120 protein-coding genes, 1 tRNA gene and 1 riboswitch (2 of these 122 cut by a window edge) are annotated in these 112053 nt (G+C 56.7%); of the genes, 60 read left to right on the top strand and 61 right to left on the bottom strand.

The annotated features are described in order from the left end of the window. The 7 genes from addA to regB all read right to left on the bottom strand — a co-directional run. A protein-coding gene (gene addA / locus BUB72_RS12105; protein ID WP_073144088.1) for a double-strand break repair helicase AddA crosses the window boundary here: on the bottom strand, positions 1-13 show its 5' portion. It extends 3326 nt beyond the left edge of the window; the window shows 13 of its 3339 coding nt (coding positions 1-13); the start codon lies at positions 11-13; its stop codon lies off the left edge, out of view. After that, positions 10-2925 (bottom strand): double-strand break repair protein AddB, encoded by a 2916-nt coding sequence (gene addB / locus BUB72_RS12100; protein WP_073144086.1) that lies wholly within the window; start codon positions 2923-2925, stop codon positions 10-12. Before addB ends, addA begins: the two co-directional genes overlap by 4 nt. Then, positions 2918-3613: a nucleotidyltransferase family protein gene (locus tag BUB72_RS12095; protein WP_073144084.1), complete on the bottom strand. Its 696-nt coding sequence runs from the start codon at positions 3611-3613 to the stop codon at positions 2918-2920. The genes addB and BUB72_RS12095 overlap by 8 nt, the downstream gene beginning before the upstream one ends. Beyond that, positions 3606-4622: an aminoglycoside phosphotransferase family protein gene (locus tag BUB72_RS12090; protein ID WP_073144081.1), complete on the bottom strand. Its 1017-nt coding sequence runs from the start codon at positions 4620-4622 to the stop codon at positions 3606-3608. The genes BUB72_RS12095 and BUB72_RS12090 overlap by 8 nt, the downstream gene beginning before the upstream one ends. After that, on the bottom strand, positions 4619-5149 hold the full coding sequence (tsaE, locus tag BUB72_RS12085; protein ID WP_083588646.1) for a tRNA (adenosine(37)-N6)-threonylcarbamoyltransferase complex ATPase subunit type 1 TsaE: 531 nt from the start codon (positions 5147-5149) through the stop codon (positions 4619-4621). The genes BUB72_RS12090 and tsaE overlap by 4 nt, the downstream gene beginning before the upstream one ends. Before the next feature lie 43 nt (positions 5150-5192). Beyond that, positions 5193-6761: a PAS domain-containing protein gene (locus BUB72_RS12080; protein ID WP_175549156.1), complete on the bottom strand. Its 1569-nt coding sequence runs from the start codon at positions 6759-6761 to the stop codon at positions 5193-5195. Between the two features lie 65 nt (positions 6762-6826). Next, on the bottom strand, positions 6827-8215 hold the full coding sequence (gene regB / locus BUB72_RS12075) for a sensor histidine kinase RegB (RefSeq protein ID WP_073144077.1): 1389 nt from the start codon (positions 8213-8215) through the stop codon (positions 6827-6829). 96 nt (positions 8216-8311) lie between these two features. Here regB and BUB72_RS12070 point away from each other — a divergent pair, with 96 nt between their 5' ends. From BUB72_RS12070 to BUB72_RS12060, 3 genes are all read left to right on the top strand, one after another. Next, the gene (locus BUB72_RS12070; protein WP_073144395.1) at positions 8312-8932 is read left to right on the top strand and encodes an SCO family protein; all 621 of its coding nucleotides are present in this window, start codon (positions 8312-8314) and stop codon (positions 8930-8932) included. A gap of 87 nt (positions 8933-9019) precedes the next feature. Next, positions 9020-9574 carry an ActR/PrrA/RegA family redox response regulator transcription factor gene (locus BUB72_RS12065; protein WP_073144075.1) on the top strand — a complete coding sequence of 185 codons (555 nt, stop codon included), beginning with the start codon at positions 9020-9022 and terminating at the stop codon, positions 9572-9574. After that, on the top strand, positions 9571-9897 hold the full coding sequence (locus BUB72_RS12060; RefSeq protein ID WP_073144072.1) for a hypothetical protein: 327 nt from the start codon (positions 9571-9573) through the stop codon (positions 9895-9897). Before BUB72_RS12065 ends, BUB72_RS12060 begins: the two co-directional genes overlap by 4 nt. Here BUB72_RS12060 and BUB72_RS12055 read toward each other — a convergent pair. Then, positions 9887-10135 carry a DUF6552 family protein gene (locus tag BUB72_RS12055; protein ID WP_073144070.1) on the bottom strand — a complete coding sequence of 83 codons (249 nt, stop codon included), beginning with the start codon at positions 10133-10135 and terminating at the stop codon, positions 9887-9889. The two genes, BUB72_RS12060 and BUB72_RS12055, sit on opposite strands and share 11 nt — an antisense overlap. After that, positions 10129-10293, bottom strand: coding sequence for a hypothetical protein (locus BUB72_RS18845; RefSeq protein WP_162848086.1), 165 nt, complete (start codon positions 10291-10293; stop codon positions 10129-10131). The genes BUB72_RS12055 and BUB72_RS18845 overlap by 7 nt, the downstream gene beginning before the upstream one ends. Before the next feature lie 104 nt (positions 10294-10397). Here BUB72_RS18845 and BUB72_RS12050 point away from each other — a divergent pair, with 104 nt between their 5' ends. After that, positions 10398-11270, top strand: a complete 873-nt coding sequence (locus tag BUB72_RS12050) for a LysR family transcriptional regulator (protein ID WP_073144068.1) — start codon at positions 10398-10400, stop codon at positions 11268-11270. Positions 11271-11423: 153 nt separating this feature from the next. Here BUB72_RS12050 and BUB72_RS12045 read toward each other — a convergent pair whose 3' ends face one another. Together BUB72_RS12045 and BUB72_RS12040 are read right to left on the bottom strand one after the other, a co-directional pair. Beyond that, entirely contained in the window at positions 11424-11858 is a 435-nt protein-coding gene (locus BUB72_RS12045) for a GNAT family N-acetyltransferase (protein ID WP_245814815.1), read from the bottom strand. Positions 11859-11893: 35 nt separating this feature from the next. Then, positions 11894-12484 (bottom strand): HD domain-containing protein, encoded by a 591-nt coding sequence (locus tag BUB72_RS12040; protein ID WP_073144064.1) that lies wholly within the window; start codon positions 12482-12484, stop codon positions 11894-11896. A 74-nt stretch (positions 12485-12558) separates the two neighbouring features. Between BUB72_RS12040 and BUB72_RS12035 the strand changes: the two genes are divergently transcribed. The 4 genes from BUB72_RS12035 (at position 12559) to BUB72_RS12020 (ending at position 15521) form a co-directional block, all read left to right on the top strand. Next, positions 12559-12861, top strand: coding sequence for a hypothetical protein (locus BUB72_RS12035; protein ID WP_073144062.1), 303 nt, complete (start codon positions 12559-12561; stop codon positions 12859-12861). 68 nt (positions 12862-12929) lie between these two features. Beyond that, entirely contained in the window at positions 12930-14315 is a 1386-nt protein-coding gene (ahcY, locus tag BUB72_RS12030) for an adenosylhomocysteinase (protein ID WP_073144059.1), read from the top strand. A gap of 30 nt (positions 14316-14345) precedes the next feature. Then, on the top strand, positions 14346-15041 hold the full coding sequence (locus tag BUB72_RS12025) for an extensin-like domain-containing protein (RefSeq protein WP_073144057.1): 696 nt from the start codon (positions 14346-14348) through the stop codon (positions 15039-15041). Positions 15042-15179: 138 nt separating this feature from the next. After that, the gene (locus BUB72_RS12020; RefSeq protein ID WP_073144055.1) at positions 15180-15521 is read left to right on the top strand and encodes a DUF2853 family protein; all 342 of its coding nucleotides are present in this window, start codon (positions 15180-15182) and stop codon (positions 15519-15521) included. Positions 15522-15818: 297 nt separating this feature from the next. Here BUB72_RS12020 and BUB72_RS12015 read toward each other — a convergent pair whose 3' ends face one another. From BUB72_RS12015 to tsaD, 8 genes are all read right to left on the bottom strand, one after another. Next, positions 15819-16499, bottom strand: a complete 681-nt coding sequence (locus BUB72_RS12015) for a GntR family transcriptional regulator (protein ID WP_073144053.1) — start codon at positions 16497-16499, stop codon at positions 15819-15821. 87 nt (positions 16500-16586) lie between these two features. Continuing rightward, positions 16587-17867, bottom strand: a complete 1281-nt coding sequence (locus BUB72_RS12010) for a TRAP transporter large permease (RefSeq protein ID WP_073144051.1) — start codon at positions 17865-17867, stop codon at positions 16587-16589. Between the two features lie 2 nt (positions 17868-17869). Then, on the bottom strand, positions 17870-18400 hold the full coding sequence (locus BUB72_RS12005; RefSeq protein ID WP_139250671.1) for a TRAP transporter small permease: 531 nt from the start codon (positions 18398-18400) through the stop codon (positions 17870-17872). 92 nt (positions 18401-18492) lie between these two features. Continuing rightward, complete coding sequence (locus BUB72_RS12000; protein WP_073144049.1) at positions 18493-19488, bottom strand: TRAP transporter substrate-binding protein; 996 nt, start codon at positions 19486-19488, stop codon at positions 18493-18495. A 209-nt stretch (positions 19489-19697) separates the two neighbouring features. Continuing rightward, entirely contained in the window at positions 19698-20111 is a 414-nt protein-coding gene (locus BUB72_RS11995) for an EVE domain-containing protein (RefSeq protein WP_073144048.1), read from the bottom strand. Then, positions 20111-20383: a YciI family protein gene (locus tag BUB72_RS11990; RefSeq protein WP_073144047.1), complete on the bottom strand. Its 273-nt coding sequence runs from the start codon at positions 20381-20383 to the stop codon at positions 20111-20113. The genes BUB72_RS11995 and BUB72_RS11990 overlap by 1 nt, the downstream gene beginning before the upstream one ends. After that, a complete protein-coding gene (locus tag BUB72_RS11985; RefSeq protein WP_073144045.1) occupies positions 20355-21326 on the bottom strand; it encodes an NAD(P)H-dependent glycerol-3-phosphate dehydrogenase in 972 nt (323 codons plus the stop codon). The genes BUB72_RS11990 and BUB72_RS11985 overlap by 29 nt, the downstream gene beginning before the upstream one ends. Then, entirely contained in the window at positions 21323-22420 is a 1098-nt protein-coding gene (tsaD, locus tag BUB72_RS11980) for a tRNA (adenosine(37)-N6)-threonylcarbamoyltransferase complex transferase subunit TsaD (protein WP_073144043.1), read from the bottom strand. The genes BUB72_RS11985 and tsaD overlap by 4 nt, the downstream gene beginning before the upstream one ends. Before the next feature lie 48 nt (positions 22421-22468). Between tsaD and BUB72_RS11975 the strand changes: the two genes are divergently transcribed. The 4 genes from BUB72_RS11975 to BUB72_RS11960 all read left to right on the top strand — a co-directional run bounded on the left by BUB72_RS11975 (position 22469) and on the right by BUB72_RS11960 (position 26140). After that, entirely contained in the window at positions 22469-23140 is a 672-nt protein-coding gene (locus tag BUB72_RS11975) for a uroporphyrinogen-III synthase (RefSeq protein ID WP_073144390.1), read from the top strand. 101 nt (positions 23141-23241) lie between these two features. After that, a complete protein-coding gene (locus BUB72_RS11970; protein ID WP_073144041.1) occupies positions 23242-24516 on the top strand; it encodes a COG4223 family protein in 1275 nt (424 codons plus the stop codon). 9 nt (positions 24517-24525) lie between these two features. Then, the gene (locus BUB72_RS11965; protein WP_073144039.1) at positions 24526-26022 is read left to right on the top strand and encodes a heme biosynthesis protein HemY; all 1497 of its coding nucleotides are present in this window, start codon (positions 24526-24528) and stop codon (positions 26020-26022) included. Positions 26023-26064: 42 nt separating this feature from the next. Continuing rightward, a tRNA-Thr gene (locus BUB72_RS11960) sits at positions 26065-26140 on the top strand. 33 nt (positions 26141-26173) lie between these two features. Here BUB72_RS11960 and BUB72_RS11955 read toward each other — a convergent pair. The 9 genes from BUB72_RS11955 to msrB form a co-directional block, all read right to left on the bottom strand. Continuing rightward, positions 26174-27139, bottom strand: a complete 966-nt coding sequence (locus BUB72_RS11955; protein WP_073144037.1) for an ABC transporter ATP-binding protein — start codon at positions 27137-27139, stop codon at positions 26174-26176. Next, the gene (locus BUB72_RS11950; protein WP_073144034.1) at positions 27136-28113 is read right to left on the bottom strand and encodes an ABC transporter ATP-binding protein; all 978 of its coding nucleotides are present in this window, start codon (positions 28111-28113) and stop codon (positions 27136-27138) included. Before BUB72_RS11950 ends, BUB72_RS11955 begins: the two co-directional genes overlap by 4 nt. 4 nt (positions 28114-28117) lie before the next feature. Beyond that, complete coding sequence (locus BUB72_RS11945) at positions 28118-29023, bottom strand: ABC transporter permease subunit (protein WP_073144032.1); 906 nt, start codon at positions 29021-29023, stop codon at positions 28118-28120. Between the two features lies 1 nt (position 29024). Next, positions 29025-30032: an ABC transporter permease subunit gene (locus BUB72_RS11940; RefSeq protein ID WP_073144030.1), complete on the bottom strand. Its 1008-nt coding sequence runs from the start codon at positions 30030-30032 to the stop codon at positions 29025-29027. Next, complete coding sequence (locus tag BUB72_RS11935) at positions 30026-31135, bottom strand: M24 family metallopeptidase (RefSeq protein WP_073144028.1); 1110 nt, start codon at positions 31133-31135, stop codon at positions 30026-30028. Before BUB72_RS11935 ends, BUB72_RS11940 begins: the two co-directional genes overlap by 7 nt. A 77-nt stretch (positions 31136-31212) precedes the next feature. Continuing rightward, positions 31213-32802 carry an ABC transporter substrate-binding protein gene (locus tag BUB72_RS11930; RefSeq protein WP_073144026.1) on the bottom strand — a complete coding sequence of 530 codons (1590 nt, stop codon included), beginning with the start codon at positions 32800-32802 and terminating at the stop codon, positions 31213-31215. A gap of 70 nt (positions 32803-32872) precedes the next feature. Beyond that, positions 32873-33463, bottom strand: a complete 591-nt coding sequence (locus BUB72_RS11925) for a helix-turn-helix domain-containing protein (RefSeq protein WP_073144388.1) — start codon at positions 33461-33463, stop codon at positions 32873-32875. A gap of 212 nt (positions 33464-33675) precedes the next feature. After that, the gene (gene msrA / locus BUB72_RS11920) at positions 33676-34182 is read right to left on the bottom strand and encodes a peptide-methionine (S)-S-oxide reductase MsrA (RefSeq protein ID WP_073144024.1); all 507 of its coding nucleotides are present in this window, start codon (positions 34180-34182) and stop codon (positions 33676-33678) included. Continuing rightward, complete coding sequence (msrB, locus tag BUB72_RS11915) at positions 34179-34625, bottom strand: peptide-methionine (R)-S-oxide reductase MsrB (protein WP_073144022.1); 447 nt, start codon at positions 34623-34625, stop codon at positions 34179-34181. The genes msrA and msrB overlap by 4 nt, the downstream gene beginning before the upstream one ends. Before the next feature lie 330 nt (positions 34626-34955). Between msrB and BUB72_RS11910 the strand changes: the two genes are divergently transcribed. From BUB72_RS11910 to BUB72_RS11870, 9 genes are all read left to right on the top strand, one after another. Next, positions 34956-36263, top strand: coding sequence for an ABC transporter substrate-binding protein (locus tag BUB72_RS11910; RefSeq protein ID WP_083588645.1), 1308 nt, complete (start codon positions 34956-34958; stop codon positions 36261-36263). A gap of 133 nt (positions 36264-36396) precedes the next feature. Next, positions 36397-37257: a carbohydrate ABC transporter permease gene (locus BUB72_RS11905; RefSeq protein ID WP_073144020.1), complete on the top strand. Its 861-nt coding sequence runs from the start codon at positions 36397-36399 to the stop codon at positions 37255-37257. A 2-nt stretch (positions 37258-37259) separates the two neighbouring features. Then, complete coding sequence (locus BUB72_RS11900) at positions 37260-38090, top strand: carbohydrate ABC transporter permease (protein ID WP_073144019.1); 831 nt, start codon at positions 37260-37262, stop codon at positions 38088-38090. After that, positions 38090-38983, top strand: coding sequence for a helix-turn-helix domain-containing protein (locus tag BUB72_RS11895; protein ID WP_073144018.1), 894 nt, complete (start codon positions 38090-38092; stop codon positions 38981-38983). The genes BUB72_RS11900 and BUB72_RS11895 overlap by 1 nt, the downstream gene beginning before the upstream one ends. After that, positions 38980-40404, top strand: a complete 1425-nt coding sequence (locus BUB72_RS11890) for a mannitol dehydrogenase family protein (protein WP_073144017.1) — start codon at positions 38980-38982, stop codon at positions 40402-40404. Before BUB72_RS11895 ends, BUB72_RS11890 begins: the two co-directional genes overlap by 4 nt. Further along, positions 40392-41420: an ABC transporter ATP-binding protein gene (locus BUB72_RS11885; protein WP_073144016.1), complete on the top strand. Its 1029-nt coding sequence runs from the start codon at positions 40392-40394 to the stop codon at positions 41418-41420. Before BUB72_RS11890 ends, BUB72_RS11885 begins: the two co-directional genes overlap by 13 nt. A gap of 67 nt (positions 41421-41487) precedes the next feature. Continuing rightward, the gene (locus BUB72_RS11880; RefSeq protein ID WP_073144015.1) at positions 41488-43929 is read left to right on the top strand and encodes a heavy metal translocating P-type ATPase; all 2442 of its coding nucleotides are present in this window, start codon (positions 41488-41490) and stop codon (positions 43927-43929) included. Further along, complete coding sequence (gene cueR / locus BUB72_RS11875; protein WP_073144014.1) at positions 43930-44322, top strand: Cu(I)-responsive transcriptional regulator; 393 nt, start codon at positions 43930-43932, stop codon at positions 44320-44322. A 68-nt stretch (positions 44323-44390) separates the two neighbouring features. Beyond that, positions 44391-45590 (top strand): NAD(P)/FAD-dependent oxidoreductase, encoded by a 1200-nt coding sequence (locus BUB72_RS11870; RefSeq protein ID WP_073144011.1) that lies wholly within the window; start codon positions 44391-44393, stop codon positions 45588-45590. Here the strand turns inward: BUB72_RS11870 and kce are convergent. Beyond that, positions 45587-46510, bottom strand: coding sequence for a 3,5-dioxohexanoate:acetyl-CoA acetone transferase (gene kce / locus BUB72_RS11865; RefSeq protein ID WP_073144009.1), 924 nt, complete (start codon positions 46508-46510; stop codon positions 45587-45589). The genes BUB72_RS11870 and kce overlap by 4 nt on opposite strands. A gap of 58 nt (positions 46511-46568) precedes the next feature. Here kce and BUB72_RS11860 point away from each other — a divergent pair, with 58 nt between their 5' ends. Further along, the gene (locus tag BUB72_RS11860; RefSeq protein ID WP_073144006.1) at positions 46569-47333 is read left to right on the top strand and encodes an SDR family oxidoreductase; all 765 of its coding nucleotides are present in this window, start codon (positions 46569-46571) and stop codon (positions 47331-47333) included. A 135-nt stretch (positions 47334-47468) separates the two neighbouring features. Here BUB72_RS11860 and BUB72_RS11855 read toward each other — a convergent pair whose 3' ends face one another. From BUB72_RS11855 to rocF, 3 genes are all read right to left on the bottom strand, one after another. Further along, a complete protein-coding gene (locus tag BUB72_RS11855) occupies positions 47469-47903 on the bottom strand; it encodes a 6,7-dimethyl-8-ribityllumazine synthase (protein ID WP_073144384.1) in 435 nt (144 codons plus the stop codon). A 71-nt stretch (positions 47904-47974) separates the two neighbouring features. Further along, positions 47975-48121: riboswitch (FMN riboswitch) on the bottom strand. A gap of 44 nt (positions 48122-48165) precedes the next feature. Further along, on the bottom strand, positions 48166-49212 hold the full coding sequence (locus BUB72_RS11850; RefSeq protein WP_073144004.1) for an ornithine cyclodeaminase: 1047 nt from the start codon (positions 49210-49212) through the stop codon (positions 48166-48168). A gap of 11 nt (positions 49213-49223) precedes the next feature. Continuing rightward, entirely contained in the window at positions 49224-50153 is a 930-nt protein-coding gene (gene rocF / locus BUB72_RS11845; protein WP_073144002.1) for an arginase, read from the bottom strand. Between the two features lie 134 nt (positions 50154-50287). Here rocF and BUB72_RS11840 point away from each other — a divergent pair, with 134 nt between their 5' ends. The 6 genes from BUB72_RS11840 to BUB72_RS11815 all read left to right on the top strand — a co-directional run bounded on the left by BUB72_RS11840 (position 50288) and on the right by BUB72_RS11815 (position 56591). After that, on the top strand, positions 50288-50710 hold the full coding sequence (locus BUB72_RS11840; protein ID WP_073144000.1) for an Lrp/AsnC family transcriptional regulator: 423 nt from the start codon (positions 50288-50290) through the stop codon (positions 50708-50710). An 87-nt stretch (positions 50711-50797) separates the two neighbouring features. Then, positions 50798-51607: a flagellar motor protein MotB gene (locus BUB72_RS11835; RefSeq protein ID WP_073143998.1), complete on the top strand. Its 810-nt coding sequence runs from the start codon at positions 50798-50800 to the stop codon at positions 51605-51607. Between the two features lie 97 nt (positions 51608-51704). Further along, a complete protein-coding gene (locus BUB72_RS11830; protein WP_073143995.1) occupies positions 51705-53012 on the top strand; it encodes a flagellar hook protein FlgE in 1308 nt (435 codons plus the stop codon). 21 nt (positions 53013-53033) lie between these two features. Beyond that, positions 53034-54482, top strand: coding sequence for a flagellar hook-associated protein FlgK (gene flgK / locus BUB72_RS11825; RefSeq protein WP_073143992.1), 1449 nt, complete (start codon positions 53034-53036; stop codon positions 54480-54482). A gap of 1 nt (position 54483) precedes the next feature. Beyond that, a complete protein-coding gene (locus BUB72_RS11820) occupies positions 54484-55494 on the top strand; it encodes a hypothetical protein (protein WP_073143990.1) in 1011 nt (336 codons plus the stop codon). Continuing rightward, positions 55491-56591 carry a flagellar basal body P-ring protein FlgI gene (locus BUB72_RS11815; protein ID WP_073143988.1) on the top strand — a complete coding sequence of 367 codons (1101 nt, stop codon included), beginning with the start codon at positions 55491-55493 and terminating at the stop codon, positions 56589-56591. Before BUB72_RS11820 ends, BUB72_RS11815 begins: the two co-directional genes overlap by 4 nt. A 48-nt stretch (positions 56592-56639) precedes the next feature. Here BUB72_RS11815 and gyrB read toward each other — a convergent pair whose 3' ends face one another. The 9 genes from gyrB to mutM form a co-directional block, all read right to left on the bottom strand. Then, complete coding sequence (gyrB, locus tag BUB72_RS11810; RefSeq protein WP_073143985.1) at positions 56640-59054, bottom strand: DNA topoisomerase (ATP-hydrolyzing) subunit B; 2415 nt, start codon at positions 59052-59054, stop codon at positions 56640-56642. 140 nt (positions 59055-59194) lie between these two features. Next, positions 59195-59815 carry a LysE family translocator gene (locus tag BUB72_RS11805; RefSeq protein ID WP_073143983.1) on the bottom strand — a complete coding sequence of 207 codons (621 nt, stop codon included), beginning with the start codon at positions 59813-59815 and terminating at the stop codon, positions 59195-59197. Between the two features lie 49 nt (positions 59816-59864). Beyond that, a complete protein-coding gene (recF, locus tag BUB72_RS11800; protein WP_073143981.1) occupies positions 59865-60971 on the bottom strand; it encodes a DNA replication/repair protein RecF in 1107 nt (368 codons plus the stop codon). Positions 60972-60980: 9 nt separating this feature from the next. Then, positions 60981-62099 carry a DNA polymerase III subunit beta gene (gene dnaN, locus BUB72_RS11795; protein WP_073143979.1) on the bottom strand — a complete coding sequence of 373 codons (1119 nt, stop codon included), beginning with the start codon at positions 62097-62099 and terminating at the stop codon, positions 60981-60983. A gap of 108 nt (positions 62100-62207) precedes the next feature. Further along, positions 62208-63578: a chromosomal replication initiator protein DnaA gene (dnaA, locus tag BUB72_RS11790; protein WP_073144382.1), complete on the bottom strand. Its 1371-nt coding sequence runs from the start codon at positions 63576-63578 to the stop codon at positions 62208-62210. 19 nt (positions 63579-63597) lie between these two features. Then, on the bottom strand, positions 63598-64047 hold the full coding sequence (locus BUB72_RS11785) for a rhodanese-like domain-containing protein (RefSeq protein ID WP_073143977.1): 450 nt from the start codon (positions 64045-64047) through the stop codon (positions 63598-63600). Between the two features lie 207 nt (positions 64048-64254). Next, positions 64255-64518: a 30S ribosomal protein S20 gene (gene rpsT, locus BUB72_RS11780; protein ID WP_073143975.1), complete on the bottom strand. Its 264-nt coding sequence runs from the start codon at positions 64516-64518 to the stop codon at positions 64255-64257. An 86-nt stretch (positions 64519-64604) separates the two neighbouring features. Further along, positions 64605-65381 (bottom strand): enoyl-CoA hydratase, encoded by a 777-nt coding sequence (locus tag BUB72_RS11775; protein ID WP_073143973.1) that lies wholly within the window; start codon positions 65379-65381, stop codon positions 64605-64607. A gap of 58 nt (positions 65382-65439) precedes the next feature. Next, entirely contained in the window at positions 65440-66288 is an 849-nt protein-coding gene (gene mutM, locus BUB72_RS11770; RefSeq protein ID WP_073143971.1) for a bifunctional DNA-formamidopyrimidine glycosylase/DNA-(apurinic or apyrimidinic site) lyase, read from the bottom strand. Positions 66289-66376: 88 nt separating this feature from the next. Here mutM and ubiE point away from each other — a divergent pair, with 88 nt between their 5' ends. Next, complete coding sequence (gene ubiE / locus BUB72_RS11765) at positions 66377-67129, top strand: bifunctional demethylmenaquinone methyltransferase/2-methoxy-6-polyprenyl-1,4-benzoquinol methylase UbiE (protein ID WP_073143969.1); 753 nt, start codon at positions 66377-66379, stop codon at positions 67127-67129. Then, positions 67130-68662, top strand: a complete 1533-nt coding sequence (gene ubiB, locus BUB72_RS11760) for a 2-polyprenylphenol 6-hydroxylase (protein ID WP_073143967.1) — start codon at positions 67130-67132, stop codon at positions 68660-68662. Here ubiB and BUB72_RS11755 read toward each other — a convergent pair. Both BUB72_RS11755 and BUB72_RS11750 read right to left on the bottom strand, forming a co-directional pair. Beyond that, a complete protein-coding gene (locus BUB72_RS11755; protein WP_073143965.1) occupies positions 68654-69304 on the bottom strand; it encodes a flagellar hook capping FlgD N-terminal domain-containing protein in 651 nt (216 codons plus the stop codon). The genes ubiB and BUB72_RS11755 overlap by 9 nt on opposite strands. Positions 69305-69314: 10 nt before the next feature. Continuing rightward, positions 69315-70988 carry a flagellar hook-length control protein FliK gene (locus tag BUB72_RS11750; RefSeq protein WP_245814825.1) on the bottom strand — a complete coding sequence of 558 codons (1674 nt, stop codon included), beginning with the start codon at positions 70986-70988 and terminating at the stop codon, positions 69315-69317. A 110-nt stretch (positions 70989-71098) separates the two neighbouring features. On the opposite strand from BUB72_RS11750, the gene BUB72_RS11745 reads away from it, so the two are divergent. From BUB72_RS11745 to BUB72_RS11720, 6 genes are all read left to right on the top strand, one after another. Then, on the top strand, positions 71099-71371 hold the full coding sequence (locus tag BUB72_RS11745) for a rod-binding protein (protein ID WP_073143962.1): 273 nt from the start codon (positions 71099-71101) through the stop codon (positions 71369-71371). A 1-nt stretch (position 71372) separates the two neighbouring features. Beyond that, complete coding sequence (locus BUB72_RS11740; protein WP_073143960.1) at positions 71373-71726, top strand: hypothetical protein; 354 nt, start codon at positions 71373-71375, stop codon at positions 71724-71726. Positions 71727-71924: 198 nt separating this feature from the next. After that, complete coding sequence (locus tag BUB72_RS11735) at positions 71925-73406, top strand: flagellin (RefSeq protein WP_073143958.1); 1482 nt, start codon at positions 71925-71927, stop codon at positions 73404-73406. A 63-nt stretch (positions 73407-73469) separates the two neighbouring features. Next, entirely contained in the window at positions 73470-73838 is a 369-nt protein-coding gene (gene flaF / locus BUB72_RS11730) for a flagellar biosynthesis regulator FlaF (RefSeq protein WP_073143956.1), read from the top strand. A gap of 5 nt (positions 73839-73843) precedes the next feature. Beyond that, positions 73844-74248 carry a flagellar biosynthesis repressor FlbT gene (gene flbT, locus BUB72_RS11725; protein WP_073144380.1) on the top strand — a complete coding sequence of 135 codons (405 nt, stop codon included), beginning with the start codon at positions 73844-73846 and terminating at the stop codon, positions 74246-74248. Next, complete coding sequence (locus BUB72_RS11720; protein WP_073143954.1) at positions 74245-75051, top strand: DUF1217 domain-containing protein; 807 nt, start codon at positions 74245-74247, stop codon at positions 75049-75051. The genes flbT and BUB72_RS11720 overlap by 4 nt, the downstream gene beginning before the upstream one ends. A 309-nt stretch (positions 75052-75360) precedes the next feature. On the opposite strand, the gene BUB72_RS11715 is transcribed toward BUB72_RS11720, so the two are convergent. Further along, a complete protein-coding gene (locus BUB72_RS11715; RefSeq protein ID WP_073143951.1) occupies positions 75361-76686 on the bottom strand; it encodes a FliI/YscN family ATPase in 1326 nt (441 codons plus the stop codon). Between the two features lie 80 nt (positions 76687-76766). Here BUB72_RS11715 and BUB72_RS11710 point away from each other — a divergent pair, with 80 nt between their 5' ends. The 9 genes from BUB72_RS11710 to BUB72_RS11670 are packed head-to-tail and all read left to right on the top strand — an operon-like array spanning position 76767 to position 81336. Beyond that, a complete protein-coding gene (locus BUB72_RS11710; protein ID WP_073144377.1) occupies positions 76767-77159 on the top strand; it encodes a FlgB family protein in 393 nt (130 codons plus the stop codon). Between the two features lie 8 nt (positions 77160-77167). Further along, complete coding sequence (gene flgC / locus BUB72_RS11705) at positions 77168-77560, top strand: flagellar basal body rod protein FlgC (protein WP_073143949.1); 393 nt, start codon at positions 77168-77170, stop codon at positions 77558-77560. 30 nt (positions 77561-77590) lie between these two features. Then, positions 77591-77866, top strand: coding sequence for a flagellar hook-basal body complex protein FliE (fliE, locus tag BUB72_RS11700; RefSeq protein WP_073143946.1), 276 nt, complete (start codon positions 77591-77593; stop codon positions 77864-77866). Further along, positions 77866-78135: a flagellar biosynthetic protein FliQ gene (locus tag BUB72_RS11695; protein ID WP_073143944.1), complete on the top strand. Its 270-nt coding sequence runs from the start codon at positions 77866-77868 to the stop codon at positions 78133-78135. Before fliE ends, BUB72_RS11695 begins: the two co-directional genes overlap by 1 nt. A gap of 1 nt (position 78136) precedes the next feature. Then, positions 78137-78856, top strand: a complete 720-nt coding sequence (locus BUB72_RS11690; RefSeq protein WP_073143941.1) for a flagellar hook-basal body complex protein — start codon at positions 78137-78139, stop codon at positions 78854-78856. Positions 78857-78872: 16 nt separating this feature from the next. Further along, positions 78873-79658, top strand: a complete 786-nt coding sequence (gene flgG / locus BUB72_RS11685) for a flagellar basal-body rod protein FlgG (protein ID WP_073143939.1) — start codon at positions 78873-78875, stop codon at positions 79656-79658. Further along, a complete protein-coding gene (gene flgA / locus BUB72_RS11680) occupies positions 79655-80092 on the top strand; it encodes a flagellar basal body P-ring formation chaperone FlgA (RefSeq protein WP_083588643.1) in 438 nt (145 codons plus the stop codon). Before flgG ends, flgA begins: the two co-directional genes overlap by 4 nt. Before the next feature lie 8 nt (positions 80093-80100). Beyond that, positions 80101-80841, top strand: a complete 741-nt coding sequence (gene flgH / locus BUB72_RS11675; protein ID WP_139250668.1) for a flagellar basal body L-ring protein FlgH — start codon at positions 80101-80103, stop codon at positions 80839-80841. 9 nt (positions 80842-80850) lie between these two features. Continuing rightward, entirely contained in the window at positions 80851-81336 is a 486-nt protein-coding gene (locus tag BUB72_RS11670) for a flagellar basal body-associated FliL family protein (RefSeq protein WP_073143937.1), read from the top strand. On the opposite strand, the gene BUB72_RS11665 is transcribed toward BUB72_RS11670, so the two are convergent. The 9 genes from BUB72_RS11665 to BUB72_RS11625 form a co-directional block, all read right to left on the bottom strand. Then, positions 81333-81662: a hypothetical protein gene (locus BUB72_RS11665; protein ID WP_073143935.1), complete on the bottom strand. Its 330-nt coding sequence runs from the start codon at positions 81660-81662 to the stop codon at positions 81333-81335. The genes BUB72_RS11670 and BUB72_RS11665 overlap by 4 nt on opposite strands. Then, positions 81659-82744 (bottom strand): EscU/YscU/HrcU family type III secretion system export apparatus switch protein, encoded by a 1086-nt coding sequence (locus BUB72_RS11660; protein WP_073143932.1) that lies wholly within the window; start codon positions 82742-82744, stop codon positions 81659-81661. The genes BUB72_RS11665 and BUB72_RS11660 overlap by 4 nt, the downstream gene beginning before the upstream one ends. Further along, positions 82744-83517 (bottom strand): flagellar biosynthetic protein FliR, encoded by a 774-nt coding sequence (locus BUB72_RS11655; RefSeq protein ID WP_073143930.1) that lies wholly within the window; start codon positions 83515-83517, stop codon positions 82744-82746. The genes BUB72_RS11660 and BUB72_RS11655 overlap by 1 nt, the downstream gene beginning before the upstream one ends. Further along, positions 83517-85580, bottom strand: a complete 2064-nt coding sequence (gene flhA, locus BUB72_RS11650) for a flagellar biosynthesis protein FlhA (protein ID WP_139250667.1) — start codon at positions 85578-85580, stop codon at positions 83517-83519. Before flhA ends, BUB72_RS11655 begins: the two co-directional genes overlap by 1 nt. 89 nt (positions 85581-85669) lie before the next feature. Next, positions 85670-87526, bottom strand: coding sequence for a hypothetical protein (locus tag BUB72_RS11645; protein WP_073143926.1), 1857 nt, complete (start codon positions 87524-87526; stop codon positions 85670-85672). Beyond that, the gene (gene motA / locus BUB72_RS11640) at positions 87523-88392 is read right to left on the bottom strand and encodes a flagellar motor stator protein MotA (protein ID WP_073143923.1); all 870 of its coding nucleotides are present in this window, start codon (positions 88390-88392) and stop codon (positions 87523-87525) included. The genes BUB72_RS11645 and motA overlap by 4 nt, the downstream gene beginning before the upstream one ends. Before the next feature lie 36 nt (positions 88393-88428). After that, positions 88429-89010 carry a MotE family protein gene (locus BUB72_RS11635; RefSeq protein WP_073143920.1) on the bottom strand — a complete coding sequence of 194 codons (582 nt, stop codon included), beginning with the start codon at positions 89008-89010 and terminating at the stop codon, positions 88429-88431. Then, positions 89007-89243, bottom strand: coding sequence for a hypothetical protein (locus tag BUB72_RS18635; RefSeq protein WP_139250666.1), 237 nt, complete (start codon positions 89241-89243; stop codon positions 89007-89009). The genes BUB72_RS11635 and BUB72_RS18635 overlap by 4 nt, the downstream gene beginning before the upstream one ends. A 159-nt stretch (positions 89244-89402) precedes the next feature. After that, a complete protein-coding gene (locus BUB72_RS11625) occupies positions 89403-89879 on the bottom strand; it encodes a flagellar basal body-associated FliL family protein (protein WP_073143915.1) in 477 nt (158 codons plus the stop codon). Between the two features lie 104 nt (positions 89880-89983). Here BUB72_RS11625 and fliF point away from each other — a divergent pair, with 104 nt between their 5' ends. The 6 genes from fliF to BUB72_RS11595 are packed head-to-tail and all read left to right on the top strand — an operon-like array spanning position 89984 to position 94925. After that, a complete protein-coding gene (gene fliF, locus BUB72_RS11620) occupies positions 89984-91624 on the top strand; it encodes a flagellar basal-body MS-ring/collar protein FliF (RefSeq protein ID WP_245814808.1) in 1641 nt (546 codons plus the stop codon). Continuing rightward, positions 91621-92217, top strand: coding sequence for a FliH/SctL family protein (locus BUB72_RS11615; protein ID WP_073143910.1), 597 nt, complete (start codon positions 91621-91623; stop codon positions 92215-92217). The genes fliF and BUB72_RS11615 overlap by 4 nt, the downstream gene beginning before the upstream one ends. Further along, positions 92210-92488 (top strand): FliM/FliN family flagellar motor switch protein, encoded by a 279-nt coding sequence (locus tag BUB72_RS11610; RefSeq protein ID WP_073143908.1) that lies wholly within the window; start codon positions 92210-92212, stop codon positions 92486-92488. Before BUB72_RS11615 ends, BUB72_RS11610 begins: the two co-directional genes overlap by 8 nt. Then, on the top strand, positions 92485-93231 hold the full coding sequence (gene fliP, locus BUB72_RS11605) for a flagellar type III secretion system pore protein FliP (protein WP_073143906.1): 747 nt from the start codon (positions 92485-92487) through the stop codon (positions 93229-93231). Before BUB72_RS11610 ends, fliP begins: the two co-directional genes overlap by 4 nt. Beyond that, a complete protein-coding gene (locus BUB72_RS11600) occupies positions 93232-93702 on the top strand; it encodes a hypothetical protein (protein ID WP_073143904.1) in 471 nt (156 codons plus the stop codon). 23 nt (positions 93703-93725) lie between these two features. Next, on the top strand, positions 93726-94925 hold the full coding sequence (locus tag BUB72_RS11595) for an NAD(P)/FAD-dependent oxidoreductase (protein WP_083588642.1): 1200 nt from the start codon (positions 93726-93728) through the stop codon (positions 94923-94925). Here the strand turns inward: BUB72_RS11595 and trhO are convergent. Further along, a complete protein-coding gene (gene trhO, locus BUB72_RS11590; RefSeq protein WP_073143900.1) occupies positions 94922-95821 on the bottom strand; it encodes an oxygen-dependent tRNA uridine(34) hydroxylase TrhO in 900 nt (299 codons plus the stop codon). The genes BUB72_RS11595 and trhO overlap by 4 nt on opposite strands. Positions 95822-95924: 103 nt before the next feature. Between trhO and pncA the strand changes: the two genes are divergently transcribed. Both pncA and pncB read left to right on the top strand, forming a co-directional pair. Next, positions 95925-96533, top strand: coding sequence for a bifunctional nicotinamidase/pyrazinamidase (pncA, locus tag BUB72_RS11585; protein WP_073143898.1), 609 nt, complete (start codon positions 95925-95927; stop codon positions 96531-96533). Then, complete coding sequence (gene pncB / locus BUB72_RS11580; protein ID WP_073143896.1) at positions 96526-97818, top strand: nicotinate phosphoribosyltransferase; 1293 nt, start codon at positions 96526-96528, stop codon at positions 97816-97818. The genes pncA and pncB overlap by 8 nt, the downstream gene beginning before the upstream one ends. A gap of 32 nt (positions 97819-97850) precedes the next feature. Here the strand turns inward: pncB and arfB are convergent, their stop codons facing one another. Both arfB and BUB72_RS11570 read right to left on the bottom strand, forming a co-directional pair. Then, positions 97851-98273 carry an alternative ribosome rescue aminoacyl-tRNA hydrolase ArfB gene (gene arfB, locus BUB72_RS11575; RefSeq protein WP_073143894.1) on the bottom strand — a complete coding sequence of 141 codons (423 nt, stop codon included), beginning with the start codon at positions 98271-98273 and terminating at the stop codon, positions 97851-97853. A 42-nt stretch (positions 98274-98315) separates the two neighbouring features. Beyond that, entirely contained in the window at positions 98316-100502 is a 2187-nt protein-coding gene (locus BUB72_RS11570) for a DEAD/DEAH box helicase (protein ID WP_073143891.1), read from the bottom strand. Between the two features lie 188 nt (positions 100503-100690). On the opposite strand from BUB72_RS11570, the gene BUB72_RS11565 reads away from it, so the two are divergent. After that, a complete protein-coding gene (locus BUB72_RS11565) occupies positions 100691-101032 on the top strand; it encodes a RidA family protein (protein WP_073143889.1) in 342 nt (113 codons plus the stop codon). 236 nt (positions 101033-101268) lie between these two features. Here BUB72_RS11565 and BUB72_RS11560 read toward each other — a convergent pair whose 3' ends face one another. Both BUB72_RS11560 and BUB72_RS11555 read right to left on the bottom strand, forming a co-directional pair. Next, complete coding sequence (locus BUB72_RS11560) at positions 101269-101895, bottom strand: queuosine precursor transporter (RefSeq protein WP_073143887.1); 627 nt, start codon at positions 101893-101895, stop codon at positions 101269-101271. Between the two features lie 276 nt (positions 101896-102171). Next, a complete protein-coding gene (locus tag BUB72_RS11555) occupies positions 102172-102639 on the bottom strand; it encodes a lytic transglycosylase domain-containing protein (RefSeq protein WP_073143885.1) in 468 nt (155 codons plus the stop codon). A gap of 360 nt (positions 102640-102999) precedes the next feature. Here BUB72_RS11555 and BUB72_RS11550 point away from each other — a divergent pair, with 360 nt between their 5' ends. Further along, positions 103000-103527, top strand: a complete 528-nt coding sequence (locus tag BUB72_RS11550; protein ID WP_073143883.1) for a lysozyme inhibitor LprI family protein — start codon at positions 103000-103002, stop codon at positions 103525-103527. Between the two features lie 176 nt (positions 103528-103703). On the opposite strand, the gene BUB72_RS11545 is transcribed toward BUB72_RS11550, so the two are convergent. Then, entirely contained in the window at positions 103704-104888 is a 1185-nt protein-coding gene (locus BUB72_RS11545; RefSeq protein WP_073143881.1) for an amino acid aminotransferase, read from the bottom strand. Beyond that, on the bottom strand, positions 104888-105736 hold the full coding sequence (sseA, locus tag BUB72_RS11540; protein WP_073143879.1) for a 3-mercaptopyruvate sulfurtransferase: 849 nt from the start codon (positions 105734-105736) through the stop codon (positions 104888-104890). Before sseA ends, BUB72_RS11545 begins: the two co-directional genes overlap by 1 nt. Positions 105737-106209: 473 nt before the next feature. On the opposite strand from sseA, the gene BUB72_RS11530 reads away from it, so the two are divergent. From BUB72_RS11530 to BUB72_RS18630, 4 genes are all read left to right on the top strand, one after another. Continuing rightward, positions 106210-108096 (top strand): serine hydrolase, encoded by a 1887-nt coding sequence (locus BUB72_RS11530; protein ID WP_073143874.1) that lies wholly within the window; start codon positions 106210-106212, stop codon positions 108094-108096. A 135-nt stretch (positions 108097-108231) separates the two neighbouring features. Further along, positions 108232-109314, top strand: coding sequence for a serine hydrolase domain-containing protein (locus tag BUB72_RS11525; protein WP_073143872.1), 1083 nt, complete (start codon positions 108232-108234; stop codon positions 109312-109314). Positions 109315-109348: 34 nt separating this feature from the next. After that, complete coding sequence (locus tag BUB72_RS11520) at positions 109349-110554, top strand: helix-turn-helix domain-containing protein (protein ID WP_073143871.1); 1206 nt, start codon at positions 109349-109351, stop codon at positions 110552-110554. A gap of 156 nt (positions 110555-110710) precedes the next feature. Then, positions 110711-110893 (top strand): hypothetical protein, encoded by a 183-nt coding sequence (locus tag BUB72_RS18630; protein WP_139250665.1) that lies wholly within the window; start codon positions 110711-110713, stop codon positions 110891-110893. Positions 110894-111163: 270 nt separating this feature from the next. Here the strand turns inward: BUB72_RS18630 and BUB72_RS18970 are convergent, their stop codons facing one another. Continuing rightward, entirely contained in the window at positions 111164-111361 is a 198-nt protein-coding gene (locus BUB72_RS18970; RefSeq protein ID WP_217653855.1) for a hypothetical protein, read from the bottom strand. A 214-nt stretch (positions 111362-111575) separates the two neighbouring features. Between BUB72_RS18970 and BUB72_RS11510 the strand changes: the two genes are divergently transcribed. Next, positions 111576-112053, top strand: the 5' portion of a protein-coding gene (locus BUB72_RS11510; protein ID WP_073143869.1) for an HAD-IA family hydrolase. It continues 209 nt past the right edge of the window; only the first 478 of its 687 coding nucleotides appear in the window; its start codon is at positions 111576-111578; its stop codon lies off the right edge, out of view.

Below are 112053 nucleotides of genomic sequence, written 5' to 3'. Positions count from 1 at the left end.
CGTCCCGCTTCATTGGCCCACCTCCTGCGCGAAGGCCTCATCGGTTTCGTCCCATTCGCCAAAGCGGGCGAGGTGGTCGTAATTCTGTTCCCAACGGGTCTCGAACACCGCGCGGCGGGAGGAAAATCCCTTGTCCGGTTCTAAATAGGCACCGATCAATGCGGTCAGTTCATCCCAGACTTTGTCCAGATCGCCGAACTCGAAGCGATCACCCTCCTGCTTTGCAACCGAGCCTAGGCCGATATAGTCGGCACCAACCACTTTACGCCTTGTTAGACCCTCAAAACCGTCCTTGTCAGCAATCGCTGCCAGCAGCGGAAGCTGCTTGTTGAAGTGGTCACGTTGCGCCTTCGTGGGCAGGGATCCGGTCTTGTAGTCATACAGGAACAGCGCGCCGTCTGTGGCCTCGTCAATCCGGTCGGCACGGCCTTCCAGCGTAAAGTCGAGCCCGTCGAGTTTCACCGCACCGCGCTCCTCTTGCAGCAGCGGGCGGGCATATTGGCGGCGCAGATGTTCCGTTTCGATGAACCACGGCGCGACCCGCTCCAGCTTTGCTTGCCACATGGCGCGGGTCGCGGGCCAAGGCACCATCTCCGCGAAGACCTCTTCGGCCATATCGGTCAGCTTCTGAACCGCGTCATCCGGCAAATGCGCGGCAGTCTCGTCAATGAACCGGTCCAATACATCATGCAGCGCCAGCCCGCGCAACGGCGCGTCGGCAGAAGCGTGGAGCGCATCCAGCGGGCGCAGCTTCAATACATAGCGGGCATAAACCGCGTAAGGATCGCGGATCAGGGTCTCGATCTGCGTCACCGGTAGCTTTTTCGGTCGTGCGGTTAGCGGCGGTATCGGGGAGGGGCGCTTGGCGGGCGGCACGTCACCGCGCGGCGTATCCAGTGCCGAGGCGAGCGCGACCCATTCGGCTCCACGCCCCCGCATCGCATCCAAGGCGGGCTTCCCTTCGTCTTGCAGCCCACCCAACAGGTTGGTCAGCCGGTTGACCCAGCGGGATGGCACTGTTTCGGCCTCCGCGTTGCGTTTGGCACGGGTAAGCCACACGTCCGGCGCCGCAATTGCTTGCTGGAAATCATGCGCTGACAGCCCGATGCGCCGGTCCGGCAGCAAAAGCCCTGCATCCCGTCGCATCTGTCGGTTGAGCCACGGGTCGGGGCCGGGAAGTTCCGGCCAAATGCCGTCGTTCAACCCCGCAAGGATCACCATGTCAGAGCCTTGAACCCGCGCTTCCAACGTCCCCCAGATCATGATGCCGGGATGCGGTGCGTTCGGGTCGCGCACCTCGTGGCGGTTCAGGACAAAATGCACAAGGTCGCCATAATCAGCGCAGGACATCTCGCCGCCGGCGCTGGCGGCTTCACGCAGTTCGCTCACTGCTTTCGCCGCCTCCTCGCCAGTGGGTTTGTCCCACATCGCCGCGCCGCACAGTTGCTCGGTCAATGCGATGTGGCTTTCCAGCAGTTCTGGCAGGGGGCCGGTCGTGCAGTGCGCCAGGGCGTCCAGAACATCCCAAACTCCGGCGACCCATGTTTGGATGCCTTCATCCGACTTGCGCTTATCTGCCCATGCCAAAACCTCCTCACGGGTGGGGAAGGGCGGGCCGCCCCGCAGCAGCTCAAGCTCCAGATCGCGGGTGCGCTTCAGATGATCGCCGCGCTCGCCAGATGCCACCAAGGGATGTTTCAGCAAGGCCAGCAGCTTGTCCGAGGGCAGTTTGCGCCCCATCAGTTCCGCCGTCTGACGCAAAATGCGCCCGCTTGGCGTTTGAGGCAGCGGAATACCCGCACTGTCGTCAGGCTCAATCCCCCAGCGTTGCAGCGCGGCGGTGACCTGACGGGTCAGCATCCGGTCGGGAGAGATCAGCGCCGCGCTTTGGCCGTCCTCCGCCGCCTTTCGCAACCGCAACGCAATGGCGAGCGCTTCGTGGCGGGCGGTGGGGGCTTCGATCAAGGTCACATTGCTGGTCGCCTCGGCCAAATCACGCAGTTTAGGGCCTTCCAGCAGCCATTCGTCCGTCACGGGCGCAGGGCGCAAAGCCAGCGACACCAACGCATTCCGTCCCGCGCTCGCGGGTGGGGTGTCATCCCAAAGCGGCACTTCGGCATTGGTCAGCTCCAGCGCACGTAACAAGGCATGAAACCGGTATTGTGGATGGTCCTCGCTGGCCAGATCATCGTCCAGCTGGTTCCACACGGTTTCAGGCATATCAGTGTCGAATCCGGGTAAGATCAACGCGCCTTGCGGCAGTTTCGCTACCGCCTCCATCAGCAATCGCGTGGTGCCGCGTGATCCGGTCGAGCCCGCGATGATCACTGGATGCGATGGGGGGGTGTCCGCCCAACGTGCGATCAACCGATTCACCACGACACGTTGCCGCGCTTCGGCATTCAGCGGTGCGTCCGAGGCGAAAAACTTGGTCACCAGTTTCAGGAACTTCTGGCTCCGTTCCCAATGGGCGGAGTGGCGGTCCACATCCAGCTCCCCCAGCGTGTCGGGATGCACGCCTTCGCCCTGCATTTCCTCCATCAACGCAGCGAGACTGTCCGCCAGATCAAACGTATGCGCGCGGGCGGCGAAGTCGCGTTCGGCTTCGATCAGCTTGCGTACTAGTTGTGCCAGTTCCAGCCGCCGCACTAGCGGGTTCACCGCGTCGGGAAGGTCAGCGCCAATGCCATCGCGCCCCAGATCGGTGACCAGCCGCAGTTTGGGCAGAAAACTGGCGTCTTGTTGGGCAAATAATGCTCGGATGCGGCGCTGCATGCGGGCGGTGTTCACGAACAACTCCACCCGCGCCATGTCATGCGGCGCGGTGTCTTTCATGCGGTCACGTAACCCGCGCACCAAGGCCGCCGGAAAATCAACTCCGGGTGGCAGGGCAAAGACGCGCGGGTGGTCGGAAGGGTCAAACATTGGCATGTTGCTCCAGCATTTTCTCGGCCAGCCCGATGCCGTCAGGGGTGCCTACATCCGCCCAATAGCCCGGATATTCCACGCCAAACAGGCGTTGTTCGGGCAGCATCTGGTCCCACAACACATTCAGCGAGAAACTTGCCTCGGTGATCTTTGCAAGCCCGCCCGTATGAAGCACCTGCGCGCCGGTATAGACCATGCCGCTGGAACTGCGTGTTAGATGATCTTGCGCGTCGGTGGCGAAATTTCCGGCGCGGGTGTAGCCAACCGTGCGCTCCAACGGGACCAGCAGCAGCAACGCGCCCATCTGCTCAGGGCGCCACGCCTCGCGCAGGCAGTCGAGCGGGCTTGGCCCCGCCCAGATGGCGTCGGAATTCAGCGTGAAAACGGGTGCGTTGCCCAGATGCGGTAGCGCCGCTTTCAACCCGCCGCCTGTGTCGAGTATCTCCGGTTGCTCGACCAGCAATTCTGTGTCGGGGCGGCCCTTCACATGCGCGGCGACCATGTCTGCTTTGTAATGGGCATTCACCACCGCTTTGACCCCCGCCGCATCGGTCAGGTCCAAAGCATGGTCCAGCAATGCCCGCCCCGCGACCTCAATCAACGGCTTTGGGCGGTTCTGGGTCAAATCCCCCATACGCGTGCCAAACCCTGCGGCAAACACCATTGCGGCTGTTGGATCAGCCATGGGCGGCAGCCTTGATGCGGGCGATAATCTCGGCTTTGGGCGCAGGGGCATGCGTCTCGATAAAGTCGCGCAGTTCTGCAATCTCTGGGTGCTTCAGGTCGCCCATCAAATTTTCCCAAACGCGCGGCATCATGTCGGGATAGTTCGGCTTGCCGTCGCGAACACAAAGGCGGGCAAAGCCGCCGATGATCCGCAAGTTGCGCTGTGCCGAGCACGCGGCATAGGCGGCGGTGAACGCCTCAGCATCAGCTCCTGTCTGCGCGATGTAATAGGCCAGCATTTCTTGCTGCACATCCGTCGCCACATCACGCCGCGCATCTTTGAGCAGGGAGGCCAGATCATAGGCCGGATGGCCCAGCATCGCATCCTGAAAATCCAGCAAGCCGACACGCGCCGCCCCGTCACGGTCTGGCAGCCAAAGCAGGTTTTCGGCGTGGTAATCGCGTTGAACCATCACTGACTTTCCCGTCATAAGGCGGTCCAGCATGTCGCGTACAAGCGCGTTATATTCTGACGCCAGCGCATCGGGAACCGACTGTCCGGTCGCGTGGGGAAGGTACCAGTCCGGCAGCCGCATCGCGGTGACCGCCATCGCGTCGGCGTCGTAGGGGGCAAGGGGCGGTGGCGGCGCATTTTGCGCCACGATCAGCGCGTCGATGGCCGCTTGGTACAGCTGGGCTTCCAGCTCCGGACGGCGCTTCACAACACGCGCCAAAAGGTCATCGCCAAGGTCTTCGATCAGCAAAAACCCGTGCGTTGCGTCCTGCGCATAGATCCTCGGCGCGCTCAGCCCGATGTCGGACAAATGCCGCGCGATGGCAGTGAATGGCCGTACGTCTTCGCCTCGTTCAGGGGCCGCGTCCATCAGCACTGCGGGCGGCAGGCCGTCCTTGCGCACACGGTCGTATCTCCGGTTTGACGCATCGCCCGCCAAGGGCGTGCGTGCCGCACCGCTCCAATCGGTCGAGGCGATAAAACGCTCCGCCTGCTCTTGCCGCGTCTTGGTCATTCGGGGGGTATCTCCATGGCGCTGGACAAGCGGGTGATCAGATCGGTCGGGCCGTCAATCCTGACATGCCGCCTGTCTTGGTGATTGGGGTCGGGCGTCATGGTCAATTCCACCGCGCCATCCGGGCGCAGGCTGCCCAAGCGGTCCGGCCATTCAATCAGGCACAAGGCGCTGTCAAACGCCTGCTCCAACCCCAGTTCGATCAACTCACCCGCATCTGTCAGGCGGTAGAGGTCGGCATGCCACACGTCCAGCGGCCCCAGTTCATAGGTCTGCACCAGCGTAAAAGTCGGGGACGGGACATCTTCCAATGCGCCTTTCTGGGCCATCAGGGTCTGGATAACATTGCGTGCGAAGAAGCTTTTGCCCGCGCCCACAGGACCGTTGATCAACACGCACAGGCCCGGCGTTGCGATGGCCGCGAAGGCATGCGCCAAACTGGCGGTCGCGTCCGGCGAAGCCAGATCGGCGGTCCAAACGGATCGCGGCGCGCCTGCTTTGTGTCGGGAGGGGGCGGGAGACGTCATGAGATGCAGTCTTACGCCAACCTGCCCTGCCTTCAAGCGGTGATCAGGAAGAAATCGCCGTCAATTGCGCGGAATGTGGGGGCAGCAACGCGCTTTGATGCGCGGGCATGAACCCGACAAGCGTCGCCCCGCCTGCAAGTGGCTGGAACCGGCAAGTCACCACAAGGCCGTTCGCGAGCGTCGCGGTATCTGTCCATTCGGAGCGGTCGCCCCGCTGGCTGACAAAATCGCGCGCGTCGCCCCAGATCGGGTTCGGCGCGCTGCTGGCTTGCCAAAGGCGCGTGGCGTCGGTGATCGTGAGCTGGCCCAGCGCATCCTCGGGGTCGGTGCCCCACAAAGCGTCATAGGCGGCGTTGGTCATGGTGATGACACCGTCATCGGCAAAGACGGCCAGCGCTTCGGGCAGGTGGTCCAGCAGCGCCTGATTCATTGACATCTCGCGGCGGAATTTGCGGGTCAGGCTCATCTCGGCGGTTATATCTTCCATCAGGAAGGCCACCGCGCCTTCGGGATGGGGTCTGCCCGTGACGCGGTAGGTTTGGCCCGTCGGCAAGGTCCATGTTTCGCAATAGGTGCCGTCCTCGGCGGATTTTTCCAGCTCCGTTATTTTCTTGCGCCAGTCGGCGAAATCGCGACGTTCAGGCAGCATCCGTTTCTCACGCAATTGGTTGACGAAATCATACAATGTCGGGCGCGCACTCAGCCATTCCGGTTCCAGATTGGTCAGGTCCATCAACGCAGGGTTGAACATGACCAGCGACCGCGACCGGTCAAAGATCGCCAGACCGATGGGCAAGGCCGCGAACGTCTGGGTCAGGGTCTGCATGAAGCTGCGCAGGGATTCTTCGGCCTTGATGGTCGCGCCCACATCTAGGGCGAAGTTCAGCGTTCCGTTGCCGCTGCCGTAGCGAAGGACTTCATAGGTTCGGCGCTCGCCCGAATTCATCATCAGCGTGGAGCGCTTGGGATGGGCCTGATCGCCCGATTGCGCCACAGCCCCGCCATGAAACAGGCGCGCCGGTGGCCATGACGAATCTTTGCGCGGGATGTCGGCCTCTCCGGCGGCTGTGGTGTAGGCTTTGTTGGCCCAGTCCACTGCCCCGTCCGCCGTTTCGCGCCAAGACAAAAAGGGCGCGGTTTCGGTCGCCGCGCGCAAAACCGCAAGCTCGGCGGCGACGGCGGTGGCTTGGTCGCTGTCCACCAATACCTTGCGCGATAACGGCGCATCAATTCCGGACAGGCGCAGGCGCAAACTTCCGCCATGCGCTTCGACATCCAACAAGGCGGGGCCGTTTTGGGTTGCCTCGCTAAGCGTGAAACTGGCGCTGTGAAGGCTGGTGTCGTCAAGCCGTTGCCGCAGGTCGGGAAAGATTCTGCCAAGCCGGTCAATCAGCTGGTGGTAAACGTCTTCATCCAGATCTTCGAGGCTGAGCGAGCGCCGCGCCCGCGGGCAAGCCCCGACAAGTTCGCGCTTCTCGAAGCGGAATTCCAGCCGCGATTTGTCCGCGCTTTTGGGCGGGGTCGTCAAGCGCAGCAGGGAGTACACGGCCATCGCCCCAAGAAGCGCGCCAAGCGCCATTGTCGCTGCGAATTCGAATAGTAAATCTGCCATCAGTGCCACCTTTGATGCCGACATCGGGTTGGTGGTGACCTGAAACTAGATTCATTAAGGGTTGATTAAATCTCGATAGGTTTGTTTTCGCCCAGCGGTTTGGAGGGGCCATCGCTGGCCTCCACGATGGCCTCCGTCGGCCAGATCACTTCGGCAATCGCCCCGTATCGTGGCCTGCCCGGGTCATTGTGGCGGTCGGAACCGTTGGCAAAATTCACCCTTGCGCCAGAGCGCTCAAGAAGCGTTTTCGCGATGAACAGTCCCAGCCCCATGCCCTCATATTCCGGCCGCGACGCGTCTTTTTCGCGCTTGCCACCGCGTTTGATGAACGGGTCACCAATGCGCCCCAAAAGGTCGTTCGGGTAGCCGGGCCCGTCATCCAGAACCCGCACAATCACCTCGCGGTCGCTCCATTTCACCTCGACCCAGACCTGAGCTGTGGCAAAATCCACGGCGTTCTGAATAAGGTTGCGCACCCCGTGGATGATCTCGGGGCGGCGGTAGATGTTGGGGGTTCTGTCAGCTGCCCCTTGCCTCGGTCCAAACTTGAAATTCAGGGTCTTGCCGCGATTGGTATGTGGCTCCGCCGCGTCTTTGATCACAGAGCTGAGCGGCGCTGTATGCAAATGGCGGTCGTCCTTTCCCGCGCGTCCCATCGAATGCAGAATGTCGCGGCAACGGTCTGCCTGATCGCGGATCAAGGCAGCATCTTCGCGCAGGTCAGGGTCTTCCAACTCGTCTAGAAGTTCGGCGCTGACCAGCTTGATGGTGGCAAGCGGCGTGCCCAACTCATGCGCCGCCGCCGCGATCACCCCGCCAAGGTCGGTCAGTTTTTGTTCGCGGGACAGGGCCATCTGTGTGGCCAAAAGCGCCTTGCTCATGGAGGTCGTCTCTGCGGTGACGCGCGCGGCGTAGATGCCCAGGAACACGATGCCAATGACCATGGCGACCCAAAAACCCGCCACAAACAGTTGCGGCATGCGCAGCACAAAGCCAAGATCGCTGCGCAGCGGCACGTAGTAATAGGCCAGCAACGTGACCAGAACCACGGCCAACCCGCCCAGAAAGAAGGTCGGCCCTGCGCGCAACGTCATGGCCGACACCGTCACGGGGGCCAGCATCAGCAGGGCAAAGGGGTTGTTCAAGCCGCCGGTGAGGTACAGCAGAAAGGCAAGCTGGCTGATGTCGAACAGCAGTGTGATCAACACCTCGCGCTCCGGCATGCGACGGTTTTCGGGGTATACGAAATGCGCCACGAGGTTGGTGATGACCGAAGCGCCAATCGCCAGGAAACACAGGCCCAGCTCGATTTTCAGCTCAAGGAAGAAGCTGGCGACGCCGATGGCAAAAATCTGGCCAAAGACAGCGAGCCATCGCAGAATGATAAGGGTACGGAGGCGGACAACACCCCCGCGCGTCCCCACCGCGGCAAGGCCAAGCGAGGTATCTACCATCGCGAAGAAGTGAGGTGCAGCGTCATAATGGCAGATTGATACATGGCGCTGTATAGCGGATCAACTGAAGCGTTAATATCACTGCGGAGCATGACCATGAACAAGATCTATTCAGCCACTGCAATCGGACTCGTTGTTGCCATGCTCGGTGGGACCGCCGCTTATGTTGTGATTAACCGCGGGGGCGAGGACGAGTTCGCGTCTTGCCGGTCCTCGGCCGTAGCGGGTGGTGATATCGGCGGAGACTTCGAACTGGTGAGCGAAACCGGCGCAACCGTCACCAATGCCGATGTGATCACCTCGCCGACGCTGGTTTATTTCGGCTACACCTTCTGCCCCGACGTCTGCCCGCTGGACAGCGCGCGCAACGCCGAGGCTCTGGATGTATTGGCGGAACGTGGCATCGACGCTGGGGCGTTGTTCATCTCCATCGACCCGGAACGCGACACACCAGAGGTCGTGGCGGAATTCACCGATGTTATGCACCCCAAGATGATCGGGCTGACAGGCTCGCCGGAGCAGGTGAAAGCTGCGTCGCAGGCCTACAAAACCTATTACAAGAAGCAGACCGGCGATCCGGAATACTACCTCGTCGACCATTCGACCTTCACCTATCTGGTGCTGCCCGAAAAAGGGTTTGTCGAGTTCTTCCGCCGTGAAACCACGCCAGAGCAGATCGCCGACACCGTCGCGTGCTACGCCAACGCCAGCAGTTAGCACGCGTCAGGCCGCCGCAGTAGTGTTTGACGCGCCCGCGCTTGCGACCTACATCTTGTAGGTGAAACGCGATCGAGGGATTTTGCCATGGCTGACAACGCGCTAAAAGAGATTGGCGAAGACAATTCCCTGCTGCTTGTCGATGATGACGAGCCGTTTCTGCGCCGCCTCGCGCGTGCCATGGAGAAACGGGGTTTTGCCCCTGAAACCGCTGACACCGTCGCAGGGGGCCGCGCCATCGCAACCGCCCGCCCGCCTGCTTACGCCGTGATCGACCTGCGCCTTGGCGACGGAAACGGCCTCGACGTGGTCGAAGTGCTGCGAGAGAAGCGGCCCGACGCCAAGATCGTGGTGCTCACCGGTTATGGCGCGATTGCCACCGCCGTGGCTGCCGTGAAGATCGGCGCGACGGATTACCTGTCGAAGCCTGCCGACGCCAATGACGTTACCAATGCGCTTCTGGCCAATGGTGACGAGTTGCCGCCACCGCCGGAAAACCCGATGTCCGCCGACCGTGTGCGCTGGGAGCATATCCAGCGGGTGTATGAGCTGTGCGACCGCAACGTTTCCGAGACCGCGCGCCGCCTGAGCATGCACCGCCGTACGCTGCAACGCATCCTCGCGAAACGGTCGCCGAAATGAAACGGGCGCTGGCGGTCACTCTGTTGGTTGCCGCCTGCGCACCTGCCGGGCCGAATGTGCCGCGCTCCGACCCGATCCCCTACACGCTTGATGCGAACGGTGTACAACTCTCCGACCGTGCGCAGCGCATCGATTTTGGCCGCACAGATCACTCGACCATCCCCGCCATGACCAAGCTGGTCGGACGCGGACCCACCGCCACACGCGATTGCGCAGGCAGCGGACAGCAGGTCGAATGGCCCGACGGCACCGCGCTGGTCTTTGCCGCGGGGGAGTTCCGCGGCTGGACCAACGCAGCAGCCAGCGCGGGGCTTAGCTGCTGAGCAGCCCAGCTCCCATTGCCGCCAATGCGACGGCGTGGATCAGCATGATCGCGCGGTCCTTCCAGAGATACCCAACCGCGAACCATCCGATCAGACCGACCAGAAACAGGTAGATGTTCAAAGGTGCCATCCCGAACGCCGTGGTGGCATAGCCCGCGATCTGGACCAGTGAGGCCGCCCATTTCAGGGCGAATGTGGCGGCCTCACGGTCCAGCGCTCTGAGGGTGGTCGTTACCATAGGTCGCGTCCGTAGCGCTCGGAGCGTCGCGACACGCCGTCCCGCCGCGCCGCACGGGGGGAACGGATATAGCGGTCGGCGTGATCTTTCAGATGATCGGGAAAGTCCGCGCGGCGGCGGATGGCGGTGAGCATACTTTCGGCGATGATACTAAACATGGGTTATAGTCCTTCTATGAAGTGATGACCCATCATGCGCCGCTTGCCTTTGTCATGCACGTCAGTATGATTTCATATATGTTAGCTGAACTTTCATATTCCTGATGAACTGGCGCGATATCCCGTCTTTGTCGGCGCTCAAGGCGTTCGAGGCCACCGCGCGGCTGGGCAGTTTCTCGGCGGCAGCGCGGGAGTTGAACGTGACCCATGCCGCAATCGCCCAGCATGTGCGCGGGCTGGAAGCGGAGTTCGGCGCGGAGCTGGCCTTCCGCGAAGGCACAGGTATGGCCCTGACGGAGGCGGGGCGGGCCTTGTCGCTGTCCTTGGGCGAGGGGTTCGGGACCATAGCCAGCGGCGTGCGCGACATCCGGGCGCTGAAGCAGAACCAGCCGCTGAAGGTTTCCCTGACCGCGACCTTCGCCGAAAACTGGCTGATGCCGCGCATTGGCGCGTTCTGGGCAGAGCATCCCGACATAGAGGTCGCCTTGCAGCCGTCCAACGCAGTCGTCGATATGCGCCGCGACGGCTTCGATCTGGCGATCCGCTACGGCCACGGCGAATGGGCAGGGCTAGAGGCGGAGTTGCTGGTCCACGCAAACTACGTCGTGGTGGCCTGCCCTGAACTGGCCGCGAAGACCAACGACACCTCCATGCTGGGCCTGTGTTCCTTGCCATGGGTGTTCGAGGCTGGGCGAATGGAGCAGCGTGTCTGGGCAGAGGAGGTTGGGCTGGATCTGTCCTGCACCACCAGCATCGACCTACCAACCAATTCGCTGGTGCTATCCGCAACGCGCGGGGGTGCGGGGTTGTCCATCCAGACACGCGCCATGGTGGAGGGCGACTTGCAACGCGGCACGCTGGTCTGCCTGCAGGAAGCGCCTGTTTCCACGCTGGGCTACTACCTTGCGACCCGCCCCGTGCCACGGTCAGACGCGCTGAAAACCTTCATCAGATGGCTGAAATCGGCGGCGGCCTGAATCTGGCCGCGACGCTAATCAAATCAAAAACACCCGCTTTTTGATTTGATTGAATTAACCACCCCGAAACAGGTGTAAACGCACTGTCCGTCGTAGCCATGCAGACCTGCAAAAGCTGGTTAACACCCGCTACGGTGCAGCGTAACCCATGGGTTACCTCAGGTGCATGCGTTTGTGGACGCGATCCACGGGTGTTCCGTCGCTCAAAGGCACGGCGCGGGTCACGGAATGGTCCTCGAACCCCATCTTGGAATAGTAGGCCAAGCCGCCCGTATTGTCGGCGCGGATGGTGGCGTCGAGCAGTGTATACCCCGCATCACGACAGCATTTCAGCGTTTGCTTAAACAGCGCCGAGCCGATGCCACGCTGCACGGTTCCGGGCCGAGCGAAAGTTGCGATGATTCCCATTCCGTCTTTGTCCGGACTCATCCATTGAAAGCCAACAACCTCGCCGTCAGCTTCGGCCACGTGCAGAAAAGTCCGGTCGTCTTCGGGTGCGATGAAGCGGTCGAAATGCGAAGGCTCAATCGGATTCTGGTATGCGGTCGTGCCGCCAATCGCGATGACTTCGTTAAGAATCGTAGTCATGGCGTCGCGGTCTTGCGGAGTGACCTTACGGATAATCATAGCGCCGCCGACAATGCGCTGAAGCGGGCCAGAAACTCCGCCTTCACCTCCATAGGCGGGCGAGGGACCAACTTGTCGGGTAGCGGGACGCTGCCACGTGGTGCGCCGAAGAATTTGTTGCTTTCTTCAATCGAGAATCCCGCGATCTGCGTCGCCTCCAGCCATGCGGACAGCTTGTCGGCCTTCTTGATCTGTTTCTTCACCGCCACTGGAATCGCCGCAGGCAGGCCGAAACGCAGATGGATTGCGGCGGTCAGCCGGTCGTCGAGTTCCGCATAGCCCGGCCCGACCGCATTTTTCACCGGCGAGATCATATCCCCGATCACATATTCTGGCGCGTCGTGCAGCAAGGCGGCCAGTTGCCACTTCACCGGCGCGTTAGGGTTGGCGGCGGAATAGAGGCGTTCGACCAGCACGGAATGCTCCGCCACGGAGTAGGCGAACTCCCCCATGGTCTGCCCGTTCCAGCGCGCCACGAAGGCCAAACCGTGAGCGATATCCTCGATCTCGATGTCCATCGGGGTCGGGTCCAGCAGGTCCAGCCTGCGACCGGACAACATGCGTTGCCATGCTCTGGGTTGTTTCATCTGCCTGCCCACCTTTTCGTGATCGTCCGGAACTTCTGCGCGGTTTCCTCGTTCTACCCCCGAAGGAGAAAACGATGAAACCGCTTTTTACAGCCGCTGTACTTGCTCTTAGCACCTTGCCTGCGCTTGCGCAGGATGACGTGGTCTGCATGGCTACTGAAGAAATGGAAGCGTCACTTGTCGACTGGTACGACGAAACCCCCGCTGTGATGGCAGAGGACGGCACGATTGTCTGGGCGTCGGGCATCGGCGGGACATGGACAGTGGTGAGTTACAAGGACAACGGGACAAGCTGCGCGCTGGCCCAAGGCGACAACTGGTCGCCGAATATGGACGCTGACGCTTTGCTGGCAAGCCTGCCATTCGGGCAAGGATAACCGGTTCCCATTGAGATCAGCGCATTTAGCTGTTACGCGGATCGCAAATTCCCAAGAGGACCGCATCAATGGCAAACGACTACATCGTCAAGGACATCAATCTGGCCGCCTTCGGCCGCAAAGAGCTTGATATCGCAGAAACCGAAATGCCGGGGCTGATGGCCCTGCGCGACGAATATGGTGAAAGCAAACCGCTTGCTGGTTCGCGTATCGTCGGCTCTTTGCACATGACTATCCAGACCGCTGTTCTGATCGAAACGCTGGTCGCCCTTGGCGCTGACGTGCGCTGGGCGTCGTGCAACATCTTTTCGACCCAAGACCACGCCGCGGCCGCAATCGCAGCAAGCGGTGTTCCGGTTTTTGCGATCAAAGGCCAGTCGCTGGAAGAGCATTGGGACTACCTCGACAAGTCCTTCATGTTCCCTGACGGCCCGAACCTGATCCTCGACGATGGCGGCGACGCGACGCTGTATATCCTGCTGGGTGCCCGCATCGAAGGTGGCGAGGCCTTTGGCGTAGCGACCTCCGAGGAAGAAGAAGCCATTCAGGCGCAGATCAAGAAACGCATGGAAGCAAGCCCCGGTTGGTTCACCAAAATGCGCGACCAGATCAAGGGTGTCTCCGAGGAAACTACAACAGGTGTTCACCGCCTCTATGACCTCGTGAAGAAGGGGCAACTGCCCTTCCCCGCGATCAACGTGAATGACTCGGTGACCAAGTCGAAGTTCGACAACAAATACGGCTGCAAGGAATCGCTGGTCGACGGCATCCGCCGCGCCACCGACACCATGATGGCCGGTAAGGTTGCTGTGGTCATGGGTTACGGCGACGTGGGCAAAGGCTCTGCCGCTTCGCTGCGCGGTGCCGGTGCGCGGGTGAAGGTGACCGAGGTCGACCCAATCTGCGCGCTGCAAGCTGCCATGGACGGCTTTGAAGTTGTGCTATTGGAGGACGTCGTGTCCTCCGCCGATATCTTCATCACCACCACTGGCAACAAGGACGTGATCCGCATCGAACATATGCGCGAGATGAAGGACATGGCGATCGTTGGCAATATCGGCCACTTCGACAATGAGATCCAAGTCGCGGCGCTGAAGAACCACAAATGGACCAACATCAAAGAACAGGTCGACATGATCGAGATGCCGAATGGCCATCGCCTGATCCTGCTGTCCGAGGGTCGCTTGCTAAACCTTGGCAACGCCACCGGCCACCCGTCCTTCGTGATGTCCGCCTCCTTCACCAACCAGGTGTTGGCGCAGATGGAGCTTTGGACCAATAACGAGGCCTACAAGAACGACGTCTATATCCTGCCCAAGCATCTGGACGAGAAGGTCGCGCGACTGCATCTGGACCGGATCGGCGTGAAGCTGTCGAAGCTGGACGCAGAGCAAGCCGCTTATATCGGTGTGTCGCCTGACGGACCGTTCAAGCCTGAGCATTATCGCTACTAAGGGGGTGGTGCTATCGCCACTTTTCGCATCATGCTGAGTATTCTGGGCGCCATCGCGGTTTTTTCTGCGGTGGCGTTTGGCGTTTACTGGGCGTTTACCGACCCGCGCAGCCCTGTGCCGCGCGAATGGAACCCGCTGCGTGAATTGGTGGTGTCCGATCCTGTGACGCCGGTGACACATTTCAAACTGCGGCGCGTGGTCGATGATCCGAAGCTGTGTCTGACCGTGCTGGCGCAGGCAGGACGTTTCCAAGAAATGACCCCGTTGGTGGCCAGCGCGCGGTGTGGTATCGCCAACCGTGTGGACTTGACCGGAGTGGGTGCCTCAAGGCTGCAAGCCGTCGAGACGGAGTGTGAAACCGCCCTGAGACTGGCGATGTGGGAGCAGCACGGTATCCAGCCCGCCGCACAGGCGCATCTGGGGCAGGGCGTGACGGGGCTTCGCCATATCGGAAGCTATAATTGCCGCCCCATCCGTGGCTCCAACACGCGGATGAGCAAGCACGCCACAGCTGCTGCGATCGACATTGGCGGGGTGGTGCTGGCGGATGGCACGCGGATCGAGCTGCTGGCGGATTGGAACGGCACGCCGCAAGAGCAATCCTTCCTGCGCGACATCCGCGACGCGGGTTGTGAATGGTTCTCGACCGTGCTGGGACCCGACTATAACGCGCTGCACGCAGACCATTTTCATTTGCAAAACAGGGGCTGGGGCACCTGCCGTTAGGCTTGTTGCCGCCTGCGGGGAAAAGTAGCGGATTTTTTCCTTTGGATTGGCTGATTTAGCCAGTATTGTGCGCTCCAAGGCCGTTTGCAGGCCTGAAACGGGGCCTGATGGGCCCGAACATTGGTGGGAGATATTTCTTTGGGAAAACGTGACGAACTGATCGCTGTCTATGCGGACGATCTGAAAAACAAATGTGGCATGACGCCTGATATGGACCTTTTAACAAAGGTCACCATCGGTTGCGGTCCTGCAATCTACAACGCGGACGCATCGACTGTTGCCGGTAGCCAGCCAGAAGAGCTGGAAACTGTCAAAAACAACTTCCTGATCAAGAAGCTGGGCCTGTCCGACAGCCCGCAGCTGATGGAAGCGATCAACTCGGTCATCGAGACCTATGGCAAATCCGAGCGCAACAAGTACCGCGCGGTGGTTTACTACATGCTGACCAAGCATTTCAGCAAAGAGTCCGTGTACGGCTAAGCCCTACCGCTCTTGTGCAATGATAAAACGCCCGCCGGATTTCGCGCGGGCGTTTTGCTTTTCTGGTTTGGAAAAATTGAACGAAATGGGGATCGAATTGTGGGGATTGTTTGTTTGCAATGTTGAGGTGCGACCGCTACCCATAAGACACCGAGCCAGTAAGGCCGGACCCAGTTTCATAGTCACGTGGTGCGAGTAACCAAACACGTGGGGTAGAAGAGGGTTCCGGGGGGTCGGAGCCCTCTTTTCGTTTTCAGCACCAGTTTTGTGATGCGCGCACCGTTTCGAGTGGTCGCGTTATTCGAAGTATTCGGAATGCTCTTGCTGAATTCTTTCGACAACAGAATCCAGACGTGCAAGGTGCTTGCGAATTATGGCTTCCAGCGCGACGAAATCGTTTTCGTCCAACGCAGCAAGGATTTGTGTGTGGTCGTCCAGAAGAACCTTCATCTCGGTGGGTTCTTCAAGGGACAGGCGGCATAGGCGGTCGACTTTGGTTTTGTTCTCGGCAATCGTCTCGAACGCCAACTCGATTCCGGCTGCCAGACACAGCAGCTTGTGAAACTCGTAGTCCAGCTCATGGAAGCGATCGGTATCCTGCGCCTTCACCGCTTTCGCCTGCTCCGCCATGTTTTCGCGGATGGCGGTTGTGTCGGTGTCGGCCCATTTCAGGATTGCCGTGCGCAGGACCTCGACCTCGATCGCGGTGCGAATAAAGCGGGCGTGAGAAATATCGGGGATGGAGAATTTGCGGATCACGGTTGCCCGTTGCGGGCGGATCAGCAGCAGCCCCAAATTCCCCAAGCGGGAGAACGCGTCGCGGACAGGCTGGCGGGACACCGAGAACTTGTTCGCGATTTCAACCTCGGAAATCTTGGTGCCCGGCATCAGCTTCAAGGTGACGATGTCATGATGGAGCGTGTCGAAGACTTCATCGACGCTGGTGCGGCGCTCTGCGATACTTGTGAACTGTGACATACCGTTTTCCCACTTTGTGTTGGGGCTACGTATACTAGTAACCTCGGTTAATCCACCGCTCTTGCCCCGAGTCCCAGCCCCGTTTGATCAGTCGTAGAGCGACGGCAGCCAGAGCGAAACCTGGGGAACGAATGTGACCAGCAGCAGCGCGCCCAGAATTGCGATGTAGAACGGCCAGATCGACTTGAGCGCCTGCTCGATCTTGATCTTGCCGACCGCGCAGCCAACGAAAAGGCAGGTTCCGACGGGTGGCGTGCACAGGCCCAAGCCGAGGTTGATCAGCATCATGATACCGAACTGGGTCGGGTCCATGCCCAGCCCCTTGGCGATGGGCAGGAAGATTGGCGTGCAGATCAGGATCAGGGCGGCCATGTCCATGATCATCCCCAGGATCAGCAGGATCACGTTGATCATCAACAGGATCATGATCGGATTGTCGGAAATGGACACCAGAAGATCACTGAGCTTTGCCGGAACCTGATAGAGCGCCAGCAGGTAGGCGAAGGAACTGGCGAAGGCGATGAGGATCATCACCATGGCCGTTGTGCGCACAGCACCTGTGACGGCCAGAACGAACGCATCCCAGCTGAGACTGCGATAGTAGAACCGCGTCAGCAGCACCGCATAGATCGCGCCGAAAGCACCGGATTCCGTCACCGTGAAGACACCAGACAGCGTGCCGCCCACGATGATTACTGCGGTGAAGAAACCCGGAATTGCGTCAGCGGCACTGCGGCCCACCTCGCCCCAACCGGGGAACGGCTCTGACGGGTAGTTGTGTTTGATGGACAGGATGTAGGCGGCGATGGCCAGACAGACGCACATCAGGATGCCAGGGATCACGCCAGCCAGGAACAGCTTGGAGACCGAGATGCCCCCACCAGCGGCCACGGCGAAGATGATCATGTTGTGGCTGGGCGGAATGACGATGCCCGCGATGGAAGAGGTCACGGTCACGTTGACCGCGAAGTCGGGGCGGTAACCGCGCTCTTTCATCACCGGAATAAGCAGCGAGCCAAGCGCCGAGATGTCAGCAACCGCAGAGCCGGAGATGCCGCCGAACAGCATGCTGGAGAAGATGTTGACCATGGCCAAGCCGCCTTTGAGGTGGCCCACCAAGGCGGATGCGAGTTTGACCAAGCGGCTGGCGATGCCGCCATGCAACATGATCTCGCCTGCGAACACGAAGAACGGGATGGCAAGCAGCGAGAACACCGACACGCCTGCGGTTGCCCGCTGGAAGGTGATGAGAAGGGGGAAACCTTCGTACCAGAATGCGGCGGCGGCAGCGATGCCCATGGCGAAGGCGACCGGCGCGCCGATCACGACGCCTACGCCGAAGACGCAGAGTAATATGGCTAGTCCCACGCTCAGGACTCCTTGAGTTCGGTTTCAGGCGCCCAGTCCTGAAACGTAAGAATACGGATGAGCCCGCGCATACCCGCGAACAGGAAGATCAGCGCGCCACATGAGGTGATCGCAAGCGTCCGGAAGGTTTCGGGGATGTTCAGCATCGGCAGCAAGGTGTCCCAGCCGAATTGCATCAACACCGTTCCGGCAAACAACATAATCCCCCCGAAGGCCGCGAGGATCAGGTCGATTGCGATCATCAGGACTTTCTGTGCCCCGACGGGCATCATGTCGCGAAACAGCGTGACCCCGATATGGGTGTCGTCGCGGATACCAGCGGCTGCGCCCAAAAACGCGATGTAGCAGATGAGCAGAAGGGCCAACTGTTCGACCCATGTCGGGGTGACGTTCAGGACGTAGCGCCCGAAGACCAGCCAGCCGAAAGTGGTGACGAGAACCACAAGGGCGATGGACGAGAGCAGGATGCACAGGGATCGGACCCAGTCCAAGGCGTGCTCGATGCGCTGAATGAATGGTGATTGTCCCGACATCAAAGTCTCCGCAGATGTGTTTAGGCGCAGTCTGGGTAACAAAAGGCCCGCTGTCCAAAGGAAGCAGCGGGCCTTTCGTTGTTCATGTCACATTAGTCTGCGTTGCGGATCATGTTGACCAGATCGGTCAGGTCAGGATTTGCCGCAAGGAAGCTGTCGTAGACAGGGGCCATTGCCGCCTGAAATGGCGCTTTGTCTGCAATGGTGTTCACGATCGTGCCGCCTGCCTGGACTTTCTCCATGCTTGCCGCTTCACGCGCCTGCCACAGTTCACGCTGCAAATTGGCGCTTTTCTGGCCGGCTTCTTTCAGGATGGCCTGCTGCTCCGGGGTCATCTTTTCCCAAGTCTTCAAGCTCATGCACAGGCATTCGGGGATGATCAGGTGCTCGGTCAGCGAGTAGTATTTGGCGACCTCGAAGTGGTTGGTCGACTCGTAGGAGGGCGGGTTGTTTTCCGCGCCGTCTACAACGCCGGTTTTGATCGACTGGTAGACTTCGCCGAACGCCATTGGTGTTGCGTTGCCGTCCATGGATTCGACCATTTTCACGAACAGGTCGTTGCTCATGACGCGGACCTTGAGACCGGTGACGTCGGCTGGCGTGTTGATCGGTGTCTTGGAGTTGTAGAAGGAGCGTGCGCCCGCATCATACCATCCCAGTGGCACCATGCCCTTGGCCATCATGCCTTCGCCGATTGCCGCGCCGACTTCGCCGTCCATCAGCTTGTACATCTGCGGGATGCTTTTGAAGATGAAGGGCAGGGAAACGACGTTGGTTTCCGGTACAGACTGGCCCATTGGCCCAAGGCTGAATTCACCAAAGTCGATCACACCAAGGCGGATCTGCTCGATGGCGTCCGGTTGGTTGCCCAGAACGCCGTTGTGGTAAATCTTGCCGGTCACTTCACCGCCGGTCTTCTCGGCCACTTCGGCCATGAAGGATTCCATGGCGATGGACACCGGATAATCCTCGACGTGGATGTTCCAGCCACGCAGCTCCGCGGCGCTTGCTGTTGTCGCGGCGACTGCAAGGCATCCGCCGACCACTGCACCGGCCATGGCTGTGTTGAACTTTGAAATAAATGTCATTCGATCCTCCCTGATCGTCTTGATTCTCTCGCAGTTGCGTTGTGGCGGGTTCCTCCACCCTAACAACACGTCCACTGCGTGATGTATTCTAGTATACCAATGAAAGATTCGCGTCAATTTATTTGCGGTTTGAATGACACAAACCGCGCTGCTCGCCTTGCGAGGCGGCTTTGATGAGGTAGCACTGGCGAAGTGTTAGGGGGCGGTGGTTACAGGCCGCCTAGCCCACAGACGAGTTTCCACTCGGCATCGGTCACGGGTTGCACCGACAGGCGCGAGTTTTTGACCAGCACCATATCGTCAAGCCGTCCGTCGGCCTTGATCTGGTCCAGTGTGACGCCGTTTCTCAGCGGCTTGACCGCCTTGATGTCCACACACTCCCAGCGGTCGTCGTCGGTGGTGCTGTCGGGATGCGCCTCTGCGCAGACCTCGACGATGCCGACGATTTCACGGTCCTTTTGGGAGTGGTAAAAGAAGCCGCGATCACCGAGTTTCATTTCCCGCATGAAGTTGCGCGCTTGGTAGTTGCGCACGCCGTCCCATTCCTCGCCCGCGTCGCCTTTGGCGACCTGATCGTTCCATGACCAGACGGAGGGCTCGGATTTGAACAACCAGTAGCGCATCAGCCGATCACCTTGTTCCACTGCTCAAGGCGCACTTCGGAGAACAGGCCCGCTTGCGCATATGGGTCAGCAGCGGCCCACGCGTGGGCGGCATCCATATCGGCAACGTCCAGCACGATGAGAGAGCCATACATGTCACCGCTTTCGTCAAGGAAGGGACCCGCCTGCTTCACGCAGTCGGAGGCCTTCAGATACGCCACATGTGCATCGCGGTTTGCTTTGCGGGTGTCGAGGTGGTCGGGTTTATCGGTGCAGATCAGCGCGATAAGCATAGGGCCATTCCTTTGTCAGCGGTCGGGACAGCAGCATCGAAACCGCTTGTTCCAGTGTCAGTTTCTCTTCTACCACTCCGGCGACCATTTTGGCGATGGGCATATCTACGCCTTTGGCCTCGGCCAGCTTCACGATGGCGCGGGCGGTGTGGCGGCCTTCGGTGGTGGCCGTCGGGGCAGGGCCTTTTCCACCAAGGGACAGGCCGAATTTGAAGTTACGGGATTGCTCGGACGTGCAGGTGAGCGCCAGATCGCCGAAACCCGCGAGGCCCGCAAGTGTTTCAGGCTTGGCCCCCATGGCAACGGCCATACGCAGCATTTCGGCCATGCCGCGTGTCATCAGCGCGGCGCGCGCGCTTTCGCCAAGACCCGCGCCGATGCAGATGCCGCAGGCGATGGCGATGACGTTTTTCAACGCGCCACCCAGTTCCGCACCGATGGGGTCGTGGGATAGATAGAGGCGCAGGGTATCGGTCGAGAGGGTTTCTTGCAACTCCTCGCCCAAGTCGCTTTCGGTGGCGATGACCAGCGCGGTGGGCAGGCCGCGGGCGATGTCGGCGGCGAAGCTGGGGCCGGTGAGGATGGCGGACGGCACGTCTAGCAGGTCGTTGATGATCGCCGTCGGGCCGCGCCCGGTGGCGAGGTCGACGCCCTTGCTACACGCGATGGCGGCCTTGGGCTTGGGCTTGGTGTCTTCCAGATAGCCCGACATGGCCTGCATCGGGACGGCGAGTAGTAGCAGGTCGTCTTGGGTGACGTTCAGCTCGGTCGTGAGGGTAATGCTTTGCGGGATCGGCACACCTTTCAGGCGCGGGTTGTCGCGACTGGTCTGGAAGGCGTCGACATTGCGGCCCACAAGCGTGACCTCGCGGCCTGCCATGTCCAAGGCGACAGCTAGGGCGGAGCCGAACGCGCCTGCGCCTGCGACGGTGATTTTGGTCATGCTTTCGCTCCTTTTTTACCGGAGCCCAGCATGGCAGGGGCGGCGGTGTCCAGCGGCCAGCGGGGCCGCGCGGTGAGGGTCAGGTCGTCGATCAGGCCGAGACGGAAGCGCTCCAACCCCGCCCATGCGATCATCGCGGCATTGTCGGTGCACAGCTTCAGCGGCGGGGCGGTGAAGCGGACGTTATGCTGGTCGGCCAAGTCGGACAGGCTGGCGCGGATGGACTGGTTCGCGGCGACTCCACCGGCGACGGCGATGGCGGGGGTCTTTGGTTCGAGTTCAAGGTATTGGGCCAAGGCGCGGCGGGTTTTTTCAGTCAGCACGTCGGTCACGGCGGCTTGGAAGCTGGCAGACAGGTTGGCTTGGTCTTGCGGGTGCAGCCCGCCTTGTGCCGCGATCAGCGCATCGCGGGCGCGCAGGGTTGCGGTTTTGAGGCCGGAGAAGGACATATCGCAGCCGTCGCGGTCCAGCAGGGGGCGGGGCAGCTTGTGGGACTTGGGGTCGCCGTCCTTTGCGGCCTGCTCAATAGATGGCCCGCCGGGTTGCGGCAGACCGATGAGCTTGGCGACCTTGTCGAACGCTTCGCCCGGTGCGTCGTCGATGGTGCCGCCGAGGCGTTGGAATTTGGTGGCGGAATGCGCGATCAGGAACTGACAATGCCCGCCGGAGACGAGGAGCATCAGATAAGGGAACTCCAGCTGATCAGTCAGGCGCGGGGTCAGGGCGTGGCCAGCGAGGTGGTTCACCCCGATCAGCGGCTTGCCGGATCCCGCGGCCAGCCCCTTGGCGCACATCACACCGGACATGACACCGCCGATGAGGCCGGGGCCTGCGGTGACGGCGATGGCGTCCATATCCGAGAGGGTCAAGCCGGAGGTCGTCAAAGCCGCCTCCACCATGACATCCAGCTTCTCCGCATGGGCGCGGGCGGCGATTTCGGGGACCACGCCGCCGAAATCGGCGTGCAGGTCGGTCTGGCCGAAGACCTCGTTCGAAAGGATTTCAGGCGGCTGGCCAACGATATGACGCACCACGGCGGCGGCGGTGTCGTCGCAGCTGCTTTCAATGCCAAGGATGGTGAGGGTTTGCGCCAAGGGTCGGGCCTGTTGTGCGGGGCTTTTGCAACGGGTAACACCTTTGCCATGACACAGACAATCCCAGCCACCGTCTTACTGACCCGTCCCAAAGCTGCGGGGGAGCGTTTTGCCGCCGATCTGGCAGCACCGGTGATTTTGTCACCACTGATGGAAACGGTTTTTCTGAACCCCGAGCCGCTGGACACGCCGCCTGAGGCAATGGTGTTCACATCGGAAAATGGGGTGCGCGGGTTTGTACGTGGCTCGGCTTGGCGCGGATTGGCGTTTTGCGTGGGGGAGCGCACCGCGCAAGAGGCGCGTGACGCCGGATTCGAGGCGGAAAGCGCGGACGGGGACCTGCATGACCTGAATGCTTTACTGTCCGACCGTGCCGAAGGTTTGCGGCTGGTTCACTCTCGCGGGCGGCACGTTGCGGGGGATCTGATCATGCCGTCGATACCCTTGATAACTTACGAACAACGGCCATTGCCGCTATCGGACGATGCGCGGAAGGCGTTGGGCGCAGAGGGTAAGCTCATTGTCCCGCTGTTTTCCCCGCGAAGTGCCGCATTGTTTGCGAAACAGTTGAACGGCACTGAAAAGGCGGCGCTGGACGTGATCGTTATCAGCCAAGCCGCGGCTGATGTTGCCGTAGGCGCGGGGTTGCAGGTGGCCTGTGTGGCGGACGCGCCCGATGGCGTGGCGATGTTACACGCCATTGAAGCCCGTCGAAGCTAGGTGTTCTGCTTGAGAGCGGGTAAGTTGTTGGTTTAAGGTCGGGTGTGGCGGTGACCCAAGAGAGTCGCCGCGCGCGATTGAAGTGAAAAGGAATACGCGCCTTGGCCCGAAAGAAAAACACTCCGCCCAAGACAGACGCGACCGACAGCAAAGCGTCGTCGTCAAAAGCCGGTGCTATTTCCGGCGTGGTGAAAGGTGCGGAGTTCGACGAACTGGACGCCGCGATGGCCGACACCAAGGTTGAGGGTGTGCGTCTGGGCGAGGACGATGCGACGGATACCCCAGACGACAAGACGCCAGACCAGTTGCCAGCGGTGGAAACCCACCGCGAGGTGGTGGTTGACGGCGAAGTCGTTGACGAGGGCGCTGCCAAGGATGGTGAAGGTGCCAAGCCCGTGGACGAGCCCGAGGCCGGCAGTTCTTCGGAAGACCCTGTTCCGGCACCCATGCCGACACCGGTCACTGTGGTCGAAAAACGGGGCGGCTTCTGGTCTGCCCTGCTTGGGGGCGCGCTGGCTGCGTTAATCGGTTTTGGCGGCGCGATCTATTTCAAAGCGGCTGAATGGCCGGTTTTTGGCGGCGGTGGTGATAGCGTGTTAGAGGCGATGATTGCCCAGCAATCCGAAACCATTACCACATTGCAAGCTGCGTTGGACACTGCTCAAGCCGGTGATGCGGAAGCCCGCGCAGCCTTAAGCGCCCGCATTGACGAATTGCCGACAACCGCGCCGGTGGCGCCACTGCCGGCGGATGTACAGGCCAAGCTGGACGCGCAACGCGCCGAGATGGAGACGCTCGAAGCGAGCCTTGCGCAGATGCGGGAGCTGACTCAGGGCCAGATCGCGGCCGCGCAAGCCCAGCAGGAAAACGCGGCACAGGCCGAAGCCCGCGCGAAAGCACGCGGTGCATTGAACGCCTTGCGGACGGCTTTGACCACAGGAGCGCCGTATGCCCCGATCGTGCCGGAAATTGCCGCAGCCACAGAAGTGCCGGAGGTTCTGGCCGCCAATGCCGAGACCGGAGTTCCCACCGCCAAGGCGCTGGAAGACCAGTTCGCCGTGGGCGCTCGTGCGGCGTTGTCCGCATCGCTGAAAGCAACGGCAGGTGATACGCCGACGGAACGGTTGACGTTTTTCCTGAAAGACCAGCTTGGCGCGCGCTCGTTGACACCGCGCGAAGGGGATGACCCTGATGCCGTGCTGTCGCGTGCTGAAGCCGCCACCAAGGCGGGGGATCTGGACGCAGCGTTGGCAACCATTGACGCCTTGCCGGACGCGGGCAAAGCCGAACTTCAGGACTGGGCAAGCGCCGCCGTGACGCGCCGCGATGCCCTTGCCGCTTTCGACAGCCTCTCAGACGCGCTGAACGCGAATTAGGATAGTTATATGCTTTGGTCTCTCGTGAAAATTCTGGTGTTTGTGGGCGTCATTGTGGCGATCACTCTGGGCTTGGGTATGTTGCTGGAAACCAGCGGCGGGGTCCGCGTGTCGGTGGCGAATACCGAATTTACCTTAAGCCCGCTGATGGCGATCTTGGGTCTTGTGGCCCTGCTGGCAGGGTTCTGGGTGTTGCTGAAAGTCCTCGGACTTTTGAACGCGACCTTCCATTTCCTCAATGGCGACGAGACGGCGATCAGCCGCTACTTCACCCGCAATCGCGAGCGGAAAGGCTTTGAGGCATTGGCCGATGGCCTAATGGCGCTGGCGTCCGGCGAAGGCCGCACCGCGATGGCGAAAGCGGCAAAGGCCGAGAAATATCTGGCCCGCCCTGAGTTGACCAACCTGCTGACCGCGCAAGCGGCTGAATCTGCGGGCGACACCAAGAAGGCGCAAGAAGTTTACAAGCGGCTGCTGACGGACGAGCGGACCCGCTTTGTGGGTGTGCGCGGGATTATGAAGCAGAAGCTGGCCGAAGGGGATACGGACACGGCGCTGAAACTGGCCGAAAAGGCGTTTGCCTTGAAGCCGAAGCATGAAGAAACTCAAAATGTGTTGCTTGGTTTGCAAGCCAAGACCGAAGACTGGTCCGGCGCGCGCAAGACGCTGAATGCCAAACTCAAGCACGGGAGCTTGCCGCGCGATGTGCATCGCCGCCGAGATGCGGTTCTGGCGCTGTCCGAGGCGAAAGAAATTCTGGCTGAAGGGTCCAGCATTGAAGCGCGGGAAACCGCGATTGAGGCGAACCGTCTGTCCCCCGATTTGATCCCTGCGGCGGTACTTGCTGCACGTGGCTATATCGAACAGGGCAAACCCAAATATGCCACCCGCGTCATCAAGAAATCATGGGCCGCGCAACCGCATCCGGATCTGGCCGCGGTCTTTGCCGAGATCGTCCCGGACGAGACGCCTGAGGCACGGATCAAGCGCTTCACCGCGTTGACGCGGGCGCAGCCTGACCATCCTGAAACCAAGATGCTTCTGGCCGAGTTGAACATCGCGGCCGAGAATTTCCCTGAAGCGCGGCGCGCCGTCGGTGATCTGGCCGAAACCGCTGCGACCGCGCGGTCGTTGACTATAATGGCCGCGATCGAGCGTGGCGAAGGCTCTGACGATGCTGTCGTGCGGGGGTGGTTGACCCGTGCGCTATCCGCGCCGCGTGGCCCACAATGGGTCTGCCAGAACTGCCAGACCGTGCATCCTGCATGGGCGCCGACCTGTTCCAACTGTGGTAGCCTTGATACGCTAAGCTGGGCGGAGGCGCCGGAGACGTCGGTGTCGATGCCTGCGGGAACCGCTATGCTGCCGCTGATTGTCGGGGCCTTGCAGGACAAGTCCGACACTGTGGAGGCCGAGGATGCAGAAATCGTTCCGGATCACGAGGTCATCGTGGTGAAACTTGATGACGAGCCTGCCAAGGACGAAGACGCCGCGAAGGCAAATTAAGACTTTCCCCGTCGCGCACAGGGTGCTAATTCCCGCGCCGAAGCCCCAATAGCTCAGCTGGTAGAGCAGGTCCTTCGTAAGGACAAGGTCGGCGGTTCGAGTCCGTCTTGGGGCACCATTTCCCGGCGATGAATACCCGAATTTCCGGCGCTTAGGTCGGGCTGTTTTCCGGGAAGAAGCAGGCCGCTGAATGGGCGTCGCCAGACAATGCAGGGCGCGTTGCGCGGCATTTGTCCTGCACCTTCCAGCATCGTGGCGCGAAGGGACATCCGTCCGGAATAGCCAATGGCGAAGGCAGCTCCCCGTCCAGCTTGATCCGTTCCTTTTTCGCCCGTGGATCGGCTTGCGGCGTCGCGGAGAGAAGCGCCTTGGTATAGGGGTGAAACGGCGTTGCAAACACGGCATCACGGCTGCCCTTTTCGACGGCGCGGCCCAAATACATGACGATCACCTCGTCGGCGACATGCTTCACCACGCTTAGATCGTGAGAGATAAACAGATAGGCCAGTTGCAGCCGCTCTTGCAGGTCCACCAACAGGTTCAGGACCGAGCTTTGGATGGACAGGTCCAGCGCGGAGACAGGTTCGTCCAGCACGAGCACTTTCGGATCCAGCATCAGAGCACGGGCAATCGCGATTCTTTGGCGTTGGCCGCCGGAAAACATGTGGGGGTAGCGGTCGAAATGCTCGGGTCGCAGGCCCACCAGCCCCAGCATCTCGCGCGCTTTGGCAGTGCGTTCGGTGTTGCTCATGTCGGGGCGGTTGATCTTCAGCGGTTCCTCTAGAATGGTGCCAATGCGTTGGCGCGGGTTCAGCGACCCGTAGGGGTCTTGAAACACGATTTGCACCGATTTGCGCAAGGAGGCCCAGTCTTCGGGAACGACGGGTTTGCCGTCCAAGGTCAAAGACCCGGCGGTCGGCTCTTCGATCATCGTGACCATGCGGGCCAGTGTGGACTTGCCACAGCCACTTTCTCCAACCACCGCAAGGGTTTTGCCGGGGTAGAGCGCGAACTCGACACCGGCCACGGCCTTCAAGGTGCGTGAGGCGCGAAACAATCCGCTGCTAACTTCGTAATGCCGCTCAAGCGCGGTTGCTGTCATCACCGGGTCTGTCATGACGCCGCCCTCTCGTTCGAATTCAATGGGTAGAAGCACCGTGCGTGGCCCAATTCGATGCTTGACGGGCGCGGGGCTTCGGCCTTGCATTTTGCATTGGCAAACTGGCAGCGCGGCGAAAACAGGCAGCCCGCCGGACGGTCGAACTGACCGGGGACCACGCCGGGGATTGTTGGCAACCGCTTTTCAGTCGCGCGTTCCGGCAAGGCGTCCAACAGCGCGGAGGTGTAGGGGTGATGCGGTGTCTCGAACAGGGGCACGACGGGCTGCTCTTCGATCTTCTGGCCCGCATATTGCACGCTGACGCGTTCGGCCGTTTCGGCGACCACTCCCATGTCGTGGGTGATCAGCACCAGACCCATGCCGGTTTCGTCGCGCAGTGACGCGAGAAGGTCCAGAATTTGCGCCTGAATGGTCACGTCGAGCGCTGTTGTCGGCTCGTCGGCGATCAGCAGCTTGGGTTTGCAGGCGATTGCCATGGCGATCATCACGCGCTGGTTCATGCCGCCGGACATCTGGTGCGGAAAAGCGGACAGACGTTTTTCGGGGTCGGGAATGCCGACCTGTTCGAACAACTCGATCGCGCGGGCCTGCCGCTCGCGGCGGCCCATGCCCAGATGCACCCGAAGCGCCTCGCGGATTTGCCACCCTACGGTGAAACAGGGGTTTAGCGACGACATCGGCTCCTGAAAGATCATCGCGAGATCCTTGCCGACGATTTTGCGGCGTGCCCGCGGCTCCATTGTCAGCAGGTCTTGCCCGTCAAAGGTCAGCTCGTCCGCGGTGACGGTCGCGGTCCATGGCAGCAGGCCCATCACGGCGAGCATGGACACCGACTTGCCGGAGCCGCTTTCGCCGACGATGGCGAGAATTTCGCTTTCGTTGACGTCCTGATCGACGCCGTCCACCGCGCGGAACTGGCCGGAGGCGGTGGCGAAGTCGACGCTTAGGTTTCTGATATGCAAAAGGGTCATCGGCCTAGCTCCGCTTCAGTTTCGGATCAAGCGCGTCACGCAGCCCGTCGCCCATCAGGTTGATGGCCAGAACGGTCACAAGAATGGCGAGGCCGGGGAAGGTGACAACCCACCACGCGCGCAAGATGAACTCTCGGGCTTCGGCCAGCATGGTGCCCCATTCCGGTGTGGGTGGTTGTGCGCCCATTCCCAGAAAGCCGAGGGCGGCGGCGTCCAGAATGGCGGTTGAGAAAGATAGTGCGGCCTGCACGATAATCGGCGCCAGACAGTTGGGCAGCACGGTGATGAACATCAGCCGGAATATTCCGGCGCCTGCGACGCGGGCGGAGACCACGTAGTCCTTCTGCCGCTCCGACAACACGCTGGCGCGGGTCAGACGCACGTAATGCGGTTGCAGCACGATGGCGATGGCGATCATCGCGTTGGTCAGCGACGGCCCCAGAATGGCCACCAGCACCAGCGCCAGCAGCAGCGACGGGAAGGCCAGCACGATATCCATGATGCGCATGATGATGCTGTCGACCCATTTGGGAGCGAAGCCGGCGATAAGCCCGATGATGATGCCGCCGGTGGCGGCGATGCTGACAACAACGACCCCGACAAAGAACGAGTAGCGCGCGCCGACGATCAGACGGGACAGCATATCGCGGCCCAACGGGTCGGTGCCGAGGATATGGGTCCATGATCCGCCGTCCTGCCAGACGGGGGGTTGCAAGGTCGCGGCGCGGTATTGGGCTGTTGCATCATGCGGTGCAATCCACGGCCCGAAGAAGGCGAGGAACGCGAATATCGCGAATATCCATAGGCCGATGACCGCGCCGCGGTTCTCGCGGAAGTAAAACCAGAATTCACGCAGGCGGCCCGGGCGGTCCTGAACCATCTCTGCTTCGGCTGAGAGTGCGTCGTCCATCCTAGCGCTTCCTGATCTTGGGGTTGATGACGCCGTAGAGCATATCAACGGTAAGGTTTACGATCATCACCATCACGGCAATCAGCAGCAGGCCGCCTTGCACCACGGGATAATCACGCCGGAAAATACTATCGACCATCCACTTGCCGATGCCCGGCCAGCTGAAGATCGTTTCGGTCAGGATCGCGCCTGCCAGCAATGTGCCAACCGACAGGCCAATCACGGTGATCACAGGGATCAGCGCGTTGCGTAACGCGTGAATGCCGTTGATCCGACCGGGCGACATGCCCTTGGCGCGGGCGGTGCGGATATAGTCCTCGCCCAAGACCTCCAGCATCGCGGAACGGGTTTGGCGGGCGATCACCGCCAAGGGGATCGTGCCCAGCACGATTGTGGGCAGGATAAGGTGGCGCAGCGCCGAGACGAACGCGCCCTTCTGGCCCGAGGCGAGGCTGTCGATGATCATGAAGCCCGTCGGGTCGGGGAAGTAGTAGAGCAAATCAATGCGCCCTGACACAGGCGTCCATTGCAGGTTGCCCGAGAACACGATGATCAGCAGCAAGGCCCACCAGAAGATTGGCATCGAATAGCCGACAAGGGCGGTCGACATCAGCGCGCGGTCGAAGAACTTGCCGCGGTTAACGGCGGCGATCACCCCGGCAGGCAGGCCCAGCGCCACGGCGAAGATCATGGCGCATATTGAGAGTTCCAGTGTTGCAGGGAAGAGCGCGAAGAATTCATCCCAGACGGGACGCTTGGTCACGAAGGAGTTGCCCAGATCACCTTGCAAAACACCTGTCAGGTATTCCCAGAATTGCACATAGATCGGGCGGTCATAGCCAAACTGTTTGGCCAGCTCGGCGTAGCGTTCGTCTGATATGCCGCGCTCGCCCGCCATGACCTGAATGGGGTCCCCCGGCAGGGCGCGAATGAAGCTGAACGAGATCAACGTCACCCCGATGAAGGTGGGAATGAAGGTAAGCAGGCGGCTTAGGGCATAATTCAGCACGAAATCACCATCAATTCTTTGGGGAAATGGGTCAGGGTTTGGTAGCCATCTTCGGTTATAAGCACATCGTCTTCGATGCGCACGCCGAAGTTGCCGATCTGATATAAACCGGGCTCGTTGGTGTAAACGGTTCCGGCGGGTAACGTCATGTGGTTGCCGCGCATGATGTAAGGGGCTTCATGTACGTCGCGGCCGAGCCCGTGTCCGGTTTTGGTGCGGATCCGGTCAGCATAGGGCGAGGCTTCAAGCACGCTGGTCACAACGTCATCAACCTCGTGGGCGGTGACACCTGCGCGGGTGACGGCCAAGCCGGCCAGATTGGCCTGTAGCACCGTGTCGTAGACCGCGCGCCCTTCGTCTGAGACATGATCAAGAAACACCGTGCGCGTTATGTCGGCGGCAAATCCGTTCTTGCGCGCGCCGAAGTCGATCAGCAGGGCGTCGCCCGCTTTGACCTTGTAGTCATGACGCGCGTGGGCGTGGGGCATGGCGGTGCCGTCTCCGGCGACCACAATCGGGTTGAAGGCCAGATCATCAGCACCTTCGTCAAACAGCGTTTTGATGAGCATCTGTTCGATTTGTTTTTCGGATTGGCCCAACCTGACGCTGTCCAAAGTCCGGTGCAACGCGCGCTCTGATATATCAATGGCGTCCTGCATCGCAGCAATATCTTGAGGGGTCTTGATCATGCGCAGGCCGGAAATTTCGCGTTCCGCGTCGGTGATTTTCAGCGATGATTGCGCGGCGATCAGGGCATGGTGCACGAACACGCGCATCACTTGCCCTTCGACAGCCAGAGATGAGATGCCCAAGTGGTCAACCAGTGCGGCGAAGGCGTCAGCATAACCCGTCTGGTCGCGCCAATCGAACACGGCGCCGCCAAACCCCACCTGGTTCCAGCTGCCCAGCTCAAGATTCGGCACCAAGGCGGCGGCGGGTTTGTCGGCGGGAATAACCAGCAGAAACGGTCGTTCGTGGCTCATGAAGCTTTGGTCTATTGCGCGGGTAAAATTAGGGCCGGGCACCAATGCCACGGCATCCACGCCCAGATCGGCGGCAACACCGGCATACTCAGAAAGACGCTGTTCTAGTGATGGGGGCATGAGGTGGTGCGCCTTAAAATTCGCAAAATATGGAAGGGGCGGCACATGCTGCGCCGCCCCTCAGGTCTATCAGCCGCTTATTGCGACAGGCCGACTTGGTTGAAGATGTGGCCGCCCAGCGGGTGCACGACATAGCCTTCAACTTCCGGACGCATGGTCATGTAGACAACCGAGTGCGCGATTGTGGCCCAAGGTGCTTGATCTTTGAAGATGACTTGTGCCTCTTCGTAGAGCTTCGCACGCTCTGCCTGAGTTGGCAGAACTTTGGCTTTCTGGATGATCGCATCGAATTCCTCGTTGCACCATTGTGCGCGGTTGGATTTCTCTACGCCGTCACAGCCCAGCAGAACTGCGAGGAAGTTATCCGGATCGCCGTTGTCACCGGTCCAGCCCAGCAGAACCGCACCGTCACGGTCCTTGGCTTTGGAGCGCTCAAGATACTCGCCCCATTCGTAGGACACGATCTCCACGTTCACGCCGACCTTGGAGAAATCTTCCTGCATCAGCTCGGCCATGCGGCGGGCGTTCGGGTTGTAGGGACGCTGAACCGGCATCGCCCAGATCTTCATCGACAGATCAGAGACACCTTCGGCCTCGAGCGCAGCTTTCGCGGCTTCGGGGTCGTAGTTATCGTCTTCGATCGCGTCGTTGTAGGACCACATGGTCGGCGGGATCGGGTTCTTGGCGATCTGGCCAGAGCCTTGGAAGACCACGTCGATGATCGCTTGCTTGTCGATCGCCATGTTCAGGGCCTTGCGGACCTTGGGGTTATCGAAAGGCGCGACTTGGGTGTTGTATGCGAGATAGCCGACGTTCAGGCCTTCCTGCTCCATCACCACGATGTCACTGTCGTCTTTCATCGACTGGACATCTGCCGGGTTTGGATAGGCCATTACGTGGCATTCGCCCGCTTGCACCTTCTGGAAGCGCACGGAGGCGTCAGGCGTGATCGCGAAGATCAGGCTTTCAACCTTGGCTTTGTCGCCCCAGTAGTCGTCGTTGCGCAGATAGCGGATGACCGCATCTTTTTGATACGCTTGGAACGCGAACGGGCCAGTGCCGATTGGTGCTTGGTTCAGCATCTCGGGCGTGCCGGCTTCGAGCATGGCGTCCGCATATTCCTTGGACACGATGGAGGCGAAATCCATTGCCATGTTGGCGATGATTGGCGCTTCGGGACGGGTCAGGTTGAAGGCGACCGTATAGTCGTCAACCTTCTCAATGCTCTCGATCAGGTCAGGCATGGACATGCCGCCGAAATATTCCCACGTGCCGCCGGAAACCTGATTGTAAGGGTTTTCCGCGTTGCCTTGACGGTCAAAGCTGAAAATCACGTCATCCGCGTTGAAATCACGCGTTGGTGTGAACTGCGCGTTGGAGTGAAACTTCACGCCCTTGCGCAGCTTGAAGGTTACCGTTTTGCCGTCTTCGGACACTTCCCAGCTTTCAGCCAAAGCAGGGACGGTTTCTGTGGTGCCAACCTTGAATTCCGCCAAGCGGTTGTAGATCGGGTGGCTGGACGCATCGAAGGTGGTGCCAGCGGTATACAGCGCCGGGTCAAAGCCTTCGGGCGAGCCTTCCGAGCAATAGACCAGCGATTGCGCCTGCGCCGACACGCCCAGCGTGCTCAGCAACAGCCCAGTGGCCATGATTTTGTTAAAAGACATCAGTTTTTCTCTCCTAGTTGACGACTTGATGTGGTCAGCGACCTATCGATGCCGCTGATGGTGATGGGTTTCAAGGCCTGAGTGGTAACATCTCACGCGTGATTTCTTGTTGCGTGGCCTCTAGTTGTCCGATCTCGCCGGACTTATCGTATTGCATCCGGCCCACCCACAAAATGCGGGCGAGCCGGGATGTCTTGTTGGACCAGCAATGCGGGGTCGACCCAAGATAGTGCAGGCTGTCACCCACACCCATCAGGTATTCCCGCTCGCCGACCATTTGTGAAATCTCACCCTCAAGGATGTAGATGATTTCCTCGCCGATATGGGTGACCACCTCGGATTCGTATCCCGGGGGGACGTTCATCACAAAGGATGTCAGTTCGTGCCCCGCGCGTTCCGCGCCGATTTGCTCGTATTCAATGGAGGACCCTGCCACCGCGAATTTGGGCCGGCCTGCGCCGCGGGTCAGACTATCGACGGCGCGGGGCGGGCGGACAAAATAACCGGCATCCACCTCCAAAGCCTGTGCGATTTGAGTGAGGGTGCCCAAGGTAGGTGTCGCGTTGCCACGCTCCACCTGACTTAGATAGCCGACCGAGACGCCTGACGTCACTGACAACTGCTGCAACGTCATCGACAACCGATGCCGCTGTGCGCGCATCCGCAGGCCCAGCCCTTCGGCCGGTTTTCGTGCTTTCGCTTGTGCTGTCGTCTGTGGCAACTGTTTCCCCGTAGGCGCTCGTTGGCGGTCCTAGGGTGCAGCCTGTCGTGACATCTTGTGAGGGTCAACAATAAAAATTATTCTGACAGCGTAAGAAGTTGACTGGAGTGACGGTTGCCCTTGCAAATAAGGCCGCGCACATATGCCTCTGGCTATTCGGCGGCTGCGCGACGTGGCAGAACCCAGTCCGGACGCACGAAGTGGCATGTGTACCCGTTCGGGATTCGCTCCAGATAATCCTGATGCTCCGGCTCAGCTTCCCAGAAATCCCCGACGGGTTCCACCTCTGTCACCACCTTGGCAGGCCAGAGGCCGGAGGCGTCGACATCGGCGATCGTGTCGAGTGCCACGTCTTTTTGCGTATCGTCGACATAGTAAATCGCAGAGCGGTAGGACATGCCACGGTCATTGCCTTGCCGGTTGGGTGTTGTCGGGTCGTGAATTTGGAAGAAGAACTCGAGCAGCGTGCGGTAGCTTGTCAACTCGGGGTCAAAAGTAATTTCGATCCCTTCGGCGTGAGTGCCGTGGTTGCGGTAGGTGGCGTTCTCGATATCGCCGCCAGTGTAGCCCACGCGGGTCGAGATAACGCCGGGCAACTTGCGGATCAAATCCTGCATGCCCCAAAAACAGCCACCGGCCAGAACAGCGCGTTCAGTCATTCGATTTCCTCCACTTGGTTCACAAGGTCGCCATAGCCTTCGCTCTCCATCTCGTCGCGATGAATGAAGCGCAGGCTGGCGGAGTTGATGCAGTAGCGCAACCCGCCGCGGTCGGCAGGGCCATCGGGGAAGACGTGCCCGAGGTGACTGTCGCCGTGCATCGAGCGGACCTCTGTGCGGACCATGCCGAAAGAGGCGTCGCGGTGTTCGGTTACGTGGTCGGTGACGATGGGCTTGGTGAAACTGGGCCAACCGCAGCCGGACTCGAATTTGTCCGACGACGCGAATAGTGGCTCGCCGGAAACGATGTCGACATAGATCCCCGGCTCCTTGTTGTCGGTCAGCTCTCCGGTGAAGGCGCGTTCCGTGCCGCTTTCCTGCGTTACACGAAATTGCTCGGCAGTGAGTTTCGCCAGCGCTTCTTCGGTCTTTTCATATTTCATGGCGCAGATCCTTCGTGTTTCGTTCCGTTGGTTTGAAAATAGGATGCCGGTGGCGAGAATTCCAATTCTAAACGAATACTCTGAGAGAGTTACTGTGGTGCTTAGTAAGACTTCTGATAGTCTTTAACGGACCGAGGGATTCGCCGAAGCTAATATTCTAGGAGCGGATCGAGGTGTGAATTGTATTATTATGACGATAATTAGTGCATTTTGCGGCAGTTTCTATGTAAAAAGTATCAGTCGTTGATGAAATGATATTGGCTGAGAAGCGAGAAGGGCAGCAAGCTTAGTTTACGGAATTCTGCAAACCGTGATTTCAGGGAGGATAACATGAAATCTCTACGCAATACTGCGTTGGGTCTTGCCATCGGCGTCGCCGGTGCAACGACCGCATTCGCCGGCGAGCTTACCATCGCCACAGTAAACAACGGCCACATGGTCGAAATGCAAAAATTCACCCCAGAGTTTGAAGCCGCGAATCCAGGCATCACATTGAACTGGGTTACGCTTGACGAGGGCACTCTGCGCTCCCGCGTTACGACGGACATCACCACCAAGGGTGGCCAGTTCGACGTTATGACCATCGGCATGTACGAGGCTCCGATCTGGGGTGCACGTGGTTGGTTGGAAGAGCTGACTTTCGACGCCGAGTACGACGTTGAAGACATTCTGCCAGCGATGCGTGGCGGTCTGAGCCACGAAGGCAAGCTGTACGCGGCACCATTCTACGGTGAATCGTCGATGATCATGTACCGCAAGGACCTGGTCGAAGCTGCTGGCATGTCCATCGAGGATAACCCGAGCTGGGATCACATCCGCGAAGTTGCTAAAGCGATCACCAACAAGGACGAAGGCGTCTACGGCATCTGTCTGCGCGGCAAGCCGGGTTGGGGTGACAACATGGCGTTCCTGACGACCATGGCGAACTCGTTCGGCGCACAATGGTTCAACGAAGACTGGACCCCTGCTCTGAATTCCGACGCTTGGAAAGATGCAGTCACTTTCTACGTTGAGATGCTCAACGAATCGGGCCCTCCCGGCTCCGAAGGTAACTCGTTCAACGAAATTCTTGCTTTGATGAACGAAGGCAAATGCGGCATGTGGATCGACGCAACTATCGCGGCGTCCTTTGTGACCGACCCTGCGCAGTCCAAAGTGGCTGACAAGATCGCCTTCGCACAATCGCCACAAAAAGCGACCACCAAGGGCGCGAACTGGTTGTGGGCATGGGCGCTGGCTGTTCCTGCCGGTACCAAGCAAAGCGAAGATGCTAAAAAGTTCATCGAGTGGGCAACTTCCAAGTCCTATATCGAACTTGTTGCTTCTAAGAACGGTTGGGGCGCAGTTCCGACTGGCACACGTCAGTCCACCTACGACAACCCTAAGTTCCAGGAAGCTGCAACATTCGATGAAGCTGAGCTGAAAGCTATCCTGTCTGCGAACCCGGAAGACAGCACAATGAACCCATCCCCTTATGTTGGTGTTCAGTTTGCTGCGATCCCCGAGTTCCAAGCAATTGGTACAGCTGTTGGTCAGCAAATGACCGATGCGCTTGCGGGCAACATCACGGTTGAAGAAGCTCTGGCCAATGGCCAAGCTGCTGCAGACCGCGAAATGAAGAAAGCCGGCTACTACTAAGCCTAGGCTGACTGTTAGGGGCGGGCGCTTCGGTGCCCGCTTCGACCTCTCCATTCTGCATTACTCTACTCTACAATTGGTTTCTCGAACGCCGACCGCGTTCTGATCGAACTGCCAACCAAGGGGCTACTCCATGAATCCGACACTTGTCAGATGGCTACAGGCACCGAGCGTAATCTTGCTTCTGGTGTGGATGATCGTCCCGCTGAGCATGACGATCTATTTCTCGACCATCCGCTACAACCTGCTGTACCCCGAGCGCACTGGTTTCATCGGCCTTGATAACTACCGCTTCTTCGCCACCGACCCGTCCTTTGGTCCGGCGCTGATTAATACGCTGGTTCTTGTCGGCTCCGTCCTGGTCATTACCATTGTACTTGGCCTTGCCATTTCGATCCTGATCGACCGCCCGTTCCGTGGTCGCGGGATTGCCCGTGTTATGCTGATCTCGCCGTTCTTTATCATGCCAACCGTGTCGGCATTGGTCTGGAAGAACATGCTGATGGATCCGAACAACGGGTTGTTCGCCGCCTTTTCAAAGTCCTTTGGTCTGGAGCCGGTCGAGTGGCTGGCCCAGTACCCGCTGTTCTCGATCATTTTGATGGTCAGCTGGCAGTGGACGCCCTTTGCTATCCTGATTTTCATGACGTCGCTTCAGTCCCAAGACCAAGAGCAGAAGGAGGCGGCCACCTTGGATGGCGCCGGCTTCTGGTCCCAGTTCTGGAACCTGACGCTGCCGCATCTTGCCCGCCCGATTTCCATCGTGCTGCTGATCCAGATGATCTTCCATCTGTCGATCTTTGCCGAGATATTCGTGACCACCTCCGGCGGTCCGGGCGTTTCGTCAACGAACCTGACCTATCTGATCTACATCCAGTCGCAGCAAGCCTTTGACGTGGGCGTCGCATCTGCCGGTGGTGTCTTTGCAATCATTCTCGCCAACATTGTCGCGCTCTTCCTGATCCGCGCCGTTGGCAAAACATTGACGGTGTGAACATGACCGATAGACAACGCCAAATCTGGATCGACCGCGCCGCTGTTACGGCTGCATGGATCGCCGCCCTCGTGTTCTTCTTTCCGATCTTCTGGATGGTTCTCACCAGCCTCAAGACGGAAGGACAGGCCATTCAGGTCCCGCCACTTCTGATCTTCGAGCCGACGCTGGAAAACTATCTGGAGATTCAAGAACGCACGAACTACTTCAAGTTCGCCATGAACTCGATCATCACGGCCTTTGGCGGCACCTTGCTGGCGCTGCTGATCGCCATTCCGTCGGCCTATTCCATGGCGTTCAACACAACGCATCGCACCAAGGATGTGTTGATGTGGATGCTTTCCACAAAGATGCTGCCTGCGGTTGGCGTGATGATGCCGATTTACTTTCTGGCGCAGAAGTTTGACCTGTTTGATACGCGTACTCTGCTGGTTGTTATCTATGCGATGATGAACCTGCCGATTGTGATGTTGATCCTGTTCAACTACTTCCGCGAAATCCCGAAAGAGATTTTGGAAGCCTCGCGGATGGACGGGACGTCGACCTTCAACGAAATTCGCCAGATCGTCCTACCACTGGCATGGGGCGGGATCGCTTCGACGGCGTTGCTATCCATCATCTTGTGCTGGAATGAAGCTTTCTGGTCGATTGTTCTTACCACCACTGATGCCAGCACCCTGACTGCCTTCGTGGCCTCCTTCCAAGCGCCTGAGGGACTGTTCTGGGCGAAGGTTTCAGCCGTATCGACACTGGCCTGCGCACCGATTGTGGTCTTTGGCTGGATGGCGCAAAAGCAATTGGTCCAAGGCCTGACGTTCGGGGCGGTGAAGTAATGTCGATTATCCAACCGGAAATCGAAGTTGTTGACCGTGCGATAGAGAGCGTTCGCTATCTTGAGCATGGCTGGCCCACGGAACTGTGCCGTTGGCACAGCCACCGTGAGTACGAGCTGCATTTGATTACCGCGACGCGTGGCAAAGCCTTTGTTGGCGACTATATCGGCGACTTCAATCCGGGGAGTCTGTTCCTGACAGGCCCAAACCTGCCGCATAACTGGATCACGGACGAGGTCTACAGCGATCCGGTCAATGTCCGCGACATGATGGTGCAATTCAGCCAAAGCAGTTTGGACCGCCTTGCAACCGCCTTTCCGGAGTTTCTGGATCTGCGCCCGATGTTGACCCTTGCCCAATCGGGCATCGAATTTGTCGGCTTCAACCCGACCTTTGCGAAGGGCCATCTTGAGGCGATCCGCGATTCCAAAGGGCCGGAACGTATTGTAGCACTTCTCAGGTTCCTTATTCGCGTTAACGAGCACGCGGAAAAGAAAGCGCTGTCGGTGATGAAAATTGTGCAGCCGGAAGGCGGCAGCAAACAAACACGCATCGCGGAGGTGATCAATCACATCGTCAAGAATTTCGCCGACGATATTTCTGTTGATTTGGCAGCTCAGAAAGCTGGCATGAGCACCACTTCATTTTCGCGAAACTTCCAAGCCGTGACGGGCCACCGGTTTGTCGAGTTTGTGAACCGCGTTCGCATCGGGCAGGCATGCGGTATGCTTTATGCAACGGACGAGCCGATTTCGGCGATTTGCTATGATGTGGGGTTTCAGAACCTTGCCAATTTTAACCGCCAGTTCCTGAAGATGAAGGAAATGACCCCGTCGGCGTATCGCGACTTTGCGCGTCACGAATTGGCTTCCAAAGGGACACGCGCGTCATGAACAAGCCGAGCCATAAAGCCCTGTATGCCACCAACTATGACAGGAAAGCCTGTTCAATTGGTATAGTGCATTTGGGCTTCGGCGCGTTTCACCGTGCGCACCAGTCGATGTATATAGACGACATGATGGAGGAGACGAGCGATCTCCGCTGGGGCATCGCCGCTGTCAATCTACGTGCAGCCGAGGCAGACGCTTTTGCGCAGCATAGTGCTGATGCTGATGGCTACGTGATCAAGTCTATCTCGCCCGACGGGCAGGTTTCGTTTCGTAAAGTCCGCGCGCATGTCGCTTTTGAGGACTGGAGCAAAAACGCGGCCACCGCCGAGGCACTATTGGCGCTGCCCACAGTTCATGCCGTGACAATCACGGTCACCGAAAGCGGCTATTACACTGACGATTCTGGTGCGCTGAACCCCGAAGACCCGACGATCGTATCCGAGATTTCAGGCGGTAAATCTGTGTCTGTTTACGCCTATCTGACCGCTGCCTTGAAGGCGCGGAAAGCCGCAGGCGGTCAAGCGATTACTGTTTTGTGCTGCGACAATATCCGTGAGAACGGCACGAAGCTGGGGGCCAATTTCAAGCAGTACCTGACCCTGCTTGGGGATGCCGATCTGGCAAATTGGGTACAACAAAACGTGACGTTCCCGTGTTCAATGGTCGACCGGATTACACCGCGTAGCAGCCCCGATCTTGAGGCTGAAACCCGCGCATTGTTCGGCCGTGACGGGGCCGCACCGGTGATTGCGGAATCCTTCGTGCAGTGGGTTCTGGAGGACGATTTTGCCAGCGAAATGCCCGATCTGGCTGCGGTTGGCGTTACGGTGACAAAGAATGTTCACCCTTATGAAGAAGCCAAAATCCGTATCCTGAACGGGGGACATACCTGCCTGACATATTTTGCGGCGTTGCGTGGTCTGGAGACCTTCGATGCCGCGATGCGGGACCCTGAGCTGAACGCCCATTTCTGGGCCTATGAACGTGACGAGGTCCTACCAGCCCTTACGCTTGATCTGCCTTTCGACCGTGCGGAATATCTTCAAAGCATTGCAGATCGTTTCGGCAATGCCGCGATCGCGGATTCCATCTCGCGTATTTGCGCGGATGGCATGGCGAAGTTTCCTATTTTCATCCGACCGACGCTTGAAGAATGTTTCGCCCAAGGGTTCACACCCGACGCCGGACTTCGGTCGGTTGCAAGCTGGTATGTTTTCGCCAAGCACGTGGCGGCAGGAACCATACCTTTTACGTATCTCGAACCCAGCTGGGCCACTTTGGAAGACATGCTCCAAGGGGATGCAGGGCTGGACGCTTTTTGTACTTCGAAGCTTCTTTGGGCGGATCTACCTGACCGCTTCCAAGACTTCTCCAACGCCCTGCGCGGCGCGATCAAAGAAATGGAGCTAACATGGCCGGTGTAACCATTCGCAATTTGGTGAAACGCTATGGCGACGTGCAAGTTATGCATGGCGTCGATCTGGATATTAATGACGGCGAGTTCGTTGTATTTGTCGGTCCGTCAGGCTGTGGCAAGTCCACCTTGCTTCGCATGATTGCCGGTCTGGAGGACATTTCAGACGGGACGGTTGCCATTGGTGACCGCGTCGTGAACGAAGTGGCACCTTCCAAGCGAGGTGTGGCCATGGTGTTCCAAACCTATGCGCTTTACCCGCATATGACGGTTTACAAGAATATGGCGTTTGGTCTTCAGCAGGCGAAGACGCCTCAGGACGAAATCGACCGTCGCGTCCGGTCCGCTGCTGAAGTGCTGCAAATCACAGACTACTTGGAACGTAGCCCGCGTAATTTGTCGGGTGGTCAGCGCCAACGGGTGGCCATTGGCCGTGCGATTGTGCGCGACCCGGAAGTGTTCCTGTTTGACGAGCCGCTCTCGAACCTTGACGCGTCCTTGCGTGTGCAAACGCGTTTGGAGATTGCACGTCTGCACGAGCGTCTCAAGTCGACGATGATTTACGTGACACACGACCAAGTCGAAGCGATGACTTTGGCCGATAAGATCGTTGTTTTGCGTGATGGTATGATCGAGCAGGTCGGCTCGCCCATCGAGTTGTACGAGCGCCCTGCGAATGCCTTTGTCGCGCAGTTCATCGGTAGCCCTCAAATGAACTTCTTCGTTGCGGCCGATGTGGTCGCCGGCTCCCGCCCGTCGGTCTTTGTGGATGGTGACACGTTAGGCATTCGCCCTGAACACCTGATCGAATGCGACGCAGGCTCCGCCCTTGTGTCTGGCAAGCTGGAGCTGGTTGAGCAGTTGGGCGAATACGCGCTGGCTCACCTAATTTCCCCTGCCGGATCGGAGTTCATCGCCAAGATGGAAACACCGCCAACGCAGGCGCATGGCGATACGTTGCAATTCACCGCGGTTCCGGAGCGGCTTCACGTCTTTTCTGCTGACGGGATATCTAAAACATCCTGAGGGGTTGACCTTCCAGTAGCTGGAAGCCCCATATAACGAGTCACTGACACATTCAGAGGCTTGTTCCATGCCCACGGCTACTCATCTGTCTTTCGAAATAGAAGGCCTGTCCTGCGCGTCATGCGTGGGGAGGGCCGAGCGCGCGTTGCAAGCGGTGCAAGGCGTGGCGTCTGCCGCCGTCAATCTGGCCACCTCGCGCGCCGAAGTCGATGCGGATGGCGCAAATGCCGAGGCTCTGGTGCAAGCGTTGAGCAACGCTGGCTATCCGGCTGTGACGGAGGAGGCGCGGTTTTCCGTCGACGGCCTGTCCTGCGCGTCCTGTGTTGGTCGGGCTGAACGCGGGGCAAAAGGCCTGTCTGGCGTCGTTGATGCTTCGGTCAATTTGGCAAATGCTACAGCCACGGTGACATGGCTGAAAGGCAGCATAACGCGGGAAGACGTTGCTCGTGCGATCACCGACACGGGATATGCCGCGTTGCCATTGGACGCAGACAGCACCTCGCCGACATCTGAGAACAAGCATGACGCCGAAGCGGACACATTGCGGCGCGACACCCTGATCGCTGCAGCGCTGACCCTGCCGGTGTTTGTTATTGAAATGGGCGGGCATCTCATCCCGGGCATGGCTGATTTGGTCGAGCGCACTATCGGGCAACAGACAAGTTGGCTTTTGCAATGGGTTCTGGCGACGGCGGTATTGCTGTGGCCCGGACGGCGGTTCTTGCGGGACGGGTTTCCAGCGCTGTTACGCGGCGCACCCGAGATGAATGCGCTTGTTGCTCTTGGCACATCCGCGGCTTGGTTGTTTTCATCCGTCGCGCTATTCGCGCCAACGCTGCTACCTGCCGGAAGCCGCGCCGTCTATTTCGAAGCGGCGGCGGTCATCGTGACGTTGATCCTGTTCGGTCGCTGGCTTGAGGCCCGTGCGAAAGCGCAGACCGGGTCCGCGATCAAGTCGCTTCTGGGTCTGCAACCCTCGGTTGCGGATGTGCGGCGGGACGGGGATTGGGTTGAAGTGCCAATCGCCGAGATTACGAAAGGGGATGTCGTTCTGGTACGCCCCGGTGAGCGAGTCGCGGTGGATGGCGAGATTGTCGATGGGCAGTCATTCGTGGATGAAAGCATGGTTACGGGGGAGCCTGTTCCGGTGGAACATCGCACAGGGGATGCGGTGATTGGTGGTACTGTGAATGGCACGGGTGCGTTGCAGGTGAAGGCCACCGCTGTCGGGGGCGACACGGTTCTGGCGGGCATCGTGCGCATGGTTGAACAAGCGCAAGGTGCCAAACTGCCTATTCAAGCGGTTGTTGATCAGGTCGTGCGTTGGTTCGTGCCTGCGGTGCTGCTCGCGGCCACTGTTACGGTTCTTGTGTGGCTCAGCTTCGGGCCGACTCTTGCTCATGCGTTGGTTGCTGGCGTTTCCGTCCTGATCGTGGCGTGTCCCTGTGCCATGGGATTGGCGACACCGACGTCGGTGATGGTCGGAACGGGTCGCGCGGCGGAGCTTGGGGTTTTATTCCGCAAGGGCTCTGCCTTGCAGACCCTGTCACAGGTGAAAACAATCGCATTCGACAAAACCGGCACGCTGACCATGGGCCGACCCGAGTTGACTGATTTCGTGGTCTCAGAAGGGCATGTCGAGGCAATTGTTCTGGCACAAGTTGCGGCGGTAGAAGCCTTGTCCGAACACCCGATTTCTGCCGCGATCGTGCGCGAGGCCGAGGCGCGCGGGGTGAGCATTCCGACCGCTTCGGAGTTCGCCTCGATCACGGGGTTAGGGCTACGTGCGCGTGTTGGAAAAAACGACGTGTTGGTGGGTGCCGACCGGCTTATGGCCAAAGAAGGCATTGCTTTGGGCGACCTTGCGACACAGGCCGACCGGTGGGCAAACGAAGCCAAGACCCCCGTGTTTGTCGCCATCGATGGCGTGCTTGCGGGCGTCATTGCGGTCGCAGATCCAATAAAGCCAGAGGCTGCCGAACTCGTGTCTAAACTGGCCCAAAGAGGCATTAAGGTCGCCATGATAACCGGCGACACCGTTCACACCGCCAAGGCTGTCGCGCGCGAGTTAGGTATTGAAAAGGTCGTCGCTGGAGTCATGCCCGATGGCAAGGCGGACGCGGTGGCAGATTTGAAAGGCGAAGGGACATTGGCTTTTGTCGGGGACGGCATCAATGACGCTCCGGCTTTGGCAGCGGCTGACGTCGGCATTGCGGTAGGAACCGGAACGGATGTGGCGATTGAGACCGCAGATGTCGTGCTGATGTCTGGCGAGTTGTCAGGCGTGCTGCGAGCGGTTGAGATGAGTGGCAAGACCATGGGCAATATTCGCCAGAACCTGTTCTGGGCTTTCGCCTATAACACGGCTCTCATTCCTGTCGCAGCGGGAGTGCTTTATCCAATCTGGGGCATCCTCCTGTCGCCTATGTTGGCCGCTGGCGCGATGGCATTGTCGAGCGTTTTCGTGGTGAGCAACGCGCTTCGGCTGCGCCGGATGGGAGGTGCTTGAATGAACATCGGTGAAGTGGCCGAGCGCGCAGGGCTGCCGGCAAAAACGATACGGTATTACGAAGATATCAAGTTGATCCGTCCGGCACGTGACGGGAACGGCTATCGTGCGTTTGGCGAAAACGACTTGCATAAGCTGACCTTCCTGAGTCGTGCGCGCGCACTGGGTTTCACCATCGAAAACTGCCGCGCGCTGCTGGCTCTTTGGGAGGATCAGTCGCGGGCCAGCTCTGATGTGAAGCGGATCGCGGGCGAGCATTTGGACGAAATCGACCGCAAGATCGCCGACTTGCAATCCATGCGGGACACGCTGGGCGACCTTGTGCGCGACTGCGCCGGAGACGGGCGGCCGGACTGCCCGATCCTGACGGGGCTAGGCAAGCTTCGCAGCTAGGTCGCAAGCTATTGCCAAAGCCCTGCGTGTTATGTCTGATGCCGATGTTTCGCTGAGAGGACAGGATCATGCAGGCACCAAAAAGAACAAGCTACGACGTGGTGATTGTCGGGGGCGCGATCTATGGCTCTTCGGTTGCGTGGTGGCTGTCTCGCAACCCGGACTTCGACGGCTCCATCTTGGTGGTGGAGCGTGACCCGAGCTACGAGTTTGCCTCGACCTCGCATACGAATAGCTGCATCCGTCAGCAGTTCTCGGCAGAGGTGAACATCCAGATTTCCCAGTTCGGGGCCGAGTTCATTCACGGCTTCCAGGACTTCATGCAGGACGCCGATGCGCCCAATATCGTGTTGCAAAGCTATGGCTACATGTATCTGGCCGACAACGAGGCGTTCGCGCAGACCTTGCGTGAAAGCCAGCAGATACAGCAGCGTCTTGGCGCGGGCACCAAGTATATGACGGCGGACGAGATCAAGGCGGATTACCCGTTCTACAACCTTGACGACATTATCGGCGGCAATCACAACTTGATCAACGAGGGCTATTTCGACGGCGGCACAATCTTTGACTGGTGGAAGCGCAAGGCCCGCGCGCAAGGGGCGGAATACGTTCATAACGAGGTGCGCGCCATCACCCGTAACAGTGCGGGTGACAGGGTTGAAAGTGTAACCTTGGCGTCGGGAGAGGTCGTCGCTTGTGGCACTGTAGTGAACTGCTCCGGCCCTCGTGCCGCGCTAACGGCGCAGATGGCGGGGCTGGATATTCCGGTCGAGCCGCGCAAGCGCTACACGTTCATTTTTGACGCTGAAACCCCGCTGGACCGCGACCTGCCGCTGACCATTGATCCAAGCGGTGTGCATATGCGCAGCGACGGGAAATACTACATGGCGGGGTGTCCGCCGGATGATGATCCGGCGGTGGCTTATGACGATTTTGTCGAGGATCATTCGATCTGGGAGAACAAGGTCTGGCCCGCCGTAGCCACCCGTGTGCCGGCGTTTGAGGCGGTTAAACTGGTGAACTCATGGGTCGGGCACTATGCGTATAACGCTTTTGACCAAAATGCGATTGTTGGTCCGTCGCCCGAGTTGGAAAACTTTGTTTTCGTCAACGGCTTCTCTGGCCATGGCCTGCAACAAAGTCCAGCCATGGGGCGCGGCGTAGCGGAGTGGATCACCTACGGCGAGTACCGCTCGCTTGACCTGTCACCTTTCGGGGTAGAGCGGATTTTGGCGCGGGAAAGTTTCGTCGAGCGGGCGGTCATTTAGAACGCTGTCTTGTCGCCACCCTTCAGCGCCAGCCTCGTCCGCGCCTCATCCGGTGTGGCGAGGCGTCGGCCTACACCTCCAATGATCTCCCGCGCTTTAGCGACCTGTGCCGCGCTGGACGGGGCCATGACACCTTTCTCCAGCCACAGAGAATCCTCCAGACCGACCCTGACATTGCCGCCTTGAGCTGCGGACATCGCCGCCAGCGGCATCTGGTGCCGCCCCGCGCCCAGCACCGACCAGACGTAGTCGTCGCCGAACAACCGGTCCGCCGTGCGCTTCATATGCGCAACATCATCGGGATGCGCCCCGATTCCGCCCAGTAGGCCAAACACGGTCTGGATCAGCAGCGGGCCTTCGACTTTGCCCGCATCGCGGAAATGGGCGAGGTTATAAAGGTGGGCGGTGTCGTAGCATTCGAACTCGAACCGCGTGCCGCTGTCGCGAAGAGTGTCGAGGACAAAGCTGATGTCCTGAAACGTGTTGCGAAAGATGATGTCACGATTGCCGAGGTAGTCCTTTTCCCACTGATGCTTCAGGTCAGGGAAGCGCCCCAGCATCCCGAACAGCCCGAAATTCATCGACCCCATGTTGAGCGATGCCAGCTCCGGCTGCCAATACTGCGCGGGGCGAACCCGTTCGGCGACACTCATCGTCGGCGCGCCGCCGGTGGTGATGTTGATGACCACGTCCGACCGCGCCTTGATCGCGCCAAGGATCGGCTCGAAAGCCTCCGCGCTTTGGTCGGGCGCGCCGTTTTCGGGATTGCGGGCGTGCAGGTGGACGATGGCGGCCCCTGCCTCGGCGGCACCCACAGCGGCCTCCACGATCTGCTCTGGTGTAACGGGCAGGGCGTCGGACATGGTCGGCGTGTGGATAGCCCCGGTGATGGCAGCGGTGACGATGACGGGATCGGACATTGCGGGTCTCCTTTTCGCTGATACTGTCGTAGTGGCGAAGTTCAGGGAAGGGGGCACTATGGATTTGGGTTTGAAAGACCACCGCGTGATCGTGACCGCAGGGGCAAGCGGCATTGGCCGCGCGATTGCGGAAGGCTTCCGCGATGAAGGCGCGGTGGTGACGGTGTGCGATATAGACGCGGAGGCTTTGGCCACGGTTAAGGGCATGACCACTGCGCAAGTCGACGTCTCCGACCGCGACGCGGTGAGCCGGTTTATGGCGGATGCGATCAGCGACATGGGCGGGCTGGATTGCCTTGTGAACAACGCAGGCATCGCGGGGCCGACGGGCGCGGTCGAGGACATCCCGCCCGACGGCTGGGACGACACACTGACGATCTGCCTGACCTCGCAGTTCAACACCACGCGTTGTGCCGTGGAGGCGTTGAAGGCCAGTGCAAACGGCTCGATCATCAACCTGTCGTCACTGGCCGGGCGTGTCGGGTTTGCCATGCGAAGCCCCTATGCTGCTGCCAAGTGGGGGGTCATCGGCTTCACCAAGTCACTGGCGCTGGAGCTTGGCCCCCACGGCATCCGCGCCAACGCGATCCTGCCGGGCTTGGTCGCCGGCGATCGCCAACGCCGCGTGCTGGAGGCGAAGGCACAGCGGCTGGGACAGACCTATGAGGCCACGGAGGCGCAGGCGTTTTCGCATGTGTCGATCAAGGATTACGTAACCGCGGAGCAGATTGCGGATCAGTGCCTGTTCCTCGCCTCGACGCGGGGGCGAACAATTTCGGGGCAGGCGATCTCGATCTGCGGGGACACGCAAAAGCTGGCCTAAGTCTTGGCGAACTCCTCGTTGCAATGCTCAAAGGTCTGGTCGAGAATGGAGATGCATCCTAGTAAAGTATCCCGTCCCGCCGGTCATTGCGAACCGTGGAGGAAGTGACGTCCTCCCGGATGCACCTTTCCTCCCTTAAGCCGCCAGCGCCGCCCGCGTTTTGCCGATCATCAGCGCGGCTTGCGCCGCCTCACGGCCTTTGGTGACAAAGTGATCGCTGTAGATTGCCATGTGATGCTCGGTCTCTTGGAAGTGGTGCGGGGTTAGGGACACTGACAGGACTGGCACGCCGGTATCCATGCCCGCTTGCATCAATCCGTCAACGACCGCTTGGGCCACGAAGTCATGGCGGTAGATGCCGCCATCCACGACCAGCGCGGCGCAGGCCACGGCGCCGTAGCGTCCGGACGCCGCCAGGTCGCGGGCCAAGAGCGGCATTTCAAACGCGCCGGGTACGTCGAAGACATCGACCTGACTTTCGGGGATCAATTCGCAAAATCCGTCCAGCGCCCGGTCGACAATATCCGAGTGCCAGTTGGCTTTGACGAACGCGTATCGGGTGGGTGTCATGGTGATCTCTCCTTTTGCAACAGACACGTCACCCAAGGCGATCACGGGCACTCCGCCCCAAGGGGCGCAGTGCTCGTTCTCTTTCATCCGGACTATGACCGTCGGCTCAGGAGTTGCACCTGATCTGCTGACCCTTTGCCAAAGCGAAGGCGCTCGCGGGCTTACGGAGTGATCCGCTTACCGCCGGTGGGGAATTCCGCCCCGCCCTGAGAACAGCCCCAAGATGGCGGGCCGTCCTTCGGGGTGCAAGCGCAAATGCGTCTTACGAAGCGGCTCGTGCGACCATGCCGAATAAATCGCGCGGATCGTCGGGGTCTGCCAGCATGTCCAGTTCGATAAAGGTGTCATGGTTGGCCAGTTGATCGCGGATGTAGCGCAGGGCCGAGAAGTCCTCGGTCGCGAAGCCCACGGAATCAAACAGCGTGATTTGCTGCGCGTCGCGGCGGCCTTCGGCTTGACTGGTCATTACGCGCCAAAGCTCCGTGACAGGGTGATCCTCGTCCAACTGCTGAATCTCGCCCTCGATGCGGGTCTGCGGTGGGTATTCGACGAAGATGTCGGAGCGCAGGAGGATGTCGCGGTGCAGCTCCGTCTTACCGGGGCAGTCGCCGCCGATGGCGTTGATATGGACCCCCGCGCCGACCATATTGTCGGTCAGAATAGTGGCGCATTGTTTGTCAGCCGTGCAGGTGGTGATGATCTGCGCGCCTGCCACGGCTTCCTCAGGGGAGGTGCAGGAAATCACGTTCAGACCGGTGGTGGCGAGGTTCTTGGCGGCCTTCGCGGTGGCTTCCGGATCAATATCGTACAAGCGCACGGTGTCGATGCCGACGACTGTTTGGAATGCCAGCGCCTGGAATTCACACTGCGCACCGTTGCCGATCATCGCCATAACCTTGGAGCCCTTTGGTGCCAGATATTTTGCCACCAAGGCCGAGGTTGCCGCAGTGCGCAGCGCGGTCAGAATGGTCATTTCCGACAGGAGAACCGGATAGCCGTTATCCACCCGCGCCAGCACACCGAAAGCCGTCACGGTCTGGAAGCCCCGCGCCATGTTGGCGGGGTGGCCGTTGACGTATTTGAAGCCGTAAGTTTCACCATCCGAGGTCGGCATCAACTCAATCACCCCTTCGTCGGAATGCGCGGCGACGCGCGGGGTTTTGTCGAACAGCTCCCAGCGCTTGAAGTCGGTTTCAATGTAATCGGCAATCTCCGCGATCATCTGCGCAGGGCCGATATTGTTGACCAGCTTCATCATGTTGTCGACCGAGACGAAGGGGACGAGGGCGAGTTTTGAAGGCGTTGTCATGGTGTTTCCTCTCAGAAGCGTTTTGTCTGGCGATCAAGAACCTTGCGGCCCATTAGGCTAGCGCAGAGGTCGACCATCAGGCTGGCGGTGCGACCGCGTTCGTCGAGGAACGGGTTCAGCTCGACCATATCAAGCGAGGTCACCAGCCCGCTGTCACAGAGCATTTCCATCACCAGATGCGCCTCGCGGAAGGTGGCACCTCCAGGCACTGTTGTGCCGACGGCGGGGGCGATGGACGGCTCAAGGAAATCCACATCGAGGGACACGTGCAATGCGCCGTTCGCTTCGCGTACGCGCTCTAGGAACGCGCGCAAAGGTGCTGCAATGCCATGCTCGTCAATTGCACGCATGTCGCTGACATCTACCTCGCGCTCCGCCAGTGCGGCGTTTTCCGCCGGATCGACCGAGCGGATGCCCAGCATGCACAAGTTCGCCGGATCGACAGGTGCTGCCAGCGGCGGGTAGACGTCGAAGCCCGGAAGCCCACTGAAATACGCCACAGGGGTGCCATGCAGGTTGCCGCTGCTGGTCGAGTCTAGCGTGTGAAAGTCTGGGTGCGCGTCCAGCCACAGCACGAAGAGCGGGCGGTCTTTCGACGCCCAGTGGCGCGCGATGCCAGGTACGGTGCCAATGGACAGGCTATGATCACCGCCCAAAAAAATGGGCATGTCGGAGCTTTGAGCGGCGTCAAACGCGGCGCTCTCCAGAGCTTTCGCCCACGCGACGGTCTGTGCCAGATCATGAATGGCCACGTTAGCATGGGTCACGTCTGGAAAATCGTTTGCGGTGACGTTGCCAATGTCGCTGACGCTGTGGCCCAGATCATCCAGAGTTTCTGCCAAACGGGCTGTGCGAAACGCATCTGGCCCCATGACGCAACCGGGTTGGCTGGCACCGGACTGGACCGGCGCGCCGACAAGTGTGCATGATTTCGAGGTCATTTTGCTCTCCTAGATGGGTTGCGAGGAAATTATCCAAGTTATTTCACAAATGCGACAATCAGTATGGAAAATATGGATATAATCTTTATCATTATGATTAATAGAATTATCAATATGTATATATTTGAGTGAAAATGGACACCACAGATCAGAAACTGGTAGCTCTGCTAAAACAGGACGGCAGGGCGTCTGTGACGACGTTAGCCGGTGCGCTTGGGGTTTCGCGCGTGACAGTTCAGACGCGTCTGGATCGCATGAAGCACGATGGCACGATCCGCCGGTTCACCATCGAGTTGGGGCAGGTCGGGCTGGATGATTTGATCCACGCGATCATGATGATTGAGGTCAAGGGCGCGCAAACCGCATCGGTGGTGAAACAACTCAGGCACATGCCGGAGATCGTAGATTTGCACACGACCAATGGTGTCTGGGATTTGGTTGCGCAAATTGAAACGGTCAGCCTTCCAGATTTCGACCGCATATTGCGACAGGTACGTGAAGTGCAGGGGATCACCGGCAGTGAGACTTCGCTTCTGCTCGACCGAGCCAGAGGGTAGCTGTAAAAAAACCGATCAATTTTAATTGTTAACCGGTGTTTCAGTTGCACCTGCTTTAGTCCACCAGACCACACTGCGAGGACAAGCATGAGCGACAATTCGGCCCGCCCCATTATCATCAAACGCAAAAAAGTTATCAGTGGCGGCGGACATCACGGCGGCGCATGGAAAGTAGCCTATGCCGACTTCGTTACGGCAATGATGGCGTTTTTCATGCTGATGTGGTTGCTGAATGCGACGACGGAACAACAGCGCAAAGGACTCGCGGATTACTTCGCGCCGACGATTGCCATTGCTCGTGTGTCCGGTGGTGGGGCCGGGGCGTTCGGCGGTGATTCTCTAATGATCGAAAGCCGCCTGCCGCTATCTGGACAAGGTGGTGTGCCGGAAATACCCCTGACGGAACAGGGAACCCTCTCGGGTGAAGATCAGGCGAAGCTCACCGAACTTGCGAATGGAATTCTCGGCAAAGGTGGCGATAGCCTGATCAAGGAACTCGCACTGGAGCACATCATAACGGACGTCACGGATGAAGGTCTTGTCGTGGAGATTTTCGACTTGGAAGGCGCTCCGTTGTTTGACCCCCAAAGCGGACAACCGACTTCGGTCCTGCGCGAGATATCTAAAATGCTGGTAGAGACGTTCGCAGCGGTGACTAACCGCATTTCCATTTCCAGTCATTCGCGAGCTTACCCCAGTGTGTTGATTGATAACCCTGCATGGGACGAAACAACTGCCCGTGCGCATGTCACGCGCGATTTGATGGACCTTCATGGAATGGATCCCGACCGCTTCGAGCGTTTGACGGGCTACGGTCAGAGCAAGCCTTTGCTCAGTGATCCGATGTCGGTCCGCAACAACCGGCTTGAAGTTACTTTGCTGCGCGAAATGCGCTGACCGACTAGCAATCTCGTTCGAATTTTATCTGTTAGCGCGATGTTAAGGCAGCGTTCGGATAGTGGCTCGCAAGACGTATGCTTCAGAAAGGCGCATTATGACGATATCCTCCTCCCTCAATGCCGGCGTCGCGGGCTTAGCCGCCAACGCAAGCCGTCTATCGACGATTTCCGACAACATCGCTAACTCTGGGACAAATGGCTACAAGCGTGCGGAAACACAGTTCCATTCGATGGTCATTTCGAACAGTCAGGGCAGCTATTCTGCGGGTGGCGTGCGCGTCACATCCCAACGCCTGATTGATCAGGCTGGCGCGCTTCTGACAACAACGAACTCGACTGATCTGGCCGTTCGCGGTCGGGGTTTTCTGCCAATCACGACTGAATCGGCCGTGAATTTGCAGGGCGGGGATATTCCGTTCCGGCTCGCCACAACCGGATCGTTCCGCACGGACTCGCAAGGATATCTAACAACCGATACCGGTATGGTTCTGATGGGCTGGCCCGCAGATTCAGACGGTACAGTCCCTACATTCCCGCGTGATACCGCGGACGGGCTTCAGCCAATCCAGATCAACGTCAACCAGTTCGCAGGGGAGCCAACCACGCGCATGAGTCTTGGTGTGAACCTGCCTGCGACCGAAACCGAAGCGGGCGCAAGCGGGGAATCCCTGGAACTTTCGGTTGAGTACTTCGATAATTTAGGCACGTCGCAAAACCTTCTTGTGACCTACACCCCAGTGGTTCCAGCGTCTGGCGCGTCAAATCAATGGACCATGCAACTCAGCGACTCTGCCAGTGGCGGTGCCGTCGTCGGGGAATACACTATGACCTTTGACGACACGCGAGGCAGCGGCGGGACGCTGGCGAGTGTTGTGCGCACGTCAGCAGTTGGCGGGGACTACGATCCGGCCACGGGCAGTTTTCCCGTAACGCTGGATGGCGGCCCGTTAGATATTACGATTGGTGATTTGGGATCGGGTACCGGCGTGACGCAGCTATCAGATAGTTTTGCGCCGACACAGATCACGAAAGACGGGTCCCCTGTTGGTAACATGACTTCTGTGGACGTAGATGCGAACGGATATGTCCAAGCCACTTTTGACATCGGGATTACGCGCACGATCTATCAAATTCCCTTGGTGGACCTGCCCAACCCGAACGGGCTGACGGCAATGGATAATCAAACCTATGTTCCGTCAAACGACAGCGGGTCCTTTTTCCTGTGGGACGCGGGCGATGGCCCGACCGGAGACATCCTTGGCTATGCGCTTGAGGAGTCGACTACTGATGTTGCGGGCGAGCTGACGGCGCTCATTCAGACGCAGCGGGCTTATTCGTCCAACGCCAAGGTGATCCAAACCGTGGACGAGATGCTGCAGGAAACGACCAATATCAAACGCTAAACTAGAGTAGAGGGTCTTCGCATGAGCATTTCAGCGTCTCTGTCCAACGCAGTGTCCGGTTTGACAGCGGTATCGCGGGCGGCAGAACTGGTTTCAGCCAACGTCGCAAACGCGATGACCGAAAGCTACGGGCGGCGGGAACTTTCACTTGGGGCTGCTACCGTGGGCGGCCAAGGCGCTGGTGTAAAAATCTCTGGTGTCGACCGCGTGGTTAACCAAACGGCTATCGCGGACCGTCGGTTGGCGCAGGCAGAGCTGGGCTACCAAGACGCGCGGGCCAGTTTCTTTGCCTCGGTGGAGCAGACCATAGGGACGCCAGATATGGCCTCTTCGCTTTCAGCCTTTATGGACCGGTTTGACCAAAGCCTGATCGCGGCTGCGACCAATCCATCCAGTGGCTCCCGTCTAAGCGCAGTTGTTGACAGCGCGGCGGGGCTGGTCGGAAAAATAAACGACATCTCTGCCCAGCTTGTTGGCAAACGGGAAGCAGTTGATCGGTCAATAGGCGCACAGTTCGGTTTGTTGAATTCAGCCCTGACAGATGTCGACAGGTTGAACCGCGAAATTCGTCAACAGGTAAATTCAGGCGGAGACCCATCCGGCCTTATGGATCAACGGCAAGCGGTGGTGGATGGTATCAGCTCGATTGTCCCCGTTCAGGCGGTGAGCCGTGACTACGGGCAAATTGCATTGGTTACACCCAACGGCACGACCCTTGTTGACTATCAAGCTGCGCAGTTCGAGTTCACCCCGACCGGCGTGATCACACCGGACATGTCTTTGATGAGCGGTGCGTTGTCCGGACTTCAAATCGTCGGCGCATCCAGCGTGAACGGCTCTGCGATAGAGGCCATCTCGGGTGGGGCATTGGCCGGAGCATTCGCATTGCGTGATCAAGATATCCCCACCGTGCAGGCAAATCTGGATGCGTTGTCACGCAATCTGATGGACCGCGCTATTGCAGCGGATACGACGCTATTGCCCGGGCAAGTCGGGCTGTTCACCGACGCTGGCGGAACTTTGGATCCGTTGGATGAGGCAGGGCTTGCCTCCAGACTTTCGCTTAACGCAGCGGTGCAAACTGCTACCGGCGGCGCGTCGTGGCGAATGCGCGATGGCATTAACGCGATCACACAAGGCCCTGCATCCGACAACACGCTTTTGAGCGCCTACGAGCAGATATTCTCGGCCGCTCAGCAACCGGTCAGCGGGGCATTTTCCATCGCGGGATCAAGCTCTGCTTTGATGGGGGATTTTCTGTCCCAAGTGAGTCAAAACCGGCACGGGGCCGAGCAACGGCAGAGTTTCGAAGCAACGCGGGTTCAAGCGTTTCGCGATGTAGAGCAGGCCGGTGGCGTCGACACCGATCAAGAGATGCAAAAGCTGCTTCTGATCGAACGGAACTACGCCGCGAATGCCAAGGTTATTCAGGCCGTCGACGAAATGCTTCAATCATTGCTGAGGATATAACATGAACTACGGCAACCTAAGTGACCTTGGCCAGAACATGATGTTGCGTAGACAAGGTGCGGGATTGAAAACAACACTCGCAAAACTGACCAGCGAACTGACAACCGGCAACAAGCAGAACCTTACGAGCCATGTCCGTGGCGACTTTGGTCCTTTGGCCGGATTGGAGGGGTCTTTGTCCCGACTCGACGGTTTCGCCTTGGGGCGCTCTGATCTGCAGCTGCGGGTGTCGGGATTGCAAACAAGTTTGGCGGCTATGCAAACTACCGTCGCCGCATTTGGCACGGACCTGACCGCCGCCGCATCGCTTGAACAGCCCGACGTGCTTGATGCCAAACTCGCCAGCGCATCAGGGCGAATGAGCCAGGTTGTGTCCTTTCTGAATACCCAAGTGTCCGGTCAGTTTTTGTTCTCTGGCATGGCAACCGGGCAGGCACCACTCGTTAGCTCTGAAGACATCATGCTGCATATCAATGGGCTCGCCGCTTCTGCCACCGACATCGCTGACTTCACTACTCAGGTGGATGCTTGGTTCCAAGACGTTGGCGGCGGGTTTGAGACGCTTGTTTATGGCGGTAGTGACCAATCCCAATCCGGCATCGCAATATCGGAGCAGCACAAGATTGACCTTCCGCTCAAGGCGGATGATCAGGCGTTTCGCGCGATCTTGCGGGATCTGGCAGTGGCCACCGCAATCTCCGAAGGTACTATAGCGGTTCCTCAAGATGAAAAAAGAAACGTCCTATCGCAAGTCGGGCAAGGTTTGATAGCGTCGGAACAGGCGTTGATCGCAATGCAACGTGACACGGGTGTAACTGAACGCCTGCTGACAGAGGCTGATGTCGCTGGGCGTGTCGAGCGCGGCATTTTGGATATGGCTCGATCAAAGATCACAGGCGCGGACCCTTATGAGACGGCAAGCGCGCTTGAGGCAGTACAATTCCAGATAGAGACACTTTATGTGCTGACTGCCCGTACGTCCCAACTCCGCCTTTCGGATTATCTGCGATGATCCGTGCTGTTCTTTTCGCCGTTCTGTTAGCTTTACCTACTGTCGTGTCGGCCTCCAGCGTGCGGCTGAAAGACCTTGTTGAATTCGACGGGGTTCGAGGCAACGATCTGGTGGGCTATGGGCTCGTTGTTGGTTTGAACGGTACCGGGGACGGCTTGCGCAACTCCCCGTTCACCGAGGAGATGATGATCAACATCCTGGAGCGGCTGGGCGTGAATGTTGGTGGGGAGCAATTCCGGCCCAAAAACGTAGCTGCCGTTCTTGTGACGTCTACCCTGCCTGCCTTCAGCCGCGCAGGAAGCAAGGTTGATGTGACCGTGTCTGCTATCGGAGATGCGAAAAGCTTGCTGGGCGGGACGCTGATTATGACGCCGTTGAATGCTGCTGACGGCGATGTCTACGTAGTCGCGCAGGGTACTGTTATTGCGGGTGGAATCTCTGCAGAAGGCGATGCTGCGCGCGTGGTGCACGGCGTGCCAACTGCCGGGATCGTGCCATCTGGCGGGCGGATAGAGCGCGAAGTCGAGTTTGAGTTTTCGACGCTGTCGAGTTTGCGATTGGCTTTGCGAACGCCTGATTTTTCGACCGCGGAAAAAATTGAAAATGCGATCAATACTGCGCTTGGCCGCCGGGTCGCATTGATGTTGGATGCGGGCACAGTTGAGTTGGATATTGATGCGACGGGGATGCGATCACCGGCGCATGTTCTCAGCCGAATAGAGAACATCATCGTTGAGCCGGAGAGGCGCGCGCGGGTCGTGGTCGATCAGCGGTCTGGCACGATTGTCATGGACGAAAATGTCCGGATTTCCAGAGTGGCGGTCGCGCAAGGCAATCTGACGCTAACGATTGACGAGACGCCAGTGGTGGTTCAACCGAACCCGTTTAGCGAGGGCGAAACAGTGATCGTGCCGCGAACCACGGCGGCCATTGGTGAGGATCAGGGAACCGGCCTTGCGGAGATCAAACCCGGCACGACTTTGAAAGACGTGGTCTCTGGATTGAATGCTCTGGGCGTCACACCATTGGATATGATTGATATTCTGAAAAGCATAAAGGCTGCTGGTGCCTTGCATGCAGAATTTATCGTTCAGTAGAGGCGCTGCTTGACCCTGTCGGAGTGAGTTCAGCGCCCCAGCCGATACTTAAAAATCCAGGTTCTCGACACTAAGCGCATTGGTCTGGATAAATTCGCGCCGTGGTTCCACCACGTCACCCATCAGCTTGGTGAAGATGTCATCGGCTTCGGCCATGTCTTCGACCTTCACCTGCAACAATGTGCGGGCGTCGGGGTCCAAGGTAGTTTCCCACAACTGGCCGGGGTTCATTTCCCCCAGACCTTTATAGCGTTGCAAGGACAGGCCTTTTTCGCCTTCTTCAAGTATGGATTGCAGCAAGTCGATCGGACCGTAGACCGGCTGTTCGCGGTCTTTGCGAACCAGTTTCGCAGGCTTGCCGTAGGATTCTTGCAGGCTTTTGGTTAGCTGGCCAAGACGTCGGGCTTCGCCGGACCGAAGGACCCCACCATCGAGAACGCGAACTTCGTCCACGCCACGCAAGACACGCCACAGGCGAATGCCCTTATCTTGGGTCGGGCGGCCTTGCCAGCCCTTCTCATATTCCAGAGCAATCAGGTCCAGACGCGCGGCAACAGTATTCGCGACGGCCTGCAAATCCCCGTCCACCTGACCGGCCTCGAACGCGCCGGCAATTGCGGATTGTTCCAGAATGTGTTGCGGATAATGGGTCGGGAACGCTTGCAGGATGCGCCGGACAGTGCGGGCTTCTTCGATAACACGACGCAGATCCTGCCCGATGATTTCCTCACCCGAGGCCAGTTTAAGAACCGCTCCGTCCACACCCTGTTCGATCAAATAGTCCTCCATTGAGGCCTGATCTTTCAGGTAAACTTCCGATCGACCGCGCGCGACCTTATACAAAGGCGGTTGCGCAATATACAGGTGCCCCTGCTCGATCAATTCGGGCATCTGACGGTAGAAAAACGTCAGCAGCAACGTGCGAATGTGCGCGCCGTCGACGTCAGCATCGGTCATGATGACAATCTTATGGTAGCGCAGTTTGGAGATATCAAATTCGTCGCGCCCGATCCCTGTGCCAAGCGCCATGACCATGTTGCCAATTTCCTGGCTGCCAAGCATCCGATCAAACCGTGCACGCTCGACGTTCAGGATTTTACCCTTCAGTGGTAGGATGGCCTGCGTTTGGCGGTCACGGCCCGTTTGGGCAGATCCTCCGGCGGAGTCACCCTCCACAAGGAAAATTTCAGTTTTGGATGGGTCTTTGTCCGAGCAGTCTTTTAGCTTCGACGACAAGAAATTCATGTCCATCGGGTTTTTCCGGCGAGTCAGTTCGCGGGCCTTACGGGCCGCTTCGCGGGCTTGTGCAGCTTCTACGATCTTCGACACGATAATCCGCGCTTCGTTGGGGTTCTCCTCAAACCATTCCGCCAGTTTCTCGTTCATCAGGCCTTCGACAGCGGGGCGCACTTCGGACGACACCAGCTTGTCCTTGGTTTGGGACGAGAATTTCGGGTCCGGAACTTTCACCGACAAAACGCATGTCAGCCCTTCACGGGCGTCGTCACCGGTGAACGAAATCTTCTCTTTCTTTGCGATGCCGCTCGATTGCGCGTAGTTGTTGATTGTCCGCGTCAGCGCGCCACGAAAGCCCGCCATATGCGTGCCGCCATCGCGTTGCGGAATGTTATTGGTAAATGGCAGCACCATTTCGTTGTAGCTGTCGTTCCACCACATCGCGACTTCTACGCCGATGTCGTCTTTTTCGCCGACCACATAGATCGGTTCGGGCATGATCGAGCTTTTGGAGCGGTCGAGATACTTCACAAATTCTTTGACGCCACCTTCGTAGAACAGCTCGCTGCGGAGCGCTTCGGCGGGGCGCTCATCTTCCAGAATGATCCGGACGCCTGAATTCAAGAAAGCCAGCTCGCGCAGGCGCTTTTCCAGCGTTTCAAACACGTAGTCACGGTTGGAGAACGTGTCGGTGGAGGCCATGAACCGCACTTCGGTACCGGTGCGGTCGGTCGGACCGACGACTTCCAGATGGTTCACCGTGAAGCCACCCTCGAAGCGGGCGATGTGTTCTTTGCCTTCGCGCCAGATGCGCAGTTCCAACCAGTCGGAGAGAGCGTTCACAACGGACACGCCCACGCCGTGAAGGCCGCCGGATACTTTGTAGGAGTTGCTGTCGAATTTACCGCCAGCGTGTAGTTGCGTCATAATGACTTCGGCTGCCGAGACGCCTTCTTCCTCGTGGATGCCCACTGGAATTCCGCGCCCGTTGTCACCGACGGAGACCGAGCCATCCGCATGGATTTTTACGTTTACCGCGTCGGCATGACCGGCCAGTGCCTCGTCAATTCCGTTATCCACGACCTCGTAAACCATGTGGTGCAAGCCAGAGCCGTCATCGGTGTCACCGATATACATCCCCGGCCGTTTTCTAACAGCCTCCAAGCCCTTGAGAACTTTGATGGAATCGGCGCCATATTCTTCTTTTTTATCTTGCTCGTCGGCCATGAGATATTTCCCGCTTAAGTTGCACGAAATATAGGCGTTTTGTGGGGGGATGTCACGCAATTGGCGCAAGATATTGTGGTTGACGCGGCCACCCCTTCAGGGCCCGTTTTAACCCTGTATTCATGCCCTGTAGGTGGTCATCAGCTGACGCCAATCACCACACCAACACAGATCAAAAGCCAGCCAGCAATCACGTTCATTCGGCGCACCGCGCCCGGGGCCTTGAGGAGCCCTCTGACGCGGTCGACCGAGGCCGCGAGCACCAGATTTCCCAAAAGCGGCACGAGGAAGCTTAGGAAGCAGATCGCGGCGATGTCCCAGCGAGTCACTCTTGTCAGATCGAAGAAACCGGGCAGCACGCCCATGTAGAATAAAACCGCCTTCGGGTTGGACATGATCACCACGACCCCGGCGATGAAGCCTGCCCACATGCCGGGACGCGTGAGGCTGGAGTTTTCCGTCAGCTCTTTGCCCGCGTGACGGATCAGCAATATGCCCATCGCGATAAACATTGCTACGGCCACCCATTTAAGCACATCCATAAACCAGCTGGCCTGATCGACGATCCACGTCACGCCAAGAACCGCAATGAGCGGCCATATGACGTCACCGACGACCACGCCGAAAGCCAGGGGCCACGCTGACCGGAATCCCCCCGACATAGCCCGCGCCAGAAGCGCGACCCAAACGGGGCCGGGTGTCAGAAACAGGATGAAAAGCCCGCCCGCATAAAACAGCAATTCGAGTGGGGTGATGGTCATGGGAAAAAACCGATTATAACTACGCTCAAAACGTAGGTGTTGTATGCTTTCATCGCAGTCTCACCACAGAAGCACCATCGTCGTCCGACACCTCGAAATGCTGCGCACGATCGCCCAGTTCATTGAATAACTCGGCACCGGTGCCAGTCATCCACGCCTGAGCTTTTAACGCGCAAATTTCGTCATAGAGTGCGGCCCTGCGGCCCGCGTCCAAATGCGCTGCGACCTCATCCAGCAAAATGATCGGTGCGGCTCCGAAATCTTCTGAAAGGGCGCGCGCATTGGCAAGGATCAAAGAGAGGAGCAGCGCTTTCTGCTCTCCGGTCGAGCATTGCTTTGCTTCAATACTCTTTGCTTTGTAAATCGCTTTCATGTCGGCTCTGTGGGGTCCAATTAGCGTCCTTCCAGCGCGCAAGTCGGTGGATCTCGATGCTTGAAGGGCGGTGAGCAATGCTTCAGCGCCATCAATGAAGTCGGCATCGTCGGGGTTCTCGATAGATAGCTCCGCGGTTGGGAAGGAGGTCTGAGCACTCTCCATCGCGGATTGCAGCCGCGCCAGCGCTGCGGCTCTGTTTGCGATGATCTGCGCACCTGCCTCGGCCATTTGCGATTCCAGAGCCCCATACCACATGGCATCACGAACCATATCCTTTAGGAGTCTGTTTCGCTCCCGCATCGCTTTCTCATAAGCTACTGTAAATTCTGCATGTTTTGGTTCAAAACTCAGTGTTATTCGGTCCAGGAAACGGCGACGTCCCTCAGCACCTTCGAGCCAGAGGCGATCCATCGCGGGTACCAACCAAACAACCCGAGCAACCCGCCCAAGCGCGATTTGAGGTGCCGTTTTGCCATCAATGCTAACGGTGCGATTGCCGCCGTTCTCAGCTCGTGTTTCGATTTCATGCACTTGCCCTAGGCTGTGCAAGAGACCCGACACCTTCCAGCCTAGTGCCTCCGGTGCGCGCGCGATTTCATCTGCTTTCGCACGCCGAAGGCCACGGCCTGGAGACAGCATTGAAATTGCTTCTAGAATGTTGGTTTTTCCGGCCCCGTTAGAGCCGAAGATCGCGATGGGACGGTCGTCAAGCTTCAGCTCCACCCGTCGGTGAGACCTGAAGTGAGACAGAGTTAACGCAGAGAGATACAGCCCCGCCATGAGCGCGCGTTAAACGCGCATTGGCATCACGACGTAGACGGCCGACTGGTCGTTGCCTTCGCGCATCAAGGTTGGGTCGCCTGCCGAATTGAACATGAAGACGGCGTTTTCGCGATCAACCTGTCCGGCAATCTCAAGGAGGTACTTCGCATTGAACCCGATCTCCAACCGCTCGTCGCTATAGGCAACAGCCAGTTCTTCCTCAGCGGCACCGCTGTCAGGCGCGTTGACGGACAGCACCAGCCTGTCTTCGTCAAGCGACAGCTTCACCGCGCGAGAACGCTCCGAAGAGACGGTTGCCACACGGTCCACGGCTTTGGCGAACTCGGTCGCGTCGACTTCCAGTTTGCGTGTATTTCCTTGCGGAATCACGCGGGTGTAGTCTGGAAAAGTTCCGTCGATGACCTTCGACGTCAAAGTGATGTCCGGAGTTGCGAACCGCACTTTGGTTTCGGACACGGATACCGCGATTTGCATGTCGTCGTCTTCGAGAAGTTTGCGCAGTTCGGCTACGGTTTTGCGGGGTACGATAACGCCCGGCATGTCGGCCGCACCTTCCGGTAGATCGGCGTCAATGCGCGCCAAACGGTGCCCATCAGTGGCCACACAGCGCAGCACTTTGCCACCTTCGCCTTCAGACACGTGCATGTAGACGCCGTTGAGATAATACCTTGTTTCTTCTGTGGAAATGGCGAATTTGGACTTGTCAAAGAGCCGACGCAACATGGGGGCCGGTGCCGAGAAATTGGACTGGTATTCCGACGTCGCCATAACCGGAAAGTCTTCTTTGGGCAGGGTGGCCAGCGAAAACGTGGATCGCCCGGCTTCTACAGTCAACCGACCGGATGTGCCGTCATCGGTAAGCGACACCAAAGCGCCGTCTGGCAGCTTGCGGACAATCTCGTGCAGGGTTGTCGCCGATACAGTTGTGGCGCCGGGGCGTTCCACCTGTGCCGGGGCTTTATCGACCACTTCGATGTCGAGGTCGGTGGCACGAAATGATACGTCATTCCCTTCAGCCTCGATCAGCACGTTGGCGAGGATCGGAATGGTGTTGCGGCGCTCAACAACAGATTGGGCTTGGCTCACAGCCTTGAGCAGGGCGCTGCGCTCGACACTGATTTTCATATCCGTCCCTCTTTGGAAGATAGCTGGGGCGGAGAAGGTATCCTCTCCGCCCGCTTATGCAAACAATTTGTTGAAAAGTCCGCTTTTCTTGCGGGATCGTCAAGCCAATTAGGCTTCCAACATCCGACGAAGGAGTTCTGCGTCCTCTGCGACTTGGCTGTCTTGTGCTTTGAGCTCGTCAATCTTGCGAACGGCATGGATTACGGTGGTGTGGTCACGGTTGCCGAAGCGCTTGCCGATCTCTGGGTAGGAGCGTTGCGTCAGGAGTTTCGCTAGCCACATAGCCATCTGACGCGGGCGCGCGATGTTGCGAGAGCGTTTGGGTGATAGCAGGTCAGACATGCGTACATTATAATAGTCGCAAGTTTTCCGCATGATTTCGTCCATCGTGACTTTGCGGTCAGACTGGCGCAAAATGTCGGCGAGGCTTTCTTGTGCCATTTCCAACGTGATTTCGCGACCTACAAGCGAGGCCAAGGCGAACAGGCGGGTCAGCGCGCCTTCAAGGACGCGGACGTTGTTGGAGATACGGTGCGCAAGGAACTCCAACACACCATCCGTGATTTTCAGTTCTTGATACTGCGCACGGTATTGTTCGACTTTTTGTTGCAATATACCGAGGCGAAGTTCGTAGTCGGTCGGGTGCAGATCAACAACCAATCCCCATTGCAGGCGAGAGCGGATACGCTCCTCCAAGCCGTCAATTTCACCGGGTGCACGGTCAGCGGAGATGATAATTTGCTTCTGCTGGTCAATCAAAGCATTGAAAGTATGAAAGAATTCGTCCTGCGTGCTGTCTTTTCCGGCAATGAATTGCACATCATCGACCATAAGAACATCGACCGAGCGGAAGAGGCTCTTGAAGTCCATCATCTGCTTATCACGCAGTGCTTGAATGAAGCGGTACATGAATTGTTCGGCTGAAAGATAAACAACCTTGAGCTCTGGCGAACGCGTTTGCAGTTCCCAAGCGATCGCATGCATCAGGTGAGTTTTGCCCAAGCCAACACCGCCATAGAGGAATAGCGGGTTGAAGCTGACTGGACCACCCTCAGCAACACGGCGCGATGCGGCGTGTGCCAACTCGTTGGGTTTGCCAACAACGAAACGATCAAATGTGAAGCGCTTGTCCAGCGGCGCTCCGAGGACGGGCTCATCAGAAACTGTCGGCCTGCGAGTGGGCTTAGAAGCGAAATTCTCGCGCGCCGGAGTTGATTGCGCAACTGGAGGACGGCGGTTGGCTTGAACAGAGAACTTCAGGCGATCAACAGATGCGCCTAGTTTTTCAAACTGGCGCAAGATTTCGTCGCCGAAGTTGCGGGATACCCAATCGCCTTGAAAGCTGGTTTGTACACCGAACTCAGCCACACCGTTTTCGCAGGAGACGAAAGTTAGTGGTTCAATCCAGGTTTTATAATTGTTCTTACCAATTGTTGTTTGTAGAGTTTCACGTGCTTCGCCCCAAGTGTCGTTCGTCATCATTTACCCGTTCCGCAGATCAGGATTGCCTCCATGGCAATCCGTGGGCCTTCCAACCGTTCAGGCCCCCCCGATGTTTACTAGGATCCAAATCGCCTTCGAAGCCCTCGGTCACATTGAACAGGTCAGGACCAAGCGCTTCTCCAGCCAGAGACGCTTGAAATGACAATGCCGCACTCATCGAGCGTGCACCTGACCTGCAAATGAACAAAACTTGAGACGGTTTGCTGTCGCCCAATGCTTCATTCATTTCTTCAACGAACCGCGGATTAACGGACATATCTGGATACCTAGACCACTCGATCATAATGACCGAACGGTTCAGGCTCGACAAATCAGGCTTCCCTACAAATGACCATTCGGCCTTTGTCCTGACGTCAACGAGCACAGCATTTGGTTCTCTTTCCAAAAGGTCCCATGCTTGAGTTGGCAGCAACTCTTGCACAGCCGGACCGGTGTCCGTGCTCATTCCATGTCCCCCCGAGACGAAGTGAATCGCTCAATAGGGATAGCGACTGCAGGGGCGGTCTCGCAACTTATCTTCGCGCTTGACTCATACTTAGTTCGACCCCGAATCCTAAAGCGACTTCATTTGTGTCCTCTAAGCGATTGAACACAAAAAAACGCGCCCATGAAGGCGCGTTTTAAAAGATTGGATTGACGCGTGAGCTACGGTTTAACCGAGTGCTTTAACCCGCGACGCAAGGCGCGACATTTTGCGCGCTGCGGTGTTTTTGTGCATCACGCCTTTCGACACGCCACGCATCAGCTCTGGCTGTGCAGACTTCAACGCGTCTTTCGCGACAGCCGAATCGCCGGATGTGATCGCCTCTTCCACGGAACGCAGGAAGGTGCGGATACGCGAGCGACGCGCTTTGTTAACTTCTGTGCGGCGTTCGGTTTGACGCGCGCGCTTTTTAGCTTGAGGCGAATTTGCCATACGTAAGGACCCCGATGGTTCGGTGTGTAAATCTAAGAATGCGCTTCTAGGACCGACTCAGAGCCAAGTCAACGACCTAATTGGCCTTATTTGTCGCGGAACTGAGGTTCCCGCTTTTCTACAAAGGCAGCCATGCCTTCTGCCTGATCTTCAGTGGCAAAGAGCGAGTGGAAAACGCGGCGCTCAAACAGTAGCCCCTCGTTCAAAGTCGACTCATAGCTGCGGTTCACTGATTCTTTTACTGCCATGGTCGCCAAAGCCGATTTCTCGGAAATCTTGGCAGCGGCGGCCATAGCTTCAGAGATGAGCTTTTTGCTTGGGACAACGCGACTGACCAGCCCAGAGCGCTCGGCCTCTTCGGCATCCATAAAGCGACCGGTCAGATTCATGTCCATCGCTTTGGACTTGCCAACAAAGCGGGTCAAACGCTGCGTTCCGCCCAGGCCGGCCATAACGCCGAGGTTGATTTCCGGTTGGCCAAATTTGGCTGTATCCGACGCGATGATGAAGTCACACATCATTGCCAGCTCACAACCGCCACCTAGTGCATAGCCGGATACCGCAGCAATGATGGGTTTGCGCACGCGCAGGAAGATGTTCGGGAACTCCGAGAACAGATCATTTCCGAATGCGTCGACAAAGGACTTGTCCGCCATCTCGGTGATGTCTGCGCCAGCTGCAAATGCTTTTTCTGACCCAGTTAGGACGATGCAGCGCACTTTGTTATTTTTATTGGCGTCAGTCAGCGCTTCGGACAATTCTTTCAACAAAACGGCGTTCAGCGCGTTCAATGCGTCAGGGCGATTCAGTTTGATAAGAGCGATATGCTCTTCAATTTCAACGATAATTGTCTTGAATGCCATGGTGAACCCTCATTGCTATCAGGGCATGAGACGTATCATGTTCGCGAGAAGGTTCAATTCATCTTTGACATTTAGGGCAGTAAAAGCTGGAACGCCCTGACTGCACGACCCTGAAAATCTTACTTCCGCAATCGTTCGAACAGTGCTGTCCTTCGCGATCATACACCGCGAAATTGTGCTGGAAATAACCCAACTCGCCGTTGGTTTGGCGATGATCTCGCAGGGATGATCCGCCAGATTCGATCGCCTCGTTCAAAACCTCGCGAATTGCCGGAACAAGCGATGCGGCGCGTGTAGCGCTTAGATTTGATGCTTTTCGCTTTGGGGATATTCCGGTTCGAAACAGAACCTCGCAGACATAGATATTCCCCAATCCTGCGACGATGTGCTGATCCAGAAGCGCGGTTTTGATGGGCGCGCTCTTCTTTTTAAGGGCCTCAAATAGATAGGTTTCATCAAACGCGTTACCCAAAGGCTCTGGGCCCAGCTTGTTGATTAACCAATGGTTCTCGACGCCTGCTGTGTCGGTGAGGTCCATAGCGCCGAACCTTCGTGCATCATTAAAGGCGATTCTTGTGCCATCTTGCATGTGAAAGACCACATGATCGTGCTTTTTGAGAATCGCGGCTTCTTGATGGAATTTTGCGCTATTGTGCTGGTCGATCTGCATTCGACCCGACATGCCCAGATGGATGATCAAGGTTTCGCCGCTATCGAGATCGGCTAGAATGTACTTGGAGCGTCTGCGCAACGCCATCACAGTCCGCCCGCTAAGGCGCTCGGCCATATTGTCGGGAAATGGCCAGCGAAGATCGGGCCGGTTTACGTCTGCACGGGCGATGATGCGCCCTTCCATCACGGGTTGGAGGCCTCGCCTTACGGTTTCTACTTCTGGCAGTTCTGGCACTTGGCCTCCTTTTGGTCCTTCCGGTCGCATTGTAACCGGACAGGCTCGACCTATAAGAAGGGTGAGACTGTAAGGACCACAAGAACAGATGGCTGAAGATTCGCAAAAAACCACCCATTTTGGGTTTACCGACGTTCCGGAAGAGCAGAAGGCGGGGATGGTCCACGGGGTATTCACCAACGTGGCCTCTAAATATGACATTATGAATGATGTCATGTCCGTCGGAATTCACCGCATTTGGAAAGATGCGATGATGGATTGGCTGGCACCGCGCCCGGGGCAACGGCTTCTGGACGTGGCAGGTGGCACCGGTGACGTTTCCTTCCGGTTTCTAAAGCGCGCGGGGCAGGCGCAAGCGGTTGTCTTGGACATGACCGAATCGATGTTGGTCGAAGGAAGTAAACGTGCTGAAGCCTCTTCCCTTGCTGACAGCCTGGATTGGGTCGTCGGCGATGCGATGGCATTGCCTTTTGAAGATAACAGCTTCGACGTTTACACAATCAGCTTCGGTATCCGGAACGTCACTCGCATCGCAGATGCGTTGTCCGAGGCGTATCGCGTGCTTCGCCCGGGCGGAAGACTGATGGTACTGGAGTTCTCGCAGCTGCCGAACCCGGTGATGCAGAAAGCGTATGATCTGTATTCGTTCAACGTCATACCGAAGATGGGTAAAGTGATCGCAGGCGATAGCGAAAGCTACCAGTACCTTGTCGAGTCCATCCGCAAATTTCCTGACCAAGAGACATTTGCTGCAATGATCCGCGCTGCGGGTTTTGAGAATGTAAGTTACCGAAATATGACACTTGGCGTTGCAGCGTTGCATTCCGGCTGGAAGATTTAGATGCGCGGGCCTCATAATGTATGGCGTCTCGTTCGCACGGGCGCCACGCTGGAGCGGACGGGCGCTATGAATCTGGTGCTCGACGCGTTCGATGCGCCCCCCTCACTGCGATTGGTGTCGCGTGTGATGGGATGGCCATTCAAGTGGCTCGGCCTCAAAGGTGATCCGAGCATGCCGCCTGCGGTCCGCGCGCTGGCTGCTTTGGGACCGGCTTATATAAAGTTTGGGCAAGTTCTTTCAACGCGGCCGGACATTGTGGGCGATGATCTTGCGCTGCAATTGAGGGTCCTTCAGGACAAGCTGCCGCCTTTTCCAACGGCGATCGCCAAAGCAACGGTTGAAGACGAGCTGGGTGAAACAGTTGACGCTGTCTTCTCGGACTTTTCGGAGCCCGTTGCTGCGGCCTCGATTGCACAAGTGCATCAGGCGCGATTGCGCGAAACAGGGCAAGAAGTTGCGGTAAAGGTTCTGCGCCCCAACATCGAGAAAGCCTTTCGGAAAGACATTGATGCGTTTTATTTCGCAGCGTCACTGATTGAGTTCATCTCACCATCATCGCGCCGACTGCATCCATCTGAGGTCATCAGGCACTTTGACGGTGTTGTCCAAGGCGAGTTGGATTTGCGTTTAGAAGCGGCGGCCGCTGGGGAATATGCGGCGAAGACAGCTGGCGATGCTGGGTTTGTCGTTCCGAGAACGCACTTTTTCCACTCGGCCAAGCGCGTAATGACCATGGAATGGGCAGAAGGAATCCCGTTTGGGGACGTCGAAGCCATTGATGCTGCAGGCCATGACCGCAAAGCCCTTGGAGAACGCGTCTTGCAGTTGTTCTTGCGTCAGGCTCTGAACGACGGGTATTTCCACGCAGACATGCATCAAGGAAATTTGAAGGTTAGCGCGACCGGCGACATCATTGCATATGATTTCGGTATCATGGGGCGCATCGACGAATATACCCGTCGAGTTTATGCAGAAATCCTGATTGGCTTCATCCGCAAAGATTACCGACGTGTGGCAGAAGTTCACTTTGAGGCCGGCTACGTCCCTGCGGATCGTGACATTGACGAGTTCGCGCAAGCGCTGCGTGCTGTTGGCGAGCCGATTTTCGGTATGAACGCGACGCAGATGTCGATGGCGCACCTTTTGTCATACCTCTTTGAGGTCACGGAGCGTTTTGGGATGGAAACGCGAACCGAATTGATCTTGCTTCAACGGACCATGGTCGTGGTCGAAGGAGTGGCGCGGACGATGTATCCCCAAATCAACATTTGGGAGGTCGCGCAGCCGGTTGTCGAGGACTACATCAAGCAGAATGTTGGTCCGAGAGCATTGCTTAGAGATCTCGTCACTACTGCCCAGGTTTTGGGGCGTTTTGGCCCGAAATTGCCTCAAATAATGGAAGCAGCATTGATGCAGAGAAGCCAAAGCTCCAAGCCAATGCGCGCCAAACCTGTTCAAAACCAGATGCTAACTTTTGTCGCGGGTTTTGCCGTTGCGGCGGCGGCCTTCACTGTTTGGTCATTGCTACCTTAGGCCAGTAACGGAAGTGGCGGGATAAATGGTGCCGCCTTCCAGCACGACCACGGCCGTTTGGTCTATGGTGCGGATTTCCGAGACACGCGCAAACACGTCGGGAGTATGAGTGTCGATCAGCGCATCGTTTGAATAGGCCTCGATTTCAAAGCTGTAGGTGCCTTGCGCGAAAGGTTGGCCATTATCCGCCACACCGGCCCAATCCATCGGCTCGTCGGACACTGGAACTTCGATCCGCTGAACCTCTGTCCCACTTTCATCTCTAACCACGAGCACTGCCCGCTCCGCGAAGTTAGGAGGGTTCGCAACGATTTCTATCGGGGCGCCGCTGAAATGTGCTGGGACTGCGATGCGCGCCTCCATGCCGACCCAACTCGCCATATCACCCATGCTGGATACTAAAAGCTGGCTGGTGAGTGCGCCGAGTAAGTCGTTGGTTTTCACTTGCTGCTCGACACCTGAGAATGTCGCCAACTGCGTGGCGAAGTCTTGGGAATCCAGTGGGTTCAGAGGGTCCTGATTCTCCATCTGCGCAGTCAGCATCACAAGAAAAGTTTCAAAATCCGAGCTGATTACACTGCTAGATGCCGTGCTTGCAGTTTGGGTCTGTGTGGTCGTTGAGGTGGGTGTTATCGCATCCATCGAAAACTCCTTAAAATTTTAAGTCTAACCGCGCAGAACCATCGATTGCTTGTGGCTGGTGCGATTCTGGCGCGTCTGCTGTCACGCCTGTGTCGCGATTTTCCTGAGTACTGGTCGTGGATTGGTTTCTTTCGTGCTGCTCTTTCTGGAACGAAAAGTTAGCGCCTTCATATCCGATATCTGAGAAATCTGATGCGAGAAGGTCGGAGTTCCGGCGCATCATGTCCAGAACCTCAGGCCGTTCTGTAAAGACGGCGATGTTCATACCCCCTTCCTTGGTTGAAAGCACAATTCGAATGCGTCCGAGCTCCTCTGGATCCAGCCGAATCTCGACATCCTGACTGCCACCACTTTCAAGGGCCTGACAGATTTGCATGCTAATATGGTTCGGCAGCGGCGTCGGAGCGTTGGGCGATGCTGGGTGAATTGTACTGGAAGCGGCTATGTTTGAAGGTGACGCCGATAAGCTCGTCGCGAGGTCACCTTCTATTTGTGGCACCATCGGTGGAGCTTGCACTGTGGAGTTGGGGGGGGGGAGATTTTGCGATGACACCGCCGCTGTCGGATTGCTCGTCGAGCCAATTGCTGGCGTGTCTATAGCGTCAAATTCTGAGCTAGCGGTTGCTGGAGGAGCACTCTTGGGATCCATTGGTTGCGGCGACTTGCTTGTCGTAGAGCTAAGGTTTCCAGATGATGTCGTGAGCAAGGAAGTTGTCCCTTGCACCGAACCGGTAGTGTTTTTCACAATGAATTTGCTGTCAGCAGCTTCCGCTTCAAGCGTTCGCACGATGGGAGCAAGTGTAGAATTGTTTGGCACTGCGAAGACCTGCGGTTTAACTAGATTTGCGCTACTTTCTAAAACTGACTTAGGAGATGCCAATTCCCTCGTCGCTATTTCGATTCCCTTGGTTGGTACCGAAGGGGTAGCGGCTGGTTCGAGAGACGAAAGCTCACTTTCAATTACATCTGAAGTGCCGGCCGCCGGAGTATCTGTTAAGCTTGGGGGTAAGTTGTTTGTGTCGGCTTCCAGGTTTTTGAAAGACTTCGGTTGCTCGCCATCGGTCTCTAATGCAGAGTTTCCTTTAAGGGCTACGCGCAAAGAAACGCCATCATCGCTGATGCCACCAAGTTTAACAGGGGTCGTGCCCGCTAAGCGTTTGCTATCCGTAGGATCGTTAGATGCGGTCAGCATCGTGTGAGGCGCGGTCATTTCTTCAGTGGAAAGTTGATTGATGTGCAAGCCAGATGGTTCGGGTGTTTTTAGGGTTGCGAGTGTGTTATCAGCATATACCGTTGTATTTTGAATGTTTGCTTCCAAAGCACCAGCTTCAGACGTTTTTTTCGGCGTTTCCAAAACGGGTAGTTTCGATCTTAACTGTCGTTCAAGCGGTGTTGACTGAGATTCGATCAACGTCTCCCTGAGCGCAGCTTCTGTGTTGGTCTTTTCCTGATCTTGCGGTTGTGTCGTAGTGGTCGGATTCAACTGAATTTCGCGTGATGGGGTGTCGTTTTCCACCATGCCAGGAAGCGTCTCGACATGGTTGCCATTGATTAACTTGGCTAGAGTTTTGCCGAAATCCGCTTGATGATCCTGAGGTGTCGTCACCTCGCAAACAGGTTTGTTGCGAGTTTCCTCATCGATACCTCTCACTGGGACGTTGAATGCAAATTGTGGTGTCGACATCTTCACGGAAAACTTCTCCAAGAACTCGGGTGTGTTTTGCCATGGAGGGGTTACTCAATCTTTACTACTGGCGAATATTTGTTTGAGGGGCGAGGAAATTTGAGGATGACATGGAAATATCTACTAGCCCGAACGCCCTACGTGGACCTTTAGCGGTCGATAATAGAAGTCAGCATCAAGAAATTACAAAAAACCTAGAAATCGCGTTTGTCACAGAAATGTTGTCTTTCGTCGGAATGAAGGAGCTTTCATCTGAGTTTGGAGGCGGCGCTGGTGAGGAACAATTTCAATCATTCCTCCGAGAGCAGCATGCTCGACTCATTGTCGATAAAGGCGGATTGGGTCTCGCTGAGCAGTTTTTTAACAGCATGGCGGTGAAGTGAGATGGCACCTGAAAATAAAGGCTGCAAGATTGCAGAGATTATGAAACTTGTCTCTGACGAGCGGCGATTGTTGATCGACGGCAAGATTGAAGAACTTGCTGAAATTTCACGTCAAAAGCAAAATGCGATTGAAAAGATGTCAGAGTATAAAGAGCGTCTTTCCGAAACAGATATGGCGGTCATTTTGAATGCCTGTGACGACTTGCAGGGGCTGTACCAGTTTGCTCAAGCTGGACTATTGGCCGCAAGCTCGCGACTTCAATCGATACAGTGCCCTTCTGAGCATTTGAGGACCTATGATGCTGCGGGGCGCAACCAGGGTTTTCAATTTTCCTCACGAGAGAGTTTTTTCTGATCTATTTCCTAAATGTTTATCCAATGCGGATCTAGGCTTTAGGGAACTCTTAGCAAGTCTCAGATCAAATAAGCGAGCATCCTGCGAATGGGGTGGCGCGTGTTTGGGGAAGACCTTGCAAGCAAAAGTCAAAACGACTCTTCAATCACTAAGGTGATCAAATTTCGGCGTTGAACTCGCCGTATCAGAGGAAACGATATGTCTAGTATTCTAACCAACAATGGCGCAATGGTTGCGTTGCAGACTCTCAAGTCTATCAATTCCGATTTGCTTAAAACCCAATCGGAAATTTCCACAGGTAAATCTGTTGCATCGGCAAAAGATAACTCCGCACTTTGGGCGATTTCCAAGGTTATGGAATCAGATGTCAAAGGATTTAACGCAATTTCGGAGAGCTTGTCTCTCGGGGAATCGACCGTTGCTGTGGCGCGTCAGGGTGCGGAAACAGTAACTGACCTTTTGACGCAAATTAAGGGCAAGGTGGTTTCCGCGCAGGAAGAGAACGTCGACCGAGATAAAATTCAAACCGACATTGATGCACTGACATCACAGATCAAGTCGGTCGTCGGCGCTGCGCAGTTCAATGGTTTGAATATGCTGAAGGGTACAGATTCAGTCGACATCCTGTCTTCCCTAGACCGCTTAAGCGACGGATCTGTATCCGCCTCGAATATCTCGATCGCGCGTGCTGACCTTTCGGACAGTTCCGGGACCTACGGCACTGGAACATCGTTGTCGGCTAATGCGACGGCGTCTGCTGGACCCGTCGCAAACACCGGAACCACTGAAGCCATCACATTTTCTGACAGCGCAGACATGTCAGGTGATGATTTCCAAATCACCGTTGGCGGCTCTACGCTGAACTTTGCGTCAGGAACATTTCTGGCGACCGATACCGAGGAGCTTGCAATCGACCAGATCGCAGGGGCAATCAATGCCCTTGGTCTGGAGGGGATTAGTGCGGCTCGCAACGGTAGCGACCTTGAAGTCACGTCTACACGAGCTTTTGAAACAGTTGATCTTGCCTTTTCAGGTTCACCGGTTGTCGATGGAACCGCAACGATTGCAGAGCGCGCTGAAAATGTCACCTTTTCTGCAGTTTCGAAAGTCAATGCAGGCGACGGATACCGAATTACGCTTGGCTCCAACGTCGCTACTTATGTGGCCGGTGAGGGCGAAACCTTTGAAGATGTCGCAAATGGCCTGAAGGCTGCGATCGACTCTGCTGGAATTGAAGGTGTTTCGACGCGCGTTGCGACAAACAGCAATGGCGAGCAAGTGCTCAAAATTGATAATGACAGTGCCTCGGCAATTTCGACTTTCACTGCAGTCGGCGCGCAAGACGGAACGGCTTCAGGCGGCTTGTTCGGTTTGGGTAGTATCGATGTCACTTCTAACCAGGGTGCCGAGGCAGCTTTGGGAAATGTTGAAGTTTTGATCCAGAATTCAATTGATGCAGCCGCTGAATTTGGTTCTGCTCAGGGCCGTATTGAGACGCAATCTGATTTCATAAGCAAGCTGACAGACTCGCTTAAATCAGGGATCGGAACGCTAGTTGATGCGGATATGGAAGAGGCTTCTGCTCGCTTGCAAGCACTTCAAGTTCAGCAGCAGCTAGGCGTCCAAGCGTTGTCGATTGCAAATCAGGCTCCGCAAAGCATCCTTTCGCTCTTCCGCTAAGCGAACCTAAGAGCGAGGCGCCACTTCGGTGCCTCGTTCGTTCTCAGAACATAAGGTGACTAAATGAACGTGACGCTTAGAGCTATTTCCGCTTATGGAAAGAACAATACTCCATTGAGGACGAATCGTGGCATTGAATACGAAGTGTTTGCTCGCGTTACACGATCGTTAACCGAGGCGCTAAATGCCGACGTGACAGAGTTTCCAAAGCTTGTTGAAGCATTGCATGCTAACAGGCAGCTTTGGAATACACTTGCTGCCGATGTTGCCGATGTCGACAATGCTCTCCCGGAAATGCTTAGGGCTCAAATTTTTTATTTAGCAGAATTCGTCAATTTTCACACGAGTAAAGCACTTGCCGGGAACGCAACGGTCAGTGCGTTGCTCGATGTGAATCTGTCAGTGATGCGCGGTTTGAGTTTGAAAGGATAATGGCAATGAGTGGGCTTGTAATAAAATTAGGACCGAAGGAACGCGTTCTCATTAATGGTGTGGTCGTCGAAAATGGAAGTCGACGTGGGCGGGTGCAGATATTGACGCCCAACGCCAAAATCCTTCGACTGAAAGATGCGATCCATCCAGACGAGGTAAACACTCCAGTACGCAGGGTGTGCTACATTCTCCAGTTGATACTATCTGGGGATGCAAACCTTGGTGACGGAAAGCGACAAGTTCTTAACGGTATTGAACAATTAAGCCACGCATTTTGGGATACGGATAGCCGGCGCATTCTTGATGTCTCGACCGAGTATGTCGTTAAAGAACAATTTTATCCTGGGCTAAAGTCGCTTCGTCAACTGTTAGCACGAGAGGCGAGGTTAATGGCGGCCGCGAGCGAATGACTTTTACCCCAGTTATTCCATTCTCTGGCCTCCAAGGTTGGACGTTTTTGTCCAGGTCTATCGATTCTCAGAGAGAGAGTTTGATCAATTCAAGCGAGGTCAAGCGCGAGACGGAGGCATTTAGACAGAAGATCGGAAGTATTAAGTCTGCCGAAGAACTAGTAGGTGATCGGGGTCTGCTATCAGTGACCCTAACCGCGTTCGGGCTGGAAACAGACATCGATAACGTATTCCTCATCAAGAAAGTACTCGAAGATGGTACGCTATCGCCGGACGCGTTGGCCAATCGATTTTCGGATAAGCGCTACCTAAGCTTATCTAAGGCGTTTGGTTTTGGTGATTTTGATATTCCGAGAACCCAACTTAGCGATTTTTCCGATGAAATCTTGTCAGCTTATAACACGCGTAGGTTTGAAGCCGCCGTTGGAGATCAAAGTCAGGACCTGAGATTGGCATTGTCCTTCGATCGAGAGATTCTGGATATTGTAGAGAAGGGAGGTAGCGATACTGCAAAGTGGCTCGAAGTCTTAGGAAATGCACCACTGAAATCGATGGTGGAAAGATCTCTGTTCTTACCATCTAGTTTTGGAAATCTTCCCATAGACAAACAAGTCGCCATCCTCAAAGAGAAGTCGAACTCCAGATTTGGAGTGGCTGACTTCGACAGCTTTCGCGATTCAGACGTTAGGGGAAAGCTTCGCGTCAATTTTTTATTGGCGTCACAAATCACTGAAGGTGGAGGGGTGAGTAGTGCTTCGACAGCACTAAGCTTGTTGCAAGGTAACGCCACTCTGCGCTTTTAACACCAGTGAGATCAAGATGTCCTTGTCAACTGCAGGGTTCAATTAAAACGAACTTGACTATGGTGGTGAGGTTAATTTTAATATTTAGGTCTCGAATCAGATCTAAAAGGTGAACTTGCCTCATTCTAGATCTAAATATGAATTTAATCTTTCTAGGCGGAATCTATTAGGATTTTTTACTGCAGATTTCAACTAAGTGCCGGTAGGAAAGCCAAGTTAACGCTTGGTACAGTAGCAGCACTAGTTGAACATTTTGGGCCCATCTCCTTTGACCTTAAAGGCTAAACTTATCGTATACCTATGTTGCTCTTACTCTCTGCATTGTTTCAGGCATGTTTCTAGAAGACAAAAGGCCTTCCTTGCCGTGGTAAGCCGTGTTGAAGAAAGAAATGCTTCAATTATCGGTCTAAATTTGATCGCCTGATCGGTTGCGTCATCCGATCCGGCCTCATACAGACCAGATTTGATCAAGATTCGAGCTTCTTCGTATGTGCCGATGAGACGACGAGCTTGTGAGAGAGTTTCATTCTCCTCTGTTGTTGCCGCGTTGGGCAGACTCCGGGATACCGACTTCGATATATCGATGGCCGGAAACCGTCCTCGCTCCGCGATTTCGCGTGATAAAACAACATGGCCATCTAACACACCGCGCATAATGTCCGCGATTGTGCCTTCCATATCTGAGCCTTGCACAAGAACAGAGAATATTGCGGTGATATCTCCCGCTTTGATGGCTCCAGGACCAGCGCGTTCGCTAAGTGCCATCAGCTCTTGAGTTGTCGATGGAGGGAAGCCATCCAGACTTGCGCTCTCGCCCGTAGAGAGCGCTATTTCTCGATGCGCTTCTGCAAATCTCGTGACTGAATCAGCAAGTAAAAGGACATGGGCACCTTGGTCACGGAAATACTCAGCGATGGCCATGCCGACCCAAGCACTTCGACGTCTGAGCATCGCTGATTGATCGGAGGTCGCCGCAATAATCACTGCTCGCTTCAGACCTTCAGGACCCAACGTGTCTTCGACAAAGTCTTTAAGTTCGCGTCCTCTTTCTCCGATCAGAGTTATCACAACGACGTCGGCTTGCATCTCTTTTGCAAGATCGGCAAGCAAGGTGGATTTTCCTACGCCCGAGCCCGCAAAGATACCAAGCCGCTGACCCTTCACAATTGGCAAGAACGTGTCGAATGCCGCAAGCCCGCTATTGAGGCGTTCTCCAAATCGCTTCCTTGTGGATGGCGCTGGAGGGCTCGCTTTTAATGAGACCTCCTTCGGACCTTTGATTAATGGCCTGCCATCCAACGGGCGCAGCAGAGGGTCTATTATCCGACCAAGCCAACTGTTATCGGGCATGATGCGTTTTGGGCCCAAATGCGAAACACGGTCATCCAGGGCGATGCCCGTCGAACCGGTCTCGGGCAGGATGTCTACCACTGTCTCACGAAGCGCGAGGATTTCTCCAAAAACAGATGGTGCGTTTTGGGGGTGAAGGATCACGAGATCACCAACCTGCCCGAAACTACAGAGCCCACGGACTTGAACCAGATTGGCCGAGGTTGAACATACTGATCCGTCACGAAATACGCGTGGAATGTCATTGATAGTGGAAAGCAAAGCGTTAAAATTTTGCTGTGTCATCTGATTGCTCCCATTCGATTACCCTTTTTAAAGGAATCACTCTTAAGACAATGTGTATGCATTCGACGGGAGAAGCCCTGATGTTCGAGAAAATTACAATCATGAGCGTAGCTGGGCAAATGGCTCGGCACGCGACGTCTCGGCAAAGCCTAATTTCGCAAAATATTGCACATTCAGATACACCAAATTTTAAAGCGAAAGATATCACTGGGTTTTCTAGTGAGATTTCAGAAGAATTTGACTCTTCCGTTTTTCGAACGACGCGTTCAGGGCATGTTGGAGCTTCTGAAGTAAGTAGCTTAAGCGCGCAAATATCAGAAACGAATTTTCCCGCAGATCCAAATGGAAACACGGTTTCAATTGAGCATGAGATATTGAAATCCATTGAAGCGGAGCGGCAACATTCGCGAGCAATTGCGATTTATCAGCATTCTATTGATCTTCTGAAAATGTCGATTGGGAGAGGGCGGTAGTTCTAGAGATGAGTGATTTCGGGAAAAGTTTGGAAATTTCTGCAAGCGGAATGCGAGCCCAGTCGTCGCGGTTACGCATGGTATCGGAAAACCTAGCTAACGTAGATACCCCTGGATACCGTCGTAAGATGTCGTCTTTCGAACAGGTTTTCGACGATAGCGGCGAAACGGCGTTAGTACGTAAAGGCAAGACACGTCTTGATCAAAGTGAGCTACCCAAAATTTACGACCCTTCCCATGTCCTTGCTGGCTCTGATGGATATTTTGAAGGATCTAACGTCAATCTCATGATTGAAATTGCCGACGCGCGGGAAGCGCAGAGAAGTTATGATGCAAATTTGAAAATGTTTGAGCAAGCGCGAAAAATGTCGACTGCGTTGCTTGATCTATTACGCCGGTAGCGGCCCCTAACAACATAAGGATAGTCCAGAATGGATGTTTCTACCACACTCGCGCAGCGCGCCTATGGTGCTGCTCGGCCAGCAACCAAGCCAACAGAAGAACAGGCGTTGGGTCATGCTGTTCAGACGTTCTCGGACCTTGTTTCCGGAGGAGAGCGGGTCGCGATTGACTCGATGGCAGGCCGCGCTGACGCACACAGCCTTGTCGAAGCCCTTACCCAATCAGAGTTGGCTGTCCAAACGGCAGTAAGTGTGCGCGACAAGGTTGTTGAAGCCTATCAAGAAATCCTCCGGATGCCGGTTTGATGTTGAGTGAGTCAGAGTTTTTTGATGTCTTGCGGCAAGGGTTGTGGGTTGCTGTTGTGATTTCCGGACCCATCTTGACTGTCGCTCTAGGCGTAGGTCTGTTGGTTGGCTTGTTTCAGGCTCTGACCTCAATTCAGGAAATGACGCTCACCTTCGTTCCCAAGGTTGGGGCCATCCTTGCGACGTTCTGGATTTCGATGAGCTTCATGACGCGCCATTTAATGATTTTTTGGTCAGACACGATTCTACCTTTAGTTGCGGGAGGCTAGAATGGGGAGCACGGTTTACACAACGATCACGCGTCAATCTGGATTGATGAATGAAATGCGCGTTGTGGCAAATAACATCGCCAATCTCGCAACGACTGGATTTCGCACAGAAACAGCAGTTTTCTCCGAATACATCATGCCTTTGGGACAAAACGAGGGAAGCGTATCGATGGCGCGGGCGAATGCCCATATTACAAGTTTTCAACAAGGTGCGATGACAAAAACTGGTGCGGCGTTTGACCTTGGAATTAACGGGGAAGGATTTTTCCAGTTGGAAACTCCAGCTGGCGTTCGCATAACACGTGCCGGAGCGTTTAGTCCGAATGCAGCGGGAGAGCTGGTATCCCCGGAAGGATTCCGATTGTTAGATGCTGGCGGTGCGCCGATATTTGCGCCGACGGACGTTGGGCAAATAAGCATCTCTGCAGATGGAACCATGTCAGCTGATGGAAATCCGTTCTCCCAAATTGGCTTGGTCGTCCCGTCAGACTTCAACGCTCTAGAGCGAGAAGGTGGGGTGAGGTTCAAAAGCAACTCAGAACTTCTTCCGGCGGATGCAGCCACTGTGAGCCAAGGTTTTCTGGAATCCTCCAACGTGGAGGCAGTGCAGCAAATTGCACGGATGATCGAAGTTCAGCGATCTTATGAAATGGGGCAGTCGTTTCTTGAAAAAGAAGATGAACGGCTGCGTTCAATTATGACGCTCGTTGGCGGGCGCTAGAGGAAAGGGTAATCAAATGAATGCACTCAAAATCGCAGCGACCGGAATGGCGGCGCAGCAAGCACGAGTTGACGTGATTTCAAACAATCTCGCTAACATGTCGACCACGGGCTACAATGCACGGCGCGCCGAGTTTGCCGACCTTCATTATCAGCAACTTACCCGAGCCGGTAGCATCAATGCCGCTGATGGCACCGTTGTTCCCGCGGGTGTTCAAATGGGGTTGGGGGTGCGTCCAACAGCAGTTTCAGTGAACGTGTCGCAAGGCGCGCTCTCCCGTACGGGCGGTGATCTTGACCTGGCAGTGGAAGGGCGAGGTTATCTAGAAGTCTCTATGCCGTCCGGAATTTCAGGCTACACGCGTGACGGTGGGCTCAAGCGAACCGGAGAGGGGCTTCTGGTCACATCGGATGGTTTCCCGATCGTTCCAAACATAACCATTCCCGAGGATGCCAGATCGATTTCGATAAACCCTGAAGGGGAAGTTTTTGCGTATTTTATTGATCGTGTAGAGCCCGAACAGTTGGGGCAATTGACGCTTGCCGGCTTCGTAAACGAAAAAGGCTTGGAGGCAATCGGGAGCAATCTTTTCGTTGAAACCTCGGCCTCGGGTGGCGCAATCTTTGGTACTGCCGGTGAAAACGGTTTGGGGAGCTTTCGACACGGGTATCTTGAAGATTCTTCGGTCGATGCCGTTCGGGAAGTGACCGAGCTGATCGAAGCGCAGCGAGGGTATGAATTGAACGCGAAAGTGATCACCGCCGCTGATCAGATGCTGAGTGCGACGACACAAATCCGATGATGGCAAGCGTTCAACTCCTTTTTATACTAATCCTCTGTAGCGTCACTGCCAATGCCGCAACGGCACAGGCGGTTGTTCCTACACATACGCTTCAACCCGGTGACATCGTCTCAATTGAAGATGTTCAAATTACCGAAGCCTCGGTGCGCGATGGGTTTTCTGAGCTTGTTCAGGTGTTGGGATTCGAGGTGCGAAGAGTTCTTTATCGTGGCCGCCCGATGCGTCCGGGCGATGTCGGAGTTCCCGCATTGGTGGAGCGCAATGAGCTTGTAACTTTGGTCTATCGCATCGGAGGACTTAGCATTGAAACAGAGGGACGTTCGCTAGGGCGCGGCGCCATTGGCGACAAACTTAATGTGCTCAACCTTTCGTCAAGAAATACCGTTTCAGGTCACGTTAATGAACTCGGCGCCGTCATTGTTGGGCGCGAATAGGAAGCATTATGATAAGACTGATCGAGAATAAATTCCGCTGGGCCTTGATATTGCTCGCACTCGCGGCGTGCGGGCGTTTGGAAGATGTTGGCAAGGCTCCGGAGATAAGCCCAATCGCAAATACAAATGAACACTATGCGATGATGCGGATTCCATTGCCCAAGTCGTCTGAACCTGCGTTGGTGTCTGATAGCGCTTCATTGTGGGAATCTGGCCGGCACTCATTGCTCGGTAACCAACGCGCCGAGCAGATTGGGGATATCGTGACCGTCGTTGTCGAAATTGACGAGCGCGCCGAGATTTCCAATAGCACGTCGCGTGCACGGGCCGGGTCCGAGTCTATGGGCATTCCGTCCTTATTTGGAATTCCACAAAGGATCAACGAAGCGCTCCCAGAAGGCGCAAGCCTCGACACTGCAGTCGCGACGAACTCCTCGAGTTCTTCTTCAGGGGACGGCTCGGTCAGACGCAAAGAAAAGTTCTCGATCCGAGTGGCCGCAACGGTAGTGGACGTGCTTCAGAATGGAGTTCTAAGCATTCAAGGGACGCAAGAGGTTCGGGTAAATTTCGAACTTCGGGAGCTGCTTGTCAGCGGATATGTGCGACCCGCTGACATCAACCGAAAGAACGAAGTCTCTTATGACCGCATTGCTGCAGCGCGGATTTCCTATGGCGGACGCGGGCAGATCACCGATGTGCAGCAGCCGCGCTACGGACAGCAAGTTGCTGATATTTTATTGCCGTTTTAGGAGAGGCCGATGGGTGCATTGCTACCAATAGTTTTAGTCGTGTTGGGTGTGGGGCTCGGTGCCGGTGCCGGATATGTCCTCCGCCCTGCACTCATCGATGAAGAAACCGCCGAGGTTAAACACCCTGAAAATCATGTGGAAGAGAAGGTTGCGGTGGAAACTCCGCAAAGTGAGCTGAGCTATGTAAAAATTAACAACCAGTTTGTTGTGCCCGTGATCAAGCAGGATCGGGTGTCTGCATTGGTTGTTTTGTCTCTTAGCTTGGAGATTTTGGCGTCTGAAACAAGCGCTGTCTACGATCGAGAACCGAAGCTGCGAGACGCATTTTTGCAAGTGCTTTTCGATCATGCGTATCTAGGTGGCTTTGATGGTGTCTACACAGCATCCCCAGCGATGGACACCTTGCGCCGCTCGCTGCTTGCCAGTGCGCGAAAGGTAGCTGGGGAGAATGTTTTCGATGTATTGATCACCGACATCGTTCGGCAGGATATCTAAAGCTCCCCTCTCGCGATCAGTTCACGCATCGCTTCTAGCCGACCGAAAGAAATCTTCAGCTTCCTCTTTGCTTCTAGGAGTTCTGGGTCCATTTCAAACATTGTGCGTGAGATTTTGTGGGCTTCGCACCGTCGCCATGCGGCGTATTTGCAAGCGGCATCAGCGAGCTGAAAATTGCCAATACCCGTGTGATCATGCTTAAGCGCAGTTTGGAGTGCGGCGCGTTTTTTTTCGAGTTCAGAGAGTCGCAGTTTTAACTTCTGAAATTTCGCTTGATCTGCCTGATAGATTGTATCAAGCGCTGCGAGCAATCCAGCGGCCTTCATGGTTTTCTCCTCGACATTGCACTTACCGACTGGGCAAAGCGGATTGCCGCGGCAACTGCACGGTAGTCATCCGGCCAAACCTCGCCGCCGACTTCTATGCGGGCGAACAGGGATCGGGCAGAAGGCGGATCGTGATGGATCGGGATGGATGATTTGAGCGCAATTTCACGGATTCTGGCTGCAATTTCATCCACACCTTTAGCAACACAGATTGGCGCAGTTGATGCGGATTCATCCCATTTTAACGCAACTGCGTAGTGAGTGGGGTTCACGATGATAACTGTCGCATCTGGTACGTCCGACAGCATTTGGTTCATTGCAATCTCTAATCCTCTTTGGCGCCTGGCCTGCTTGTTGTGGGGGTCGCCTTCCGCTTCCTTGCTTTCGTCCTCCACCTCTTTTCGCGTCATGCGAATTTTACGGTGATGTTCTGCAACTTGCCAAAGGTAGTCGACACCTCCAACAATGATCGAAACGACCAGTAGCAAGGTCAGGAACGCCAGAATTTGACTGCCGAGTACGCCTGTCATTTGTGGTGGTTGGAGATCTACAGTTTGAAGAATTTCGGGAAGGCCAGCTTTCAGGAACCACACCATAACGAGACTGACGACGACAAGCTTGGTCGCTGATTTCGCAAACTCGAAGAGTCCAGCTGCCCCGAACTTGTTCTTTGCGGAGGTGATAGGAGAAATTTTGCTCAATTTGGGGCGTATTTTGCTGGGAGCAAAAGTGAATGCTTTTTGCGCCACAAGGCTTAGTGCGACCGCTATCGCAGGGATGGCAAAAAGAGGCAGCAATGATGTCAATACAAGCGACCCGAGCAAGCCAGAGATTGACGCACTATCCATTGCGCGGTCTGAATTTGAAAAGAGCTGAGGTTCAGAGATGAAGTGACTCAGCTTTGTCGCGGCATCTAGCAAGGCCGTTGGGCCCAACACCGTAAGCGCCAGAATTAACCCGACATATGCGGCTGCGGCAGACAAGTCGGTCGACTTCGCAATTTGCCCCTCTTTCCGCGCATCTTGAAGTTTTTTCGGTGTCGGCTCATGCGTCTTTTCCCCGCTTTCTGGAGCATCTGACATTAGAACCCCGCACCAGAGGGGCTGGTCAGGTGCGTAAATGCGCGGCCCCAAACAGTCAGGATGACGGGGCTAGAGACAAGAAGTAAAATTAAGCCGCCCAAACTGATAGCTGGCGCGCCGACAAGCGCGACCATGAGTTGAGGCATCGCCTTATTAATTGCACCCAATCCCAAGTTGTAAATCAATGATGCTAAAACGAAGGGGCCGGCCAGGGTGAAGCCTAGGCCGAAGATCTGACCCACCTTCAAGATGGCCCATTCGGCGGCCGGTCCACTGGCTGGCCAGACACCGACTGGGAAGGTCTCGTATGAACTCAATAAGAGCTCAACTACGCGAATATGAAGTCCTAGCATCACCGCCAAACCAAGACCTGCAACAACGAAAAGAGTACTGAATGCTGTCTGGGGTTCCGCACCCAATCCACCGCCGAAAAACTGTGACAACGAGGTTGATTGCGCTGCGATGGTGCCCGCGATTTGCAGTGCAATCACCAAAAGCCGAAACACAAACCCCACCATAAGTCCGGCGATGACCTCTAGACCAATTAGCGCAAACCAGTCACGTTGCGAGCTGGTCTGTTCAAGACTTTGCCAAATCATCGGAGTTAGAATTGCCGAGAAGGCCAGTGTGGCCGCGAGCTTGACGCGCATCGGGACGACCTGTTCTCCGAATGCTGGCAGAAATGCCATCGCGGCTCCTACCCGCATGACCACAAGTGAGGCGGCCCAGATATATGCTTGGGGGAATGCGATTTCGGAAAGGAGCCCCAACATCACGCCGCGACCATACCAACGATAGCAGGCCGACTATCAGACGCGATCTCCTCGTAAGAAAAGACAGAAGTGTTGATCCCGCGGTTCGCCAAGAGCAGTCGAATAAACCTGCGACGAAGGACTGATGTTACGACGGCGGGAAAGACTCCATTTTCATTCAGATGTGTCAGCTTTTCAGTTAAGCCTTCTGCCAGTCGCGTATAGTCTTCGGGTGGTAGAGAAACGTCTGAAGGTTGTGTTTCTGACTTGGAATATTTGCTGAACACATCTTCCCAATCGGGTGAAAGCTGGATCAGCGGGAGTGAGCCGTCCTCTCTTTTTAGCTCAGCAAACAACTGTGCGCCTAGCCTTTGGCGAGTATGTTCACATAACCCTTCTGCCGTTGAATGGATGGATCGCCCCTCCGCGATACTTTCGAGAATTACTGGAAGGTTCCTGATCGAAATTTGCTCCTCGAGAAGCAGGCGGAGCACTTGAAGAAGTGTTTCGAGGGAGACCTTTTCTGGAATGAGCTCATCCAAAATCTTTCGGTTTGCTTCATTTCGTTTTGTGTCTGAGAGATTGGTGAATTCATCAAGAATCCGACGTAACCCTCTCAGACTCAATAGTCGCCCAAAGTTGCCTTTGACGACTTCCAATAGATGCGTGGCAAGGATCTCCGGAGGAGTTACCACCGTGCATCCGGCCAAGGCAGCGTCTTCCTTGTATTTTCGTGCCATCCACTTCGCGGGCGCGCCGTAAACTGGCTCCTTAACGGTTTCGCCTTCAATCGCGTTCGGGGCATCAGGCGGAAGCAGGGCAAGCACGGAATCTGGGAGTAATTTGTCTTCGGCTTTCACGACGCCATGAATGCGTATTCGGTACACGCCAGATGCAAGAGATGCATCATCGGTTAATCTAATTTCAGGCAAAACCAGGCCAAAGCTGCTCGCAACGTGGCTGCGCATATTCGCAATTCGAGTTTCCAAGCCGGTCGTCGGGTCAAGCGCCATCATCACGAGATCCGGCGAGAATTCGACATGAATCTCGTCCAGATCAAGGATGTCTCCCATTGATTTTTCGGGCACCCGTTCAATTGATATTGGCGCAGTAACTTCCGGCGTCAGATCGAGCTTGCGTTTGAAATAATAGGCTGCAGCCAAAAGCGCCGCAGCCCCGAGCATAAACGGGATGAATGGCATCCCGGGGACCAGCGCGAAAAACACCATGAGCACCCCGACAGTTGCAATCGCGGATGGATGCCGCCCGATTTGTTCAACCATGGCTATGTCGGTTGCGCCGCTGGTCCCACCGCGGGCAAGAAGCAGGGCTGTGGCAATTGAAATGATGACGGCCGGAATCTGTGTTACGAGACCATCGCCAACCGTCAAAATCGCGTAAGTTTCGAACGCCAAGCCCATCGGCATCCCGTGAGCTGCCACACCAATGATGAGGCCCATTACGAGGTTCAACATGGTTATCAGCAGGCCTGCGACGGCGTCGCCTTTTACGAATTTTGATGCGCCATCCAGAGAGCCGAAAAAGGTAGTTTCAGCTTGTTCACGTTCACGTCGGGACTTGGCCTCGGTGTGATCAATGGCACCTGCGGACATGTCGCTATCGATGGCCAGTTGCTTGCCCGGCATTCCGTCCAAGGCAAAGCGTGCGCCCACTTCCGCCATGCGCGTTGCGCCCTTGGTGATAACAATGAAATTCACGATAAGCAGGACGCAAAATACTACCAGACCAAGATAGACACTGCCGCCCATGACAAAGTTGGCGAAGCCCTCAATCACGTTTCCCGCGGCTCCGGTACCGGTGTGCCCTTCTCCGATTATCAGCTTGGTTGATGAGACGTTGAGCGATAATCGCAGCATCAAAGACGCCAGCAAGATCGTCGGGAACGCCGAAAAATCCAGCGGTCGTTCCAGAAACAATGTCGTTGTGAACATAAGGATCGCAAGGCCGAAAGACGCGGCTAAGCCAAGATCCAACACCCATGCAGGCATCGGCAGGATCATCATCACAATGATTGCCATGAGCGCCACAGCCAGAATAACGGTGGGTTGAAAGAACATTTTCATCAAGGGATCAAGCCGGTTGGAGTTAGGTATTGAAAGCGCCCGTCCAGCTTAGATTTACAGGCGATAATGGATGGTTAACTTGGCCGTCGTTATTTGACAACTACAGCACTTTCACGGCTCAGCATGTTTCCGATTTTTTGACGCACATCCTTACTTGCCCCAAGCATGTCTTTTGCTGAAATCAGTGTAGGTGGCGTAATTGTGCCAGAGGACGAAACGCGAGATGAGTCAGCACTTTCAGCGATGATTGAAGTTTCTGTTTCGGCTTCAAAATCAATTGGCGAACGACCAGAAAACGTCTGCGCGAGCTTACCCAAGCTTGCCGTTTCCAGTCGCTTCTTGATGATGCCAACTGTCTCAGGCTGTAGATATTTGTCCCGCTGTTCAGGTTTTAACCGTAAGGCAAATTTTGCAACGTCAGTATCGCTTCCGTGCTCAGCCAAGTGCTTTGCAGTGAAGGAGACTACTTTTTCCATTCGGTCATCGTCCAAGAGTTTGGTGGCAGCATCTAATGCATCGGCATAGTCACCTTTTAGGACAGAATTTTGCGCTAAGAGCATTGCCAGATCCTTTGACGATTTGTCACCACTTTGCTGGACTACAAACGATTTTGCGATTTCCTCCATAGGTGGCTCGACTGCAAGACCCTTTTCAATTGCCTGTTGAAGCACGAGGACCAGAGCTTGAGGTGTTTCACTATTGCTCTTCTTGACCAAGACCATCAAATCTTCGACAGGCAGACTTTCTAGATCGCCCTGTACCGGAGCAGCAGCTTTCATATCTGGGTGATGTCTGACCAGCGAATTTCGAAGGACACTGACTGCAATCTCTTGGCCGTCTTGGTGCAGCCGCACCATCAAATAGGGGCCAAGTGCAGATTTCAGATGATGGGGAAGGCGGGTGAAGTTTTCCGTGATAACTTTCGCCTGAGGCTCGGCGATTTTCACTTCGTCGCTGCTTGAAATTGCTGCCCATACAGCGAGCATGCCATCGCAGCCGTTGCTTGGAAGCTTGGCCGGAAAATTTGCTGTATTGTCGCCATCCAGAATCTTTGCGAGCGGCCTCAGAAATTGAACCTGCTCACCGGTCAAACCGAGTGTGTCGATCGTGGCGAGCGCTTCGGCTCCCATCGCAAAATAGAGGTAGAGTTTCGTTAGGTGCAACGCTTCTGCTTGATCCAATTCGTCAAATTCACCCACAAGCGAGTTGCGTGCTTCACTGATCTGATCTGAAAATGAGAGCTCGGCTCCCCAGTTTTCGATATCACCAAGCCGTTCTGGTGGGCAATCCGGTTTCGTTCGTACCGAGACGTGTTCCCGTCTTGCCGCGCGGTCGAAGGCAGAAGTCGTTCTAATCCGGTTGGCTGGTGGTTCAGGGAGCAGTTTTGCGTCGGTCGGTGCAGGAGGAGCTTCTGACTTCGGCAACTTAGGTGGAATTGGAGTCAGTAACTGTTGCGTCGCTGCCTTTCCGATGCGTTCCGACAGGTTTTCCCGAAAGGCAGATACGGCGGATGTGTTCTCACGTTGGCGGTTGAATTCCTCTGGGTCCGGCCAGTAGTATGTGGCGGGAACGGGCTTCACTTCTGTCGTTAAGTTGACGGGTTCGTCAAAGACATCCACCAGCAGACCCACTCGATCAACCGTTTGGATGTCGATCGGACAATTACAATCGAGAACGATATTCAAGCTCGAATTTGTGGACTCCACTCGCGCAATTCTATCGGGAGGAATCATGCGGAAAACCTCGGAGGTATCGAAGCCCGATGTCCAACCTTCGATTGTGACCGAGACGGAGTTGTCTGATCGGGATTGGGACCATCTCTGCGCCTTGCCAGTGTAGAGAACCAGCCGTGAAAATCCGTCATGTTCGCCGGATTTTACAACTGCCGGCTTGGCCCAAGCGTTCCCGCAACACAGGATGCCCAAAAGGAGAACGATAAGTTTCAAGCCGCGTCCTTTCGCACCCCTTTCAGGGCTTCTTCAAGCTCGGAGTAACTCGGGCGAAGAGAGCTTGGTGTGTTCTGCCGCCCGACTTCGATGCACATGTTCACGGAATGCTGATGAAGATTGGCAACCAGAATTTCTCGTATCAGCGACTGGAAATGCCCCTCGTCTTCAATGACGGTTTTGATTTTGGCTGCGAATGGCCCCACAAAGCCGTAGGCTAGGAATACCCCTAGGAAAGTTCCTACAAGTGCACCACCAATGAGCTTGCCCAATACTTCGGGGGGTTGGTCAATTGATCCCATTGTTTTGATGACACCCAAGACCGCCGCCACGATGCCCAGTGCTGGCAAGCCATCCGCGATGGTCTGCATGGCATGACTTGAATGCATCGCATGATGTGAGTTTCCTTCGATGCGCTTTTCAAGAACCTCTTCGACTTGATGCGGGTCGTCGTAGTTCATTCCCGCGGATCGCAATGTGTCGCAGATCAGGTTGACCGTTTCGTTATCCGCCAAAATCTTGGGGTAATCTGTAAAAATCGACGACTCCGCCGGCGTTTCAATATGGGGCTCAAGCTCTACAGGGCTGCGGCGCGCGACACGAAGAAGTTCGGACAACAGGCAAAGCAAGTCTTGATAATCCTGCTTGTTCCATTTCGGGCCTTTGAATACTTTTCCAATGTCTTTGACGGTGTGTTTGACGCCCGAAAAGTCGTTGCTGATCAGAAAGGCTCCGACGGCTGCTCCGCCGATCATGGTGAATTCGAAGGGGAGCGACTTCAGAATAATGCCCATTTTGCCACCAGCAGCAAGATAGCCACCGAAGACCATTACGAATACGACCACGACCCCGACTATTCCAACCATTTCCAGATACTCCTTTCTTTGCTGCGCAGATGTGGCTTAGATTTTCGGAGCGTTTGCGTTCCGGCCAGCCAGAACAACGCTGATAGCGTAGGCTTTTTCGGCTGTAAGACCTGATAGAATACCTGCAGCCGCCGACGGCGACATTTCCGCAAGGAACCCCGCAGCAAATTCGGGGTTCATTTGCTCGAAAAGCAGGGCCGCGTCTTTTGGCTTCATCGATTCATAGACAGATGTCAGTCGGCTGACATCATCTGATGACGCCCCGTCGACACGCTGAATAGTCGCGGCAAGACGGGTCTCTGCATCCTCCAACTTGTTAAGGTTCTCCAGAAGTTCAGCTTCGGCTTGGACAAGGTCCTTTTGTCGTTGCGCCTGCGTGGCCTCGACCTCTGCCACCCGATCGGAGCGTTCCCGCAGGAGTGCCATAAGCTCCTGCGTTTCAGCATCAGTTACGCATTCCAAGGTTGCGCCATCTTCCGTCGATGGCTCCGTGTCTTCAGGGCTGGATGCAATCGCTATTCCGACCGACCCGAGACGCAGGCTGCCGGACAAAAGCAACATGGCGACGACGAAGATCAGTATCTTTCGCGGTGATCGGGCTTTCTTGGATTCTGTCATTGCGGTGCCTTTCGGGAAGCATTCCGAACGAAGATGTTTGCGTCCGGATTGGCAGCCGCTGCCTCCGCAAGGAATTGAGCGTCCGCCTCCACTTCAGTTTCGGGGAGGTCCTGAAGGGCTGCGATCATCAACTCCAGACGGTCGGCGATGTTCGCGGCAACTTCGGTCTTGTCTTTTAAGTCGGTTGCCGAAGTGTTCGCCGTATCTTGCGCTGATGATAAAACACGTGTCATTTCATCTACTTGCCGCGACAGTATAGCAATGGCTGAGCCTAAATCTTGGTCTAGGCCTTTGAGCTTGGAGAGCTTTCGAGACAGGACGAAGCAATAGATTGCGGCGGCAATTGCCCCAAGTCCAAGGAGGATATCAGCTAAAAAAGTCAAACGAGATCCTCACGAAAATACGAATTCGGTAATTAGAAGGTCACGCACGTGCCCCGTGCCTGTCACGATTTGAACCCGGCGCAGCATTTGTGCCCGTAGTCTGATCAGGGAGGCCGGATTTTCGAGCTCGGAAAGGTCCACTGCGCGCAAATAGCCGTTCAGGACGTCCAGAATTCGCGGCATCAACAACGCAACATCTTCAGTGCGCTCGGGTGCGACTTCCAGTTCGGCACGAAATCGAAGCTGGCGATTTCCAGAGCGCCCGACAGTGACGACAATTGGATTGATTGGCACAAAGCTGATAGCAGGAAGCGGCTCTGTTACGTCATGCGCTGCCTCTGTTACGTGCTCGATTTCGGGTGCAAGGATCATGCCGGAATACACAGCAAAGAATCCACCACCCCCGCCAAGCATTGCTAGGACGAGCCCGATGATCAGTCCGGCTTTCCCTTTTTTCTTGGGTGGTTCTTCAGTTTCGTCCGTCATTTGATTCTCGCTGGTTTTTTTCAGCTATACGGGCCAACCGACTAACCGATTGTTAAGGCTGATCACTTTAAGTGGCTGTCAGCGGGTCAGAATGACTCGCCATTGTGAGAGGTTCAGTCGTGCAGCAATTCCAGCAGTTATGGGACGCATTGGATACGCGGAAGCGCGTCATTGTCATTGGAACGACGGTGCTCGTCATGTTGGGTGTGTTGTTTCTTACGCGCATGGCTGCGACGCCCAATATGGGCCTTCTGTATAGCGGGCTCGCACCGAATGCGGCCGGTGAAGTTATCGCACAGCTTGAAGCTCAGGGTGTTCCGTTCGAAGTGAAGGGTGGGGCGATCTATGTTGAAGATGCTCAACGCGACCAACTGCGGTTGACGCTTGCGGGGGAAGGGTTGCCGGCCAATTCCGGCGATGGTTACGAGCTTCTTGATGAACTCAGCGGTTTCGGGACAACTTCGCAGATGTTCGATGCCGCTTATTTGCGTGCAAAAGAGGGGGAATTGGCGCGGACAATTGTGGCAAATCCCCAGATCAGCGCGGCGAGAGTACACATTGCGCAAGCCTCGCAAAGCCCGTTTCGGCGATCTGTACAACCGACTGCTTCTGTATCGATTCGAGGGGATGGCGGCCAAATTCCGAACGCGACCGCTGATGCGATCCGCTTCCTTGTCGCGTCTGCTGTGGCAGGGCTTCAACCCGATGACGTATCAATAATTAATGCGGATCTAGGTGTGATCATGACGTCGTCAGGGAAGGATACCCCCGCGCGATCAGCCTTGGCACATGGGGAGCGCCTAAAGCAAAATGTCGAGCGGCTCATTCTGGCAAGAACCGGCATCGGTGGTGCGGTCGTGGAGGTTAATGTCGATACGTTGACAGACGCGGAAACCATTGTTGAACGCAAGCTGGATCCCGAAAGTCGAGTGGCGATCAGCACAAACACGCAAGAGACATCAAGCTCCTCACGGAACCAGGGAGGCGGGGCAGTGACAGTTGCCAGCAACCTGCCTGAAGGCAATGGACAGGGCGGGAACGAGCAGTCCGGCCAAAACTCCGAAACCCGAGAAATTGTAAATTACGAAATCTCGGAAACGACCCGTGAAATCCGCCGAATTGCAGGCTCCATAAAGCGGGTCACTGTTGCCGTGCTTGTGGATGGGACAAAGCGAATTGACGAGGGGGGAGTGGAAGTTTGGGAGCCCCGCAGTGATGAAGAATTGCTCGCGCTCGACGCGTTGGTGAAATCAGCGATCGGGTTTGATGAGACGCGCGGTGACTCGGTGACGTTGCGATCAATGGATTTGACGCCGGATCCGACTTTAATTGAAACACCCGAGAACGGTTGGGTGACGTCTCGTCCATTGGATGTCATGGCATTAACCCGAATCGCGGCCGCAGCTTTCGTTGTTCTCGCGCTTGGATTGTTTGTCTTACGGCCCATTTTGGTGGCGGCCAAGTCTGCCGAGCGACCGCTGAACGAGCTGCCTTCGCCTGATCTGATCTCCGGCCCCACACAAGTTCCAGCCCTGCCTGCCGCAATCGGCAAAGAGCAGACCCAGAGGGGGCAGGCCGATTCCATACCGAAAGGCTTGCCGGTTGTCGGATCCAACTCATTGAACGCGCCCGTGCAGCCCGAAGACCCTGTAGAGCGGTTGAAGGCCCTAATTGACGAACGCCAAGATGAAACTGTTGAGGTCTTGAAAAGCTGGATCGAAGCGCCGGAGGTGACGGCACAATGACCCAGAGTTCTTATCTAGAGGATTTTTCTTCCGCTGACCTGCGACCAAAGGCGTCGACGCCGACAGCGGGGACAAACGCAGATGCCCTGCGTGCGTCATTTGACGATGGTTATAAATGTGGATGGCAGGATGCTGCTGCCGCATCTCAAGACCAAGATCGCGAAACGCGCGAAGCATTGTCTTCTGCGCTTCAGGTGGTGAACTTCACATATTTCGAGGCGCGAGAGCACGTCATGCAGTCGGTGAGGCCGGTGCTGGATGCCATGGTTGAAGCAATCTTGCCCCAGCTGTTAGCCAAAAGCATTGGAGGCCGGATCGTAGAGGTGCTTGCTGAAGCTGCCGACGGCATCGAAACAACTATTACGATTGCGTGTGCGCCGGAAAGCACTGCCATGCTGGAAGAACTGGTGGCAGAAACCATAAAGCTTCCGGTGATTGTGAAAGCCGAGCCGACCCTCACCGCATCTCAGGCAACTGTACATCTTGGCGACGGGCAGGCCCGCATTGATCTGGATGCCACGCTCGATGATTTGCGGGATGCGATAAATACCTTCTTTGAAATCCCGGAATTGATGGAGGCGGAACATGCCTGACCCGACAAGTTTGAAGGACGATCTTCTACAAGGTGTAAGCGTTGACATACGCGTTTGCGTCGGCTCCGCGTCACCGACCATCAAAGACCTGATGCAGCTGGAGCCGGATTCAATTCTACCATTAAGTACCCATGTCGACGATCCGGTGGAACTCTATGTTGGTGACAAGCTAATCGCCAAAGGGTTTCTAGAAACGTCGCCAGACGGTGACGACGGCAGCCTGTCGGTGCGACTGACCGCCGTGGGTGATCCGACAACCGGGTTGAAATGACGGGTTTGCAATCAACCGTTCGCTTAGCCGTACTCGTTCTTACAGCGGGGATATTTCTCGCGTTGCCCGCAGAAGCGCAGGACCTGTCGATTTCTCTGGGGGATGACGCCTCACTAAGCGCGCGTGCGATGCAGTTGATTGCGTTGATGACTGTCCTGAGCCTTGCCCCGGGCATCGCGATTATGATCACCTGCTTCCCGTTCGTCGTAACGGTGTTGTCCATTTTGCGTCAGGCGATCGGCCTGCAATCTGCACCTCCCAACATGCTGATCGTCAGCTTGGCGTTATTTCTGACCTATTTCGTAATGGACCCGGTTTTCACGGCAAGCTGGGAAAACGGACTGAAACCCTTGAACGAAGGTGTTATCTCAATCGAGGAGGCCATACCCAAGGCGCTGGAACCATTTCGCGGGTTCATGTCTGCGCGATTGGATATGGATACCTTTTTGACGCTGGCGGATCTTCGACCGGAGCAAGCCGGAGGTGGTGCCCCCAGTGAGGCGTCATTCTCGATCTTAATTCCGTCGTTCATGCTCAGCGAGATCGAGCGTGCATTCCAGATCGGTTTTTTGGTGTTCCTACCATTTTTGATCATCGACTTGGTGGTGTCAGCGGTTCTCATGTCGATGGGCATGATGATGGTGCCACCCGCCATCGTATCTTTGCCATTCAAGCTGGCATTTTTTGTTGTGGCCGACGGATGGAGTTTGATCTCAAGCGCACTTGTAAGGAGCTATATGTAAATGTCGAATCCTGCCGAGCCTTTGCCAACTATGCCTCAGCACGCCGACGGGGCACCATCACCGGGTCAGGTCAAGAAAGCGCGTATGCTTGTTTCAATGCTGGGCGCAGATTTTGCCAAGACATCTGCGCATCCGTTCTTCAAGGATCTGGCCCGCACCGCCATTCAGCCTTTGGACAGGAAAGCCGCCCCACCTGACATGAGTAAGGCGCTGGCAACTCTTGTTCGGCGATTGGCCCAGCCACATCGGCCACGCGAAACCCTTCGCAACACTAAGGTGCAAGAGAGCACAGCGTCTGAAAAAACCGCCGCACCTGTAACGGGGGAGCCTGATATCATGGCGCAGCATCCGGCCTTGATTGCAAAGCACCTGATAGATTTGCCGACTGCGTTGCAGCTCGACGCGCTACGCAAATTACGAGGGCAAACCGCGCGGCAAGTGGCCGCTTACGTTGCGGAGTTGAAGAAGTAGACGCCGTCAAAATCGGTTTCCCCATGGCGTCACCTTCGCAAGCTGTGCCAAATACGGGTATGATGGATCGTGTCGATACAGAAATCCTAATTGTCGGCGGTGGCCCCGCCGGTTTGTCTGTCGCGTCCACGCTGCCAGAAGATATTTCGGCGATTTTGGTGCACCAAGATCGCAGCATTGGCACCCCGGTCCGCACTTCCGGTGGATGCTGGATGCGGGACGTAAGCGCACTGGGCATTCCAGCTGAATTCGCTCACCCCGTGAACAATGCGGATATTTATTCAGACAATGAACATCTGAAACTCGACATGTCATCAGACCCAGTCGGGGTGTTGAATGTAACGGCCCTTTATCGCTGGCTAGCGGGGCAAACTAGGGCCGACATTCGATGTGGTACCAAATACTTGGAGACGCGGCGAGAAGGTGGAAAGCTCATCTCACGGCTGCGCGAAAACCGGAACGAATACGAAATTGCCTCGCGAGTGATCGTGGATGCTTCGGGTTGGCATTGCGCAGTTTTGCAAAGTCTGGGTCTCAGCCCACCGCCCGACAGGCGCGGGATTGGTATCGAGTACGAGTTTGCGGCACCATCGCACGACCCAGACCGCGCGGCGCTTTTCTTCGGGTCAGCGACACCCACGGGATATGGATGGGCGTTCCCCACGACATTGGGGAGCTTACGGTTGGGTGTGGGCTTGATTGAGCCGGATTCCGACCAGTCGCCAAAGGCGCTTATGGAGGGCCTTCTTGCAAGCAATGCGTTGGAGCGCATGGGTTTACCAAGACCTCTGAGCTTCCACGTTAACGCAGGAATTCTGCCGTCCGTTCCGTTCACATCCAATCTGATTTTCGACGGGGTCATCCGCGTTGGAGATAGCGCGAATATGGCCACGCCGACATTAGGGGAAGGCATTCGGATATGTATCGAACACGGCCGCACATTAGGCGCAGCATTGGGAAAGGACTCACCCAAAGCCTTGACGCAGTGGGAGAGGATTGTTCGCCGAAAGCTGGCTTTGCAGTATCGCATTGGTTTCGAAGCCAATCGCCGTGCCGCTGCCTATACGCCGCGCGATTGGGATCGGTCGGTTGCAAGGATGCGCACATTGCCACCCGAAGAGTTGCTGCGCTTTTTCCAGAATGATTTCTCGGCGCGTATGATTGCGCAACGGGGTGCTCAGTCCATTGGGCGCAAGATCGGCCGGATGCTTGGCGGTCGTTAACCGATGTGCTTTTCGCCGCGTTTGGTTGCCAACCTGATCTGCGTCTGACGTTCGCGGAAGCGGTCGCGATCCTCAGGCGTGGTTTCGTGCAAACAGTGGTGGCAGCTAACGCCAAGCTCGTACTCCGCACGCCGCATGTCTTCGGGCTGCAAGGGGCGGCGGCAGGCGTAGCACAGCTTCAACTCGCCCTCTTTTAGTCCATGTCCCACGGAAACCCGCCCGTCGAAGACAAAGCATTCACCATCCCAAGTGCTCGCGCTTTCGGGAACTTCTTCCAGATATTTGAGAATGCCGCCTTGCAGATGGTAAACGTCTTCGACTCCTTGGCCGAGCAAGTAATTGGTGGATTTCTCGCAGCGGATACCACCGGTGCAAAACATCGCGATCCGTTTGTTGTGGAAGCGGTCTTTGTTGGCCTCCCACCATGCGGGGAATTCACCGAAACTTCTGGTTTGAGGATCAATCGCGCCCTCAAAGGTGCCAATGGCCACCTCGTAGTCGTTGCGAGTGTCGATCACGGCGACGTCCTCTGACTGGATAAGCTCGTTCCAATCAGCTGGTTTGACATAGTGGCCGGTGCCCGCTAGCGGGTCTACGTCCGGCTGGCCCATCGTCACGATCTCGCGCTTCAAGCGGATCTTCATCCGGTTGAACGGCATGTCAGATGCGGTGGATTCCTTGTGTTCCAGATCGGCGCAGCCGGGTAAGGCGCGCAGATGCGCCAGCAAGGCGTCAATTTGACCACGATTGCCCGCCACCGTGCCGTTGATTCCTTCGTGGGCAACCAGCAAGGTCCCTCGCAAGCCCTCGCGCTCGCAAAGCGCCACCAAGGCGGGGCGCAAGCTGTCAGGGTCTTCGAAGCGGGTGAAATGATAAAGTGCAGCAACTGTAAACATGCGAACGCTTTACGACTGTGCAAAAGCAGGATCAAGTGCGGGCTGTTGACGCAAGGCGGGCATGGCCCTAGCAAGTTCAGGCGAAATCCCGGGAGGATGAGATATGCGCGCAGCCGACGAAGCCTTGATCGTCATCGACGTTCAGAATGATTTCTGTCCGGGTGGGGCGCTGGCCGTTGCAGGTGGCGACGGGATTGTTGAGTCGATCAACGCGCTGATGACCGAGTTCCAAGCGGTTATTCTGACCCAGGATTGGCATCCCGAGGGGCATTCATCCTTTGCGTCGTCTCACGAGGGGCTTGAGCCGTTTTCAGTCACCACCATGCCTTATGGCCCGCAAGTGTTGTGGCCGGATCATTGTTTGCAAGGAAGCCAAGGGGCTGCGTTTCATCAGGGCCTGCACACCGATCCTGCACAAATGGTTGTGCGAAAGGGTTTTAACCCCGCAGTAGACAGCTATTCTGCGTTTTTCGAGAACGATCAGACCACGCCCACAGGGTTGGAGGGGTATCTGCATACGCGCGGGATTGCGAAGCTGACGATGGTTGGGCTGGCGCTGGATTTCTGCGTGAATTTCTCTGCCGTTGACGGTGCCAAACTTGGCTTCGCGGTGAGCGTCGACAAAAACCTGTGCCGCGCAATTGATATGGACGGCTCGCTTGAGGCCGCACTGGAAAATATGAAACGCGCGGGAGTGCAGCTCAATGGTTGATATCGCGACACGGGTTTATAACCACAAATGGAAGATCGACCCAATTGTGCGATCTTTGATCGACACCGATTTCTACAAGCTGTTGATGTGCCAATCGGTTTTTCGCAATAAGCGGGACACCAATGTCACCTTCTCGCTGATCAACCGGAGCAAGGATGTCCGCTTGGCGGATCTGGTGGATGAAGGGGAATTGCGAGAGCAACTTGATCACATCCGCTCGCTGTCTCTGTCCCGCGGCGAAAGCACTTTTCTGCGCGGCAACACCTTCTACGGCAAGCGCCAGATGTTCCGCCCTGATTTCATGGAGTGGTTCGAGAATGTCTCGTTGCCCGCCTACCATCTTGAAAAACGCGATGGCCAATATGAGCTAACATTTGAAGGCAAATGGCCCGAAGTCATGCTTTGGGAAATTCCGGCGCTGGCTGTCTTGATGGAACTGCGCTCTCGTGCTGTTTTAAAGGACATGGGCCGGTTCGAGCTTCAGGTGCTCTATGCACGGGCGATGACGCGGTTGTGGGAAAAGGTTGAGAAGCTGCAAGGCGTTGACGATCTGCGCCTTGCGGATTTCGGAACGCGCCGCCGGCATAGCTTCATGTGGCAGGACCGATGCGTGCAAGCGATGCAGGAAGGGCTCGGCGATAAGTTTGTGGGCACGTCGAATTGCCTGATCGCGATGCGCCGCGAAGTCGAGGCCATCGGGACAAATGCGCATGAGTTGCCCATGGTATACTCCGCATTGGCCGAGAGTGACGAGGCGTTGAGGCAGGCGCCCTATGACGTGCTGGCCGACTGGCACGAAGAACATGAAGGCAATCTACGCATCATTTTACCCGACACCTACGGCACGGACGGGTTTCTTGCCGGTGCGCCGGATTGGCTTGCTGGATGGACCGGAATTCGTATCGACAGTGGCGATCCGGCGGAAGGTGCCGAGCGGGCCATTCGTTGGTGGAAGTCGCGTGGAGAAGACCCGACGCAGAAGCTGGTGATTTTCTCAGACGGGCTGGATGTCGACAAGATCATAGAATTGCAGGCCCAGTTCCGCGGGCGGGTCCGTGTTTCGTTTGGTTGGGGGACGTTGCTGACCAATGATTTCAGGGGGCTGGTGCCCAATGACGGCCTCGCACCGTTCTCTCTGGTATGCAAAGCCGTGTCCGCAAATGGCCGTCCGACGGTGAAGTTGTCTGACAACCCCCGCAAGGCAATGGGACCAGCGGAGGAGATCGCACGTTACAAACGCGTCTTCGGCGTCGGTGATCAGGACGAAATCGCAGTTGTGGTCTGACACTCGGTTGGCAGACCTAGAATAACAGTACATCAGTCGTCGTCATTGACCTTCCCGCGAAGGGATTTGACTTCGCCGCGCTGTTTTTTGGCTGCAATTCTGCGGCGTTGAGATCCAAGCGTCGGGCGTGTCTTTATCCGCCGCTTGGGTGTCTCCAGCGCTTTCAGGATCAGCTCACGCAGCCGAACTTCCGCGAGCTCGCGGTTGCGGGCTTGGGAACGGGTCTCTTGCACAAAGATGATCAACGCGCCGTCATTGGTCCAGCGCCGTCCCGCTAGCCGTTTCAGGCGGGCCTTCACCGGACCGGTCAGATTTGGGGATCGCTCCGCCTCGAAACGCAACTCGACCGCTGTGGAAACCTTGTTGACGTTTTGCCCGCCCGGCCCTTGGGCGCGGGTGAAGCTTTCGGTCAATTCCCAATCTTCAATCGTAATGGAGTCGTTCACGCGGATCATAGGGCTTTGATACCCCATGATCCGCGTGATGAATACGCCGGATTAAGGCTTGCCTTTACCGCGTTTCGGAGTGGCGCCAGCCCCTTTGTTGACACGCGGCTTCACCTTGCCACCCGGAGGCGTGAAGCGTTTGGACGTGTCATTGGCGCTTGCCGCAGGGCGCTTGCCCGCAGGTTTGCCACCATCGGCTTTGTTGAACGGCTTTTTGCCGCCGGGCTTCTTGTCGAAACGCGGCTTGTCGCCATCGGTTTTGCGGAACGGCTTGTCACCGTCGGCCTTGCGAAAAGGCTTCTTGCCGTCGGGCTTCTTATCGAAAGCGGGCTTGTCACCCTTCTTCTCGTAAGGGGCTTTGTCTCCGCGTGGTTTCTTATCGTATGGCTTCTTGTCGCCTTTTTTGTCGAAAGGTTTCTTCTCATACGGTTTTTTGTCACCGGCAGGACGCGGCTTGTGATCTGTCACCGCACCCGCTGGCCGCGCATCGCTGATGCTTTTGCCAGTCTTCGGTTGCTCCGTCGCTGCTGGACGCGGCGGCGTATCATAGTCGCCGCGATGCGGTTTTTTCTCGTATGGTTTCTTGTCATACGGTTTTTTATCGTAGGATTTCTTTTCGTAAGGCTTCTTGCCAGCACCACCTTGTGGGCGCGGCATGGACGTGAAGTCCGGTGCCTTATCAAGGCGCGTTACAATCGCCCCGTCTTCCAGTTTCATCCCGTCGCCAAGCGCCTTCAGGAAACCGTCAACGCTGGTTTTCAAAATCTCGACGAAACTTGCGTTCTGCTGAATGCGGATTGCGCCGATATCGTCTTTCGTCAGATCACCCGCGCGGCACATTGCCGGCAGAAGCCAGCGTGGCTCTGCGTTGTCCTTGCGACCGACAGAGATCGAGAACCAGACGCTTTCACCGAATGCAGGGCGTTCTTTTGGCGCGTCGGAGCCGGACGGGGCCAGATCTTCCGGTGCGGATTGACGTTCGCGGAACAGGCGGGTGTAGGCGGTCGCGATTTGCTCGGGCGAGAACCGCTCGACCAGCTTTGCGACCAGACCGGCTTCGCTATCCGTTGCCGTGTCGACCCAGACCGGATCGTTGAACAGGCGTTCTTCATCGCGGGCGTTTACATCGTCGGCGGAGGGGGCCTCGACCCATTCAGCTTTGACCTTTGCCCCTTGCAACAAGCGCTCGGCCTTCCGGCGCATTTTGGCAGGGACGATCATCGCGCTGACGCCTTTGCGACCAGCTCGGCCCGTCCGGCCAGACCGGTGCAGCAGCGTTTCGTGGTTGTTTGGCAGTTCTGCGTGGATGACCAGCTCAAGATTGGGCAGGTCGATCCCGCGTGCCGCGACGTCGGTGGCCACGCAAACGCGCGCACGGCCATCACGCATGGATTGCAATGCGTGGGTGCGTTCGTTCTGGCTCAATTCGCCGGACAAAGCGACGACCGAGAAGCCCCGGTTTGAAAAGCGGGTCGTCAGGCGGTTCACCATGGCGCGGGTGTTGCAGAACACGATCGCAGTGGGTGCTTCGTAATAGCGCAGAACGTTGATCAGGCTGTTCTCGGCATCGCGCGGGGCTACGGCCATCGCACGGTATTCAATGTCAGAGTGCTGGCTGTTCTCGGCTTTTGTCGAAACGCGGATCGCATCTTTCTGGTAGCTCTTCGCCAGTTTGGCGATGGACGCCGGAACCGTTGCCGAGAACATCAAGGTGCGGCGGCTTTCCGGCGCTTCGGACAGGATGAACTCCAGATCTTCGCGGAAACCGAGGTCCAGCATTTCATCAGCTTCGTCAAGGACAACAGCACGCGCTTCGCTCAGGTCGATCGAGCTGCGTTGAATATGGTCGCGCAAGCGGCCCGGTGTCGCGACGACGATATGCGCACCACGGTCCAATGCACGTCGTTCGTCACGCATGTCCATGCCGCCGACACAGGACGCCACGACAGCACCAGCCTTTGCGTAAAGCCACGACAACTCGCGTTTGACCTGCAACGCCAGTTCGCGGGTCGGGGCAATCACAAGGGCGAGCGGTGCTGCGGCGCGGCCGAATTTCAGCTCGTCACCAAGCAAGGTCGGTGCAATTGCGAGGCCGAACGCGACTGTCTTGCCGGAACCGGTTTGCGCAGAAACCAAAAGGTCCGCGTTGCCGTATTCGTCATCGGTTACTGCTGTTTGGACTGGAGTCAGGTCGGTGTAGCCGCGCTCGGTCAGCGCGTCTTGAATGGATTGTATCACGGGTCACGTCTTTCTGGTCAGGGCAAAAAGGAAAAAGCAGCCACCCCTATTTGGCCACAAACGCGGCCCGTGCCCTGAGCGCGCACCGCAAGTGGGCGGCAATACGCTGGTTGGGCGCTGTTGTATAGGGGGTGCGTTCAAACGGCACAGGGCATACAGTTTTCCGCAGCAACAGGAGGCAGCAAAAAATGATCGAAAGAATTGAAACAGGTGCGCGGTCGAGCAAGGTCGTGAAGCACAATGGCGTGGCCTATATCACCGGTCAGGTCGGCGAAGGAAACGGCATCAAGGAGCAGACCGAAGAATGCCTGCGCCGCGTTGATGCCATGCTGGCCTTGGCGGGATCCTCACGCGAAAAAATGCTGCGGGCTACGGTTTGGCTGGCGCATATGTCCGATTTTGCGGGGCTCAACGAGGTCTGGAATGCGTGGGTACCAGAAGGTCACGCGCCGGCGCGAGCGTGCGGCGAGGCGCGGTTGGCGCGGCCGGAACTGCTGGTCGAAATTATCGTCGACGCCGCATACGACTGATTTCAAAAAGCAAAGGGCGCCCACAGCACGGGCGCCCTTTGACGAGATCTGATGGAGGTGGGTCAGGTTGATCCGTGACCGATACCTCGGTGTGGGTTAGGGGGCTGCCCCTAGACACGCACCTCCGTACCTTGCCTGACACCTTGCTCCAATATCACTCTAGACATGGACACCTCCTTTCAATGGTTGCTGTTCAAGGGAAAGGTGCCACATCTTGTGGATAACTCAAGAGTTTTCTACGCAGTTTTGTGTGAAAGTTTCGCAACGATCATCCGGAAGGGGATCAATGCCAGCAAGGCTACGGCCAGTTTTACCGACCAGTCGGCGATGGCCAGAGAGACCCAGAGCGGCACCACGGGGCCTTGTCCGAGCAGGGGAATAGCCTCCCAAGCCCATGAAATTGCTTCATCATTTCCAGTGCCAAAGAGTGTGATCGAGGCGGAGAATGCGATGGTGAAGAACAGCGCGGTGTCGACGATGGAGCCGATGAGGGTCGAGGCCAGCGGGGCTTTCCACCAGACGCTTTGGCGCAGGTGGTTGAAAATCGACACGTCTAAAAGTTGTGCAGTCAGAAACGCGATGGCGGAGGCCACGGCGATGCGCAGCGGGACGGCGGGGCCGTATTCCAGCATGATCTGCGAGCCGATGAGGGAGCAGGCGATGCCTACGAAAAAGCCAGCGAAAACAACGTGCCGCGCGGCTTGCGGGCCGTAAACGCGGTTCATCACATCGGTCACCAGAAAGGCGATGGGGTAGGTGAATGCGCCCCATGTCAGCCAGTTGCCGAACAGGAATTGCACAAGGATGTTGGAGGCGACCACAACGGCGGCCATGGCAAGGATGCCGGGGAGGAGACGTGTCATAATGGGTTCCGTTTTGACAAGGTAGCGGAGACTTGTTGGTGAGGACGCCGTTTAGGGGAACGGTGGAATGGGGGCAAGAGTTAACGTGGAGAACGGTGATTTTCCGGCGGTGGTGGCGCGACCGCTCGAGACCTGCGTTAACCAAGGCTGCACAGGGGTTTTGTGCTGTCTGCAAAGCGTCGGCGATGCGTCGGCATTCCGTCGGACCTTGAACGGGGCTATGTCGGGCAGGGCGTCAAAAGGTTAACGCGCTTCGGGGGGTGCGGACCGCGGTCTTTAGCCGGACCGCAAGCCGGTCTCGACCAGCATCCCGCGGCGCTTGGCCTCGTAGTAGTAGCCGCGCGAATACCACTTTACCGCCTCGTCATGGCTGCCATCGGAGAGCAGCCACGCGCCGCGCAGATATTTGACGGCGTATTTCAGGTTGGTCTCCGCATCCAGCAGACTATTCGGCGGGCCGCGATGGCCCATGGTGCGGGCCGTGGCGGGCAGGATTTGCATCAGGCCATAATACGGCCCGTTGCGGGCCTCGGGGCGATGGGTGCTTTCGCGGATGATCTGGCGATGCACCAGCGCGCGCGGCACCTCGTAGAGGTCGGCATATTTGTTGATGAGCACCCGCAGCTCTGGCGTTTCGTTCGGATGCAGCGGGATCGTCTGCCGCTGCTCCACGCTCTCTTTCGGGGCGGAACTTGAGCAGGCGGGCAGGGCCAGCAGCATGAGGATGAGAAATGCACGTATCATGGGGGATGGGATAAACGCGCTGGGGAAATCTGCCAAGCGCGGTGTTTTGGGATAGGCGGCTTGTTGCTAGGGGGTGAGGGCCGATTGAGTAGATGCAAGAATCTCCAACAGTTGTTGGAGGTTTTGAACAGCGTTTTGGGCGGCGTCAATCGGCGTGGTTTGAGCACGTGCCACAAAAAGGAGAGGTTCACTCAAAGCGTAGAAGTGGGGCGAAGTGTCATGGTCATGCGCGTGACAGACATCAACCGAAAAAGCGCTTGACCGTACGGCCTCATCTGGCCATTTGTCCATCAAACGGAAGGCCACTTGAGCAGCGTTTGGTCAATTTTATTTTAAGCGATTTATTATAAGGAAATACTTATGCTGAAACAGATATTAGCCTTTGGTTTGGTGATTTTAGGCGCTAGTGCACAAGCAGATGACTGGGAGGCAGCTTCCGCCGAATACGATAAATCCTATCTTCAGGTTGAAGCGTGTTTTGCAAATGAGTCTACCTATCAGGAGTCTTGCGTCATAGCAGGCATTCAAGAGTGCGTGAAAGACTTGGAAACAGTTCTCGAAAGCAAAGGACTCCCTATTCCCGGAGGAGCCGCGGTGTCACCTGCCGAGTATTGTAACTACATCGGCGTGGAACGCGCTGACGAACATCTGAATGCTGTTTATCAGCGTGTACTAGAGCAAGGACCGGCGCGACCTGACAACGAAGAAGGGATCGCTAATCTGCGCGCTGCTCAGCGGCTCTGGCTTCAGTTCGCGAATGGAATGTGTTCCGAAGAGAATATTGTAGGTTGGCACGCGGGCGGTTCGGGGTGGGGAGCGACAACCGCTGAATGCACTACGCGCCTTTCAATCCAGCAAGCTCAGAATTTGGAACGCTACTTTTACTGAAGTTGGCCGCTCATAAATGGGATGCGATGCAATTTTCGACTCAGAGGCTTGCGCCTTGCACTTGTAGCGAAGAGTTGGAAGACGGAGCCGCGATTCGAAAGCCTTCCCAAAACCACCCTTTGTTGAATGGTTCGCCAAAACCAACATTGGTGCCATTGCGACAGAGCTTCCCCCCCCTAAACCCCTGCCGCCACAATCGCATCCGCTAGGATCGGCACCGATTGCGCGTTCAGGCCTGCGATGTTCAGGCGGCTATCGGAGACCATGTAGATGCCGTGGCTCTGGCGCATTTGCTCGACCTGCGCCTCGGTCGCGCCAAGGCGCGAGAACATGCCGCGGTGCTGGGCGATAAAGTCGAAGCGGTCGGAATTGGTGCGCTGGCGCAAGGCGTCCGCAAGGGTCTGGCGCAGGGTGAGCATGCCGGTGCGGATGCCCTCCAGCTCGGTCAGCCAGTCGGCGCGCAGGGCCTCGTCGTTCAAGACCATCGTCACCAACCGCGCGCCGTGATCGGGCGGGAAGGAGTAGTTCTGGCGGTTCAGGAAGGCCACGGTGCCTTGGTTTAGCGGCGTTTTGGCAGGGTCTTGGGAGACCGCCATCAGCAGGCCCGCGCGTTCGCGGTAGACACCGAAGTTCTTGGAGCAACTGGCGGCGATGAGCATTTCGGGCTGGGTTTTCGCCAAGTGGCGTGGGCCGAAAGCGTCTGCGTCTAGCCCGTCGCCAAAGCCCTGATAGGCGATGTCCACGAAGGGGATCAGTTGCTTGGCCTTGAGGAAATCCGCGACCTCCTGCCACTGGCTGGCGGTCAGGTTCGCGCCGGTCGGGTTATGGCAGCAGCCGTGCAGCAGCACCACATCGCCGGGCTTGGCGGTGTCCAGATCGGTGAGCATGCCTCCGAAATCGACGCCGCGGGTTTCTGCGTCGAAATAGCGGTACTCGGCCATCGGCATGCCGAGGTACTTGATGATCGACGGGTGGTTGGGCCATGTGGGCGCGGACAGCCAAACGGTTGCCTTGGGCGCGGCCATGCGGATCAGCTCCAGCCCCTGACGGATCGCACCCGTTCCACCGGGGGTGGCGGCGGCGGCGACCTGATCCTTGGAGACGGTATCGTTCAGGATCAAACTGCGCAGCGCGTCGTGATAGCCCGCGTCGCCCGCGAGGCCGGTATAGCTTTTGGTGTCCTCGACCTGCCAGAGTTTTTGCTCGGCGGCTTTGACGGCGCGCATGATCGGGGTCTGGCCTTCGGCGTTCTTGTAGACGCCGACGCCGAGGTCGACCTTGTCCTCGCGCGGGTCGTCGCGGAAGGCGGTCATGAGGGACAGGATTTTGTCGGCGGGTTGGGTTTTGAGGGCTTCGAACATTATCCGGTCTCCACGGCAAGCTGGTCGAACTGGCCCCATTCGGCCCATGAGCCGTCATAGAGCGAGTGGTTGCGGTTGCCGATACGCTCCAGCGCGAGGCTGAGGATCGCGGCGGTGACGCCGGAGCCGCAGGTGGTGATGACCGGTTTGGACGGGTCAACCTTGGCGTTGTGGAAGATTTCGCGCAGGTCGGAGACGGATTTCATCGTGTCATCGGCGTTGAGAACCGACTTGTAATGCATGTTCTGCGAGTTGGGGATGTGGCCGGAGCGCAGGCCCTCGCGGGGCTCGGCTTCCTCGCCCTTGAAACGCGGCGCGCTTCTTGCATCCAGAATGGTGTGGTCGCCAAGTTTGGAGGCCGCGGCCACTTGCGTGACGTCGCGCACCAGATGGGCTTGGCGGTGGATGGTGATGTGGCGGTCTTTGTGAATGGGGGGCAGGTCTTCGGTCGGGCGGCCCTCGGCCAGCCATTTGGGGTAGCCGCCGTCCAGCACGGCCACGTCGTTCTTGCCCATGAGGCGGTAGAGCCACCAGACGCGCGCCGCCGAGAACAGGCCCGCGCCGTCATAGACCACGATCTGATGACCGTCACCGACGCCAAGGGCGCGGGAGCGGGACATGAATTTTTCCACCGGCGGGGCCATGTGGGGCAGCGACGACCGCGTATCGGAGATGTCGTCAATGTCGAAGAACCGCGCGTTCGGGATGTGGCCGCGGTCGTATTCCTCGCGGCCATCGCGGTTCATGTCGGGCATGTACCAAGAGGCGTCGATGATCCTAAGGTCGGGATCATTGAGGTGATCCTCCAGCCATTTGGTGGATACGAGGGTTTTGGGATCGTCAGTCATTGGGAAGCCTCCAGACGGGATTGCCTTTTGGTAGACCCGTGGCGGTTTGGAGGCAAGTGGGGGGCGCATCATGGCGTCAAAACGGGAAAGCATTGCGCGTTGGGTGGGGAGGTTGAGAACTCGACTTCTGGAAGTGTGAAAGGTCGGCTATGCGGGACAAAACCGACATTTACGATTGCGATGCCAAAGTCTGCTTCTGCACACGTTGCGACAGCGAGAAAAATACCTGTGGCGCGCACGGTAGATCGGTGTTTTTCCGCACAGCAATGAAGGTCATCGGTCGGGAATTCAAAGGCTCTTGGGGCAAAAACGAATCCCGGAAGGGGCGTGACTACATCGATACCAATGTCCAACTCTTCAGGGCGAGACGCGATCCTTGTCCTATTGGGCTGGGACGGACGCTTCAAAAGACATTGCCGGGCTAGAGGGGCGGCGACGGCACATTGGTGTGCCTCGCAATCCAGGAGATTCAAATGACCCAATTCGACCCAGTCGCCATTAATGGCGGCGTTTCTGAGGTTATCAACAGTTATGATGGTCCGGCCCCGGCTCTTATTTTTGAAGCCTACAGAGATGGGGTTTCCGTCAGCGCCGCGACCGGCACTGTCGGGCTCGATGACCTCACAGTAGCCACCACGGACGACAAGTTCGAAATCGGCTCGCAAACCAAGATGATGACTACAACTGTACTGCTCCAATTGGTGGATGAAGGGCACTTCTCGCTTGATGATCGCTTGGTGGACGTGATGGATGTGACCCCGCTGTCGTGGATGCCAAACATCGAAGAGGTGACCATTGAGCAGCTGATGACCCACAAGTCGGGAATACCCGATTATGTGAACACCGTTGGAGTTCAACAGGGGATGGAGGAATTGCTGAGCCAAGACCCGCCCCAGCCAATCGGAGTCGAAGAGTTCCTGCAGCTCTTCGAGGCGGCCAACCTGCCGGCCACGGCCGAGCCGGGCGCAGAAATCAGTTACAGCAATACTGGCTTTACGCTGTTGGGACTTTTGATCGAGAACGCGACCGGAAGCTCTCTCGCTGATGAATTTCAGACGCGAATCTTCGATCCTGCGGGCATGAGTTCGACCAGCCTGCCGAGTTTCGAACTTCCAGACGGAGTCCTCAAATCATATTTGGCAGTGACGAACGACCTGTTTCTGGAAGTTACCGATTTGCCGATTGCAGAGCATGGAGAGGGCGGTGTAATCTCGACGACCGGCGACATGATCCGCTTTATGAAAGCTCTGGTTATCGACGGCACTTTGGTTCCGGAAAGCCAGATGGGCGCATTGGAAGAGTTCTTTGCCAGCGTATCGGATACCGCGGACAGTGAATTTATCGGCCATCAAGGCGCATCTTTTGGATCACTCTCAGTGACACTCGTTCATATGCCGACAGGAACGATTTTCTCGGCGGTGGAAACAATGCGCTACGGCCAAGCTGACCTGAGCGAAGAAGTCTACGAGGCGTTCGGGGAACTGTTGGGGAATCCCGCCTTGCACACGGATTACACCAATGGCGACGACATAGATTTCGCGGCCTCGGCAGCTGACCTCGAGATCAACGAAACGATGGGAACTGACGGTGACCTCGAAACATTATTGACTATAGACGGCGTAACCTTGTCCTTCGACGGTTCCCTCTCGACTCTCGAAACCGAAAAGCTCTCGTTTGAAGACGGATCGATCCTGTTTGTAGCCGATGCGGCTGGTTCAGACTTTCACGTCCAGCACATGGCACGCGATGCCGCCACAGCTGACAATCAGATCGTCGGTTTATCGGGCGATGATCATCTGGTTGGTGGTAGAGGAGATGACAAGATCTCCGGCGGTGCTGGTGACGATCATCTTATCGGCCGACGAGGTGACGACACCATCTTAGGCGACGAAGGTGACGACAACATTGCAGGAAATCGTGGAAACGATTACCTCTCGGGCGGCAACGGCAACGACAATATCTCAGGTGGGCGCGGCGATGATTGGCTCGACGGTGGCAGCGGAGATGATCTTTTGCGTGGCGGACGTGGGGATGACAACCTCTCCGGGAGCACAGGCGACGATATCCTGCGCGGCGGTCGCGGCAACGACACACTGGACGGAGGTGAAGGCGACGACATCTTGGTTGGCGGGCGCGGTGCCGACACCTTTGTATTTAGCGCGAACAGTGGCGATGACGTCATCCGGAAATTTGAATCAGGAAAAGACCAGATCGATCTCACCTTGCTCAACCTGACTTACGAAGACCTTCAGGTTGCTGAAAGCCGTGGGGAGCGCAGTTTTGAAGTTCAGCTCGACGATGCAAGCCTTGTGATCAACACCCTGCACGGAGAACTGGCGGAGTCCGATTTCCTCTTTTAACAGATGATCGGTGCAAGTTGATCACCTCTGAGCACTGCAGATTTCTTGCCTCTCCCGCGACAGTCAAAGTTGTGGGAAAGGCTGTCCCAAGCCGTTGTCCATTGGTCCAATCCTACAGGGACAGGCGACATCGGATTGGACGAAGCCCATTTCTGCTGTGAACGGCTAGACGATCTGGCCGCAGCTGGAGGCAAGAAGATCAACCTCATGAACCGACGAAGATTTAGTGCATTGGGCCTAGCGGCGGCATTTGCAGCGATACCGCGGCAGTCTTTGGCGCAATCGGCTGTTCCGGACGCGGCAGGCTATCAGTTTGCTGCAATCAACGATGGCCTGTTAACGGTACGACACGGAGGCATGGCACGCGCTGGCATCGTTGTAGATGACAACACCCTGTTTCAGGTGGCGTCATGCTCAAAGACCGTGACATCACTTGCCGTGTTGACCTTGGTCCGTGACGGACACTTAGCTCTCGACGCGCCCGTGAACCAATTTCTGAAACGCTGGCAGCTACCCGGACTGCGCGGTGACGCGGCCACTGTTGCGGCTCTTATGTCCCACACTGCGGGCACGTCCGTCCAAGGATTTGGCGGATACGGTCCGTCCGAAGACTTACCCGATCTGTTTGAGATCCTCGGCGGTAGGACGCCTGCGAATTCCGGCGCTGTCCGGGCCGGGCCTCGGCTGTTCGGCGGGTTCAGGTACAGCGGCGGCGGAACGATGGTGCTGCAAGCGCTCATCGAAGATGTCACCGGCGAGGCTTTCTCCAGCTACACCTCAAAAGCAGTCCTCCGGCCAGTTGGCGCGTCTACGGCATCTTTCGTGATCATGCCGCGGGCAGCGTTTGCCCACGGTTTTTATGAGACCGGTATGCCAGTGGAAGGCGGGTTCAGACGCCACCCAGAAAGCGCAGCCGCTGGACTGTGGGCGACAGCGTCTGATCTTGCAAAAATCCTTCAAGCGGTACTAGACTCTTTGCGCCGCAGACGCCGCGCCATTCTACCGTTTGAGTTGGCAACACGAATGATCACGCCCGTAGGCGGGCAATCCGGATTAGGTTTGTTCGTTGAACCAGGTCGTGTCATTTGGCACGAAGGACGGAATTTTGGGTTCGATGCCATCATGGCCGCCGATCTTGCAACAGATCACATCCGCGCGGCTGTTGTGAACCGAAACGGTGCTATTGAATGCTACGCACAAGAGTTACTGCCGCGCTAAGTCGCTGACTGGCGTCTCTGAGGAGAGTAGAATTATGGAAAATGTCCTAATCGAGATGACTGCCCTTGGGTCCTTCGCAATCGCAATATTCGGCGCTGCATTTTGTCTGATGCAAACGCGTCCTTCGCGCGTCAGCAGGAGTTTTGCGATATTCTTGGCGGCCATTGCGGTGAACAATCTTCCAGAATCCTTTGCCAAAATCTTGGCATCTTTACCGAGCAGCTATGAAACTGTCGCGGATGTGGTCACTTGGCCCAGTTCCTTTTTGCTTGCCCCGCTGTTTTGGCTCTACGTCGTCCTCCTGACGTCTTCAGAACAACAAAAGCCAACCCGGCTCGCGCTACACTTTGCTTTGCCAGCCGTGTCCGTGGTCGTCGCGATAGTCGTCCTGACGTCCCCCGCAAACGTGCGCGAAACACTTTTCTCAAATGATCCAGTGCTAGACTCTGCATGGGCGATAACACTTGCCTTCATTGTGGGACTGATCCAACTCGCCGTCTTACCGCAAATCGCCTTTTACCTCGCCTCTATATTGCGTCGCCTTTCTAGGTTCCGGCTCAAGTTGCGTGACTACTACTCCAGCACGGAAAAATACGAGTTGCGTTGGATATACACCATAGGCGTATTGGGCTTCTCATTCTGGCTTGCGACGACACTTTTGTCGCTCGGTGCCCTAGGGTTCGAAGAAGCTACTTCCTCGATCAACATTTTGGGAAGCCTCGTCGGCTTCGTTCTCGTCAGCGCATTAACGCTCTGGGGGATACGCCAACGCCCTCCTTTGGCACCCGATGATGACGATGACCGCGCGCCACCCAACGCGCAGTCGGCCGGGAAGTACGAGAAATCGGCTTTGAGTTCGGAAGTATCTGAGCGTTTGAGCCGCAAACTTCGTAACGCCATGGAAGCGGACCACTTGCACCGAGATGCCAACCTGTCGCTCTGGGCTTTGGCGAATCACATAGGTGCGTCGTCAAATTATATCTCTCAAACACTGAACGAGGTGATCGGTGAAAGTTTCTTCGACTTTGTAAACAGCTACCGGATCGTCGAGGCCAAAACCTTGCTCGCAACAACAAACGAATCCGTCTTGAACATCACATACGATGTCGGTTTCAACGCGCGATCTTCTTTCTACAATGCTTTCAAACGGCATACCGGCCAAACACCCACAAGTTATCGAAGAAATGTGTCTCATCGTGATGGGATGGACGACATTACTGCTCAGCGGAACGACATCTGATCCGTCAAGACTGATCAGGACGAACCAAACCACCACTCACGAACAATCAATCCAACTGAGGTTACGACTTCGCGTCCTTTTCGCGTCGCCAATGGCCTTCTCCACAATCCGCACGGTTTCGACCAGTACGGAACCGAAAAGAAAGAAAGATCGACAATGAAAAGATACGTAATTCTTGCTGTGCTCGGACTGAGCGCCTGCGACTCTCCTGCGGAAATTGCAGCGAGCCAACAACTGGATGCCGCCTGTTTGGAAGGGAATATCCAAGCCTGTGCTGCAGTTCAGGCAAGAGTTGATGCTCGAAATCAAAGCCTTGCCACAACAGCCGCAGGTTTTTAGTGACTTGATGGCGTCACCTAGCCTTTTGCGAAGTGTGCTTGTGGCACACCAGTCCGGCTACGCAGGTTCTGATCGGTTCAACCCATCAGAACCTGCAACATGCAATGTGTTTTGCCGAAGTCACGACCCAAGAGATAGGAACCCGCTATGAGCCCGACGACTGGCGCACTTATTGGGTTCTTGATTGGATCGGCGGTAGGTTGGCTTGGCTTAGCTACTATGACCGGCACCATCGGTTTGGGATCCGCGGTAGGCGCAAGCATGTTTGGGTTATTGTCGGCTTTTGATGGCGGAGACAAAAAGTAGCAACCACGAATAGTTCTTTGCAATGACCTGCAAAGTCTCGTGTTGCGGCCGTCCGAACGATGTCCAAATTTTCGGCGATCTATGTTCACCTTGCTTGAGCTGCCCGCCAGCGTTGGATGTCACTGGTAAGGTCTTGATGTAGCCTTTGCTGACCTTCGCCAAGGTCAGCAAAGCGAACCTCAATTGCCATTCGTGCAATTTGCAGCAATAAGCAAATTGGGCTCTTTCCGGTCATTCTCCGCACCGCAGCGTGATTTTTCTGGTCAGACGGCGGCCATGCGGGACTAAGCCGACCTCCGCATAGGCCCATTGGGCGTCTGCTATGGCAAAACAGGCCAACAACCCCTATTGAGGCACCGACTTAATAAATCAGTTCATGATGGGTCTGGTGACAACTCAATCAACCATTGTCTTTGACCTTGATGGTACGCTTGCCGACAGCATCCACGATTTAGTTGCAGCACTTAATCGAACAATTGAAAGACGGGGGTTGGCTCCATTCAACCCGTCAGACATTGCATACTTGACTGGGCATGGTGGGTTAAGAGCGATGATCAAACATGCCTTTGCCTTGAGCGGCTGCCACCTTGAGCAAAGTAAACTGGAAGAGTTGTTTGCAGAAACGGTTGAGGACTATGATCGGAACATCGCAGTTGATACGGTGCTCTACCCCGGTATTCGTGGTTCTCTTGAAGCATTTCAAGTCAATGGATGGCTGCTCGCCGTTTGTACGAACAAACCAATTAAACAGGCAACGAAGCTGCTAGACGAGCTGAACATCGCTCCTCATTTCGTGGCTGTGACAGGGGTTGATAGTTTTGAATTTAAGAAACCAGACCCAAGGCACCTAACCC

The organism is Litoreibacter ascidiaceicola, from assembly GCF_900129235.1.
Taxonomy (GTDB): Bacteria; Pseudomonadota; Alphaproteobacteria; order Rhodobacterales; family Rhodobacteraceae; genus Litoreibacter; species Litoreibacter ascidiaceicola.
Note: the sequence above shows the minus strand (reverse complement) of the source record. Positions and strands in the feature narration are given on the sequence as shown.

Excerpts from the sequence above, each read along its gene's own strand:
- BUB72_RS11805 (WP_073143983.1), bottom strand. The coding sequence starts at position 59,815 with ATGACCATCACCCCACTCGAATTGCTGTTTTATGCGGGCGGGCTTTTC.
- flgG (WP_073143939.1), top strand. The coding sequence starts at position 78,873 with ATGAATGCACTCAAAATCGCAGCGACCGGAATGGCGGCGCAGCAAGCA.
- trhO (WP_073143900.1), bottom strand. The coding sequence starts at position 95,821 with ATGTTTACAGTTGCTGCACTTTATCATTTCACCCGCTTCGAAGACCCT.
- BUB72_RS12025 (WP_073144057.1), top strand. The coding sequence starts at position 14,346 with ATGCTGAGTATTCTGGGCGCCATCGCGGTTTTTTCTGCGGTGGCGTTT.
- BUB72_RS11660 (WP_073143932.1), bottom strand. The coding sequence starts at position 82,744 with ATGTCAGATGCTCCAGAAAGCGGGGAAAAGACGCATGAGCCGACACCG.
- BUB72_RS12060 (WP_073144072.1), top strand. The coding sequence starts at position 9,571 with ATGAAACGGGCGCTGGCGGTCACTCTGTTGGTTGCCGCCTGCGCACCT.
- BUB72_RS12095 (WP_073144084.1), bottom strand. The coding sequence starts at position 3,613 with ATGGCTGATCCAACAGCCGCAATGGTGTTTGCCGCAGGGTTTGGCACG.
- fliE (WP_073143946.1), top strand. The coding sequence starts at position 77,591 with ATGGATGTTTCTACCACACTCGCGCAGCGCGCCTATGGTGCTGCTCGG.
- BUB72_RS11935 (WP_073144028.1), bottom strand. The coding sequence starts at position 31,135 with ATGCCCCCATCACTAGAACAGCGTCTTTCTGAGTATGCCGGTGTTGCC.
- BUB72_RS11670 (WP_073143937.1), top strand. The coding sequence starts at position 80,851 with ATGGGTGCATTGCTACCAATAGTTTTAGTCGTGTTGGGTGTGGGGCTC.
- fliP (WP_073143906.1), top strand. The coding sequence starts at position 92,485 with ATGACGGGTTTGCAATCAACCGTTCGCTTAGCCGTACTCGTTCTTACA.
- BUB72_RS12035 (WP_073144062.1), top strand. The coding sequence starts at position 12,559 with ATGAAACCGCTTTTTACAGCCGCTGTACTTGCTCTTAGCACCTTGCCT.
- BUB72_RS12040 (WP_073144064.1), bottom strand. The coding sequence starts at position 12,484 with ATGAAACAACCCAGAGCATGGCAACGCATGTTGTCCGGTCGCAGGCTG.
- pncA (WP_073143898.1), top strand. The coding sequence starts at position 95,925 with ATGCGCGCAGCCGACGAAGCCTTGATCGTCATCGACGTTCAGAATGAT.
- BUB72_RS11745 (WP_073143962.1), top strand. The coding sequence starts at position 71,099 with ATGGAAATATCTACTAGCCCGAACGCCCTACGTGGACCTTTAGCGGTC.
- dnaA (WP_073144382.1), bottom strand. The coding sequence starts at position 63,578 with ATGACGAACGACACTTGGGGCGAAGCACGTGAAACTCTACAAACAACA.
- arfB (WP_073143894.1), bottom strand. The coding sequence starts at position 98,273 with ATGATCCGCGTGAACGACTCCATTACGATTGAAGATTGGGAATTGACC.
- BUB72_RS11720 (WP_073143954.1), top strand. The coding sequence starts at position 74,245 with ATGACTTTTACCCCAGTTATTCCATTCTCTGGCCTCCAAGGTTGGACG.
- BUB72_RS12080 (WP_175549156.1), bottom strand. The coding sequence starts at position 6,761 with ATGGCAGATTTACTATTCGAATTCGCAGCGACAATGGCGCTTGGCGCG.
- BUB72_RS11565 (WP_073143889.1), top strand. The coding sequence starts at position 100,691 with ATGATCGAAAGAATTGAAACAGGTGCGCGGTCGAGCAAGGTCGTGAAG.
- BUB72_RS12015 (WP_073144053.1), bottom strand. The coding sequence starts at position 16,499 with ATGTCACAGTTCACAAGTATCGCAGAGCGCCGCACCAGCGTCGATGAA.
- BUB72_RS11840 (WP_073144000.1), top strand. The coding sequence starts at position 50,288 with ATGGACACCACAGATCAGAAACTGGTAGCTCTGCTAAAACAGGACGGC.
- BUB72_RS18635 (WP_139250666.1), bottom strand. The coding sequence starts at position 89,243 with ATGACACGTGTTTTATCATCAGCGCAAGATACGGCGAACACTTCGGCA.
- BUB72_RS18845 (WP_162848086.1), bottom strand. The coding sequence starts at position 10,293 with ATGTTTAGTATCATCGCCGAAAGTATGCTCACCGCCATCCGCCGCCGC.
- BUB72_RS11815 (WP_073143988.1), top strand. The coding sequence starts at position 55,491 with ATGATCCGTGCTGTTCTTTTCGCCGTTCTGTTAGCTTTACCTACTGTC.
- BUB72_RS11985 (WP_073144045.1), bottom strand. The coding sequence starts at position 21,326 with ATGACCAAAATCACCGTCGCAGGCGCAGGCGCGTTCGGCTCCGCCCTA.
- flgK (WP_073143992.1), top strand. The coding sequence starts at position 53,034 with ATGAGCATTTCAGCGTCTCTGTCCAACGCAGTGTCCGGTTTGACAGCG.
- BUB72_RS11615 (WP_073143910.1), top strand. The coding sequence starts at position 91,621 with ATGACCCAGAGTTCTTATCTAGAGGATTTTTCTTCCGCTGACCTGCGA.
- BUB72_RS11625 (WP_073143915.1), bottom strand. The coding sequence starts at position 89,879 with ATGACGGACGAAACTGAAGAACCACCCAAGAAAAAAGGGAAAGCCGGA.
- BUB72_RS11890 (WP_073144017.1), top strand. The coding sequence starts at position 38,980 with ATGAACAAGCCGAGCCATAAAGCCCTGTATGCCACCAACTATGACAGG.
- rocF (WP_073144002.1), bottom strand. The coding sequence starts at position 50,153 with ATGACCTCGAAATCATGCACACTTGTCGGCGCGCCGGTCCAGTCCGGT.
- BUB72_RS11945 (WP_073144032.1), bottom strand. The coding sequence starts at position 29,023 with ATGGACGACGCACTCTCAGCCGAAGCAGAGATGGTTCAGGACCGCCCG.
- BUB72_RS12000 (WP_073144049.1), bottom strand. The coding sequence starts at position 19,488 with ATGACATTTATTTCAAAGTTCAACACAGCCATGGCCGGTGCAGTGGTC.
- BUB72_RS18630 (WP_139250665.1), top strand. The coding sequence starts at position 110,711 with ATGAAAAGATACGTAATTCTTGCTGTGCTCGGACTGAGCGCCTGCGAC.
- BUB72_RS11975 (WP_073144390.1), top strand. The coding sequence starts at position 22,469 with ATGACACAGACAATCCCAGCCACCGTCTTACTGACCCGTCCCAAAGCT.
- pncB (WP_073143896.1), top strand. The coding sequence starts at position 96,526 with ATGGTTGATATCGCGACACGGGTTTATAACCACAAATGGAAGATCGAC.
- ubiB (WP_073143967.1), top strand. The coding sequence starts at position 67,130 with ATGCGCGGGCCTCATAATGTATGGCGTCTCGTTCGCACGGGCGCCACG.
- BUB72_RS12045 (WP_245814815.1), bottom strand. The coding sequence starts at position 11,858 with ATGACTACGATTCTTAACGAAGTCATCGCGATTGGCGGCACGACCGCA.
- BUB72_RS11930 (WP_073144026.1), bottom strand. The coding sequence starts at position 32,802 with ATGTCTTTTAACAAAATCATGGCCACTGGGCTGTTGCTGAGCACGCTG.
- dnaN (WP_073143979.1), bottom strand. The coding sequence starts at position 62,099 with ATGAAAATCAGTGTCGAGCGCAGCGCCCTGCTCAAGGCTGTGAGCCAA.
- BUB72_RS11715 (WP_073143951.1), bottom strand. The coding sequence starts at position 76,686 with ATGACACAGCAAAATTTTAACGCTTTGCTTTCCACTATCAATGACATT.
- gyrB (WP_073143985.1), bottom strand. The coding sequence starts at position 59,054 with ATGGCCGACGAGCAAGATAAAAAAGAAGAATATGGCGCCGATTCCATC.
- flbT (WP_073144380.1), top strand. The coding sequence starts at position 73,844 with ATGAGTGGGCTTGTAATAAAATTAGGACCGAAGGAACGCGTTCTCATT.
- tsaE (WP_083588646.1), bottom strand. The coding sequence starts at position 5,149 with ATGACGTCTCCCGCCCCCTCCCGACACAAAGCAGGCGCGCCGCGATCC.
- BUB72_RS11855 (WP_073144384.1), bottom strand. The coding sequence starts at position 47,903 with ATGACACCCACCCGATACGCGTTCGTCAAAGCCAACTGGCACTCGGAT.
- BUB72_RS11990 (WP_073144047.1), bottom strand. The coding sequence starts at position 20,383 with ATGCTTATCGCGCTGATCTGCACCGATAAACCCGACCACCTCGACACC.
- msrA (WP_073144024.1), bottom strand. The coding sequence starts at position 34,182 with ATGACTGAACGCGCTGTTCTGGCCGGTGGCTGTTTTTGGGGCATGCAG.
- msrB (WP_073144022.1), bottom strand. The coding sequence starts at position 34,625 with ATGAAATATGAAAAGACCGAAGAAGCGCTGGCGAAACTCACTGCCGAG.
- BUB72_RS12065 (WP_073144075.1), top strand. The coding sequence starts at position 9,020 with ATGGCTGACAACGCGCTAAAAGAGATTGGCGAAGACAATTCCCTGCTG.
- ubiE (WP_073143969.1), top strand. The coding sequence starts at position 66,377 with ATGGCTGAAGATTCGCAAAAAACCACCCATTTTGGGTTTACCGACGTT.
- regB (WP_073144077.1), bottom strand. The coding sequence starts at position 8,215 with ATGGTAGATACCTCGCTTGGCCTTGCCGCGGTGGGGACGCGCGGGGGT.
- BUB72_RS11885 (WP_073144016.1), top strand. The coding sequence starts at position 40,392 with ATGGCCGGTGTAACCATTCGCAATTTGGTGAAACGCTATGGCGACGTG.
- BUB72_RS11965 (WP_073144039.1), top strand. The coding sequence starts at position 24,526 with ATGCTTTGGTCTCTCGTGAAAATTCTGGTGTTTGTGGGCGTCATTGTG.
- BUB72_RS11835 (WP_073143998.1), top strand. The coding sequence starts at position 50,798 with ATGAGCGACAATTCGGCCCGCCCCATTATCATCAAACGCAAAAAAGTT.
- kce (WP_073144009.1), bottom strand. The coding sequence starts at position 46,510 with ATGTCCGATCCCGTCATCGTCACCGCTGCCATCACCGGGGCTATCCAC.
- BUB72_RS11775 (WP_073143973.1), bottom strand. The coding sequence starts at position 65,381 with ATGGCATTCAAGACAATTATCGTTGAAATTGAAGAGCATATCGCTCTT.
- BUB72_RS12005 (WP_139250671.1), bottom strand. The coding sequence starts at position 18,400 with ATGTCGGGACAATCACCATTCATTCAGCGCATCGAGCACGCCTTGGAC.
- BUB72_RS11635 (WP_073143920.1), bottom strand. The coding sequence starts at position 89,010 with ATGACAGAATCCAAGAAAGCCCGATCACCGCGAAAGATACTGATCTTC.
- addB (WP_073144086.1), bottom strand. The coding sequence starts at position 2,925 with ATGTTTGACCCTTCCGACCACCCGCGCGTCTTTGCCCTGCCACCCGGA.
- BUB72_RS11925 (WP_073144388.1), bottom strand. The coding sequence starts at position 33,463 with ATGCGCGCACAGCGGCATCGGTTGTCGATGACGTTGCAGCAGTTGTCA.
- rpsT (WP_073143975.1), bottom strand. The coding sequence starts at position 64,518 with ATGGCAAATTCGCCTCAAGCTAAAAAGCGCGCGCGTCAAACCGAACGC.
- BUB72_RS11555 (WP_073143885.1), bottom strand. The coding sequence starts at position 102,639 with ATGATACGTGCATTTCTCATCCTCATGCTGCTGGCCCTGCCCGCCTGC.
- ahcY (WP_073144059.1), top strand. The coding sequence starts at position 12,930 with ATGGCAAACGACTACATCGTCAAGGACATCAATCTGGCCGCCTTCGGC.
- BUB72_RS11750 (WP_245814825.1), bottom strand. The coding sequence starts at position 70,988 with ATGTCGACACCACAATTTGCATTCAACGTCCCAGTGAGAGGTATCGAT.
- BUB72_RS11850 (WP_073144004.1), bottom strand. The coding sequence starts at position 49,212 with ATGACAACGCCTTCAAAACTCGCCCTCGTCCCCTTCGTCTCGGTCGAC.
- BUB72_RS11595 (WP_083588642.1), top strand. The coding sequence starts at position 93,726 with ATGGCGTCACCTTCGCAAGCTGTGCCAAATACGGGTATGATGGATCGT.
- BUB72_RS12055 (WP_073144070.1), bottom strand. The coding sequence starts at position 10,135 with ATGGTAACGACCACCCTCAGAGCGCTGGACCGTGAGGCCGCCACATTC.
- cueR (WP_073144014.1), top strand. The coding sequence starts at position 43,930 with ATGAACATCGGTGAAGTGGCCGAGCGCGCAGGGCTGCCGGCAAAAACG.
- BUB72_RS11695 (WP_073143944.1), top strand. The coding sequence starts at position 77,866 with ATGTTGAGTGAGTCAGAGTTTTTTGATGTCTTGCGGCAAGGGTTGTGG.
- BUB72_RS11860 (WP_073144006.1), top strand. The coding sequence starts at position 46,569 with ATGGATTTGGGTTTGAAAGACCACCGCGTGATCGTGACCGCAGGGGCA.
- BUB72_RS11520 (WP_073143871.1), top strand. The coding sequence starts at position 109,349 with ATGGAAAATGTCCTAATCGAGATGACTGCCCTTGGGTCCTTCGCAATC.
- BUB72_RS11560 (WP_073143887.1), bottom strand. The coding sequence starts at position 101,895 with ATGACACGTCTCCTCCCCGGCATCCTTGCCATGGCCGCCGTTGTGGTC.
- BUB72_RS11995 (WP_073144048.1), bottom strand. The coding sequence starts at position 20,111 with ATGCGCTACTGGTTGTTCAAATCCGAGCCCTCCGTCTGGTCATGGAAC.
- BUB72_RS11600 (WP_073143904.1), top strand. The coding sequence starts at position 93,232 with ATGTCGAATCCTGCCGAGCCTTTGCCAACTATGCCTCAGCACGCCGAC.
- BUB72_RS11880 (WP_073144015.1), top strand. The coding sequence starts at position 41,488 with ATGCCCACGGCTACTCATCTGTCTTTCGAAATAGAAGGCCTGTCCTGC.
- flgH (WP_139250668.1), top strand. The coding sequence starts at position 80,101 with ATGATAAGACTGATCGAGAATAAATTCCGCTGGGCCTTGATATTGCTC.
- flaF (WP_073143956.1), top strand. The coding sequence starts at position 73,470 with ATGAACGTGACGCTTAGAGCTATTTCCGCTTATGGAAAGAACAATACT.
- BUB72_RS11895 (WP_073144018.1), top strand. The coding sequence starts at position 38,090 with ATGTCGATTATCCAACCGGAAATCGAAGTTGTTGACCGTGCGATAGAG.
- BUB72_RS11545 (WP_073143881.1), bottom strand. The coding sequence starts at position 104,888 with ATGTTCGAAGCCCTCAAAACCCAACCCGCCGACAAAATCCTGTCCCTC.
- flhA (WP_139250667.1), bottom strand. The coding sequence starts at position 85,580 with ATGAAAATGTTCTTTCAACCCACCGTTATTCTGGCTGTGGCGCTCATG.
- BUB72_RS11740 (WP_073143960.1), top strand. The coding sequence starts at position 71,373 with ATGGCACCTGAAAATAAAGGCTGCAAGATTGCAGAGATTATGAAACTT.
- BUB72_RS11905 (WP_073144020.1), top strand. The coding sequence starts at position 36,397 with ATGAATCCGACACTTGTCAGATGGCTACAGGCACCGAGCGTAATCTTG.
- BUB72_RS11830 (WP_073143995.1), top strand. The coding sequence starts at position 51,705 with ATGACGATATCCTCCTCCCTCAATGCCGGCGTCGCGGGCTTAGCCGCC.
- BUB72_RS11550 (WP_073143883.1), top strand. The coding sequence starts at position 103,000 with ATGCTGAAACAGATATTAGCCTTTGGTTTGGTGATTTTAGGCGCTAGT.
- BUB72_RS11900 (WP_073144019.1), top strand. The coding sequence starts at position 37,260 with ATGACCGATAGACAACGCCAAATCTGGATCGACCGCGCCGCTGTTACG.
- BUB72_RS11870 (WP_073144011.1), top strand. The coding sequence starts at position 44,391 with ATGCAGGCACCAAAAAGAACAAGCTACGACGTGGTGATTGTCGGGGGC.
- BUB72_RS11530 (WP_073143874.1), top strand. The coding sequence starts at position 106,210 with ATGACCCAATTCGACCCAGTCGCCATTAATGGCGGCGTTTCTGAGGTT.
- BUB72_RS11755 (WP_073143965.1), bottom strand. The coding sequence starts at position 69,304 with ATGGATGCGATAACACCCACCTCAACGACCACACAGACCCAAACTGCA.
- BUB72_RS11955 (WP_073144037.1), bottom strand. The coding sequence starts at position 27,139 with ATGACAGACCCGGTGATGACAGCAACCGCGCTTGAGCGGCATTACGAA.
- BUB72_RS11690 (WP_073143941.1), top strand. The coding sequence starts at position 78,137 with ATGGGGAGCACGGTTTACACAACGATCACGCGTCAATCTGGATTGATG.
- BUB72_RS11910 (WP_083588645.1), top strand. The coding sequence starts at position 34,956 with ATGAAATCTCTACGCAATACTGCGTTGGGTCTTGCCATCGGCGTCGCC.
- BUB72_RS11610 (WP_073143908.1), top strand. The coding sequence starts at position 92,210 with ATGCCTGACCCGACAAGTTTGAAGGACGATCTTCTACAAGGTGTAAGC.
- BUB72_RS11735 (WP_073143958.1), top strand. The coding sequence starts at position 71,925 with ATGTCTAGTATTCTAACCAACAATGGCGCAATGGTTGCGTTGCAGACT.
- BUB72_RS11785 (WP_073143977.1), bottom strand. The coding sequence starts at position 64,047 with ATGAGCACGGACACCGGTCCGGCTGTGCAAGAGTTGCTGCCAACTCAA.
- BUB72_RS11820 (WP_073143990.1), top strand. The coding sequence starts at position 54,484 with ATGAACTACGGCAACCTAAGTGACCTTGGCCAGAACATGATGTTGCGT.
- recF (WP_073143981.1), bottom strand. The coding sequence starts at position 60,971 with ATGGCGGGGCTGTATCTCTCTGCGTTAACTCTGTCTCACTTCAGGTCT.
- flgA (WP_083588643.1), top strand. The coding sequence starts at position 79,655 with ATGATGGCAAGCGTTCAACTCCTTTTTATACTAATCCTCTGTAGCGTC.
- BUB72_RS12070 (WP_073144395.1), top strand. The coding sequence starts at position 8,312 with ATGAACAAGATCTATTCAGCCACTGCAATCGGACTCGTTGTTGCCATG.
- motA (WP_073143923.1), bottom strand. The coding sequence starts at position 88,392 with ATGGTTGGAATAGTCGGGGTCGTGGTCGTATTCGTAATGGTCTTCGGT.
- BUB72_RS11655 (WP_073143930.1), bottom strand. The coding sequence starts at position 83,517 with ATGTTGGGGCTCCTTTCCGAAATCGCATTCCCCCAAGCATATATCTGG.
- BUB72_RS11665 (WP_073143935.1), bottom strand. The coding sequence starts at position 81,662 with ATGAAGGCCGCTGGATTGCTCGCAGCGCTTGATACAATCTATCAGGCA.
- sseA (WP_073143879.1), bottom strand. The coding sequence starts at position 105,736 with ATGACTGACGATCCCAAAACCCTCGTATCCACCAAATGGCTGGAGGAT.
- BUB72_RS12090 (WP_073144081.1), bottom strand. The coding sequence starts at position 4,622 with ATGACCAAGACGCGGCAAGAGCAGGCGGAGCGTTTTATCGCCTCGACC.
- BUB72_RS12050 (WP_073144068.1), top strand. The coding sequence starts at position 10,398 with ATGAACTGGCGCGATATCCCGTCTTTGTCGGCGCTCAAGGCGTTCGAG.
- BUB72_RS11710 (WP_073144377.1), top strand. The coding sequence starts at position 76,767 with ATGTTCGAGAAAATTACAATCATGAGCGTAGCTGGGCAAATGGCTCGG.
- flgC (WP_073143949.1), top strand. The coding sequence starts at position 77,168 with ATGAGTGATTTCGGGAAAAGTTTGGAAATTTCTGCAAGCGGAATGCGA.
- BUB72_RS11950 (WP_073144034.1), bottom strand. The coding sequence starts at position 28,113 with ATGACCCTTTTGCATATCAGAAACCTAAGCGTCGACTTCGCCACCGCC.